This is a genomic window from Trichlorobacter thiogenes, assembly GCF_900167465.1.
Taxonomy (GTDB): Bacteria; Desulfobacterota; Desulfuromonadia; order Geobacterales; family Pseudopelobacteraceae; genus Trichlorobacter; species Trichlorobacter thiogenes.
Window position 1 is genome coordinate 1 of sequence record NZ_FUWR01000009.1, and the last position, 115,343, is coordinate 115,343.

96 protein-coding genes, 1 tRNA gene, 1 pseudogene and 1 riboswitch (1 of these 99 running past the window's edge) are annotated in these 115,343 nt (G+C 53.2%); of the genes and pseudogenes, 56 read left to right on the top strand and 42 right to left on the bottom strand.

Annotated elements, in window-relative coordinates:
• From B5D39_RS08975 to rplQ, 31 genes and pseudogenes are all read left to right on the top strand, one after another.
• Positions 1–389, top strand: a 389-nt coding sequence (locus B5D39_RS08975) for an elongation factor Tu (protein WP_483028302.1), incomplete at its 5' end; no start/stop codon positions are given.
• A gap of 18 nt (positions 390–407) precedes the next feature.
• On the top strand, positions 408–716 hold the full coding sequence (gene rpsJ / locus B5D39_RS08980) for a 30S ribosomal protein S10 (RefSeq protein WP_012469411.1): 309 nt from the start codon (positions 408–410) through the stop codon (positions 714–716).
• Between the two features lie 27 nt (positions 717–743).
• A complete protein-coding gene (gene rplC / locus B5D39_RS08985) occupies positions 744–1,379 on the top strand; it encodes a 50S ribosomal protein L3 (RefSeq protein ID WP_078790133.1) in 636 nt (211 codons plus the stop codon).
• 19 nt (positions 1,380–1,398) lie between these two features.
• Positions 1,399–2,019, top strand: a complete 621-nt coding sequence (gene rplD / locus B5D39_RS08990) for a 50S ribosomal protein L4 (RefSeq protein ID WP_078790134.1) — start codon at positions 1,399–1,401, stop codon at positions 2,017–2,019.
• The gene (gene rplW / locus B5D39_RS08995; RefSeq protein WP_012469414.1) at positions 2,019–2,303 is read left to right on the top strand and encodes a 50S ribosomal protein L23; all 285 of its coding nucleotides are present in this window, start codon (positions 2,019–2,021) and stop codon (positions 2,301–2,303) included. The genes rplD and rplW overlap by 1 nt, the downstream gene beginning before the upstream one ends.
• Positions 2,304–2,335: 32 nt before the next feature.
• Positions 2,336–3,160 carry a 50S ribosomal protein L2 gene (gene rplB, locus B5D39_RS09000; RefSeq protein WP_078790135.1) on the top strand — a complete coding sequence of 275 codons (825 nt, stop codon included), beginning with the start codon at positions 2,336–2,338 and terminating at the stop codon, positions 3,158–3,160.
• Positions 3,161–3,182: 22 nt separating this feature from the next.
• On the top strand, positions 3,183–3,461 hold the full coding sequence (gene rpsS, locus B5D39_RS09005; protein ID WP_078790136.1) for a 30S ribosomal protein S19: 279 nt from the start codon (positions 3,183–3,185) through the stop codon (positions 3,459–3,461).
• 16 nt (positions 3,462–3,477) lie between these two features.
• The gene (gene rplV / locus B5D39_RS09010) at positions 3,478–3,819 is read left to right on the top strand and encodes a 50S ribosomal protein L22 (protein ID WP_078790137.1); all 342 of its coding nucleotides are present in this window, start codon (positions 3,478–3,480) and stop codon (positions 3,817–3,819) included.
• A gap of 15 nt (positions 3,820–3,834) precedes the next feature.
• Positions 3,835–4,467 carry a 30S ribosomal protein S3 gene (rpsC, locus tag B5D39_RS09015; RefSeq protein WP_078790138.1) on the top strand — a complete coding sequence of 211 codons (633 nt, stop codon included), beginning with the start codon at positions 3,835–3,837 and terminating at the stop codon, positions 4,465–4,467.
• Between the two features lie 18 nt (positions 4,468–4,485).
• The gene (gene rplP, locus B5D39_RS09020) at positions 4,486–4,908 is read left to right on the top strand and encodes a 50S ribosomal protein L16 (protein WP_012469419.1); all 423 of its coding nucleotides are present in this window, start codon (positions 4,486–4,488) and stop codon (positions 4,906–4,908) included.
• A complete protein-coding gene (rpmC, locus tag B5D39_RS09025; protein WP_078790139.1) occupies positions 4,898–5,086 on the top strand; it encodes a 50S ribosomal protein L29 in 189 nt (62 codons plus the stop codon). The genes rplP and rpmC overlap by 11 nt, the downstream gene beginning before the upstream one ends.
• A 7-nt stretch (positions 5,087–5,093) precedes the next feature.
• Positions 5,094–5,351: a 30S ribosomal protein S17 gene (gene rpsQ, locus B5D39_RS09030; protein ID WP_012469421.1), complete on the top strand. Its 258-nt coding sequence runs from the start codon at positions 5,094–5,096 to the stop codon at positions 5,349–5,351.
• Positions 5,352–5,375: 24 nt separating this feature from the next.
• Positions 5,376–5,744, top strand: coding sequence for a 50S ribosomal protein L14 (rplN, locus tag B5D39_RS09035; protein ID WP_012469422.1), 369 nt, complete (start codon positions 5,376–5,378; stop codon positions 5,742–5,744).
• Between the two features lie 21 nt (positions 5,745–5,765).
• Positions 5,766–6,092, top strand: coding sequence for a 50S ribosomal protein L24 (gene rplX, locus B5D39_RS09040; RefSeq protein WP_078790140.1), 327 nt, complete (start codon positions 5,766–5,768; stop codon positions 6,090–6,092).
• An 18-nt stretch (positions 6,093–6,110) separates the two neighbouring features.
• Positions 6,111–6,650: a 50S ribosomal protein L5 gene (rplE, locus tag B5D39_RS09045; RefSeq protein ID WP_078790141.1), complete on the top strand. Its 540-nt coding sequence runs from the start codon at positions 6,111–6,113 to the stop codon at positions 6,648–6,650.
• Between the two features lie 12 nt (positions 6,651–6,662).
• Positions 6,663–6,848, top strand: a complete 186-nt coding sequence (locus tag B5D39_RS09050; RefSeq protein ID WP_078790142.1) for a type Z 30S ribosomal protein S14 — start codon at positions 6,663–6,665, stop codon at positions 6,846–6,848.
• A gap of 30 nt (positions 6,849–6,878) precedes the next feature.
• Positions 6,879–7,277: a 30S ribosomal protein S8 gene (gene rpsH, locus B5D39_RS09055; RefSeq protein WP_078790143.1), complete on the top strand. Its 399-nt coding sequence runs from the start codon at positions 6,879–6,881 to the stop codon at positions 7,275–7,277.
• Positions 7,278–7,309: 32 nt separating this feature from the next.
• Positions 7,310–7,849, top strand: coding sequence for a 50S ribosomal protein L6 (gene rplF / locus B5D39_RS09060; protein WP_078790144.1), 540 nt, complete (start codon positions 7,310–7,312; stop codon positions 7,847–7,849).
• A 29-nt stretch (positions 7,850–7,878) separates the two neighbouring features.
• Complete coding sequence (rplR, locus tag B5D39_RS09065; RefSeq protein ID WP_078790145.1) at positions 7,879–8,247, top strand: 50S ribosomal protein L18; 369 nt, start codon at positions 7,879–7,881, stop codon at positions 8,245–8,247.
• 27 nt (positions 8,248–8,274) lie between these two features.
• Entirely contained in the window at positions 8,275–8,763 is a 489-nt protein-coding gene (gene rpsE, locus B5D39_RS09070; protein WP_078790146.1) for a 30S ribosomal protein S5, read from the top strand.
• Between the two features lie 36 nt (positions 8,764–8,799).
• On the top strand, positions 8,800–8,976 hold the full coding sequence (rpmD, locus tag B5D39_RS09075) for a 50S ribosomal protein L30 (protein WP_078790147.1): 177 nt from the start codon (positions 8,800–8,802) through the stop codon (positions 8,974–8,976).
• Positions 8,977–8,991: 15 nt separating this feature from the next.
• Positions 8,992–9,441: a 50S ribosomal protein L15 gene (gene rplO, locus B5D39_RS09080; RefSeq protein ID WP_078790148.1), complete on the top strand. Its 450-nt coding sequence runs from the start codon at positions 8,992–8,994 to the stop codon at positions 9,439–9,441.
• Positions 9,435–10,748 carry a preprotein translocase subunit SecY gene (gene secY, locus B5D39_RS09085; protein ID WP_078790149.1) on the top strand — a complete coding sequence of 438 codons (1,314 nt, stop codon included), beginning with the start codon at positions 9,435–9,437 and terminating at the stop codon, positions 10,746–10,748. The genes rplO and secY overlap by 7 nt, the downstream gene beginning before the upstream one ends.
• A 1-nt stretch (position 10,749) precedes the next feature.
• Positions 10,750–11,394 (top strand): adenylate kinase, encoded by a 645-nt coding sequence (locus B5D39_RS09090; RefSeq protein WP_078790150.1) that lies wholly within the window; start codon positions 10,750–10,752, stop codon positions 11,392–11,394.
• Between the two features lie 2 nt (positions 11,395–11,396).
• Entirely contained in the window at positions 11,397–12,143 is a 747-nt protein-coding gene (map, locus tag B5D39_RS09095) for a type I methionyl aminopeptidase (RefSeq protein ID WP_078790151.1), read from the top strand.
• A 27-nt stretch (positions 12,144–12,170) separates the two neighbouring features.
• Positions 12,171–12,284 carry a 50S ribosomal protein L36 gene (gene rpmJ / locus B5D39_RS09100; protein ID WP_012469435.1) on the top strand — a complete coding sequence of 38 codons (114 nt, stop codon included), beginning with the start codon at positions 12,171–12,173 and terminating at the stop codon, positions 12,282–12,284.
• 19 nt (positions 12,285–12,303) lie between these two features.
• A complete protein-coding gene (gene rpsM, locus B5D39_RS09105; RefSeq protein WP_078790152.1) occupies positions 12,304–12,672 on the top strand; it encodes a 30S ribosomal protein S13 in 369 nt (122 codons plus the stop codon).
• 29 nt (positions 12,673–12,701) lie between these two features.
• Positions 12,702–13,094, top strand: coding sequence for a 30S ribosomal protein S11 (rpsK, locus tag B5D39_RS09110; protein ID WP_012469437.1), 393 nt, complete (start codon positions 12,702–12,704; stop codon positions 13,092–13,094).
• Between the two features lie 47 nt (positions 13,095–13,141).
• Complete coding sequence (gene rpsD, locus B5D39_RS09115; protein WP_078790153.1) at positions 13,142–13,768, top strand: 30S ribosomal protein S4; 627 nt, start codon at positions 13,142–13,144, stop codon at positions 13,766–13,768.
• Between the two features lie 66 nt (positions 13,769–13,834).
• Positions 13,835–14,857 carry a DNA-directed RNA polymerase subunit alpha gene (locus B5D39_RS09120; protein WP_078790154.1) on the top strand — a complete coding sequence of 341 codons (1,023 nt, stop codon included), beginning with the start codon at positions 13,835–13,837 and terminating at the stop codon, positions 14,855–14,857.
• A gap of 50 nt (positions 14,858–14,907) precedes the next feature.
• Positions 14,908–15,261: pseudogene (gene rplQ / locus B5D39_RS09125) on the top strand (50S ribosomal protein L17); the annotation flags it as partial.
• Positions 15,262–15,353: 92 nt separating this feature from the next.
• Here the strand turns inward: rplQ and B5D39_RS09130 are convergent.
• A complete protein-coding gene (locus tag B5D39_RS09130) occupies positions 15,354–15,806 on the bottom strand; it encodes a YaaR family protein (RefSeq protein ID WP_078790156.1) in 453 nt (150 codons plus the stop codon).
• 134 nt (positions 15,807–15,940) lie between these two features.
• Here B5D39_RS09130 and B5D39_RS09135 point away from each other — a divergent pair, with 134 nt between their 5' ends.
• Genes B5D39_RS09135 through scpB form a run of 3 tightly spaced genes read left to right on the top strand, consistent with a single transcriptional unit; the run spans position 15,941 to position 20,359 of the window.
• On the top strand, positions 15,941–18,154 hold the full coding sequence (locus B5D39_RS09135; protein WP_078790157.1) for a sensor histidine kinase: 2,214 nt from the start codon (positions 15,941–15,943) through the stop codon (positions 18,152–18,154).
• Positions 18,155–18,174: 20 nt separating this feature from the next.
• Positions 18,175–19,557 carry a sigma-54-dependent transcriptional regulator gene (locus tag B5D39_RS09140; protein ID WP_078790158.1) on the top strand — a complete coding sequence of 461 codons (1,383 nt, stop codon included), beginning with the start codon at positions 18,175–18,177 and terminating at the stop codon, positions 19,555–19,557.
• 19 nt (positions 19,558–19,576) lie between these two features.
• The gene (gene scpB / locus B5D39_RS09145) at positions 19,577–20,359 is read left to right on the top strand and encodes a methylmalonyl-CoA decarboxylase (RefSeq protein ID WP_078790159.1); all 783 of its coding nucleotides are present in this window, start codon (positions 19,577–19,579) and stop codon (positions 20,357–20,359) included.
• 78 nt (positions 20,360–20,437) lie between these two features.
• Here the strand turns inward: scpB and B5D39_RS09150 are convergent, their stop codons facing one another.
• On the bottom strand, positions 20,438–21,760 hold the full coding sequence (locus tag B5D39_RS09150; RefSeq protein WP_078790160.1) for a citrate (Si)-synthase: 1,323 nt from the start codon (positions 21,758–21,760) through the stop codon (positions 20,438–20,440).
• A gap of 146 nt (positions 21,761–21,906) precedes the next feature.
• Complete coding sequence (locus tag B5D39_RS09155) at positions 21,907–23,097, bottom strand: M24 family metallopeptidase (RefSeq protein WP_078790161.1); 1,191 nt, start codon at positions 23,095–23,097, stop codon at positions 21,907–21,909.
• A gap of 64 nt (positions 23,098–23,161) precedes the next feature.
• Here B5D39_RS09155 and B5D39_RS09160 point away from each other — a divergent pair, with 64 nt between their 5' ends.
• Positions 23,162–23,758: a 50S ribosomal protein L11 methyltransferase gene (locus B5D39_RS09160; protein WP_078790162.1), complete on the top strand. Its 597-nt coding sequence runs from the start codon at positions 23,162–23,164 to the stop codon at positions 23,756–23,758.
• Here B5D39_RS09160 and B5D39_RS09165 read toward each other — a convergent pair whose 3' ends face one another.
• The 6 genes from B5D39_RS09165 to B5D39_RS09190 form a co-directional block, all read right to left on the bottom strand.
• Entirely contained in the window at positions 23,759–24,871 is a 1,113-nt protein-coding gene (locus tag B5D39_RS09165) for a TFIIB-type zinc ribbon-containing protein (protein ID WP_078790163.1), read from the bottom strand.
• 46 nt (positions 24,872–24,917) lie between these two features.
• Entirely contained in the window at positions 24,918–25,121 is a 204-nt protein-coding gene (locus B5D39_RS09170) for a hypothetical protein (protein WP_078790164.1), read from the bottom strand.
• On the bottom strand, positions 25,118–25,411 hold the full coding sequence (locus tag B5D39_RS09175; RefSeq protein ID WP_078790165.1) for a BrnT family toxin: 294 nt from the start codon (positions 25,409–25,411) through the stop codon (positions 25,118–25,120). The genes B5D39_RS09170 and B5D39_RS09175 overlap by 4 nt, the downstream gene beginning before the upstream one ends.
• 71 nt (positions 25,412–25,482) lie before the next feature.
• Positions 25,483–26,637, bottom strand: coding sequence for an SPFH domain-containing protein (locus B5D39_RS09180; RefSeq protein WP_078790166.1), 1,155 nt, complete (start codon positions 26,635–26,637; stop codon positions 25,483–25,485).
• Between the two features lie 121 nt (positions 26,638–26,758).
• Positions 26,759–27,664 carry a UV DNA damage repair endonuclease UvsE gene (gene uvsE, locus B5D39_RS09185; protein ID WP_208610568.1) on the bottom strand — a complete coding sequence of 302 codons (906 nt, stop codon included), beginning with the start codon at positions 27,662–27,664 and terminating at the stop codon, positions 26,759–26,761.
• Positions 27,665–27,738: 74 nt separating this feature from the next.
• Entirely contained in the window at positions 27,739–28,623 is an 885-nt protein-coding gene (locus B5D39_RS09190) for a MerR family transcriptional regulator (protein ID WP_078790168.1), read from the bottom strand.
• 116 nt (positions 28,624–28,739) lie between these two features.
• Between B5D39_RS09190 and B5D39_RS09195 the strand changes: the two genes are divergently transcribed.
• From B5D39_RS09195 to B5D39_RS09205, 3 genes are read left to right on the top strand one after another with little or no spacing between them, the layout of a single operon-like run.
• The gene (locus B5D39_RS09195) at positions 28,740–29,000 is read left to right on the top strand and encodes a hypothetical protein (RefSeq protein ID WP_078790169.1); all 261 of its coding nucleotides are present in this window, start codon (positions 28,740–28,742) and stop codon (positions 28,998–29,000) included.
• On the top strand, positions 28,997–29,290 hold the full coding sequence (locus B5D39_RS09200) for a phasin family protein (RefSeq protein ID WP_078790170.1): 294 nt from the start codon (positions 28,997–28,999) through the stop codon (positions 29,288–29,290). Before B5D39_RS09195 ends, B5D39_RS09200 begins: the two co-directional genes overlap by 4 nt.
• 4 nt (positions 29,291–29,294) lie before the next feature.
• Positions 29,295–30,866, top strand: a complete 1,572-nt coding sequence (locus B5D39_RS09205) for an ABC1 kinase family protein (protein WP_078790171.1) — start codon at positions 29,295–29,297, stop codon at positions 30,864–30,866.
• Between the two features lie 203 nt (positions 30,867–31,069).
• On the opposite strand, the gene B5D39_RS09210 is transcribed toward B5D39_RS09205, so the two are convergent.
• The 3 genes from B5D39_RS09210 to B5D39_RS09220 all read right to left on the bottom strand — a co-directional run bounded on the left by B5D39_RS09210 (position 31,070) and on the right by B5D39_RS09220 (position 35,134).
• Positions 31,070–32,074: a hypothetical protein gene (locus tag B5D39_RS09210; RefSeq protein WP_078790172.1), complete on the bottom strand. Its 1,005-nt coding sequence runs from the start codon at positions 32,072–32,074 to the stop codon at positions 31,070–31,072.
• Positions 32,075–32,120: 46 nt separating this feature from the next.
• Positions 32,121–33,365, bottom strand: a complete 1,245-nt coding sequence (locus B5D39_RS09215) for an Lcl C-terminal domain-containing protein (protein WP_078790173.1) — start codon at positions 33,363–33,365, stop codon at positions 32,121–32,123.
• Positions 33,366–33,454: 89 nt separating this feature from the next.
• A complete protein-coding gene (locus B5D39_RS09220) occupies positions 33,455–35,134 on the bottom strand; it encodes a GLUG motif-containing protein (protein WP_139366735.1) in 1,680 nt (559 codons plus the stop codon).
• A 102-nt stretch (positions 35,135–35,236) separates the two neighbouring features.
• Between B5D39_RS09220 and B5D39_RS16780 the strand changes: the two genes are divergently transcribed.
• Both B5D39_RS16780 and B5D39_RS16785 read left to right on the top strand, forming a co-directional pair.
• Positions 35,237–35,647, top strand: coding sequence for a hypothetical protein (locus B5D39_RS16780; protein WP_139366736.1), 411 nt, complete (start codon positions 35,237–35,239; stop codon positions 35,645–35,647).
• The gene (locus tag B5D39_RS16785) at positions 35,589–35,876 is read left to right on the top strand and encodes a hypothetical protein (RefSeq protein ID WP_139366737.1); all 288 of its coding nucleotides are present in this window, start codon (positions 35,589–35,591) and stop codon (positions 35,874–35,876) included. Before B5D39_RS16780 ends, B5D39_RS16785 begins: the two co-directional genes overlap by 59 nt.
• Before the next feature lie 270 nt (positions 35,877–36,146).
• Here B5D39_RS16785 and B5D39_RS09225 read toward each other — a convergent pair whose 3' ends face one another.
• From B5D39_RS09225 to nhaA, 7 genes are all read right to left on the bottom strand, one after another.
• Positions 36,147–41,213 carry a beta strand repeat-containing protein gene (locus B5D39_RS09225; protein WP_078790175.1) on the bottom strand — a complete coding sequence of 1,689 codons (5,067 nt, stop codon included), beginning with the start codon at positions 41,211–41,213 and terminating at the stop codon, positions 36,147–36,149.
• Positions 41,214–41,344: 131 nt separating this feature from the next.
• On the bottom strand, positions 41,345–44,149 hold the full coding sequence (locus tag B5D39_RS09230) for a beta strand repeat-containing protein (protein ID WP_078790176.1): 2,805 nt from the start codon (positions 44,147–44,149) through the stop codon (positions 41,345–41,347).
• A 365-nt stretch (positions 44,150–44,514) separates the two neighbouring features.
• On the bottom strand, positions 44,515–45,159 hold the full coding sequence (locus B5D39_RS09235; RefSeq protein WP_078790177.1) for a response regulator transcription factor: 645 nt from the start codon (positions 45,157–45,159) through the stop codon (positions 44,515–44,517).
• Entirely contained in the window at positions 45,152–47,143 is a 1,992-nt protein-coding gene (locus B5D39_RS09240; RefSeq protein WP_078790178.1) for a sensor histidine kinase, read from the bottom strand. Before B5D39_RS09240 ends, B5D39_RS09235 begins: the two co-directional genes overlap by 8 nt.
• A gap of 235 nt (positions 47,144–47,378) precedes the next feature.
• Positions 47,379–48,665, bottom strand: coding sequence for a hypothetical protein (locus tag B5D39_RS09250; protein WP_208610569.1), 1,287 nt, complete (start codon positions 48,663–48,665; stop codon positions 47,379–47,381).
• Between the two features lie 241 nt (positions 48,666–48,906).
• Positions 48,907–50,559 carry an AMP-binding protein gene (locus B5D39_RS09255; RefSeq protein ID WP_279627307.1) on the bottom strand — a complete coding sequence of 551 codons (1,653 nt, stop codon included), beginning with the start codon at positions 50,557–50,559 and terminating at the stop codon, positions 48,907–48,909.
• A 127-nt stretch (positions 50,560–50,686) separates the two neighbouring features.
• On the bottom strand, positions 50,687–51,862 hold the full coding sequence (gene nhaA, locus B5D39_RS09260) for a Na+/H+ antiporter NhaA (protein WP_078790182.1): 1,176 nt from the start codon (positions 51,860–51,862) through the stop codon (positions 50,687–50,689).
• Between the two features lie 126 nt (positions 51,863–51,988).
• On the opposite strand from nhaA, the gene B5D39_RS09265 reads away from it, so the two are divergent.
• Genes B5D39_RS09265 through B5D39_RS09275 form a run of 3 tightly spaced genes read left to right on the top strand, consistent with a single transcriptional unit; the run spans position 51,989 to position 57,728 of the window.
• Positions 51,989–53,194 carry an efflux RND transporter periplasmic adaptor subunit gene (locus B5D39_RS09265; protein ID WP_078790183.1) on the top strand — a complete coding sequence of 402 codons (1,206 nt, stop codon included), beginning with the start codon at positions 51,989–51,991 and terminating at the stop codon, positions 53,192–53,194.
• A 9-nt stretch (positions 53,195–53,203) separates the two neighbouring features.
• Positions 53,204–56,353, top strand: a complete 3,150-nt coding sequence (locus B5D39_RS09270; RefSeq protein WP_078790184.1) for an efflux RND transporter permease subunit — start codon at positions 53,204–53,206, stop codon at positions 56,351–56,353.
• Positions 56,346–57,728 carry an efflux transporter outer membrane subunit gene (locus tag B5D39_RS09275; RefSeq protein ID WP_078790185.1) on the top strand — a complete coding sequence of 461 codons (1,383 nt, stop codon included), beginning with the start codon at positions 56,346–56,348 and terminating at the stop codon, positions 57,726–57,728. The genes B5D39_RS09270 and B5D39_RS09275 overlap by 8 nt, the downstream gene beginning before the upstream one ends.
• A 165-nt stretch (positions 57,729–57,893) precedes the next feature.
• Here the strand turns inward: B5D39_RS09275 and B5D39_RS09280 are convergent, their stop codons facing one another.
• Positions 57,894–59,351, bottom strand: a complete 1,458-nt coding sequence (locus B5D39_RS09280) for a DUF294 nucleotidyltransferase-like domain-containing protein (RefSeq protein WP_161947463.1) — start codon at positions 59,349–59,351, stop codon at positions 57,894–57,896.
• Between the two features lie 325 nt (positions 59,352–59,676).
• Between B5D39_RS09280 and B5D39_RS09285 the strand changes: the two genes are divergently transcribed.
• The 13 genes from B5D39_RS09285 (at position 59,677) to B5D39_RS09345 (ending at position 79,328) form a co-directional block, all read left to right on the top strand.
• Complete coding sequence (locus tag B5D39_RS09285; RefSeq protein WP_078790187.1) at positions 59,677–60,453, top strand: IclR family transcriptional regulator; 777 nt, start codon at positions 59,677–59,679, stop codon at positions 60,451–60,453.
• A 102-nt stretch (positions 60,454–60,555) separates the two neighbouring features.
• Complete coding sequence (locus B5D39_RS09290) at positions 60,556–60,864, top strand: DUF485 domain-containing protein (RefSeq protein ID WP_078790188.1); 309 nt, start codon at positions 60,556–60,558, stop codon at positions 60,862–60,864.
• Positions 60,865–60,875: 11 nt separating this feature from the next.
• Complete coding sequence (locus tag B5D39_RS09295; RefSeq protein ID WP_078790189.1) at positions 60,876–62,885, top strand: solute symporter family protein; 2,010 nt, start codon at positions 60,876–60,878, stop codon at positions 62,883–62,885.
• A 488-nt stretch (positions 62,886–63,373) separates the two neighbouring features.
• Positions 63,374–63,682 carry a DUF485 domain-containing protein gene (locus B5D39_RS09300; protein WP_078790190.1) on the top strand — a complete coding sequence of 103 codons (309 nt, stop codon included), beginning with the start codon at positions 63,374–63,376 and terminating at the stop codon, positions 63,680–63,682.
• 11 nt (positions 63,683–63,693) lie between these two features.
• Positions 63,694–65,703 carry a solute symporter family protein gene (locus B5D39_RS09305; RefSeq protein WP_078790191.1) on the top strand — a complete coding sequence of 670 codons (2,010 nt, stop codon included), beginning with the start codon at positions 63,694–63,696 and terminating at the stop codon, positions 65,701–65,703.
• 80 nt (positions 65,704–65,783) lie between these two features.
• Positions 65,784–66,998, top strand: a complete 1,215-nt coding sequence (locus B5D39_RS09310) for a putative nucleotidyltransferase substrate binding domain-containing protein (protein WP_139366739.1) — start codon at positions 65,784–65,786, stop codon at positions 66,996–66,998.
• 46 nt (positions 66,999–67,044) lie between these two features.
• A tRNA-Val gene (locus B5D39_RS09315) sits at positions 67,045–67,119 on the top strand.
• Positions 67,120–67,272: 153 nt separating this feature from the next.
• Positions 67,273–67,785 (top strand): type II secretion system protein, encoded by a 513-nt coding sequence (locus B5D39_RS09320; RefSeq protein ID WP_078790193.1) that lies wholly within the window; start codon positions 67,273–67,275, stop codon positions 67,783–67,785.
• A 33-nt stretch (positions 67,786–67,818) separates the two neighbouring features.
• Positions 67,819–70,875, top strand: a complete 3,057-nt coding sequence (locus tag B5D39_RS09325) for an InlB B-repeat-containing protein (RefSeq protein WP_161947464.1) — start codon at positions 67,819–67,821, stop codon at positions 70,873–70,875.
• A 2-nt stretch (positions 70,876–70,877) separates the two neighbouring features.
• A complete protein-coding gene (locus tag B5D39_RS09330) occupies positions 70,878–72,098 on the top strand; it encodes a type II secretion system F family protein (protein ID WP_078790195.1) in 1,221 nt (406 codons plus the stop codon).
• Positions 72,099–72,108: 10 nt separating this feature from the next.
• The gene (locus B5D39_RS09335; RefSeq protein ID WP_078790196.1) at positions 72,109–73,833 is read left to right on the top strand and encodes a GspE/PulE family protein; all 1,725 of its coding nucleotides are present in this window, start codon (positions 72,109–72,111) and stop codon (positions 73,831–73,833) included.
• 81 nt (positions 73,834–73,914) lie between these two features.
• The gene (locus B5D39_RS09340) at positions 73,915–78,312 is read left to right on the top strand and encodes an RHS repeat domain-containing protein (RefSeq protein ID WP_161947465.1); all 4,398 of its coding nucleotides are present in this window, start codon (positions 73,915–73,917) and stop codon (positions 78,310–78,312) included.
• A 20-nt stretch (positions 78,313–78,332) separates the two neighbouring features.
• Positions 78,333–79,328 carry an InlB B-repeat-containing protein gene (locus B5D39_RS09345; protein ID WP_078790198.1) on the top strand — a complete coding sequence of 332 codons (996 nt, stop codon included), beginning with the start codon at positions 78,333–78,335 and terminating at the stop codon, positions 79,326–79,328.
• Between the two features lie 88 nt (positions 79,329–79,416).
• On the opposite strand, the gene B5D39_RS09350 is transcribed toward B5D39_RS09345, so the two are convergent.
• From B5D39_RS09350 to B5D39_RS09455, 22 genes are all read right to left on the bottom strand, one after another.
• Positions 79,417–81,459, bottom strand: coding sequence for an InlB B-repeat-containing protein (locus B5D39_RS09350; protein ID WP_078790199.1), 2,043 nt, complete (start codon positions 81,457–81,459; stop codon positions 79,417–79,419).
• A gap of 124 nt (positions 81,460–81,583) precedes the next feature.
• Positions 81,584–84,865, bottom strand: a complete 3,282-nt coding sequence (locus tag B5D39_RS09355) for an InlB B-repeat-containing protein (RefSeq protein WP_078790200.1) — start codon at positions 84,863–84,865, stop codon at positions 81,584–81,586.
• A gap of 241 nt (positions 84,866–85,106) precedes the next feature.
• The gene (locus B5D39_RS09360; RefSeq protein WP_078790201.1) at positions 85,107–89,795 is read right to left on the bottom strand and encodes an IPT/TIG domain-containing protein; all 4,689 of its coding nucleotides are present in this window, start codon (positions 89,793–89,795) and stop codon (positions 85,107–85,109) included.
• Between the two features lie 105 nt (positions 89,796–89,900).
• Complete coding sequence (locus B5D39_RS09365; RefSeq protein ID WP_078790202.1) at positions 89,901–93,311, bottom strand: IPT/TIG domain-containing protein; 3,411 nt, start codon at positions 93,309–93,311, stop codon at positions 89,901–89,903.
• Between the two features lie 222 nt (positions 93,312–93,533).
• A complete protein-coding gene (locus B5D39_RS09370) occupies positions 93,534–96,353 on the bottom strand; it encodes a M6 family metalloprotease domain-containing protein (protein ID WP_078790203.1) in 2,820 nt (939 codons plus the stop codon).
• A 24-nt stretch (positions 96,354–96,377) separates the two neighbouring features.
• A complete protein-coding gene (locus tag B5D39_RS09375) occupies positions 96,378–98,759 on the bottom strand; it encodes an InlB B-repeat-containing protein (RefSeq protein WP_078790204.1) in 2,382 nt (793 codons plus the stop codon).
• A 218-nt stretch (positions 98,760–98,977) separates the two neighbouring features.
• Positions 98,978–99,862, bottom strand: a complete 885-nt coding sequence (locus tag B5D39_RS09380) for an IPT/TIG domain-containing protein (protein ID WP_161947467.1) — start codon at positions 99,860–99,862, stop codon at positions 98,978–98,980.
• 68 nt (positions 99,863–99,930) lie between these two features.
• Positions 99,931–100,383, bottom strand: a complete 453-nt coding sequence (locus tag B5D39_RS09385; protein WP_078790206.1) for a type IV pilin protein — start codon at positions 100,381–100,383, stop codon at positions 99,931–99,933.
• A 106-nt stretch (positions 100,384–100,489) separates the two neighbouring features.
• A complete protein-coding gene (locus B5D39_RS09390; RefSeq protein WP_078790207.1) occupies positions 100,490–100,978 on the bottom strand; it encodes a type II secretion system protein in 489 nt (162 codons plus the stop codon).
• Positions 100,978–103,287, bottom strand: coding sequence for a secretin N-terminal domain-containing protein (locus B5D39_RS09395; protein WP_078790208.1), 2,310 nt, complete (start codon positions 103,285–103,287; stop codon positions 100,978–100,980). The genes B5D39_RS09390 and B5D39_RS09395 overlap by 1 nt, the downstream gene beginning before the upstream one ends.
• Positions 103,288–103,370: 83 nt before the next feature.
• Positions 103,371–103,931 (bottom strand): hypothetical protein, encoded by a 561-nt coding sequence (locus tag B5D39_RS09400; protein ID WP_078790209.1) that lies wholly within the window; start codon positions 103,929–103,931, stop codon positions 103,371–103,373.
• A complete protein-coding gene (locus B5D39_RS09405) occupies positions 103,928–104,476 on the bottom strand; it encodes a hypothetical protein (RefSeq protein WP_078790210.1) in 549 nt (182 codons plus the stop codon). The genes B5D39_RS09400 and B5D39_RS09405 overlap by 4 nt, the downstream gene beginning before the upstream one ends.
• Positions 104,473–105,021: a PilN domain-containing protein gene (locus tag B5D39_RS09410; RefSeq protein ID WP_078790211.1), complete on the bottom strand. Its 549-nt coding sequence runs from the start codon at positions 105,019–105,021 to the stop codon at positions 104,473–104,475. Before B5D39_RS09410 ends, B5D39_RS09405 begins: the two co-directional genes overlap by 4 nt.
• Positions 105,021–105,944: a type IV pilus biogenesis protein PilM gene (locus B5D39_RS09415; protein ID WP_078790212.1), complete on the bottom strand. Its 924-nt coding sequence runs from the start codon at positions 105,942–105,944 to the stop codon at positions 105,021–105,023. Before B5D39_RS09415 ends, B5D39_RS09410 begins: the two co-directional genes overlap by 1 nt.
• 186 nt (positions 105,945–106,130) lie before the next feature.
• Positions 106,131–108,518, bottom strand: a complete 2,388-nt coding sequence (locus B5D39_RS09420) for a chitobiase/beta-hexosaminidase C-terminal domain-containing protein (protein ID WP_078790213.1) — start codon at positions 108,516–108,518, stop codon at positions 106,131–106,133.
• 222 nt (positions 108,519–108,740) lie between these two features.
• Positions 108,741–108,817, bottom strand: a riboswitch (cyclic di-GMP riboswitch).
• 131 nt (positions 108,818–108,948) lie between these two features.
• Positions 108,949–111,252 carry a cohesin domain-containing protein gene (locus B5D39_RS09425; protein WP_244161381.1) on the bottom strand — a complete coding sequence of 768 codons (2,304 nt, stop codon included), beginning with the start codon at positions 111,250–111,252 and terminating at the stop codon, positions 108,949–108,951.
• A 98-nt stretch (positions 111,253–111,350) separates the two neighbouring features.
• Entirely contained in the window at positions 111,351–112,349 is a 999-nt protein-coding gene (locus B5D39_RS09430) for a hypothetical protein (RefSeq protein WP_078790214.1), read from the bottom strand.
• Positions 112,346–113,074 (bottom strand): ABC transporter ATP-binding protein, encoded by a 729-nt coding sequence (locus B5D39_RS09435; protein WP_078790215.1) that lies wholly within the window; start codon positions 113,072–113,074, stop codon positions 112,346–112,348. The genes B5D39_RS09430 and B5D39_RS09435 overlap by 4 nt, the downstream gene beginning before the upstream one ends.
• Before the next feature lie 2 nt (positions 113,075–113,076).
• The gene (locus tag B5D39_RS09440; protein WP_078790216.1) at positions 113,077–114,213 is read right to left on the bottom strand and encodes an ABC transporter permease; all 1,137 of its coding nucleotides are present in this window, start codon (positions 114,211–114,213) and stop codon (positions 113,077–113,079) included.
• A complete protein-coding gene (locus tag B5D39_RS09445; RefSeq protein ID WP_078790217.1) occupies positions 114,197–114,505 on the bottom strand; it encodes a hypothetical protein in 309 nt (102 codons plus the stop codon). The genes B5D39_RS09440 and B5D39_RS09445 overlap by 17 nt, the downstream gene beginning before the upstream one ends.
• Positions 114,506–114,516: 11 nt before the next feature.
• Entirely contained in the window at positions 114,517–114,996 is a 480-nt protein-coding gene (locus B5D39_RS09450) for a nitrous oxide reductase accessory protein NosL (protein ID WP_078790218.1), read from the bottom strand.
• Positions 114,997–115,167: 171 nt separating this feature from the next.
• Positions 115,168–115,343 carry the 3' portion of a nitrous oxide reductase accessory protein NosL gene (locus B5D39_RS09455; protein ID WP_078790219.1) on the bottom strand. It continues 337 nt past the right edge of the window, so only the last 176 of its 513 coding nucleotides appear in the window; the start codon falls outside the window, past its right edge; its stop codon occupies positions 115,168–115,170.

Below are 115,343 nucleotides of genomic sequence, written 5' to 3' on the forward strand. Positions count from 1 at the left end.
TTGACCAAGGTCAGGCCGGCGACAACATCGGCGCCCTGCTTCGTGGTGTAAAGCGTGAAGACATCGAGCGTGGCCAGGTACTTGCCAAGCCCGGTAGCATCACCCCGCACACCAAGTTCAAGGCAGAAGCCTATATCCTCACCAAAGAAGAAGGTGGTCGTCACACCCCATTCTTTAACGGCTACCGTCCCCAGTTCTACTTCCGCACCACAGACGTAACCGGTGTTGCAGAACTGCCAGCAGGCACTGAAATGGTAATGCCTGGTGACAACGTAGCTATGACCGTAAACCTGATCACCCCTATCGCAATGGACGAAGGCCTTCGCTTCGCCATCCGTGAAGGTGGTCGTACCGTAGGCGCCGGCGTCGTCAGCGCAATTATCGAGTAAAGATTAAGCGAGGAAGCGATGCAGAGCCAGAAGATCAGAATTCGCCTCAAGGCATATGACCATAAGTTGCTGGATGTATCCGTCGGTGAGATTGTTGAGACGGCAAAGCGTACCGGTGCTCGTGTAGCAGGGCCAATTCCACTGCCAACGGTTATCAATAAGTATTGCGTGCTGCGTGGACCTCACGTTGACAAGAAGTCCCGTGACCAGTTTGAGATCAGAACCCATAAGCGTCTGATTGATATTCTTGACCCGACACAGCAGACCGTTGACGCGCTGATGAAATTGGACCTGTCCGCAGGCGTTGATGTTGAAATCAAGCTGTAGACATTATTGCCAGATAGGATGTCTGTTATGAATAAAGGGATTATCGGAAAAAAGCTGGGCATGACCCAGATCTTCCTAGAAGATGGTACCCGCGTTCCAGTGACGGTGGTACAGGCAGGCCCTTGTGTGGTACTGCAAAAGAAGACAGCAGAAGTAGATGGCTATTCAGCCGTTCAGGTTGGTTTTGAGGCTGTTAATGCTGCTAAGGCAAATTCAGCTGACCGTGGGCATTGCGTTAAGGCAGGAAAAGGTGTGTTTAGGCACCTGCGTGAGCTCAAGCTTGAACAAGAGGCAGAACTGAATATCGGTGATGAACTTACCGTTCAGCAGTTTGAGCCAGGTGACCTGATTGATGTTACTGGTACCAGTATTGGTAAAGGTTTTCAGGGTGTTATCAAGCGTCATAACTTTAAGGGTGGCCGCGCCTCCCACGGTTCTCGCTTTCACCGTGCGCCTGGTTCCATCGGTTGCTCGGCAACCCCTTCACGGGTTTTTAAGAATAAGAAAATGCCGGGTCAGATGGGGAATGAGCGCGTTACTGTTCAGCGTCTCCAGGTGGTTCGAGTTGATGCAGATCAGAATCTTATCTTGATAAAAGGTGCGATTCCAGGTTCCAAGAACAATGTCGTTGTTATTAAAGACAGCGTCAAAGCCACCAAGTAATCAGACGGAGTAGTTACGTATGCCAACAATAGCTCTGTATAATATGAATCGTGAAAAGGTCGGGGAAGTTACTCTTGATGAGCAGATCTTTGCTGCTGAAGTTAAAGAGCCCCTGATTCATCAAGCCCTTAAGGTCCAACTGGCCAATCGTCGCGCAGGTACTGTTAAGACTAAGACCCGTGCTGAAGTTTCCGGTGGCGGTAGAAAACCTTTTAAGCAAAAAGGTACTGGTAATGCACGTCAAGGTTGTTCGCGCGCTCCCCAGTATCCTGGTGGTGGCACCGTTTTCGGTCCTCAGCCTAAAACCTATAACTTGGGTATTAACAAGAAAGCCCGTAAAGCAGCACTGCGTTCCTTGCTTTCTATGCAGCTCAAGTGTGAAAAGATTACTGTTCTTGATCAGCTCGAATTTGAAAAAATCTCAACAAAAGATTTTTCAGGATTTATGAAAAAATTCGATCTTGAGCGGTCTTTGATCATCACCGAGGAACCTTCGACGAACCTTTCACTTTCGTCAAGAAATGTTCCCTATGTTAAGTTGCTCAAGGCTGACGGTTTGAATGTGTTTGATGTGCTTAAGTATCAAAACATTGTCATGACCGAGGGTGCTGTGCGACTCGTGGAAGGAGCGCTGCAGTAATGAATATCTATTCAATCATTAAAAAGCCCCACGTTACTGAGAAAACATCACTCGGTACTGAGGCTGCAAACACCATCACGTTGGTGGTTGACCGAGATTCAAACAAGATTGAGATCAAGAAAGCTGTTGAGTCGCTCTTCAAGGTCAATGTTACTTCGGTACGTACCGTGAATGTGGCTGGTAAGGTAAAACGCTTCGGTCGTAATTATGGCAAGCGTCAAAACTGGAAAAAGGCCTATATCACGCTGAAGGAAGGCCAGACCGTCGACTTCTTCGAAGTGTAACGGACTAATCATTACTGAATCGGGGTTCAGGTATGGCAATAAAGAGCTACAAGCCCACATCTGCTGGGCGCAGACATCAAACCTGTTCGACGTTTGAGGAGATAACCTCCACAACGCCGGAGAAGTCCCTGCTGGTCAAGATTAAGAAGACTGGTGGTCGTAACCACTTTGGCCGAGTAACTGCACGCCATCAAGGCGGTGGTCACAAGCAGAAGTATCGTATGATAGATTTTCGTCGTGACAAGCGCGGTATCCCTGCGAAGGTTGCAACGATTGAATATGACCCTAACCGTAGTGCTCGAATCGCTCTTCTTCACTATACCGATGGTGAGAAACGCTACATTCTCGCACCGGTTGATCTGAAAGTAGGCGATACCGTGCTGAGCGGCCCGGAAGCTGATATCAAGCCAGGCAACTGTCTGCCTTTACGCTCGATTCCGCTGGGTACGATCATTCACAATATCGAACTAAAAATTGGTAAAGGGGCTCAGCTTGCCCGTAGTGCCGGTACTTTTGCCCAGTTGATGTCTAAAGAGGGCAAGTACTCACAGGTTAAGCTGCCTTCCGGTGAAGTTCGTCTGGTTCTTCAAGACTGTTATGCAACCATTGGTCAGGTAGGCAACATTGACCATGAAAATGTTAGTCTTGGTAAAGCAGGTCGTTCACGCTGGTTGGGCAAGCGTCCCAAGGTTCGTGGTGTTGCTATGAACCCGGTTGATCACCCACATGGTGGTGGTGAGGGTAGAACTTCTGGTGGACGTCATCCGGTAACACCGTGGGGTATCCCCACCAAGGGTTATAAAACTCGTACCAATAAGACGTCTGACCGCTTTATTGTTAAAAAACGCACGAAATAATCGAATGAGAGGCTAGCTCTATATGGCACGCTCGATAAAAAAAGGCCCTTTCATTGATGGGCATCTGATGAAGAAAGTTGAGACCGAAGGTCCTAACTCTAAAAAAATCATCAAGACCTGGTCACGCCGCTCTACTATTACTCCAGAATTCATTGGAGTGTCTCTGGCGGTACATAATGGCAAGAAATTCATCCCGGTGTTTGTAACCGAGAACATGGTCGGTCATAAATTAGGTGAATTTTCACCAACCCGGACCTTCCATGGCCATGCTGCCGATAAAAAGAGCAAGGTCAAGAAGTAATAAAGGAGTGATCTGAATGGAATCCAGTGCCAAATTAACATTAGCACGCCTGTCTCCGCGTAAGACGCGGACTGTCGCCGATCTGGTTCGGGGCAAGGGTATCCAGCAAGCCCTGAACACCCTGACGTTCTTGCCGAACCCGTCAGCACAGATTCTTCTCAAGCTTCTGAAGTCGGCTGTTGCCAATGCCGAGCAGAAGGGTGTGAACGATATAGACAAGCTGTTTGTAAAAACGATCTTTGTTGATGGCGGTGCAGTTCTTAAGCGTTTTGTTCCACGCGCAATGGGCCGTGCTAGCAAGATCCGCAAGCCGACAAGCCACATTTCAGTGGTTTTGTCTGACACGAAAACGAGATAGGCCGGAGGTGCAGTCTTGGGACAGAAAGTAAATCCGATAGGTTTCAGACTTGGCGTCATCAAGACCTGGGACTCAAAGTGGTACGCTGAGGCTGATTATGCCAAGAATCTCCACGAGGACCTGAAGATACGCAAGTTTTTGAAAAAACGTCTGTATAGTGCAGGTATCTCAAAGATTGAAATTGAGCGTGCTGCTAACAAGACTAAGATCAATATTCATGCTGCTCGTCCAGGCTTGATTATTGGTAAGAAGGGCGCTGAAGTCGAGCTGCTGAAAAAAGATCTGGCTGCCATTACCTCAAAAGAAGTTTTCATTAATATCAATGAGGTTCGTAAGCCTGAGCTTGATGCTCAACTTGTAGCAGAAAACGTGGCATTACAGCTTGAGCGCCGGATAGCATTCCGTCGCGCAATGAAGAAGAGTGTAACCTCTTCGCTCAAGTTTGGTGCTAAAGGTATTCGTATCACCTGCTCAGGTCGTCTGGGTGGTGCTGAAATGTCACGTACCGAGTGGTATCGTGAAGGCAGGGTACCGCTGCACACCTTGCGTGCTGATATCGATTACGGGTTTGCCGAGGCCATGACCACCTATGGTATCATTGGGGTAAAGGTCCTGATCTTCAAGGGCGAAGTCCTGCCAGGACAATAAGTTTCAGGAGCAAGTCACATGTTAATGCCGAAAAGGGTTAAGCATAGAAAGCAGATGAAAGGGCGGATGACAGGCGCAGCCTGCCGCCGGATCGAGATCTCATACGGTGAGTTTGCTTTGCAGGCCACTGAATGTGGTTGGGTTGACTCACGTCAGATTGAAGCTGCACGTATCGCCATGACCCGTTATATCAAGCGGGGCGGTAAAATCTGGATTCGTATGTTTCCTGATAAGCCGTTGACAGCAAAGCCTGCTGAAACCCGGATGGGTAAAGGTAAAGGTTCTCCTGATTCATGGGTTTGTGTAGTTAAGCCCGGCATGGTGCTGTATGAGATGGAAGGGGTTACTGAAGAAATCGCACGCGAGGCCTTCAGGTTGGCAGCTCATAAGTTGCCTATATCCACCAAGTTCATTACCAGAGGTACCCAAAATGAAGGCTAATGATATACGTAAAATGGCTGAGGCTGAATTGAAGCAGAAGCGTGAAGAATTAACGCAAGAGCTCTTCAACCTTAAGTTTCAACTGAACACAGGGCGCCTTGAGAATACTGGAAAGCTTGGCGCGATCCGTAAAGATATCGCACGGATCAATACCATCCTTACAGAAAGCAGGGGTTAGGACTGTCATGGGTGAGCTTGGACATAGACGTACTCAGACCGGTGTTGTGGTCAGTGACAAAATGGAAAAGACAGTTGTTGTAAGAGTCGACCGCCTTGTTAAACATCCGCTTTATAACAAGTATATCAAGCGGAGTGTAAAGTATAAGGTTCACGATGAGAAGAACAGCTGTAAGGCAGGGGACAAGGTGCAGATCGTTGAGTGCCGTCCATTAAGCAAAGACAAGCGCTGGGCCCTGCGCCAGATTCTTGAGAGCGCTGCGTAGCAGCCCCCCAGAGAGGATACGAGCATGATTCAGATGCAAACTATACTTGACGTAGCCGATAACTCTGGTGCAAAGAAACTGTTTTGCATCAAGGTATTAGGCGGGTCTAAGCGTAAATATGCAGGAGTTGGTGACATTGTTGTCTGCTCAGTGCGTGAAGCGCTACCGAATTCCAAGGTAAAAAAAGGTGATGTGGTCAAAGCGGTAATAGTTCGTACCGCCAAAGAACTTGGCCGCCCTGATGGTTCCTATATCCGTTTTGATAACAACTCAGGTGTTGTCATAAACAACGCAAAGGAGCCAGTAGGTACCCGTATCTTTGGTCCCGTTGCGCGGGAACTGCGGGCTAAAAAGTTTATGAAGATCATCTCCCTTGCACCGGAAGTACTTTAACGCAAAATTGGAGAAACACTGATGCAAACGAAAAAATATCACGTAGCTAAAGGTGATACGGTAATGGTTATTGCCGGTAAGGAAAAGGCAAAGACCGGTAAGGTGCTGCAGGTACTCCCTAAAAAGGACGCCGTTATCGTAGAAGGCCTTAATATGGTGAAGCGTCACGTACGTGCCCGCGGTAATGAGCCTGGTGGCATTACTGAAAAAGAAGCTGCACTACATGTATCCAATGTACAGCTCTACTGTACCAAGTGTGTGAAACCCGTTCGTACCAAAGTTACGGTACTTGAAAACGGTGATAAACAACGCACCTGTGTCAAGTGTAACAGCTCTCTGGAGAATTAATCGGGAGGAATCCAGGCCATGGCCAGATTAAAAGAAGTATATCAGAACGAAGTAGTGCAAAAACTGCGCACTGAGTTCAATTACAAAAATATTATGGAAGTCCCTAAAATTAAGAAGGTTGTTATCAATATGGGACTGGGTGAGGCGATCCAGAATGTTAAAATTCTCGATTCTGCTGCATCTGAGCTAGGCAAGATCACTGGTCAGAAGGCTGTAATTACCAAGGCGAAAAAATCGATAGCCAGCTTTAAGCTGCGTGAAGGTATGCCGATCGGTTGTATGGTTACTCTACGTCGTGATCGTATGTATGAATTTCTTGATCGCCTGATGAACGTTTCACTTGCTCGTGTACGTGACTTTAAAGGTGTTTCAGGTAAGGCTTTTGATGGACAGGGTAATTATACGCTGGGAATTAAAGAACAGCTGATTTTCCCTGAAATCAATTATGATGAAATCGACAAAATCAAGGGGTTGAATGTTACTATTGTGACTTCAGCTAAAAATGATGAAGAAGGCAAGGCCCTGCTTAAGCATATGGGCATGCCGTTCAGGAACTAGTGGGAGGTTTCCGTGGCAAAAGTCTCGATGATCAACAAGTCGCAGCGCACGCCTAAGTTCAAGGTTCGTCAGCATAACCGCTGCCCGGTCTGCGGACGTCCCAAGGCTTATTATCGCAAGTTTCAGATGTGCCGTATCTGCCTGCGTAAATATGCTTCCGCCGGACAGATCCCCGGCGTTATCAAGTCCAGCTGGTAATGCTGCATAACCTCAGAGGAGTGCGTCTCGATGTCAATGACTGATCCTATCGCCGATATGCTGACCAGAATTCGTAATGCGAATATGGTTAAGCTTCAAAAGGTCGATATCCCTTCTTCAAATGTCAAGGTGAATATCGCCCAGGTGTTGAAGCAAGAAGGGTACATCAAAAATTATAAGGTTATCGCTGATAATCGTCAGGGAGTCCTGCGGGTCTATCTGAAGTTCATCGACGAAAAAGATCCTGTGATCAATGAGATCACCCGGATTAGTAAGCCAGGTAGCCGGACCTATGTTGACTCTGAGTCAATTCCTACCATCAAAAATGGTTTAGGCATTGCGATTTTGTCAACCTCAAAGGGCATCATGACTGATGTATCAGCCCGCCAGGCCGGTATCGGTGGCGAACTGCTCTGCACCGTCTGGTAAGTAGTCAGTCCCAGTTCTAAAGGAGTCACACAATGTCACGAATCGGGAAATTGCCGATTGAAGTTCCTAAAGGGGTCGCAGTGACCTTTGCTGATTCAGTCCTGACCATCAAAGGTCCCAAGGGTGAATTGTGCCGTACGATTATGCCAGAAGTTTCCGTTGCTGTAGAGGACGGTAAAATCTGTGTTACTCGTCCTGATGATGCTATCAAGTCTCGTTCAGCTCACGGCCTTACCCGGACTTTGGTAAACAACATGGTTGTCGGTGTGACTACCGGTTACCAGACTGATCTCGAAATCAACGGCGTTGGTTATCGTGCAGAAGTTAAAGGATCTGAATTAGTGCTGAGTCTTGGCTATTCTCATCCGGTTGTTTTTCCACTTCCGACAGGTATCACTGTTGAAGTTGATAAAATGACAAAGCTTGCTGTAAAAGGCATTGATAAGGAACTGGTTGGTCAAACTGCTGCCAAAATTCGTTCCTTCCGTGGTCCTGAGCCTTATAAAGGCAAAGGTATCAAATATGCCACTGAAACCATTCTTCGTAAGGCTGGTAAGACTGGTAAAAAATAGGAACCTGTAACAGGGTAAGGAGCAGATCCGTGGGAAAGACATCACAAAAAACTATTACGCGCCTCAAGCGCCAGGTCAGAGTACGTAAAAAAGTAACAGGTACTGCTGAGCGACCACGTTTGAATGTTTTTAGAAGCGCAAATCATATTTATGCACAACTGATTGATGATGTGCAGGGTGTGACCTTGGCTGCTGCATCAACCTGCTCCGAAGGTGTTGCTCAGTCTGGTGTTCATACAGGCAATAAGTCTTCAGCAGCAGCTGTTGGTGCTGCAATCGCAAAGGTTGCCTTGCAAAAAGATATTCGCTCCGTCGTGTTTGACCGCAACGGATTTCTTTATCATGGCCGTATACAGGCTCTTGCAGATGCGGCTCGGGAAGCCGGTCTTGATTTCTAAGTTTTCACTCTCCCAGGGAGGTTTGTAGTGAGCAGGATTAACGCAAACGATTTAAACCTGACAGACAGGGTTGTACACATCAGCCGTGTTGCAAAGGTTGTAAAGGGTGGCCGTCGCTTTAGTTTCTCTGCACTAGTCGTTGTTGGTGATGCCAGTGGGCATGTCGGCTATGGACTTGGCAAAGCAAACGAAGTGCCTGAAGCGATCCGTAAGGGTGTAGAGCAGGCTAAAAAGAACCTGATCAAGGTTCCGGTTAACCAAAATCAGTCCATTCCGTATGAAATCATTGGACGATTTGGCGCCGGCCGGATTCTTATGAAGCCAGCTTCACCAGGTACAGGAGTTATTGCAGGTGGCGCTTCACGTGCGATATTTGAAGCTGCCGGGATTAGCAATATTCTTTCTAAGTGCCTCGGGTCAAATAACCCACACAACGTCGTTAAGGCTGCTTTTGAAGGTCTGCGTCTGCTCAAGACCCCTGAAGAGCTTATAGCACGTCGTGGTCTGGCTGAATAAACAGACGTAAGACTCCCTGACGAAGGAATTGATACCATGAGTAACATGCTGGAAATAACCCTGGTTAAAAGTACTATTGGTGCTACGGAGAAGCAGTGTGCGGTTGTACGTGGCCTTGGCCTGCGTCGCCTGCACCAGACGGTTTCCTTGGTGGATACTCCTGAAACACGCGGGATGGTCAACAAGATAAACCATATGTTGAAGGTTAAGTAAAGGATGGAGACCTCCATGGAACTGAACAGCCTACGACCCGCAATGGGGTCTACTAAAAATAGAAAACGTATTGGACGTGGTATTGGTTCTGGTCACGGAAAGACAGCAACCAAGGGTCACAAAGGTCAAAAAGCCCGTTCTGGTGGTAGCATTAAGCCAGGTTTTGAAGGCGGCCAGATGCCACTTCAACGTCGTTTGCCTAAGCGTGGTTTTAGGCCGCTTGACCGGAATGAGTATGTGCTTATCAATCTGCAGCAGCTGGATGTTTTTGAAGCTGGTAGCTGTGTTGATCGTGACGCCATGAATGCTAAAGGCTTGCTGAAAAAATCAAATCTCCCTGTTAAGGTTCTTGCTAATGGTGATATTACCAAGGCCCTGACTGTGAAAGCGGATAAATTTAGTAAGTCAGCTATTGAGAAAATTCAGGCTGTTGGCGGTAAAATAGAGGACACCAGCGCGTGTTAGAGGCTTTTCAGAACATCTTCCGTATTCCTGAATTGAAGAAGCGGGTTTTGTTCACACTGGGTATGCTGGCAGTGTATCGGGTGGGATGTCATATTCCAACACCTGGTATCGATTCTGTAGCGCTGTCACATTTTTTCAAACAGGCTCAAGGAACTCTCCTGGGCCTGTTTGATATGTTTTCCGGTGGTGCGCTTGAGCGTATGTCTGTTTTTGCGCTTGGCATCATGCCCTATATCTCTTCTTCCATTATTTTTCAGCTTTTGACGGTAGTTGTTCCAGCCATTGAAAAGTTGTCAAAGGAGGGTGAGGCCGGACGGAAAAAGATCACCCAGTATACTCGTTACGGCACTGTGCTGCTTAGTATAGTGCAGGGCTCTGGTATTGCGATCGGACTTGAAAGTATGCGGGGACCTGCTGGTGAGTTGGTAGTGCCGACTCCTGGATGGTCTTTCCGTCTGCTGACTATTATTACCTTAACTGCTGGCACCGCCTTTATTATGTGGCTTGGTGAGCAGATGACTGAGCGTGGTATCGGTAACGGCATTTCGCTGATTATCTTTGCAGGCATTGTTGTCAGAATACCCTCAGCTATCGCCAATACTGGTAAATTGATCAATAGTGGTAACTTGTCATTATTTGCTCTTATCTTTGTTTTGGTTTTAATGGCTGCAGTTATTGCTGCTATTGTTTTTGTTGAGCGTGGACAACGGCGACTACCTATTCACTACGCTAAGAGGGTTACTGGTTTGAAGACATTCAGTCCTCAAACTTCTCATTTACCCTTAAAAGTAAATATGGCCGGCGTTATTCCTCCTATCTTTGCATCATCGATTATTATGTTTCCGGCAACAGTGGCCAATTTTATTAATATTCCTGCTGTTCAACAGTTTGCAAAAATGCTGACGCCAGGTAATTGGTTGTATAATGTATTTTATGTTGCGTTTATTGTTTTCTTTTGCTATTTCTATACGGCTGTCACGTTTAACCCTGCTGACGTTGCAGAAAATATTAAAAAGCATGGCGGTTATATACCTGGAATTCGTCCGGGAAAGGAAACTTCTGAGTATATGGATAGTATACTTACCAAGTTGACCTTTGCTGGTGCTATTTATATTTCATTGGTTTGTGTGCTGCCGTCTCTGCTTGTTAGTGGTTTTAGGCTTAACTTGCCATTTTATTTTGGTGGGACATCGCTTTTGATTGCTGTTGGTGTGGGTATGGATACGGTGGCTCAGATTGAGTCTCATCTGATAACCCGTAACTATGATGGCTTCTTAAAAGGTGTCAGGATACGAGGCCGGAGGTAGTATGGATTTGGTTCTGTTCGGTCCTCCGGGGGCTGGTAAAGGTACCCAGGCTCAGTTCTTGGTGGAGTCTTACAAGATTCCCCAGATCTCTACTGGTGACATGCTGCGTGCGGCTGTGAAGGCTGGTACGCCATTGGGTGTTAAGGCGCAGGAGATTATGGCTCAGGGTGGCCTTGTCTCTGATGATATTGTGCTCGGTATTGTTGCTGAGCGAATTGTTCAGGATGATTGTTGTGCCGGTTTTGTGCTTGATGGTTTTCCCCGTACGATACCACAGGCTGACGCATTGGATCTGATTTTAAAGCAAGCAGGTCGTGCAATCGATCATGTAATATCCCTTGAGGTTGATACGGAAGAAATCGTAAAGCGATTGTCTGGGCGCAGGTCCTGTCCATCATGTGGTAAGGGTTATCACATTACTTTTGATGCTCCTAAAGAAGAGGGCGTCTGCGATATTTGTGGTTCGAGTTTAGTGCAGCGAGCAGATGATCAAGAGGATACGGTACGGAATAGGTTGCTGGTGTATGAGCAACAGACCGCCCCTCTTAAGGAATATTATAGATCTAAGCATGTTTTGTGTTCGATCCCTGGTATGGGGGCGATAGCGGAAATTCAGCAACGGATCATCAATGCTTTGGTGAGTTAGTAATGATCGTCCTAAAGTCTCTTCGTGAGATTGAGCGGATGCGTGTGCCGTGTCAAATAGTTGCAGAAGTTCTTGCTCTTTTGAAGGAAAAAGCAGTCCCAGGTGTATCTACACTTGATCTGGAAGAAATTGCACTCAAGGAAACCAAGAAGCGTAAAGCGATACCTGCGTTTAAAGGTTATGCTGGTTTCCCGTTTGCACTTTGTTGTTCTCCTAATGATCGTGTGATTCACGGGATGCCGAATTCGATACCTCTTAAAGATGGCGATATATTAAGTGTTGATTTCGGTGTGCTTTATGATGAGTTTTACGGCGATGCTGCTGTGACTATACCGGTTGCTGCTGTGAGTTCAGAAGCAACAAAGCTTCTTAAGGTTACTGAGGAGTCACTTTACAAGGGAATTGATCAAGCTATTTCAGGCGGTCGCTTGTTTGATATTTCTTGTGCTGTTCAGACCCATGTAGAAAATGCTGGGTATTCGGTTGTTCGTGATTTTGTCGGACATGGTATTGGCAAAAAACTGCACGAAGAACCACAAGTGCCTAACTATGGTGTAGCTGGACGAGGTGTGCAGCTCAAGCCTGGTATGGTGTTGGCGATTGAGCCGATGGTAAATATAGGTAGTTTTGCAGTTAAGGTTCTTGATGACGGTTGGACGACGGTAACTGCCGATGGTAGTCTTTCTGCACATTTTGAGCATACTGTAGCAATAACGTCTAACGGTCCTGATATTCTTACACGCCTCTAAGAGGCGTAGGCAGAAAGGTGAACAGAAATGAAAGTTCGGGCATCTGTCAAAAAGATCTGCGATAAGTGCAAGATCATTAAGCGCAAAGGTGTTGTGCGCGTTATTTGTGACACACCCAAGCATTCTCAACGTCAAGGGTAACAACCAAGGAGGACGAGCAGTGGCACGTATTGCGGGTATTGACCTACCAAAAAACAAGCGGATAGAAATCGCCTTGACCTATATCTACGGTATAGGGCGTACAACCGCCAAGAATATTCTTGTTGCTACCAGTATTGACGGTAGCACTCGCACTGATAAGCTCACAGAGGCTGAGGTTGGTAAGCTCCGTGAAGAAATAGACAAGAATGTTAAGGTTGAAGGTGACCTTCGTCGTGAAGTGTCTATGAATATCAAGCGCTTGATGGACCTCGGTTGTTATCGTGGTCTGCGTCATCGTAAGGGCTTGCCATGTCGTGGACAACGTACGAAGACCAATGCACGTACACGTAAAGGTCCTGCTCGTACGGTTGCTGGCAAGAAGAAGTAATTTAACCACAGAATACGTCTGGAGGTAGTATGGCAGCCCCAAAAAAGGTCGTCAGAAAAAAGAAAGAAAAAAAGAATATAACCAATGGCGTTGCTCATATCCAAGCAACGTTTAACAATACCATTATAACCATCACAGATCCGGTGGGTAATGTTGTTGCCTGGTCTACTGCTGGTGCCAAGGGGTTCAAGGGCTCACGTAAAAGCACCCCGTTTGCTGCACAGGTTGCGGCTGAGGATTGTGCTCGGAAAGCTCAAGAACATGGTCTTCGTAATATCGAAGTATATGTTAAAGGTCCCGGTTCAGGTCGTGAATCAGCGCTTCGTGCATTGCAGGCAACTGGTTTAAACGTTAGTTTTATTCGTGACGTGACACCAATTCCTCATAATGGTTGCCGTCCACCTAAGCGTAGAAGAGTTTAATATAACCGCTATTTAATAAGCACCTGATACTGTAAGAGGAGGCTGTCTTGGCTAGATATATCGGACCATCCTGCCGTTTGTGCAGACGAGAAAATATGGAACTGTTCCTGAAAGGGGACCGTTGTTATACAGATAAATGTGCCCTTAAGCGTCGTAACTACCCTCCGGGCCAGCATGGACAAGGACGTTCTAAAACCTCTGATTACGGTGTCCAGTTGCGTGAAAAACAAAAGGTTAAGCGTTTGTATGGTCTGCTGGAAAAGCAGTTCCGTAGCTATTTTGACCGAGCAGACCGTATGAAGGGTGTTACAGGCGAAAACCTGCTTACCCTGCTTGAGCGTCGTCTTGATAACGTTGTCTATCGTTTGGGTTTTGCTTCTTCACGTTCAGAAGCACGTCAGCTGGTTCGTCATGGCCACTTTGTACTGAATGGTCGTAAAGCAACTATCCCTTCAATGCAGGTAAAATCTGGCGATCAGATTGAACTGCGTGAGAAGAGCCGTGCTGTTGTTTCTATTAATGAGGCATTAGATGCTGTTGTTCGTCGTGGCATTCCCCAGTGGCTTGAGCTTGGACGTGATGAATTTAAGGGTTCAGTAAAAATGATCCCAGTTCGCGAAGATATCGTTACTCCGATTCAGGAACAGCTGATTGTTGAACTTTACTCCAAGTAGTATTTGTTTAGTTCAGTATTGGTTTACGCAGTAATCTATCGTTTACCCCTTGAGGGGAGGATTTGAATGTATAAAAACTGGCGTGATCTGATAAAGCCGAAACAACTTCAGATTGAAAAAGAAACGCTTACACCGATGTATGGTAAGTTCGTTGCGGAGCCTTTTGAGCGTGGTTTTGGTACTACACTTGGTAACTCTTTGCGTCGAGTATTGCTTTCTTCTTTGCAAGGTGCCGCTATTACGTCTGTGCGGATTAAAGGTGTACAGCATGAATTTTCATCGATTCCTGGTGTTACTGAAGACGTAACTGATATCATATTAAACCTTAAGAGTGTAAGACTGCGCTTTCACGGTACTGATCAGGCAACTATCAGGGTCATTCATAAGGGTGACGGCATTATTAAAGCTGCTGATATCATGGTTCCGCATAATGTCGAGATCATGAATCCTGAGATGCATATTGCAACTTGTGGCAAAGATGCTGTGCTTGAGATGGAAATGACGGTAAAAATCGGCAAAGGTTATGTGTCTGCTGATCGTAATCGTGATGAAAAAGCTCCTGTAGGCACCATTCCTATTGATGCTATTTTCTCTCCAATCATTAAGGTTAATTTTGTTGTTTCAAATGCTCGTGTTGGTCAGATGACTGACTATGACAAACTGACCTTGGAAGTATGGACTGATGGTAGTGCGAAGCCCGATGATGCCATTGCCTATGCTGCTAAGATTGTAAAAGAGCAGATGTCAATTTTTATTAACTTTGATGAGGAGTCTGAGCCACTTTATCAGGATGAAGCGGCCGAAGATGATTCCAAGATCAATGAAAACCTGTATCGCACTGTTGAAGAGCTTGAGCTTTCGGTTCGTTCAGCTAATTGTCTTAAAAATGCCGGTATCAAGCTGATAGGTGAACTGGTGTCAAAGTCAGAAGCAGAAATGCTCAAGACACAGAATTTTGGTCGTAAGTCACTCAATGAGATCAAGGACATTTTGAATGAAATGGGATTAACCTTCGGTATGAAGCTGGATTCCTTTCCTGATCCAGAAGTGATTAAGCGTCTGCGCGGTGAGCAGAAGGATGAAGAATAACACCTTTACAGGTGTGGATACTTTCGTAGAATAGTAGAAAGGAAGAACCGATGCGTCACAATCATTCAGGTAGAAGACTTGGCCGTACTACCAGTCATCGTATTGCCATGTTTAGAAATATGGTAACTTCACTCCTTAACCATGAGCGTATAGTTACTACTGATGCCAAGGCTAAAGAGATCCGTTGCGTAGCAGAAAAGATGATTACCCTTGGTAAGCGCGGCGATCTGCATGCACAACGCCAAGCAGCAGCTTATATTCGTGAGAAGTCTGTGGTGACCAAACTATTCAGCACCATCGCGCCTCGTTATAAGGATCGTGCAGGTGGGTACACCCGTATTATTAAGCTTGGCCAACGTTTAGGTGATGCTGCTTCTCTTTCGGTAATTGAGCTGGTTGAAGAGGCTACACCTCAGCAGGCTTAATTGCTATCGGTGAAGATACAAGAAAAAGCGGCTCATTTTGAGCCGCTTTTTCTTGTTTGAAGCTGGTCCTGTTAAGTTAGTAAGTCTACGACTAACCCTTTAATGCCAATCACAGAGGCTGTAATAGCCATTCTGTCCTTCTGTTCCTTTACAACAAGTTCATATAACTTGTCTGCTTCTTTATCAATCACGGTGATTATTTCATAATAGCGAGGATTCATTGGCGTACCGCCAACTTTTTCAAGTCGGTACGCTTCACTTGAAACCTGCTTGGCAAGCTTGCTTAACAGCTCTCTGAATTTCTTGAAGTTTTGAATTGTTGGTTCTTGTTCCAGTGCTTGGCCGACTGCATCAAGGGAAGCTCTTAGCTCTGTTACATCTTGATTGTAATTATTAATTTCATGCTGTTTTGTCTTCAATTCTGAAGAAAAAAGAGAAAAGAGGCCAGTCCCGTCCTTTTTAGCAGGAGTTGACTGGGCACCTTTACGCAGGTCCCGTACCCCATTTTTATCAGTAATCTTCATGTGGTCTCCGACGAAAGTAATGCTGAGGAATTATGATAAGTATAGCAGTGTGAATACGGTTTTCAAGCCGGATTCAGTGTGCTACTGTTTTGTCGCTAAACTAGCTGTATTTGCTGTAGGGGAGGTGGAGCGACGTGCTATCAGTCGAAGAACGTAAAAAGCGGATCAGGGAAGCGCTGGTTATTGTTTTATCAGTTCTGCTTATCGTACTCTTGACTGGTATTGAAATTCGCTTAACTCAAATCAGCTCCAAGGCGCCTCTCTCAAGTAATGTTGTTATCTTTGGTATGATTAATGTCATAGTGCTACTTGTTGTTCTGCTTGTCTACCTTATAAGCCGAAATATTGTAAAACTCCTCGTTGAAAGCCGTTCGAATGTTCTGGCAACCCGACTTAGAACCAAGTTAGTCATTTCGTTTGTTGGCCTTTCGCTTGTCCCCACCATGCTGCTCTTCTTTGCATCAGCAAGTTTTATCAGTAACAGTGTCCAAAACTGGTTCAATGTCCAGGTCGAAACTTCGTTAAGTGAATCCCTTGAAGTCGCTCAAACCTACTATAAGACTTCAGCCAGTAATGCCCTGTTTTACGCACATAGACTGAGTGCAACCATTAAACGCGATCGCTTGCTGAACGAAGACAGTCTTCCGCGCATGAAGATGCTGATTCGTGAAAAACAGAAAGAATACAACCTTGGGATCGTTGAGGTGTTCTCTTCGCAACGGGAGGAGCTGATTCGCGCCTCAAACCCGGTGGTGCCTTTAGGTGATTTAACCAGCCCTAATTCAGAGGATATCAATCAGGCTTTGGCTGGGCGTGAGCTTACCAAGGTAAACTCAGTCGGTAAGGCTGATCTTATTCGCGGTATTGTTCCGATATACTCTACCTATAATGACCGCGATGTGGTTGGCGTTGTTGTTGTTAATTACTATGTGCCGCATTCGCTGGTTAGTAAAATGCGCGAGATATCTGACTCCTATCAGGAGTTCAGGCGTTTAAAAATTCTCAAAAGCCCGATCACGACTGGATATCTGCTGGTCCTTTTTCTGATCGCCTCTGTGATTGTGTTTCTTTCGTTCTGGATCGGCATTTATCTGGCCAACAGCATGACCAAACCGATTCAGGCACTGGTTGATGGGACACGTGCAGTTGCTGATGGAGATCTGGATGTGGTTATTGATGCTGAAGGCCCTGATGAAATAGGTATGTTGGTTGGGTCATTTAATACCATGATTCAAGATTTGAGAACGCAACGTCAGGTCTTGAGTTCAACAAATGATGAGCTGACGCGCATCAATCTGGAGATTGAGTCACGCCGCAGATACATGGAGATTGTCCTCAGAAATGTGGCAGCAGGAGTTATTTCAGTTGATCGCGAGGGTTTGATAACTACCATCAATACCTCTGCCGAGCGTCTCCTGCATATCAATACCTTGAATGTACTAGGCCGTAATTTCCGTGAGGTGATGCGCGAGGCGCACCTGGAGATTGTACGTGATGCCTTGCGTGATATGGCGTTGACCCGTCATGATACCATCAGTCGGCAAATAGCTTTGGAAATGCGTGGTGAACGCCATGTACTTCAGATGAATCTGAGTATGCTGCGTGATGAACAGGGTGAGTTTTTGGGGTCCGTGTTGGTTCTGGATGACTTGACGCAGATGGTTAAAGGTCAAAGAATGGCAGCCTGGCGTGAAGTTGCGCGTAGAATTGCCCATGAGATTAAAAACCCGCTTACACCTATCCAGTTGTCAGCTCAGCGTTTGAGAAAGCGTTACCTTGCCCGTTTTTCTGATGAAGAAGATGGCAAGGTCTTTGACGAGTGTACGTTAATGATCAGTAAGGCCGTTGATGAATTGAAGGTCTTGGTAAACGAATTTTCAAACTTTGCCCGTATGCCGGCAGTTCAACCTGCTGAGAACGATTTAAATGAGCTGGTGCGTGAAACACTGACACTCTACGAGCAGGCCCACCGTGAGATTCAGTATCAGTTCCTGCCAGATCAGAAGCTTCCTTCTGTGAAGATCGACCGTGATCAGATCAAGCGTGTCTTAATCAACCTCCTTGAAAATGCGGTTGCTGCAATGGATAACAAGGGGACCGTGGTTATTACAACCACCTATGACGCAGAGCTTAAGATGGTCTCATGTAGTGTTGCGGATAATGGTCCTGGTATTTCTGTAGAGGTGAAATCACGACTCTTTGAACCTTATTTTTCTACTAAAAAGGGTGGTACCGGGTTAGGGCTTGCTATTGTTACCAGTATCGTATCTGATCATAACGGTTTTGTTCGGGTTCGAGATAATCTTCCGAATGGTGCCTGTTTTGTTATTGAACTGCCGGTCGCTTAGGCCATGATGAGGGGAGATGCATGTCAAAACTGATCCTGCTTGTTGATGATGAAGAAAGCATCAGGATTTCGCTTTGCGGGATTCTTGAGGATGAAGGCTATCAGGTGCTGCACGCCGAAAATGGTGCTGATGCACTTGATCTGATACGTGAAGAAGTGCCGGATATAGTGCTGCTTGATATCTGGATGCCAGGTATGGACGGTATTCAAACCCTTGATCGGATCAGGAATCTTTTTCCAGACCTGACTGTGGTCATGATGTCAGGACATGGAACGATTGAAACGGCGGTTAAGGCAACCAGAATGGGGGCGTTTGATTTTATTGAAAAGCCGTTCTCTCTGGATAAGGTCTTAATTACCATTGCCAATGCGCTTAACTTCAAGGAGTTGCGTAAAGAGAATGAGGCATTACGGCAGTCTGTTCAAAAAGAACATGAAATGGTCGGTTCTTCTGCAGGTATAGAGCTTTTACGTGCCCAGGTACAACGGGTTGCGCCTGCATCAACTCCGGTACTTATTCTTGGCGAGGAGGGGGTTGGCAAAGAACTGGTTGCCCGCGCCATTCATCATTACAGTACTCGTCGCGATAAGCCATTTGTCTCCATAAATTGTATGGCCGTACCAGAGCAATTGCTGGCAGATGAGCTGTTTGGGCATGAACGGGGTGCGTACCTTGGGGCGGATAGTCAGAAGCGCGGGCGTCTTGACCTCGCCGATGGTGGCACCCTGTTTCTTGATGAGATCCAGGAATTGTCTTTGAAGGCGCAGGGTGAACTGCTGCGGATACTTACTGAACAATGCTTTGAGCGTTGTGGTGGTTCGCGCCCGGTTCGGGTTGATGTGCGGGTTGTGGCTGCATCATCCCGCTCTCTTTCCCAAGTGGTTAAAGATGGGCTGTTTCGTGAAGATCTGTATCAACAGCTTCAGGTGGTGCCGCTTGAGTTATCTCCCCTGCGTGAACGTCGAGAAGATATTCCCCTGCTGGTCAGACATTTTGTGCGGTTGTTCCATCGTCGCGAGGGGTGGGAACCTAAGACTTTTGATGATTCCGCCCTTGCCTGTCTGCAGACCTATGACTGGCCTGGTAATGTCCGTGAGCTAAAAAATATCGTAGAACGGATTTTAATTATGGCAGCAGGCCCAGTAGTAACCGCAGACGAGCTGCCCGAACTCATGCCGGGCGGTAGCTGCAGGGCGGGGGCAGATGAGCCTGCATCTATGGATGATGAAGAAAGTGGCATTGGTTCATTACGCTCTGCACGTGAACGGTTTGAGCGGGATTTTATCATGCAGGTGCTGCAGCAGTCGCTTTGGGATCTGGACAAGGCTGCGACTGTATTGGAAATGGAGCGGACCGCTTTACAACGTAAACTGCTTCACTATGGGCTGAAGCCACAGGAGTAATACCAGTAAAGGGGGCTCTATGTCACATATTCTGACGTCAGTTGATAATCGAGTAGCAACCATAACCTTTAACCATCAAGAGACACGCAACAGTCTTAGTTGTCAATTACTGGATGAGATGCTTCAGGCCATTGATCAGTTCTCCCAAGATGATTCTGTTCGGGCGTTGGTTATTCGTGCTCCCCAAGGAACAAAGGTCTGGTCATCTGGTTTTAACATTCACGAGCTGCCTCTATCAGGCAGAGATCCTTTATCCTACAATGACCCGCTGGAGTGTCTGCTGCGAGCTGTGGCGAGATTTCATTCCCCGGTGATTGCAATGATTGAAGGATCTGTCTGGGGTGGTGCCTGTGACCTCTCATTTGTCTGTGATATTGCCATCGGATGTCCCAGCTCCTCGTTTGCCATTACGCCAGCCAAGCTGGGGGTTCCCTATAATATTTCCGGTATCATGCATTTCTTTAATATTGTGGGGCCTCGGATAGCCAGGGAAATGTTCTATACGGCAGAGCCGATCTCTGCTGAACGGGCAGTGCAAGTGGGTATATTGAATCATCTGGTAGCCACTGAAGAGCTTGAGTCATTCACCTATGCAATGGCTGGCAGGATCGCTGATAACTCCCCACTGGCTAATCGGGTGATGAAGGAGCAGTTGCGTCTGTTGGCCGACGCCTACCCCTTGCGTCCTGAGACCTTTGAATATGTACAGGGCTTGCGGCGTATGGCGTATGATAGCAGTGACTATGAAGAGGGGAAACGGGCCTTTCTTGAGCGACGTAAACCGGTTTTTACCGGTAAGTAGTGTGTCGGGACAGCAATAAGGAATAAAAAAGGGGATGCGCGAGCGCATCCCCTTTTGTTTTACAGCAGCAAGCGGTGATTAGTTACGGCCGCCAGCCTCAGCCCACTTCTCAAGCATTGCAGTGGTAACAGACTTCGGACGCTCAAGGGCATAGCCCAGACCGCGGTCCCAAGTGATGTTAGCCATGCAGCCCAGTGCGCGGCCTACACCGAACAGAACGGTGTAGAAATCGTACTCGGTCAGACCGTAGTACATCTGGATAACGCCAGATTGTGCGTCAACGTTTGGCCATGGGTTCTTGGTCTTGCCGTGCTCGGTCAGAACGCCAGGAGCAACTTCGAAGATCTTGGCGATAACTTTGAACAGCGGGTACTCGTTGAGGCCCGGGGTGTTGAGGCAGAACTCACGCTGTGAAGTGTAACGCGGGTCGGTCTTACGCAGAACAGCGTGGCCGTAGCCGGGGATAACCTGACCAGCGTTCAGGGTGTCCCACAGAGCAGCTTTGATCAGCTCTTCAGTAGGCTCTACATCCTTGCAGTACTTCTCCTGGAACTTCAGAGTCCAGTCCAGAACTTCCTGGTTTGCCAGGCCGTGCAGCGGGCCAGCCAGACCGTTCAGGCCTGCAGAGTATGCATAGTATGGGTCAGACAGAGCGGAGTGTACCAGGTGAGTGGTGTGTGCAGATACGTTACCGGACTCATGGTCGGAGTGCAGGATGAAGTACATACGTGCAACGTCCTTGTACTCCTCTTTCTGGCCGATCATATGGGCAAAGTTGGCGCCCATATCCAGCTTAGGATCGATAGCAACCTGCTTGTCACCACGATACTTCAGGTTGTAAATGAATGCAGCAATGATCGGAATACGGGCAACGATATCGCTGGCATCTTCATAGACATATTCCCAGGCAGTCATCTTGTTGAACTTGCCGGAGTTGTAGAAGCCTGCAAACTTGGAGTCTTTCTGCAGGGTTAGCATGGCAACGGACAGCATTACCATTGGATGGCTGTCTTTTGGCAGAGCGCGGATAGCGTCAAATACGTACTGGGGAACTTCCTGACGGGTTTTCCACTCGGCTACAACTTCGTCAACCTGAGCTTGAGTTGGTACGTCACCGGTAAGAAGCATGTACCAGAAAGACTCAACAGTAGGATAGTTTGAGCCGGGTGCCTTTGGCAGTGCGGCAAAGGTTTCAGGAATGGTCTTGCCACGGAAGCGGATACCTTCCTGGGGATCCAGGTAGGAAATGTCTGTTACCAGGCTGCGGATGTCGCGGGCGCCGCCGATGCACTGATCGATGGTTACTTCATCAATCTTCACCTTGCCGAATTCTTTTACCAGACGGGTGGTGCGGGGGCGATGCTCTTCGATTTTCTGCTTGAGAGTTTCCTTCAGAGCCATTGGGTACTTCTCCTTTCGGGATAATGGTGCAACTAGTTAATTGCACAATGCAATAAGCGTTTTGAATATACTGTATACAAAAATTTTGGCTGTTATAGCACCCTGTGGGGGCAAATACAACAGGTTTTTTGTATACTGAAACAACATTATAAAATTACCAGCGCATCATCTGACCTGGTCAGCTGTTTTAGCCCGTCGTTACTGAGATAGAAGGTGTTTTCGATTCCTACGGCACCTTCTCCGGGGAAGACCACTTTGGGTTCAAAGGCCCAGGCCATACCAACCTCCATGGTCTGGTCCTTAAATCCGCGGGCAATGAACGGGAATTCATCGATTTCTATCCCCAATCCATGCCCGATAAAGGAAACCTGTGAGTTTTGTGCCCCCATGAAGCTATCGGCGTAGCCCAGTTCCATGGCCAGCCCATGGCAGCGGTCATAGATCTCGCCCCAGCTGATACCCGGCACCACAATCTCTTTCATCAGTTCCTGTACCTTCAACATATCTTCAAAACCTTTGGTAAGACGATCCGACAGCGGACCGATACTAAAGATACGGGTCTGATCAACCAGATAACCGTCAATGCTGCCGGCAAAGTCCATGATAATCGGCTCGTTGCGGCCGATCGGCTTGTGTCCGGCTCCTTGGCCAAAACAGGGGGATGCCCCCAGTCCGCCGAAAGGAGTGTCGGTGTAGGCCGGAACCGCGCTGTCAGTGCCTGAGAAGGTATGGCCAAAACACATCTCTCCATTAAAGACCCGCATCCTGATCAGTCCCAGATGGCCATGCTTGCGGGCTGTGTACTCCAGCTCTGCAGCCAGCTCATAGTCCGTCATTCCCTCTTTAATGGCTTCTTTGGCCCGCTGATAGACTTTATGTACCTGATCGGCTGCATCCTGCATCAGATGGATCTCATAATGGCTCTTGATCATCCGCACTTGGCGGATCAGCGGTGTTGCATCGCTGAAGGTTACGTTGGGCCATACCTTGCGGTAACGCTCCAGAAAGACAACCGGCAATACGTCAAATTCAAGCCCGATCTGTTTCGGTTCCGGGTACCCATAGCTGGTAATGATTGCCGGTATGTCTTTAGGCGATGAAAACGGCACAACTTCTTTCAGACCTGATTCCATGCGCGCCCGTGCCTGATCCCGGCGAACCAGGTAGAGCGGTTGGCCACTGGCAGGGAGATAGAGGCAGCCATTTTGGACAGTACCGGTAAAGTAGTAGAGGTCAGCATTCTGTACAATCAGCACCGCATCAAGGCCCGATGCCTGCATCAGGTCTTGTAGTTTTTTACAGCGGAATTCAAGTTCAGTGGCTGGGGTCAGTCGCATGGATGTATAGTTCCTTTCTTTAGGCACTTGACGACAAGGCCGGAACCGGTTAGGGTGCCGCCCCATGTCAGGACGAATATTCAAATCATTTTCCATCGGCCTCTTTACCATTATTCCGGCCGGTGATCCAACTCCAAATCCATCTGGTCTGCCGATTGTGTTGGGGAAAAAAGGGGCTTTTGGTTCAGGGGAGCATGAGACCACCGCCTCCTGCCTTGAGATTATGCCTACTATTCCCGGTATCCAGGGAAGCCGTGCGCTGGATCTGGGGAGCGGCACCGGTATCCTTGCCCTGGCTGCAGTCCGTCTTGGGGCTGAGGCGGTGGTTGCGGTTGATCTGGAAGAGGCCGCAGCGGTTTCCTGTCAGGAAAATGTAGCTTTTAACGGGCTTGAAGGCAGGATCACCACGGTCTGTGGTGAGCTGGCCAGTATTGAGATACAGCTGTTTGATCTGATACTGGCTAACATCTACGCCGATATTCTGTTGCCGCTGGCGGATCAGCTGGTGGGGATGACTAATCCCGGTGGCCATCTGCTGCTTTCCGGTATCCCCTTGCAGGATAAGTTTGACATAGTACAACGCTACACCCGGTTAGGATGTAGCGTTGTTGACAGCAGGATAGGGGAGGAGTTTGCCACCTATCTCTTTCTAAGGCCGTAACTACTTCTTCAATACCAGCGCAATCAAGATCAGTACAATGATGCTTGCCACCACGGTCAGGGCTATTTTTGCCACCGACCAGGGGCGTTCGCCCTGCACTTCTCCGGTAGAACCGTTGATCAGGAAACGGTATGATTTGTCGCCGTACTTGTAGGCACTGATCCAGACCGGTAGCAGAATATGCTTGAAGGTGATCCCCTCAAACTGGGTCCGTACGGTGTTAATTCGCTGGTGGTCACCACCGATATCCGCAGCAACCGTCTCCCTGATGGCTCCGTCCATCTCCTTTTTTGCCCGTTCAAAGCCGTCACCCAGATCAACCTGGTAGGCTTCAGCCTGAAAACCACTCATATAGGCATCCTGATACGGAACAAGGGATTTCATGTCCCACGGTTCCAGCTCATCAACGATCTCTGGCGGCAGAGATCGTCCCGCCTGGACAATAACATCATCAAAGTTCTGCCAGACCGTGCCGCTGGCATGATACCAGCGGGTGTGGCGTACCTGGCGGGTTCGGCTGACCGTGTTACCGTCATCGTCGGTTTCATTGTAACGTTCGGTCTCGTAGTAATCCTCGCCCCGCTCACCGTCGTACCAGGTGGTGGAGTTCGCATCAAAGGTCCAGTAAGGGATGTACATCCCTTTGATGCCGCCATCCCGTGCGGCCTGTTCCTTCAGGCCACTGGGGGCAAACCAGAGACCACCCAACCAATCACGGAACAGTTCCATCGCCTTGTTCTTGGGGATCTTGAACGGCAGGATCGCCCCCGGTTTGATCAGGCGGCTGGCCTTTGCTTTGGCCTGCAGTTGGGTGCCGCAGAACGGGCAATGGCTCATGGAGATATTTGGCTGCAGGGTAGAGGTGCCACCGCAGGATTGGCACTTGACCGTCTGCACCTCCTGGGAATCACCCTGTTCTGTTGCTCGAGCAAAGTATTCGTAAAAATCAAGCTCTTTGATTTCCTCTGCAGACTGAGGAATCTTGTTTTCATGGCCGCAATAGGGACACTTCAGGGTGGCAGCGCCGGGGTGAAACTCCAGCTTGGCCCCGCAAGATCCGCAAGGGAACTGTTTGGTAGCTGTATTAGGTGTCTGTTGGGTCGGGTCGCTCATGCGTTGTCTCCTGATTTAGTAATTACTACCTGCTTCCAGAGAACGGTCAAGCCCCCAGCTCCTTAACCAGCTCCATTTCCTTACGTAGCACTGTATTTATCAAGGTTCCAATATCAGTTTTGCACTTGCGAGCGCGTTGACTGAAAAAACTTTCAATCGAACCTTCAAGGTACACAGGGAACTGTAGTTCTTCAGGCTTACAGTAAAATTTCCCCTGCTCTGCCTTTGAAAAATCATATTCTTTTTTCATCGTGGTCTCCTTGCAAAATAAGTCTCACGCTCGCGCTTTGTTGCTTTTCGTGCTGAAATAATTCTGACAATCAGTTCGTTGCTAATGTTTCGGATGGTATGGACAACCAGCAAAACAGATGAATCCGGAATCATGCCGATGACGATCCAGCGTTCTTCATCATTTGAATGTTCATCATCATAAAGGTTAAGCTGCCATGGATCGGCAAAAACGTGGCCAGCATCTGAAAATGATACCTTATGATTTTGAATGTTTAGTCGTTCTTTTTGTGGATCCCATTCAAATTTCATGGTTGGATTTCTCTCGCTTTGTTCCGGTTCTTAGGCCAGAAAATTTGTTATTACCATACCGTCCTCTCCTCTTACGCTGGAGGCATGGGCGGAGGAACCGCACCAAAGACCGGAGCAAGTTCAGCCACGGTACCGGCTGCTGTCCAACTTGCCATCCCCTGCTTCCAGACCAGGGTCTCGCGGGTCAGTTGACCGCTTAGAACCATCTGCTGCAGGGCTGGCGCCTCAAACGGACCAGACTGCTGACCGTTTATGGCCACAAACAGGTTAAGCTGGGGCAGGGGAGGTGGTCCCGGCATAGGTGGCGGCTGGGCTGCGCCGCCTGAAAAACCGGGATTAATGCCAGGCTGCTGCACCATATTGGTAAAGGCGCCGCCCATGGCGTTACCCATCTGACCACCCATACCAAAGCCCATGCCTATCCCCACGCCAGCCGCTGCCAGACCGCCAGGGTTGTTGGCTGCATCATTAATGGAGTTGGCGGTTTCGTACTGGGTGTACATCTGCATATTGCCGATGGCCCGCATGGCGCCGGCCTTGTCAATTGCCCGTTCCACCTCCTCAGGCAGGCCCACATCCTGTACCTGTACCTCGGTCAGGGCGATGCCAAGGCTTTCAAAAGCCGGGGCGATCCGCTCTTTCAGCATCTCACCCATGGTAAAGACCTTGCTCTCAAGGTCGATCACCGGAATCTGCAGCTCCGGCATCACTTCCTTGATCCGCATCCCGATCTTGCCCTTCAGGTTATCCTGAATCTCGTCGGTGCTGAATTCGCCATCAGTACCTGCAATTTCACGGATAAAGACGGCCGGGTCCTTGATTTTGATTGAATAGATACCAAAGGCAGTCACCCGCACTGCGCCGAATTCCGGGTCACGCATGGTGCAGGGACCGGGGGTACCCCACTTCAGGTTGGTGAACTGGCGGGTGGATACAAAGTAAACCTCAGCCTTGAAGGGGGATTCAAAGCCATACTTCCAGCCTTTGAGAGTAGCCAGAATCGGCAGGTTCTGAGTGGTCAGATCATAGGTGCCGGGCTTGAAAACATCGGCAATCTGCCCTTCATTGATAAAGACGGCTGCCTGTCCTTCGCGGACGACCAGCTTGGCACCATTCTTTATCTCGTTGTTATAACGGGGAAAACGCCAGATCAGGGTGTCGTTGGTGTCGTCCAGCCATTGGACAATGTCAATCAGTTCCGCTTTTAATTTGTCCCATAATGCCATGTTTAGTGCCTCCTTACGGGGGGTCTTGGATGTACAGCGTAAGCGGATAGTTTAAATGGTTTTAGGAATGTTGCAAGAGGAGAGATGGTAACATTTTACCTGCAGCATGAAGCTATTATGGTTAAAGAGTCTGTAAATCCTTCATAAGACGGATAACAGCCAGCTCCTTTGCCTTGGCTTCAACATCAACCGTCATCGGTTTGTTACGCCAACAGACAGGAAAATCAGCGGGATTGATATAATCGGCATGGGATTTGGGGGTAGTACTCCCCCAGCCTGATTTTGGTGATGAAATATGGCAGTACTGTTCTTGTCCGGTTGTTTTCCAGGTGGAGCCTGCCAGTTCTGTCGCCTCTTCAATCGTCAGATTATCCGGGTTGCAGCGGTGGTGGTGAACATCATAGACAAGTGGAATGGCGTGCTGCTGACAGAATGGTAGCAGATCCTGCGGTGTATAACTGACATCATCGTTTTCAAGGGTCAGACGGCTGCGAACCGATTCTGGCAAACTGTCCAAGACCTCTCCGAATCGTTGCAGTGCTGCCTGCTTATCACCATACACGCCGCCCGCATGAATGTTAATCAGATCAGCCCCAACCTTTTCTGCCAACCAGCCATGATAGGCCAGTTCCTGTACAGAATTTGCTACAACTGCCGGGTTCGGCGATGACAGCACCACAAACTGATCAGGATGAAAACTGAGCCGTATCTGCCGGGTTTGAGCAAACAGGCGGCAGGTTTCCAGGGTGGCCAGTATGGCCTCGCCACCAGGCAACTGATCTATACGGTAACCAACCTCAGGATGGGTCATGCGCGGGAAAAGCGGTGACATGATCCGAAAGGCACCAATCTCCAGCCTGGCGACCGTTTCCAGCGCCAGTTGCAGGTTGCTGGCGTTATGCAGGCAGATCTCAGACAGCTTGAGCAACTGCTGATTGCGGGGTAACGCTGATAACGCCTTGGCGGTGGTGGTGCGGAAGCTAACCGGTTCATTCTTGAACAGGCAGCAGAGGCCAAGACGAAGCAAAGACCGTGTTGATAAGGGATCGGAAGTTGTTGTATCTGGTTTTAGTGTGTCTGTGGCCATTGCTTCAGATCTCCTTACCGTGCTGCAGATTTCTGTAGAGCTGTAGAAATCTGATCCAGGCTGCTAAAAAGCTGTATACCTGTCGGCATGGCTGGTATCCCCTTGATGCCGCCACCGCCTGCCCAGAGGACAGTGGTATCAGGCAGCAGGTTGCGTAGCCGTACCAGCTGGGTGGCAACGGTACGACGGTTCATGTATTCACTGCAGGATATACCGACAATGCTGCACTCACCTTCAATCGCTCCGCGCACAATCTCTTCAAGTGGTGTCTGCACCCCCAGTAATAGTACCTCTACACCTTCCAGGGCGAGCATGCAGGTTGCCATCAACAGGCCGAGGCCGTGCTGTTCGCCAGGCAGGGTGGTTAAAAGGGCTCTGGAGTTTCCCGGTGTCTGCGGCAGACGGCGTAGGGCAGTAAGTAGTACCATGCGCGCCTGTTCCGCATAGTGGTGTTCATCCAATACCCCGATTCTGCCTGCAAACCATGCCTCTCCAACCGCATGATTCATCGGTGCCAGCACGCCAATCAGGAAATCCCGTAAGCCTTGCTGCTGCAGTAATGCTTCCAGTCGCGCCAGCAGACCGTAACGTGGTCCCGTTGCCAGTATCTGGAGTAGTTCTTCAACATCGCGCGGTACGGTTTGCGTCTCCCGCTGCTGTTGCGTGATCTGGCTCAGCTGCTGCAGATCAAGTATGGCCAGCTTGCCAGGCCGCATGCCGCTGTCCATCAGCTGCTTGATCAACCGTAGACGTTCCAGTTGCTCGACGCTGTAGTTCCGCTCACTGCGCTGATTGCGTTGTGGCGCAGGGAAACCGTAGCGTCGCTCCCATATCCGCAGAGTGTCTCGGCTGATACCGGTTTCACGTTCAAGGTCACTGATTGAAAATTGTACAGGCATAATTTGTCCTAGACAAAAATAATTTATAGTGTGAAAATAACACTATGGTTTAATTTTGTCTATGATTAAAGACAACAAACTCTTGCCACTCTGTTTGAACAGAAAGGAACAGCGTAATGTCTATGACTGACTATATTGATGAACGCTATGACGATACCTTTGAGTCGGTGTATACTATGCTTTCTGAACTTGCCCGGTGTGACCGGGCTTCGGCACTCCGGCATATCAGTCAGACACTGAAGAGCCTGTATGTACGCCAGGGCAATGATTGGACCGGTCGAGGCGCCATCGGCAATGCCGGGCTTGATGCGTCGGTGGCAGCTCATGAAGCGGTATTGCTGGAGTTATCCAGCGGAAAAAGGGGAGAACAATCATGAAAGAAAAACTGGAGCAACTGTTTTACTTCGGGTTGGGCACAGCGCTGATGGCCAAGGAGAAAATCGACCAGGCCGGTGAGTCTGCCAAGGGGATGAAAGAAGAAAATGAGCGCAAGGCCCGTGAGTTCTTTGACCAGGCCGTAGCAAAAGGCAGTGAGGAGCGGGGCCAGCTGAAAGAGAGCGTCAGAGAGTTGCTGAAAGAGGTCATGGATGAACTGGGCCTGGCCACCAAGGCAGACCTGGATGCCCTGAGGGAGGAACTGGCCAAGCAGCGTCAGGGACAGCCGTAAACCGGTGCCCCCTTTGACCCTCCTTATCAGGCTGTACCATCCACAGCGGGTCTACCGGGTCTTCCGGGTGCTGCTGACGGTGTTTCTGCTGATCAGAAAACGTCCCAGCTGGCTGGGTATCAGGCCGCTGACACCGCCACAACTGGTTGCATCCATTGAGCAGCTGGGAGCCAGCTTCATCAAGCTGGCCCAGGTGCTGGCCACCCGGGCTGATTTCTTTGACAGCAGCTATCTGGAACCGTTGCGTCACCTGCATGATCGTCTGCCACCCATGCCTGCTGCTGATTTTCAGCAGGTCTTTGACCGTGCCTTTGGGGATGGTGCCTGCTTCAGCAGTTTTGAAGCAGAGCCGCTGGCCTGCGCCTCCATTGGTCAGGTGCATCGGGCAACTCTGCTGGATGGCAGAAAGGCAGCGGTCAAGCTGCGGCGCAACCGGATTGAACGGGTGGTGCGGGAGGATATCCGTCTGCTTGGCTGGTTTCTGGCCCTGCTGCATCCCCTGTTTGCTGAATACACCCGCAACTCCATAGAGGCGGTGCTGATCGCCTTTCGCCGCACCATCTTGCAGGAAGTGGATATGCAGGCAGAACTGTCCAATCTGGAACGGTTCCGACAGGCCTATCCTGATTCCGGCGTCCGTATGCCGGTTCCGTATCCGCAGTACTGCAGCCATGATGCCCTGGTGATGAGCTTTGAAGAAGGGGTCCGTTTTGATGATCAGGAACGTCTGGCCGGTCTGGATGTTTCGTTTGCCGCCCTGATGGAAAAACTGGTGCTGTTTTACACGGAACAGATGCTGGTCAAGGGGTTCTTTCATGCCGATCCCCACCCCGGCAACCTGCTGGTGACCGAAGGGGGCGAACTGGTATTGCTGGATTTCGGCATGGTCAGCCGGATTCCCAATGCCATCCGCCTGGCCATGATCAACACCGTTAAAGCAGCCTACGAGCGGGATTTTGAACTGTTGGTGCAGGCCACCCGCAAGCTGGGGATTATCACCGACAGCGCGCCCCAGGATGAACTGACCGGTCTGGCCGAGGAGATCTTTCGGATCTTTGACAATGACCAACTGAGTGCCGGTAGCATGCAGGAACTGGCCTTCGGGGTTATGGATGCGCTCAAGGAGTACCCGTTCAAGCTGCCCCAGGAGATCGTCTATGTCATGCGTGCCAGCTCGATTATTGAGGGGCTGGGCACCAGCTATATCGAGAACTACAACGGGGTTAAGGATGTGCTGCCGGTCTTGAAGGCCAACCTGACCCGCGCACTGGGGGAACGTGACAGCATCTGGGGAGTGGTGACCCATGAACTGGCGCAACTGCCGCTGACTCTAGTCAAGGCCCGTCACCTGGTGGATACCCTGCAGCAGGGGGATCTGACCGTACATCTGGCTGAAGAAGATCGTCGCGCACTGCTACGCCCGGCTCAATTGTGGCTGCAGCAGATGACCTGGATCGGCCTGCTGGTGGCGCTGGCCTTCTACCTGCGGGGATTCGTGCATCCGCTGGCTGGCTGGTTGTCCCTGGGCTGCTTCGGGCTGGCCTTTGTCAGGCTTGTGTGGTGGAAAAAGGTGTAATTCTGATAACGGTAATCACGACAAGTGCGTTACCGCCGGAAAAGGCGGTGAGCCGTTGTATAACGTAATAGATTACAAAGGACTACGACTAGCTAAAGTGTAACAGCAAACCCAACCACCCCCAACCCCTCCTTTGGTAAGGAGGGGAGGAAACATAAAAGTTCCCCTCCTGTTTCAGGAGGGGCTAGGGGTGGTAACTTCCCCTACGGCCCCACCACTACCTTATCCACAACCAGCGTACCGCTGCTGATGGTCAGGCTGCCGTTAATGGTACTGTAACCGGTCTGGCTGCTGAAAGTGCTGTCACTGTAGCCACCCTTCAGGGTCAGGGTCAGGGTATGGCTGTTCTGCAGGATAACGTTTTCTGCAAAACCAATAGCCGTGGCCCGGATGGTTGCATCCTGAACCGGTGCTGCCAGGGCGCTGTTAATGCTGTAATAGGCGGTGCTGTCACCATCAATCTTTACCGTGGCCGCGCCTGGGCTGAATGTGGCAGTTACCGCCTTGTTTGCGCTCATGGTGATGCTGCCGGGATTGCTGATACTGACGTAATCACCGCTCCAACTGCTGAAGGTTGAGTTGGAACCGGTGGCGGTCAGGGTAACGGTATCGCTTAGGTTAAAGGTAACCGGCTGACAGACGCCGGGGGTGTTGCAGGTGTAGTTGGTGCCGCTGTCGTTATGGCTGGTAACTGAGCCGTTGCCGGAGATGGTGACGGTGAGGGTTGGCATAATAACGCGGACGCCGTAGCTGTCGGCATTGGTTGCCGTGCCCTTGAGATGAAGCCACCCCAGCGCTTCGCTCCAGCCAAAGCCGTCAAGGGCGCCGGTTGTGCTATTGATTGTAACCCCACCGCCGCTGGGAGCAAAATTGATCCAACCGCTGGTTTCAGACCAAGCAAAACCGGATAGCGCATCGCCGATCCGGTTTACCCCCCAGTCGGCATTGCTTGTGTTGGCGTAGATAAAGCTGCCGCCGTCGGTGTGGCTCCCCAGCTTGATCCAGCCGATGCTTTCGCTCCAAGCAAAGCCTTCCAGGTGATCGACATAGAGTGTCACTCCACCGCTGCTAGGGGCAAAGTTGATCCATCCGCTGGTTTCGGACCATGCGTATTTTTCGGTGGAGCTGATGTTGCTGGCCAGGGCCGCAGTGACAAAGGAGAGGAGTGCTAGGCCAGCAATGATGCCGCTTGAAAAGATATGTCTCATGAGGGGGCTGCCTCTCTGTTAATGGATATCCAAAGAGTCGGATGATCTACTGTCTGTCACGTACAGGCCAGACGTAATTACTGTAGGTCTTAACGTAGGCATTTATGACGCCACTGCTTATGGCGACGTTCCAAGAACCGCTGCTAGAGCTGGAGCTGGACGACCAGTATTGACTGGACTGGACGGACGTAAACGGACTGGCCGGCGGCCAGACGGGACCCAGACTAAGTAGCTCATTGACGTTCGGCAGACGCCATTGGCCGGTGGATGAGCCGTCAGTCAGGCCGCAGAGGCCACTGGACAGATTATTGCTCCAGGTCAAAGCATTTGCCCACGTAAGTTTTCCACTACTATTACTGATGCCGCCAACGGTCTCAGTGCAGCTGGCGTTTTTCAGCCAGATCAATCCGCTATAGTTATCCGTGACCGTGCCGTTGCTGTTATCTGTAAAACGCGAACTGTTGGATGGCACCCACGAAGGGACGGCGTAATTGCCAGTATTACCGGTTTTCGGCAGTATCACCGGAAGGCAGCCGTTCTGATACGCACCATCATCACCGGTTGCATAGCTGGTGCTCTGGCCAGTGGACGACACTTCCCTGCATTTACCGCTGATACCGAAAACAGAGGTACCGCTTCTGATGTTACCTGCAACCAGGTTGGCGTCCCCGGCCACTGTTCCGGAACCGTTGTGATAACCGGCGGCAATGGCTTGGCTTGTAGTGCCGGGGGTGATGCTGACTGCGCCGTTATTGGGCATGGTGCCGGTCAGGCCTGTCGAAACGGCAGTTGAAAAGGTGGCTCCGGAAAGCACGCTTTCGACAGTGGCCGTACCGGTTGCCTGGATGACCGAGGCAGTGGCTGTTTTACCTCCGAAATAATACCCGTCCGGTATCGTGAAAGTCAGCAGTCCGTTACCACCGGTAACATTACCTTGCACCGGAATCGCACCCGTGTTTACCCCCCAGGTCCCGTCAGTTCTAAGCCCCCAAAACGTCTTGCCGGACAAGACATCACTTGCTGTAGCACCGTTGGTGTTGTCCGGCGCCGGGAGCTTTGCCTGAATCTCAGCTAGTGTCCTGCTGCTACCCACAGTAGGCCCTGCGGTCGGCTCGGTAAACTGGCTCGTATTGGGTGCCGGGATGGCTGCGCCGGTATCCAGCAGGTTGTAGATCTGGTTGATAGTCGGCATGTTGCTGCCAGCACTGCCGGGGGCGTCTAAATTTCCAGCAAAGCCTGATAACGGAAAGCTGGCCAGCAAAAGCGTGATAAGGCGGGTTGCGTATTTCATGTTTTTGTCCTCTGTTTGGTGCAATGTACGTTTTGTTTTCTATTTCCACCTTGAGTGTAAAGGTGGCCTTGGACGGTGCGAAACGTCCTCTACGGCCCCACCATTACCTTATCCACAACCAGCGTTCCGCTGCTGATGGTCAGGCTGCCGTTAATGGTACTGTAACCGGTCTGGTCGGTGAAGGTGGCGTCACTGTAGCCACCTTTCAGAGTTACGGTGACGCTGCTTTGCAGGGTCACGTCTTCCGTGAAATTGGTAGCCGTGGCCCGGACGACCGCATCCTGCACCGGCGCGGCCAGCGCCGTATTAATGCTGTAGTACGGGGTGTTGTCACCATCAATCTTTACCGTTGCAGCGCCTGGGCTGAATGTGGCAGTTACCGCCTTGTCTGCATTCATGGTGATGCTGCCGGGATTGCTGATGCTGACGTAATCCCCGCTCCAACTGCTGAAGCTGGAGTTTGAACCGGTGGCGGTCAGGGTAACGGTATCGCCACTGCCAAACGGCACAGCGCTACAGGTTGCGGTATTACAGGCATAGCCAAGTCCGCTGCCATTTGAACTGTTCACCGTACCGTTGCCGCTGATAGCAAGGGTCAGCCAGTAACCGTTAATATTCAGGGCACCGCTGATAAAAGAAATGTCATAGCCCAACTGGTCTGAAAACAGGCCGTCCGGTGTAATGGTGTAACTGCCAATTGCCGTAGCCCCCTGGGAGCTACCGGCATAGGTCAAACTGCCTGCCACCCTGGTTGCATTATACCCGGCCGGTGCAAACAGCACCCCGTTGCCGCCGCTGTAGGGGGTAGCGTCATAGTTCTTGGCTACATTATTGGCCGTCACACTCATGGGGGTCAAAAAGCTGCGCAAGAGCGGCGTGGTCTGGCTGTCGTAGATACGCCAGGCCGCGGAGGAACCGCCCGTTGTGCTGATGTCCCAGCCGGCGAAGGTGGCCGCCTGCGTCAGTTCGGCGGAAGTCTTGCCGGTGCCGCCGTCGCTGGTCGCCTGGCCGGAAACCTGAGTGTCCCAGTAGCTGTTGGTGACGGTGGCATAGACGTTGAACTGATAGCCGACCAGGCCGCCGACATGGCTCTGGCCAACCACCGCACCAGCAGCGTAGCTGTTGGTAACCGAGGTGCCGGGGCTCAGGTAACCCACCAGCCCGCCCACGTTCGCATTCGTAGCAGAGACATTCCCGACCGTTCCTGTGGCGTAGCTGTCGGCAATCGAGGCGCCGTCGTATCCCGTCATGCCGACCAGCCCGCCCACCCCCTCCGCATAGCTGGGGTTGACCGATCCTGAGGCATAGCTGCCGGCAATGGCGCCGTTGTTCACCCCGACCAGCCCGCCGAAGCCTTGGCCCAGCGCCATGTTGAACTGGCCCACCACATCAAAGCTCGCCGAACTGTTGTAAATGGCGCCCTCGTTTTCACCCACCAGGCCGCCGACGGAATTTGTACTGTGGATATCCGCCCCGTAGACATCGTAGGGGACGACATGACTGTTGAGGATGGTGCCGGCGTTGGCGCCCACCAGGCCGCCGACGAACTGGCCCGTTCCCCTGATCGACGCCCCATCCATCATGGCTACGACATTGCGAATGATGCCGCCGGTATCGTTGGCGCCCGCCAGGGAACCGACGAAGTTCACGCCAAAGACATTGGAGTACATCCCATCCATACTGATCTGCACGTTCTCCAGGGTGCCGGTGTTGAAGCCGAACAGTCCCTGGAAATCGGCGGCATTGACGACGTAAGGATTCCAGACCACGTGGCCCAGGCCGGTGAACGCGCCGGTGAACGGCGTGTATTGATCGGCACCCAGCGGCGTCCATAATAAGCTGCCCAAATTGACATCGCCGCCGAGGGCGTAATGCCCGGCCAGGTTGCCGCTGATCGCCGTCAGTTGCGCCGGGGTCTGGATGACGATGTAGTCTTGGCCATTGATGGTGAGGAAGCCGGCGCCGGAGCGGTCGGGGAAATCCAGCCGCCCGGCGAAGCTCCGGCTGCCGGTGCCGTCGTGCCCCGGATTGAAAACGAAATTTACCGCGCCGCCGGGGGTGAGCGTCAGGCTGGAACTGCCGGAGGCGGTCATGACGGCATTGACGTTGATGTCGTTGGTGGCGGTCAGAGTCAGTTTGTTGGCAGACCAGCTGATGTCGGTTGCCACGGTTATGCTGCTGCCCGCAGTGATGACCACCCCGCTGTTTGCCAGACGGTCTGTGATGTCACTTACTGCCACGCTGGAAACACCGCTGGCGCCCGGTGTCCAGACATCCGGTGAGGCGCCTGACCAGCTACCGTTGCTGGAGGCTGCCGTGCCGATGGTGACGGTGGCGGAATCAGCCCATGCCGGTTGCAGCGGTGCCAGCAGGCAGATGAACAGTACCAACAGCAGGATCGGTTTAAGGTGCGGTATGTTTTTCATGGTACGTTCCTTCATTTTTGAAAATGGCAGTTCACGAAACACAGAGCACCGGAGCAACAGAGAAATCAACCTGGAAAAGCAGTGAGCCGCCACAGAACGCAAAGATCACAAAGAACTGCACGTAGCTGGATAGTGTGACCGTTAAACCTAAAAAAGCAGTTGTCCACGAAGTTCACGAAGAAACACCAAGAAAAACAGATTGTTTAGGCCAAGGCAGCAACAACCTTTTGGGTGAATCATGTGTTTGCTGTAACCTGTTGAATCTTCGTGAAACTTCGTGTCCTTCGTGGAGATGAACTGCCTTTCAGTTTTTTCTCTGCGGCCCTTGCGTTCTTTTGCGGCCAATTATTCTCCCCTACGGCCCCACCACTACCTTATCCACAACCAGTGTTCCGCTGCTGATGGTCAGGCTGCCATTAATGGTACTGTAACCGGTCTGGCTGCTGAAATTACTGTCACTGTAGCCGCCCTTCAGGGTCAGGGTATGGCTGTTCTGCATGGTTACATTTTCCGTAAAACCGGTAGCCGTGGCCTTGATGGTTGCATCCTGTGTTGGTGCTGCCAGGGCGCTGTTGATGCTGTAGTACGGGGTGTTGTCACCATCAATCTTTACCGTTGCAGCGCCTGCGCTGAATGTGGCAGTCACCGCCTTGTTTGCGCTCATGGTGATGCTGCCGGGATTGCTGATGCTGACGTAATCCCCGCTCCAACTGCTGAAGCTGGAGTTGGAGCCGGTGGCGGTCAGGGTAACGGTGTCGCCACTGCCAAACGGCACAGCGCTACAGGTTGCGGTATTACAGGCATAGCCAAGTCCGCTGCCGTTTGAACTGTTCACCGTACCGCTGCCGCTGATACCAAGGGTCAGCCAGTAGCCGTTAATGTTCAGGACACCGCTGATAAAAGAAATGTCATAGCCCAACTGGTCTGAAAACAGGCCGTCCGGCGTAATGGTGTAACTGCCAATTGCCGTAGCCCCCTGGGAGCTACCGGCATAGGTCAAACTGCCTGCCACCCTGTCTGCATTATACCCTGCTGGCGCAAACAACACCCCATTGCCGCCGCTATAGGCAGTAGCGTCATAGTTTTTGGCTGCATTGTTGGCTGTTACGCTCATGGGGGTCAGGAAGGAGCGCAGCAGCGGATAGGTTTTATCTTCATAGATGCGCCAGATTGCAGGAGAACCGCCTGTCGCGCTGATACTCCAGCCAGCGTCGCTGAAACTGCTGGCGGTCATCATCTGGGCGGTGGTGAGGCCGGTGCTGTTGGTCAGGGTGATGTCACCGTAGTTATTGCCAATGGCGTAGGACTGGCCGGTGGTTGTTGTGTTCCAGAAGCTGTTGCTGATGGTCGTGCCGAGCCAGGTCTTCCCCACCAGACCGCCAGAATAAGTGGCGCTTACCGCGCCAACGGCGTAGCTGTTGCTGATGCTGCCCAAGTCGTCAAACCCCACCAGACCGCCGGCGACGCCGCTGCTATAGTGGGCAGAAACAGTGCCAGTGGCGTAGCTGTTGTCGATTTTCCCGTAAATATACAGATCTTTACCGGTGTTAGAGTCGTAGTAGCCGGCTTGCCCAAGCGCCATCAGACCGCCCACATAGCGGTATCCACTGACATTGCCGGTGGCGTAGCTGTTGATAATGGCCAAATTGTCTACCCAGCCAACCAGACCGCCGGCATCGCCGTTGCCATAATATTCGCAACCAGGACAGTGGGAAGCAGTGGCAGTAACATTGCCGGTGGCATAGCTGTTGCTGACAATATGTCTTTGACTTATCGAGTCATCGAGATACATCCAATAGGTTCCCCCGAGCAAACCGCCCACGCCGCTCCCGCCGGTAACATTGCCGGTGGCGTAACTATTGGTGATGTTAGTGTTATCTCCGTAGAGTTGACCGACCAGTCCGCCCACATAGGTGGACGAGGCGCTGGCGCTATCGACCGTGATGCTGGATTTGACATTGCCGATGGCATGACTGTCGCTGATGCTGATATCGGTTCCCTTAAACATGCCGACCAGCCCGCCAATGTATTGCTTGTAGCCAATTACATCTCCGGTGACGTAGCTGTTGCTTACATTGCCAGTGCTATACCCGATCAGCCCCCCCACGTAATCGGCGCTACCGGCCGTGACCTTGCCGGTGGCGTAGAGGTTATTGACATTGGCGGTGGTATAGCCGATCAGGCCGCCCACGTAGGTACTGCCGGTGGAGGTGACATCACCGATGTGGTAGCTGTTGGTAACGGCGCCGGTGATGGAGCCTACCAGCCCGCCGGAATAGCTGCCGCCGGGCACGGCTCCTTCAGCGTGGCTGTTGCTGATGCTGCCGGTGAGGTAGCCTGCCAGCCCGCCGGTATAGTTGCTGCCGCCGCCGCCGCTGAGGGTGCCAATGTAGTAGCTGTCGCTGATGCTCAGGCCATCGCCCTTACCCACCAGACCGCCGGTATAACCGCCGCCGCTGCTGATGGTGGCGGTGCTGTAGCTGTTGCTGATGCTGCCGGTGCCGGTGCCGGACTGCCACCCGACTAACCCGCCGACGCTCCCCAATCGACCGGTAATGGCGCCGGTGCTGTAGCTGTTGCTGATGCTTACTGTGGCGCTGTTTAAAGAGCTGTGGCCGATCAGTCCGCCGATAGCTTGGGCGCCAAGGAGGTTGCCGCTGAAGTGGCTGTCGCTGATGCTGCTGATATTGTACCCTTCGCCCACCAGCCCGCCGATGGAATTTCCACCGTCGTTAGTATGGGTATGGAAGAGTTGAATGTTGCCTTCCACAGGGCTGTTGCTGATGGCGCCATTATCCATGCGGCCGGCCAACCCGCCAAGATAGCTTGTCCCCACATCGGTGCCCGAGGTTGTAAAGCTGTTCATGGTGATGGTGGTGTGGCTGTCGCTGATGTTGCCCACCTGATAGCCTGCCAGGCCGCCGAAGTAGTTGACGCTCATATTGGTGTAGCTGTCGGCACTCAGGGTGATATCGGCGTAGCTGTTGCTGATGGCGCCGGTGCTGTAGCCTGCCAGCCCGCCGAAGTAGTAGTAGTTAAAGCCACCGCTGGCCGCCAAGCTGCCGGTGAAGTGGCTATTGTCAATGCTGCCGCCGTTGTTGTAGCCCAGCAGGCCGCCGATATACCAGCTGTTGTTGACGCCGCTGCCGGTGACGGTGCCGCTGGCATAGACGTTGGAGAGCGGGGCGTAGCTGTAGGCGGCCAAGCCGCCGGTGTAATAGTTGCCTCCGGTGACGTTGAGGTTGGTCAGCCCCAGGTTGCTGAAGCTGGGACCGCTGCCAACATAGCCGAACAGGCCGACAAAATTCTGGTTGTTGCGGTTGATGGTCAGGCCGTCGATGACGTGGTTCTGGCCGTAGAAATTGCCGGTGAAGGCCACGGTGTTGGCGGGGTCGGGGGCACCGGAACCGTTGAGACTGCTGGTGCCGATCGGCTTGAAGCCCTTACCGCTGTTCCAGGTGGCGGTGCCGGAGGCACTGATATCATTGGCCAGTTGGTAGCTCTTGGTTAGCATGTCGGCGGAGGATCCGATCCCCTGCAGGCCGTAGATGTCGGTAATCTGGTAGGGATTGTTGCTGCTGCCGTCACCGCCTGATGCCCGGATAAAGCTGCCACCGGAGATGCGGAAGTCGCTGACGCTGAAGTCGGGCAGGCTACCGATCTGGCTCCAGCTGCCGGATTGCAGATCAAAAATAGCGCTGCCGCTGCCGTTGATGGCGGCGGTGGCGTTGATGGTGCCGCTGGTGTTGATGGCCAGAGTGCCGCTGGTCCAGGTGATCGGGCTGCTGATAATGATATCACCTGCCCCACTGCCAGGGGTGCTGATGGTGCGGTTGCTATAGCTGATGTCATAGCCCTGCTGGCTGGAGTAGAGACTGCTTATGTTGACACTGGCGGTATAGGAACCGGCGTTGCTACTGGAAATGGTCAGGGGGCTGGCGCTGCCCAGCAGCTTAGCTGCATCGTAGCTGGTGGCAGTTACGTCGGCAATGTTGGTCATGGCCGTACCGCTGCCGTCAAAGGCCGGGGTTACGCTGAGCGTGGGCATGAAGGAACGTAAGAGCGGGTAGGTATAGCCGTTGTAGATACGCCAGACCGAGGTGGAGCCGCCGGTACTGCTGATCTCTGTTCCCCAGGCACTGAAGCTGCTGGCATTCTGCATCTGGGCACTGGTCAGGCCGGTGACGCCGGTGGGGGTGGCTGAACCGCCTGCCCCGTAGGCTTGTCCTGTGGTGGTGCTATTCCAGAAGTCATTGCTGTAGGTACCACTGGCATTGTTTCCCACCAGTCCGCCAACATTGGTTACACCGGTTACACTGCCAGTGGCATAGGCGTTGCTGATGCTGCCACTGTTATACCCAACCAGGCCGCCGGTGTCGCTTGTGGTGCCGGTTACACTCCCCAGTGCATAGGCGTAATTGATACTGCCGGAATTCTTGCCCACCAGGCCACCGGTGTAGTCGTTTGTGCCGCTGGCGCTGCCGGTGGCGTAGGCATTGCTGATGCTGCCACCCTCGTTAAACCCCACCAGACCACCAACGCCGTATACCCCGGTTATATTGGCAGTGGCGTAGGCGTTGCTGATGCTGCCGGTGTTATAGCCTGCCAGGCCGCCGACTCTGTTTTTGCCGGTTATGCTGCCTCCCACAACCCCTACGTTGCTGATACTGCCGGTGTTGGAGCCAAATAAACTGAGGTTGGTAGCGCCACTACGGTTGATGTACAGGTTGCTGATGGTGTGGCCGAGGCCGTTGAAGCTGCCGCTGAAGCTGGTGCTATCGTTGCCGATGGGAGCAAAGCCGTAATAGCCGCCGCTGCCGTTGCTGTTCCAGGTAGTGGTGTCACTGGCATCAATGTCTGCCCCCAGTACGTAGTTGCCGGAGAGGGCACCGCTTATCCCCTGCAGATCAGTGCCGGTGGTGCTGCCCGCGCTGCCCAGGCTGGTGATGACGGTCCAGGAGGTTTCAGCGTTGCTGCCCTGTTTGGTGAAGAAGTTGGGACCGGCGGAGAGGCTGACCTTGGCGCCGTTGTTCAGGCTGTAGCTGCTGCCGTAGTAGAGCTTGAGCGCACCGCTGGTAGCGCTGATGGCGGCAGTGATGCTGATATCGGTTCCGGCATTAAGGGTCAGAGTATTGCTACTGCTCCAGCTGATGGGGGTTGCCACGGTTATGCTGCTGCCTGAACCGATGATTACCCCGCTGTTTGCCAGACGGTCTGCGATCTCGCTGACTGCCACGGTGGAAACACCGCTGGCGCCAGGTGTCCAGACATCCGGTGTGGCACCTGACCAGCTACCGTTGCTGGATGCCGCCGTGCCGATGGTGACGGTGGCGGAATCAGCCCATGCCGCTTGCAGCGGTGCCAGTAGGCAGATAGACAGTAACAACAGGAAGATGGGGTTAAGCTGAAGTTTGATTTTCATTGTGCGTTCCCTTTGTTCAAAAAGCGGCAGTTGCTCTTGCTCACACAAAGCTTTCGCGACTTGTGCGTGAAACAGCCTTTCAGGTTTTTTCTCTGCGGCCCTTGCGTTCTTTTGCGGCCAATTATTCTCCCCTACGGCCCCACCACCACCTTATCCACAACCAGTGTGCCGCTGCTGATGGTCAGGCTGCCGTTAATGGTGCTGTAACCGGTCTGGCTGCTGAAATTGCTGTCACTGTAGCCCCCTTTCAGGGTCAGGGTATGGCTGTTCTGTAGGATAACGTTCTCTGCAAAACCAATAGCCGTGGCCTTGATGATTGCATCCTGTGTTGGTGCTGCCAGGGCGCTGTTGATGCTGTAATACGAGGTACTATCACCATCAATCTTTACCGTTGCAGCGCCTGCGCTGAATGTGGCGGTAATCGCCTTGCTTGCATTCATGGTGATGCTACCGGGATTGCTGATGCTGACGTAATCCCCGCTCCAACTGCTGAAGCTTGAGTTTGAACCGGTGGCGGTCAGGGTAACGGTATCATTACTGCCAAACGGCACAGCGCTACAGGTTGCGGTATTACAGGCATAGCCAAGTCCGCTGCCGTTTGAACTGTTCACCGAACCGCTACCGCTGATGCCAAGGGTCAGCCAGTAGCCGTTAATGTTCAGGGCGCCGCTGATAAAAGAGATGTCATAGCCCAACTGGTCTGAAAACAGGCCGTCCGGTGTAATGGTGTAACTGCCAATTGCCGTAGCCCCCTGGGAGCTACCTGAATAGGACAGGGTACCCGCCACCCTGTCTGCATTATACCCGGCTGGCGCATACTGCACGCCATTACCGCCATTGTAGGCAGTACCGTCATAGTTTTTGGCTGCATTGTTGGCTGTTACGCTCATTGCGGTCAGGAAAGAGCGCAGCAATGGGTAGGTTTTGCCTTCGTAGATACGCCAAATTGCAGGAGAACCGCCTGTCGCGCTGATACTCCAGCCCGCGTCGCTGAAACTGCTGGCGGTTTTCAGTTCGCTGGTGGTTTTGCCGACGACGTTGGTGAGCGTGCCCGCGTTGCCGCCCACAGCGCTGTCCTGGCCGGGGGGGTCGCTGTTGAAGAAACTGTTGCTGATGCTGGAATCGGCGGTGTTGATGCCGGCCAGACCACCGACGCTGGTGTAGCTGTTGCCGGTCACCTTACCGATAGCGTAGCTGTTGCTGATCGTGGCCGAATTCTCGTTGGCGCCGACCAGACCGCCCACGAAGGTGTTGCTGCTCACGCTGCCGGTGGCGTAACTGTTGCTGATGCTGCCGTGGGTGTTTTCGCCCACCAGACCGCCCGCGACGTCGAGGGTGGCCGTCACCGTGCCGGTGGCGTAGCTGGTGTTGATGCTCCCATGGTTCCACCCCACCAGACCGCCTGCGAACTCGTCGCCGCTCACGCTGCCGATGGCGTAGCTGGCACTGATGCTGCCGCTGTTGTTGTACCCCACCAGCCCACCGAGCATGTTACTGCCGCTGCCGCCGGTCACGCTGCCGGTGGCATAGCTGACGCTGATGCTGCCGCCGTCGTTGTGCCCCACCAGTCCGCCCACTCCCTCCGTTCCGGTCACGTTGCCGGTGGCATAGGCGTTGCTGATCACCGTATTGGCGTCGCTCGTGCCGATCAGCCCGCCCACGGAGTTGACGCCAGAGACCGTGCCGGTGGCATAGACATCAATGATCCGCCCCGCATCGCTGGCTGTGCCGATGACATTGTGGCCTACCAGTCCACCCACGTACTTGTTACCCGTGACATTGCCGCTGGCGTGGCTGCTGTTGATCGATCCGGCGTTCTCACCGACCAGGCCGCCCACCTCGTCGTAGGTGCCGGTCACGGTCACGCTGGCCGAGGCATTGCTGAGGACGCCCCAGTTGACGCCCACCAGGCCGCCCACATCGCTGAGGCCGCTGACGCTGCCGCTGGCCGTGACATTGCTGATCATGCCGCCGTCGCCATTTCCACCTGTCAGCAGGCCAACTTGATCTACGGTGCCAATGACGTTGCCTTGCACCGAAACATTGCTGATGATGCCGCCCTCCATGTTGCACCCCACCAGCGCCCCCACGCACACGTCGCCGCCGGTGACGGCGGCATTGGTTAGAACCAGATTGCTGATGGTGCCGTAGTTAATGCCGAAGAAACCGACCAGTATCTCGCTGTCCCGGTTGATAGTAAGGCCGTTAATGGTGTGGCTCTGGCCGCCAAGGCTGCCGGTGAACGTGTGGCTGCTGTCACCGATCGGCTTGAACCCCTTACCGCTGTTCCAGGTGGCGGTGCCGGATGCACTGATGTCGTTGGCCAGTTGGTAGCTGTTCACCAGCATGCCACTGGAACCGATCCCCTGCAGGCCGTAGATGTCGGTAATCTGGTAGGGGTTGCTGCTGCTGCCGTCGCCGCCAAGGGCGCGGATAAAGCTGCCGCCGCTGATGCGGAAGTCGCTGGCGCTGAAGCCGGGCAGGCTGCCGATCTGGCTCCAGCTGCCGCTGGAAAGGGTAAAAATATTGACGCTGATCTGATCTGTGGCACTGATGGTGGTACCGGCAGCAAGGGTAAGCGCACCGCTGGAGCTGCTGATGGCGGCAGTGATGGCGATGTCGGTTCCGGCGTTAAGGGTCAGGGAATTGCTGCTGCTCCAGCTGATGGGGGTTGCCACGGTTATGCTGCTGCCTGAACCGATGATTACCCCGCTGTTTGCCAGACGGTCTGTGATCTCGCTTACTGCCACGGTGGAAACACCGCTGGCGCCTGGTGTCCAGACATCTGGTGTGGCGCCAGACCAGCTACCGTTGCTGGAGGCTGCCGTGCTGATGGTGACGGTGGCGGAATCAGCCCATGCAGGCTGAAGAGGTGCCAGCAGGCAGATAACCAGCAACAACAGCAGGATCGGTTTTAGGTGCGGTATTTTTTTCATGGTACGTTCCTTTATTTTGAAAATGGCAGTTCACGAAACACAGAGCAACGGAGCAATAGAGAAATAAACCTGGAAAAGCAGTGAGCCGTCACAGAACACAAAGATCACAAAGAACTGCAGATGGCTGGTACAGCGTAACAGCTGAAACCTAGCCACCCTCAGTCCTCCTGTATCAAAGGGTTTGGCGTTAAACGGGTTTTTATCCTTCGCGTCCCCGAGAATCCGCGTGAAACAGCTTTTGTCTGGTTAAATTGTGGCATCATACAGGATTTTATTTAAAAAAAATGTCGTGGAAAACCACGACAGAGGCGTGGAAAAGCTGGTGGGAATTTAGTGCGTGAGGTGTGGAGAGTGGGGAGTTGAAATTACTTTCCCTTTGTAAACCGGATCGCCATGAGCCGCAGCTCTTTAGTCCGTGACAGCTTCAGCTTGTCCAGAATCCGGGCGTAGTAGGTTTCTACGGTGCTGACGGAGATGGCGAAGTGCTGCGCCAGATCAGAGGTTGAGTAACCTTCCCCCATCTTGCAGAACAGCTTCTGTTCCCGCTCCGACAACCGTGCCATAACCGGACGACTGCCTTCAGGCTCAGTTCCCTGCCGGAGCGCCTCGGTGGCAACAGGGCTCAGGTAACATTCCCCGGCCAGAACAGAGCTGATCGTCTTCAGCAGGGTTGCCGCCATTTCCCGCTTGGTGACATAGCCATTGGCTCCGGCTGCCAGAGCCGCCTCAATCCGTTCCCGGTCGTCATGCATTGAGTACACAAGCACTTTAACACCGTTTTCACGCAGATTAGTGATCAGGTCGATGCCGTTCTCCGCACCCAGTGACAGATCCACCAGCACCACATCGGCAGCCGCAGAAGTGAGTCGGGATAAGGCATCTGCACGGCAATCAGCTTCACCGCAGACCAGCAGCCCTTTACTGCCTAACAGCAGCGACAGTCCTTCCCGCACTGCCGGGTGATCATCCACCAGAAAGACCCGTACCCCCTGAACTGTTGTGTCAGGCATCTGTTGCCTCTCTATCCCAAACAACGGCGCAGGGGGCGGTGCAGACAACGGACGTTCCTCTACCGGTCAGGTCAGTTATCTCAAAGCGTGCGTTGATCTGGGTTGCGCGGTATTCCATCATACCGATTCCAAGGCCGCCGCCGGTCCCCTTTGTCGTGGTGATGCCGCAGCCATTATCGCTCACTTCAAGCTGGATTCCCGTATCCGGTGTGCAGTGCAACGCAATAGTGATCAGGGTGGCTCCAGAGTGTTTGACCGCATTTGTCAGCGCCTCACGGGCGATCTGCTGAATATGCAGCATGCTGACCGCAGAGCAGGCCGGGCAGTTCTGCTTCATCTCCAGCTGGATCGGGATGGCACTCTGGCTGGAGGCCTGCCGGACCAGCTGTTCCAGATCAATGACCCCTTCTCCGCCATCCCGGTCTGAGGTCCAGAGTCGACGCGAAAGGGCGTAGGCATGATCAACAGAATCCTGCAGCAAGGTGCCGAGCGGCCGGGCTTCCGGCTCTAACCCCGCTTCGGTTAGCCGGTCTTCCAGGGCGGCAAAGCGGAGTCGGGCTCCGGTCAGCTGCTGACAGAGCCCATCGTGCAGTTCGTGGCTGATCCGACGGCGTTCCTCCCGGCTGACCTGCTGAATCTCCTGCTCCAGCCGCTCATGTTTTTCCATCTGTTCCTGTAATGCCCCATGGGCGGCGGTCCGTTCAGATATCTGTAACTGCAGATCAGCCACCAGATCACCTATTTTACTACTGAGCAGCTTGAAGCGTTCTCCCTGGGCAAAGGCGATCAGTATGCCGTCCAGCAGCGGGGTAATCAGCAATGCGGTTTCATAGAAGGGTGAGTAGGGTATCAGATTGAAGTTCAGCAGCATGAGCAGCAGTACCGCTATCTCATGCAGTATCCGTGCTGCCAGCAGATATTTGGCAGGGGGATAGCCGTTGCGGACCGCTTCAGCTGAGGCAGCCAGCAGGAACAGTACGATCAGCATGGCGTCAAGCATCAGTGCGGTTTTAAAAGGAGCCGCAGGAACGAAAAAGATCAATGGCGGCAGGATAAGGTTTGCCCAGATCCAGATACGGAGCAGGCGGTCCATAACCGGCGCATTCTTGGGGGTTATTAGGAATTCTCTGATAAAAAAGGTGGCGCCCAGTAGCGGTAAAAAGCAGATCAGCGTGGCCAGATAGTCGTGTGTGCGGGGATGGCTGGGGAAAACCTGACTAAAGAGATAACCGGCAATGGTCAGATGGTAAGCGGCGGTTGCCAGGATATAGAAGGCATAGTAGACAAAACTCTTCTCCCTGATGAACAGGTACAGCGACATGCTGATAACCGCAATGGTCAGTGCAAAGCCGGTAAATCCTGCGTAGATCGAGTTCTGTACGCTCTCTCTCAGGTTCATCGCGTCGCCGGTACAGACCGTCAGGGGAAACTGGCTGCGGCCGCTGATCTGGGCCCGCAGGTACCAGGTGGCCGATCCCTCGCGGGGGTGGAGGGAGAACAGGATGCTGCGTTTCTGGATGGTGCGGCTGGCCATGGGGCGCATGTCGCCGGAATGCTGTGTTAGGACAGTGCCGTCGGGGTGCACAAGGTACAGGTCGGCGTAATCCATAAGCGGCTGATCAAGCAGTAAGAGCCATTTATCTTGACTGCGTGTGCCAAAGTCAATGTTGAAGCGGAACCAGTAGACGGCCGTGCTGATGCCGAAATTGGGACTGTCGGCAGGCACCGGTTTGAAGCGGCTGGCATAGGCGGGAGAACTGATATCGCTAATGGTAAGGCGGTGATCAGGGTCAGCCACCATCTCCAGCGTTGTTCTGCCCAGCGGGTAGCTGTCGCTAGTGCCGATAAGAAGGGGATCGGCGGCAAGGGACGGGGTGGTGAAGAGCAGCAGTGAGAGGATGGAGCCCGTGATACAGGCGGCAACCGTCTGATAGATGCCGATTTGGCAGAGTATGCGGAGATGTGCGCTTACACCGAAGATCATCGGTCATCGTCCCTGGCTTGAGTTCTGGTAACGGGATGCCATCATACTGATCTCTGGCTTCGATGCAATGGGGTTTTGTAAAATATGGCAACGGCCCGTCAGGGGTGACTGGCGGGCCGTTGCTGTTTCCAACTGTATGAGACCGTTGTTCACCCGATCCATAATCAATTTTCCCGCCTTGTTGGTCAATGTTCCGCTGATGGTGCTGTAGCCACCCTTCAGAGACAGAGTGCGTTCATGGCTTTGCAGCAAACAGATCGAGATAGGATCTGCTCTCAGCTTCAAGCAGGGCATAACTTTTCTTGATCTGGTCCAGTGCTTCGGCGTCGTTGCGTCGGCAGCCGTCTGACTGACAATCAGGATTGACAAACTTTCCATTCTCCGTTGTCCAGGTTTTTTCATTGAAAAGAGTAGTGGTATGCCGTCCGTCGATGAAATCCAGATACCAGGAGGTGGGTGAAATACTACCAGCCCGGTTTGCAATTTCATGAAAACTCAGTTTATCGCACAGTCCGTCTGCGCAATATTCAGCGGGGAAATAGCGGATCTCCCCTTTATAGCGCACCAGTCTGCCATCCAGAAAATACCAAGTCTCTGTTTTAACCGGAATTATGCCTGAGATAACTCGATCATTGCCACCAAGGGATTCCAGTGTCAGCGTCGAGAATGATCCCCTTTTCCGGTGCTCGAGACGGGTGCCAAGTTTTGGCGGGCCACCACCGGTATCTGGCCTGAACAGGCCGTGCCAGCGAGGTGTGTTTTGGGGCATGACGATGTTGCGAACCGAATAATCACTGCCTGCCATGAGTGATGGGACCTTGTCGGGTAGGAGCGAACTTTTGAGGCTGTCCGGGATTTTTCCCAATGCGTCTTCCATATCTTTGGCATTTGATGGGCTGAGAGCCTGTTCCTCGCCGCTTTGTTTGTTCTTTAAGCTGGCGCGAACGGTAATGGCGCCTCCTTGGTCGTAATCACCCGGTAAGGGGATGATTCCGGTCTTAAGTTTAAATCCCTTGGTTTTGCTTAAGAAAAGATCAAATCTGAGTTTTTCGTCGGTCAGTGGGCCGAAGTTCTGTAGCTTTTTGAGACGGGAGAACGGCTTCGTCGATGAAAACAGTTCAAAATTGCTAATTGTGTACAAGGGATCTGCTTGTTCAGGGATGTCGCAATGGAGTGTTGTTATGCCATCTTTGGTGCTCGCTGTCAGTGGTAGTTCGATATGTTTTTTAACTATTTTGACATCTTTTTTTATGCCTGGATCAAGTGTTGGCCCGACACCGATCAGGCTACCAAATATTTGGAAACGCCGTGTGGTTTTTTTGGTTTTTCCCTCGACCAAGCGGGTTGGCTGATAATGTACGATGATTGTGCTGTCGCGCCAGGTGTCTGGCCAGATATTGGCTTGCTCGGCCCGGCTTAGGTAGGGGTGAAATGCATCACCAATTTCAATATCCAGCGATAAACCGGCACGGCCCGTGTCGTTTGCCACGGTGGGTGCCGGAAAGACGGATGAAATTGTCATGAACAGGAATGTCATAAGGACGCGAAACCGTCTGTCAGTCATGGCTTTGAGGCTCTCGGCTGGTCGTCGTCTTTACAAACATTCTGGCTTGTACTATGCCTCTTCATACTACATTCTCCTTTGCAACGGGGGCGTTTATCCGTCTGGCCTGAGCTAAGCATTCAACAAGGTACGTTGTAAAAAACCGGCGAGGAGTATTCCCCACCGGTTATCTTGTGCTGCCATTGTCTGATTATGCTACCTATTCCGACTCTTCCAGATGCAGTTCCTTGATCGCCATCTCCCGCAGTTTAAACTTCTGGATCTTGCCGGAGGCGGTCATCGGGTAGCCCTCCACAAACTTGACATACTTGGGTACCTTGTAGTTAGCAATCTTGCCCCGGCAGAACTCCCTGACCTCTTCTTCGGTCATCTCCATCCCTTTTTTCAGGATCACCGCCGCCATGACCTGCTCACCGTATTTCTTGTCCGGTACGCCGTAGATCTGGACATCGGAGATCTTGGGGTGGGTGTAGAGGAACTCCTCAATCTCTTTGGGGTAGATGTTCTCGCCGCCCCGGATGATCATCTGCTTGATCCGGCCGGTGATCTTGCAGTAGCCGTTTTCATCCATGATCGCCAGGTCGCCGGTGTGGAGCCAACCGTCGGCATCAATCACCTTGGCGGTCTCTTCCGGCATCTTGTAGTAGCCTTTCATGACCATGTAGCCACGGGCGCAGAGCTCGCCCTGCTTGCCGGGCGGCAGGGTGGTGCCGGTCTCGATATCGACAATCTTGACCTCGGCACCGGGCAGGGCACGTCCGACAGTGGAGACCCGCAGTTCAATCGCATCGTCAGTACGGCTCTGGGTGATGCCGGGGGATGATTCGGTCTGGCCGTAGACGCTGGTAATTTCAGTCATGTACATGTCTTTAACTACCCGTTTCATCACCTCAATCGGGCAGACTGATCCGGCCATGATGCCGGTGCGCAGGCTGGAGAGGTTGAACTTCTTGAACTCCGGGTGCTCCAGTTCGGCAATGAACATGGTGGGGACGCCATGCACTGCCGTACATTTTTCCGCTTCAATGGTCTGCAGCACCTTGAGTGGATCAAAGATCTCTACCGGCACCATGGCTGAACCGTGGGTAACACAGACCATGGTGGCCAGTACGCAGCCAAAGCAATGGAAAAACGGTACCGGGATACAGAGCCGGTCCTGGTCGGTGAATTTCATACACTCGCCGATCTGGAAGCCGTTGTTGGTCAGGTTGTGGTGGGTCAGCATCACCCCTTTGGGGAAGCCGGTGGTGCCGGAGGTGTACTGCATGTTGATGGTGTCATGGCAGTCCAGGGTGGCCTCAACCGCAGCTAGTTCCTCATCAGTGACATCTTTGCCCAGCTCAATGATGGCATTGAAGTTCAGCATCCCGGCCGGGGTCTCGTCACCGATAAAGATGATGTTTTTCAGGAACGGCAGTTTCTCGTGTTTCAGCTGGCCCGGCTCAGAAGCATGGATGGATGGCACCACATCGGCCAGGGTCTTGACATAGTCGGTGTCCTTAAATGACTTGACCATGAACAGGGTGGTGGAGTCAGACTGGTTCAGGACATACTCAAGTTCCGATGACTTGTAGGCAGTGTTGACGGTTACCAGCACGGCACCGATCTTGGGGGTGGCAAACTGCAGAATTGCCCATTCCGGCACATTGTAGGCCCAGATGGAGACATGGTCCCCCTTCTTGATGCCCAGTTTCAGCAGGCCTTTGGCCACCTGGCGGCAGATCTCGTTAAACTGTTTGTAGGAATAACGCAGCCCTCGTTCCGGATAGACCAGGGCATCATTGTCAGGGAAACGTGCTGCAATCTCATCCAGCATGGCGCCGATCGGCTTGGTTATGGCTTGGGACATGATACTACCTCTTGTTTTTTTGTATGATTGAACTTTGATTTGGCCTGGTCAATAAATTTGTTTTGTAACTCGTTGAATTTTGAAGGTTTGCTCAATAGCATAGCAATGGCTGGGCGTCAAGCCCCGGCGGTCAGGTCTGATCTGTTGAGCTGTCCAGACGCAGTACCAGGTAGCCTGCTACGCCGGATAGCAACGATCCCAGTACAATGGCCAGTTTGTCAGCGTACTGGTAGATGGCATCGTCAGTAAAGGCCAGCGAGTCGATGAAGAGGCTCATGGTAAATCCGATGCCGGTCATCAGGCAGACACCATAAAACTGACGCCAGCTGCTGGCTGCCGGCAGGCGTGCCAAACCGGTCTTGATGGCCAGCCAACTAAATCCGAAGACCCCGACCTGCTTGCCAATGAACAGTCCCAGCATGATCCCCATCGGCACCGGGGTGGACAACTGGTTTAAAGACAGCCCACGCAGGTCAATCCCTGCATTTACAAAGGCAAACAGCGGCAGGATCATGAACGAGACCCAGGGGTGCAGATCATGCTCAAGGCTGGCAGCAAGCGGGATCTTTAAATGATGTTCTCCTTTTGTTTCCAAAGGGATCATAAAGGCCAGGGCCACACCGGCCAGGGTGGCGTGAACCCCTGATTTCAGTACGCTGACCCACAGTACTACCCCCAAAAGGATATAGGCTGCCCTGCGTTCAACGCCAAAGCGGTTCAGGGCAAACAGGGCCAGCAGGGTGATTGAGGCGACGGCAATGGAAATCAGCGACAGGTCAGAGGTATAGAAGAGGGCGATGATGATGATTGCCCCCAGGTCATCGATGATTGCCAGGGCCAGCAGGAAGATCTTCAGGGAGGCTGGCACGCGGCTGCCCAACAACGACAGAATACCCAGGGCAAAGGCGATGTCCGTGGCCGTGGGTATGGCCCAGCCATGCATGGATACTGGTTCGCGGTGGGTAAAGCCGATGTAGATCAAGGCTGGCACCAGCATGCCGCCAATGGCTGCAATCACCGGCAGGGTCGCCTGGTTCCAGGATGACAGGTTGCCCCGGATCAGTTCCCGCTTCACCTCAAGCCCCACCAGCAGAAAGAAGACCGCCATCAGGCCGTCATTGATCCAAAGCAGCAGAGGCTTGGCAATCTTCAAGGCCCCAAACTGGATGGCTACCGGTGTGTGCAAAAAACTGTTGTAGAGTTCGGCAAGCGGAGAGTTTTTAAGCAGCAGAGCCGCGATGGTTACCAGCATCAACAGGATGCCGGTGGATGATTCCTTTTCGTAAAATTCTTTGAGTCGTTGCACGTTTCCCCCGCCAGAATTGATACTGAATGTGGGCAGTATATGTTCAGTGACTCGCCTTGACAATGCCTTGATCTATGGTACCTCAGACTGAAGTGAAATTAATTGCATAGCTGCGTGAGGTTACCGATGGAACTGCCTTGTCTGATCTACCCTAACCGCCTGAATCGTCATCGTTTATTTCTTTACGCTGCTCTGGCCGTCTGCCTGCTTGCCCCCCTGGGGGGATGTGGCAAAAAAACAGATCAGAAGGCCCAGCTGCCGGTGACCGATGTGGTTGCTGTGACGGTTCAGCCCAAAACAGTGCCCGCAATCTTTCCTTTTGTGGCTCAGATTCAGAGTTCTCACCAAGTTGATGTGATGGCCAGGGTGAACGGCTTTCTTGAAAAGATCAGCTATCAGGAAGGCGAGCCGGTCAAACAGGGACAGGTGCTGTTTGTGCTTGATAAGAAGCCGTTTGTGGCAGCGGTGAATGCGGCCAGGGCAGCGGTTGATATCCGTAAATCCCAGTTGTTTACCGCAAAGGCCAGTCTTGACCGGATCAAGCCGCTGGCTGATCAGAATGCCGCCAGCAAGAGCGATCTGGATAACGCCATCGGTAACTACAAGACTGCCGAGGCTGGCCTGCAGCAGGATCAGGCCAACCTGGACAAGGCGCTGCTGGATTTAAGCTACACCAGCATCGCCTCGCCGGTCAGTGGTGTGGCTGGGCAGGCGTTGATGCGGGAGGGAAGCTACATCGCAGCTGGGAGTAGCTCTGCCAAATTAACCTACGTTGCCAAGTTGGACCCGGCCTGGGTGGATTTCAGTGTCTCCCAGAACGAGCAGGCCAAGATGCGTCAGTCAGTTGAAAAAGGAGAAATTGCTCGACCAAAGGATAACCGCTTTACCGTTGATATCGAGCTGTCCGATGGCAGGCGCTATCCCCAGGCAGGTGTGGTCAATTTTGCTGATCCTTCCTTTAATAAAGATACCGGCACTTATCTGGTGCGGGCCGAGATCCCCAATCCCAAAGCCGTGTTACGGCCCGGCATGTTTGTCAAGGCCTACCTGAAAGGGGCAACCCGCCCCAATGCTCTGGTGGTGCCGCAGCGGGCTGTTCAGCAGACCAGCAACGGCCATGTGGTCTTTGTAGCCAATGATAAGGGGCTGGCAGAGGCCAGGCCGGTGGTGGTGGGTGAGTGGCTTGATAATGATTGGATCATCACCCAGGGACTGAAGGCGGGTGATAAGGTGATTGTGGATGGCTTCATGAAGCTGGCCCCCGGTGCACCGGTCAAGCTGGTGACCCCTGAAGAGATGAAGACGTCAGCTCAGTCGGCTACAGCCAAGTAAGGGGGGGTCATGGGAAGCTTTTTTATTGATCGCCCTGTCTTTGCGGCGGTGATTGCCATCATTATCACCCTGGGGGGACTGGTTGCCCTCAAGGTAACCCCGATTGCCCAATACCCCAATATTGCCCCTCCCACGGTGCAGGTCTCAGCCTTTTATCCCGGTGCCACTGCAGAGGTAATCGCCAATACGGTTGCTGCGCCGATCGAACAGCAGGTCAACGGCGTGGATGGCATGACCTATATGTCTTCCACCAGTGCTTCTTCGGGCAACATGAGCCTGACCGTTACCTTTGAACCGGGCACCGACCCGGATATGGCCCAGGTTAACGTGCAGAACCGGGTCAGCCAGGCATCTGCGCTGTTGCCTGATGTGGTCAGCCAGCAGGGGGTGTCGGTCCAGAAACGCTCCCAATCCTTTATGATGGTGATCAGCGTCTATTCCCCCGATGATCGCTATGATCCGGTCTATCTGGGCAATTATGCCAACCTGTATATCCTGGATGCCATCAAGCGGATTCCCGGCGCCAACCTTTCTTCCATGTTTCCTCTGCCTGATGTGGCGATGCGGATCTGGCTTAAGCCAGATCGCCTGGCCCAGCTGGGACTGACCGCCCAGGATATTGCCACTGCTATCCAGCAGCAGAACAAGGCCTTTGGTGTCGGTTCCATCGGCCAGTCGCCGTCACCCAAGGGCACTCAGCAGACCTTTGTGGTTACCACCAAGGGGATGCTGTCTGACCCGGCTGAGTTTGAGAATATCATTATCCGCGCTGCTTCTTCAGGCACTGCGCTGGTACGGCTGAAGGATGTTGCCCGTGCAGAACTGGGGGGCAAGGATTATTCGGTCACCACCAAGGTCAATGGCAGGAAATCAGTGGCGATTGTGGTCTACCAGCAGCCCGGCGCCAATGCCATTGAGACCTCTAAGCAGATCAACAACCTGCTGGCAGGCTTGAAAAAGAGCTTTCCCCAGGGGATGGATTACAAGGTGGTGCTGGATACCAGCGAGTTTACCGCTGCTTCCATTGAAAAGGTGGTGCATACCTTCTTTGAGGCGGTGGTGCTGGTGGTGCTGGTGGTGTTTCTGTTTCTGCAGAGTTTCCGGGCCACCTTTATCCCGATCCTGGCGGTGCCGATCGCCATTATCGGTACCTACATGGGGATACTGGCCCTGGGATTCTCCACCAATATGCTGACCCTGTTTGGCATGATCCTGGCCATCGGTCTGGTGGTGGATGATGCGATTATTGTGGTGGAAAACGTTGAACATAATATGGCCAGTTATGGCATGACCCCGATGGATGCGGCCAAAAAGGCGATGTCAGAACTGACCGGAGCTCTGATCGCCATCGTGTTGGTGCTGGGGTCGGTCTTTCTGCCGGTGGCCTTTCTGGGTGGCATGACCGGTACGCTGTATAAGCAGTTTGCCGTTACCATCGCCATCTCCATGGTGCTGTCCGGCGTGGTGGCCTTAACCCTTTCACCAGCCCTGGCAGCCCGGATTCTGAAACCGGGGCATGGCGAGAAAAAGGGCTTCTTCAAGTGGTTTGAGGGACGCTTTAACCGCCTGACCGAGCTGTATACCAACGGTGTGCGCTGGCTGATCAATCACCGCAGTATCGGCCTGGGTCTGTTCTGTGGCGTACTGGTTGCAGTGGTGTTGTTGTTTAAGCTGGTGCCGGGCAGCTTTGTGCCGGAAGAGGATCAGGGCTACCTGTTTGTGGGTGCCATTATGCCTGATGCAAGCAGCCTTGAACGGACTACCGCGGTCTGTGACCGGGCGGTACAGCTGGCCCAGAGCAATAAGGCCATGGGAGATATCACCCAGATTAACGGCTACAGTCTGCTTGACGGTAGTGTCAAGGATAACGCCGGTCTGCTGTTTGCCACCCTTAAACCCTATGGTGAACGGGAGGGGAAGGGGACTGATGCCTTTAGCGTGCAAAAGGATATTGGCCGCAAGCTGCAGGGTGTCAAAGAGGGGGTGGTCTTTCCGATCAACCCGCCTTCCATTCCCGGTCTGGGCAGTACCGGCGGTTTTGAGTTCTATATCCAGAGTAAAGGGGGTGGTTCTCCCCAGGAACTGGAAAAAATTACCAAGCAGTTCATCGCCGAGACCCGCAAGCGTAAAGAACTGTCCGGGGTTTCCAGTACCTTTTCCGCCAGCCAACAGCAACTCTATCTGGATGTGAATCGTGCCCAGGCTGAACTGCTGGGGGTGCCGGTCTCCACGGTCTTTGAGACCCTGCAATCCTATTTTGGCTCATCCTATGTGGGGCAGTTTCTGCAGTATGGCCGGATCTGGCAGGTCATCCAGCAGTCTGAACCTGATTACCGTGACAAGCCCAATGACCTGACCCAGATCTATGTCCGTTCAACCGGTGGCAATATGATCCCGCTTTCTGCCATGGCAACTATTAACTATGTGGCCGGCCCCAGTCTGCTGCCCCGATTTAACGGCTTTCCAGCCTCCAAGTTGAACGGCAGCCAGGCCTCTGGTTACAGTTCCGGCCAAGCCATTAGCGCCATGGAAGAGGTGGCTAAAAAGGTGCTGCCGGAAGGCTATGGCTATTCCTGGTCAGGGCAGGCCTTTGAAGAGAAAAAGTCCGGCAATACCTCAACCATGGCCTTTGCCTTTGGTCTGATCATGGTCTTCCTGATTCTGGCTGCCCAGTATGAAAAATGGTCCCTGCCGGTGGGGGTGGTGCTGTCGGTCCCCTTTGCCCTGTGTGGTGCGCTGCTGTTTACCTGGGTGCGTGGTCTGGAAAACGATGTCTACTTTCAGGTTGGACTGGTCACCCTGGTGGGACTGTCTGCCAAAAACGCCATCCTGATCATAGAATTTGCGTCTGATAACCTGAAAAAGGGGATGGAACCGGCAGAAGCGGCAATTGAGGCTGCCCGGCTGCGTCTGCGTCCGATTGTGATGACCTCCCTGGCCTTTATTCTGGGCTGCGTGCCGATGGCAACCGCTTCCGGCGCCGGTGCCAACAGCCTGCGTGCCATAGGTACCGGTGTGATCGGCGGTATGCTGGCTTCTACTCTTGTGGCTTCCTTCTTTGTGCCGCTCTTCTTTGTGCTGCTGGAGTCTGCCAGCGGCATTTTCAGTCGTTCAAAGGGTGTCAAGCCCCTGCCGAAAGGGGATTCTGGCCATGCGTAATCTGTTTGCTCTGATCCTGCTGCTACTGACCGGCTGTACGGTTGGTCCTGATTATGTCCGCCCTGATATTAAGGCACCTGATCAATGGAATGTTGAATACAAGGCCGCTGCTGATCTGGCCAATACCCAGTGGTGGAAGCTGTTTGGCGACACGGTGCTGGATGATCTGATTGAGACCGCTGTGCGGGGCAACCTGGACCTGAAGAGCGCCACGGCCAAGGTTGATCAGTATCTTGGGGTGTTGGACACCACCCGCTCCCAGTACTTCCCGCAGATATCAGCCGGATTTGAGCCGGGAGCATCCCATAGTGGCAGCAGAACCAGCCAGAGTTATCAGGCCACGGTGAACGCCACCTGGGAGCTGGATCTGTGGGGCAAGATCAGGCGCTCCAGCGAGGCGGCCCAGGCCCAGATTGTGGGCAGTGAGGCAGGTCGCCGTGCGGTGATCATGACCGTGGTATCCAATGTGGCCAGCGGCTATATCACCCTGCGGGGGATGGACCGCCAGCTGGAAATAGCCAGGGATACGGAGAAGGCCTATGCAGAAAGTCTGAAGTTGTTCCAGCTGCGCTTTAAGCATGGCACGGTCTCAGGGCTTGAGCTTTCCCAGGCTGAATCAAACTACGAGTCTGCCCGTCAGGCCATACCCAGCTATGAATCGCTGGTGCGTCAGCAGGAGAACCTGATCTCGCTGTTGCTGGGGCGTGCGCCAGGGCCGATTCCACGGGGCAAGACCATTGATGAACTGGTCCCGCCCGGTATTCCGGCCGGCCTGCCGTCGCTGCTGCTGGAACGGCGTCCTGACATCATTCAGGCTGAGCAGAACCTGATTGCTGCCAATGCTGAGATTGGTGTTGCCAAGGCGGCCTACTTTCCCAAGATTTCCCTGACTGGTGCCCTGGGGGTATCCAGTGGCGACATCAGCAAGCTGTTTGTGCCGGGTGCCGGCATCTGGTCTGCGGGAGCCCAGCTGGCCCAACCGCTCTTTAATTTTGGTCAGACCGCCGGACAGGTCAAACAGGCGGAGTCTCAGCAACAGCAGGCCATGTATCAGTATCAACAGACGATCCTGACCGCCTTCCGTGAGGTTGAGGATGCCCTGATCAAGACCACCAAGGGCAGGGAACAGCTGGATGCCCAGAAACGGCAGGTCGCTTCACTTGCAGAGTATGATCGTCTGGCCCGGCTGCAGTTTGAGGCAGGCACCTCAAACTATCTGCAGGTGCTGGATGCCGACCGGTCGCTGTTTACCGGCAAACTGGACAAGACCAAGACCCACTATGATCTGCTGGTGTCGTTGATCTCAGTCTATAAGGCCATGGGGGGCGGCTGGGTGCAAGAGGCGGATAAACTGCAGGAGCCGCAGAAGAAGTGAATCTGAACGGGCTTTTTCACGCGGAGCCGCGGAGCTCGCGGAGGAAACCGGATGGTTTTAGGTAAATAGGTAGTAATTCATGCTGGTTGGGGCAAGAGTATCAGTAGCCGGTTGAATGTAAACTTCGCGTCTCCGTGTCTCCGCGTGAAACTGTTTTAGGGAAATCTATATCCGTAGCAGGTCCAGCTGAAAGGTGTCCTTGAGTATCTGTAGCATCAGATTGACCGATTTTAGTGCCGTGCGCAGCTGGTCCTGTTCCCGGTTGCTCAGTAGCGTTGGGTCACAATAGTTGTCAGGAGTTTTTCCGGCCGCAACGGCATCAAGCTGAACCATCAGCCGCAGCCGCACCAACAGGCTGAACGCCTCTTCGATACTGTTCAGGTCGTCTTCCGAAATCTGACTGTCCTGTCGTAACCAGCCCAGTTTGTCCCAGGTTGTGCCTCCCATGGTGTGGTGCAGCAGGGCCAAGAGGCTTACTCCCTGGGTCAGGGCAAAAATTCCCGCCTTTTTTAGATCAAAACTGCCTTTGTGTTCACCTTTCTGCTCCGGTTTAAACCTTCCAAACAGCCCCAGCGGCGGGCTGAACTGCACAATGTTATGGGCCATGTAAGAGAAGAACAGAGTGTGATTGTGGCTGGTGGCAATGATATGTTCCCGCAGTTTCTTTTCCAGTGACAGGTTGCCGTGGATAACCCGCAGATCCTGAAACATGCCGAACTTGACCATGTTTTTCAGCGTTGGGGTGCCGATCCAGCGGGCAATGATCCTCTGCCAGGTGGAGATACTGTGGCACCATTGGCGATTACTGGCCATGATGCCGCCAGGACAGCGGGGCACGCCGATAAACTCCAGGCGATCAACCACCCGACCCGCAAACTGTTTGATCTGCTTCAGTTCATCAGTCGATACAGAATCACTGTAGACAATGGCGTTGTCCTGGTCGGTCCGCAGGGTCTGTTCCCCGCGGCCTTCACTGCCCATGACCAGAAAGGCTGCTGATCGTGGCAGCCGGACACCTTCAAGGCGATCCAGCAGGGTGATGACCTGGAGGCTCATCAGGTCGTTAAAGTGTGATATCAGCGAGATCAGACTCTGGGTGTCGGCGCCAGCCTTGACCACAAACTGCAATAATTCGGTTATCCGTGCCCCGGTTTCCTGCAGCTGCTCAAAGCTGTCAGCCGCTTCAATTTCTTGAGACAAATACAGCGGACACCTGCTTTGAATCCTTAACAGGTCACTGTTGGTGATGACACCCGCAAGACTGCCATCATCATTGACCACCACCAGACGGTGGATGTTATAGCGGGCCATCTTGAAGATTGCCTTGAAGAGATAGTCGTGCCGTCTGATGGTGATCAGTTCGGTTTGCATCAGGTCCTGCACGGTAAGTGACGCAAGGCCGCCATAGTTTGTGGCAACACAGTTTCTCAGGTCCCGCAGCGAAACAATTCCCACCGGGCGTTCGTTCTCAACCACCACAATTCCCGATATGTTGTGTTGTTGCATCAGGCCGGCCATTTCGATCAGTCCGGTCTGTGGCGGGCAGGTGATCGGCGTTCGGCTGCAGAGTAGATCCACCTCAATAAAATAGAAGGTATCCTGATTGATCAGATTGTCAGCCATAGCGGTCTCCTGCTGCATAAACACCGGTTTGTAGTGTGGTGTTGCGTTTTGCGCGCATTCCTGAAACATGAGTGTAACGGCTGTTTACCACAAAATTTAAACGGCATTATATTTTTTTTGAATACAATTGAGTAAAACGGGGCTAAGGTCCGTTTTGGTGTGGCTATGTATTTTTGTAACTATCAAATATTATTATCGTAAATTGTGTTATATTTTTTTTGTAAAAATACTGTTGACAATTATAGAACATAATATTAAATGACTGCAAAACTATGCTGTCCGTTAAAGTTAAAACAAAATTTTATTTGAGTGATTTGGAGATAGCATGGACAGGGACAACGGATCATATTCAGTACAGGTGGTGATTAAGGCGATAGACCTGCTTGAAGCCCTTGCATCTGATGATCGGGCCACAACGGTGCCTCAGTTGGCCAAGGTGCTGAAGATGCACCGCAAGAAGGTGATCTCCCTGTTGGATACCCTGGAGGACAAGGGGTTGGTGGTGCGGGATGAGCAGTTGGGAACCTACAGCCTGGGGCTGCACTCTTACAGTATGGCCCAGCGCATCCTGAAAAATGCCAACCTGATCAGGATCGTGCATCCGGTGATGGAATCTCTGGCTCGCAAGCATGAAGCAGCAGTTGGATTCACTGTGCTGGACCGTGATGAGGTGTTCTTTCTGGATGTGGTGGATTCTTTTCAACAGGTTAAGTCTGCCGAGATGGTTGGTCGGCGTTTTCCGTTTTTTACCAATGCAGCCGGCAAGGTGATCAAGTCACTCAGTTCCCTGGATCTGTTGGAGCGGATTAACGGCAGACGCAGAAAGAACCCGGCGGTACCCAACCCGGAGCTGTTGCAGCAGGAGCTTGATGAAATTCGTAAAAGAGGTGTTGCCATTGATGTTGGTGGATTTGGCGAAGGTGTCTGCGCCGTTGCAGTAGCAATTCGTGATTACGGCGGCAAGGTGGTTGGTGCGTTGACCATGCTGGTGCCTGCCATCCGAATGGTGCATGAACGACTTGAGCAAGAGGTGATTCCTTCGATGCTGGAGGGAGCCGAGCTGCTTTCCATGAAATTCGGGTATGTCAAGATGCCCGCCTGATGGTGCAATAATAAACTGGATTCGAAAGGGGGAATGCTGGAAACGTTGGTTTGGTAAGTGGTCTGTTCATCTAAGATCTTTTAGAGAAAGGAGTAACAATTCATGGCGGAACAAACGTACAACTGGTCAGCGATAGCTAAAAATCCCAAGTTTATCGAACTGCACCACAAGAAAACAGCCTTCCTTTTCGGTTGGTGGATCTTCTCATCCATCTACTACTTCCTGCTTCCTATCGGAGCAGCCTATGCACCGGGTCTGTTCAAGATTCAGATCCTGGGCAGGATCAATTTTGGTTACCTGTTTGCGTTGTCGCAGTTTTTTGTGTCCTGGGGCCTGGCAATGTATTATGCCCATGTTGCCAACAAAGACTTTGACCGTTTGACCAAAGAACTGGTCAACGAATTACATTAGGAGGTGAATCCATGAAGAGACTGTTAGTTGCTATCGGTTGCGTACTCTCCCTGAGCTTCGCCGCCTATGCCGAGCCTGCCAAGGCACCGGCTGCCCCTGATGCCAAGCCTGCGGTTGCTGCACCGGCTGCAGCTCCGGCTGCTACTCCTGCAGTTGCCGCTCCGGCCCCTGCCGATGCTGCCAAGCCTGCTGCTGCTCCTGCACCAGCCCCTGCAAAAGATGCCAAGGCTGGTCTGAAGGCCAACCCTAAGGTTACCATTCCGATCTTCCTGATCATTATCGGCGTCACCATGGGTGTTGTTGTCTGGTCAGCCAAGCAGACCAAGTCAGCTGCTGACTTCTATACTGCCGGTGGTGGTATCACCGGTACTCAGAACGGTTGGGCCATTGCCGGTGACTATATGTCGGCTGCCTCGTTCCTGGGTATTTCCGGTATGATCTCCCTCTATGGTTATGATGGTTTCATGTACTCGGTTGGCTGGCTGGTTGCGTACATCACCGTGCTGCTGATCGTTGCTGAGCCTTGCCGTAACGCCGGTAAGTACACCCTTGGGGATATTCTCTCCTTCCGTACTTCACCCAAGCCGGTTCGCGCCGTTGCTGCCATCTCCACCGTAGCTGTTTCTACCTTCTATCTGACCGCTCAGATGGTTGGTGCCGGTAAATTGATGCAGTTGCTGATTGGCGTACCGTACAAGACCGCCATCATCGGCGTTGGTATCCTGATGGTTGGCTACGTTGTGTTCGGTGGCATGACCGCCACCACCTGGGTTCAGATCATCAAGGCAGGCCTGCTGATGACCGGTGCTGGTATCCTGTCCATCATGGTTTCCATCAAGTCTGGCTTTAACCCGTTCCAGTTCTTTAATGATATCGCCACCAGCCAGAACATTATTGACCATGTCAAGTTGCTGCCGATCTACCTGAAAGAGACTGCAGCAGGCACGGCCACGGCTGATGCCGGACAGCGCTTCCTTGAGCCTGGTCTGTTCCTGACCAACCCACTTGACCAGATCTCTCTGGGTATGGCGCTGGTTCTGGGTACTGCCGGTATGCCTCACATCCTGATGCGTTTCTTCACGGTGCCGACTGCACAGGCTGCCCGTAAATCAGTTATCGTGGCTATGTTCATCATCGGTTCTTTCTACATCCTGACCACCCTGCTGGGCTTTGGCGCTGCTATCCACGTCACCCCACAAGGTATTAAAGCTGTTGACGCAGGCGGCAACATGGCTGCCATGATGTTGGCAAAACAGCTGGGTTCAGAGTTCTCACCGTTTATTGGTGACCTGTTGCTGGCCTTCCTCTGCGCCGTTGCCTTCGCAACCATCCTGGCTGTTGTGTCCGGTCTGGTTCTGGCTGCATCTGCTGCTATCGCCCACGACATCTACGTTAACGTGATCAAAGACGGCCACGCTGACCAAAAAGAGCAGGTTTTTGCTGCACGTGCCACCTCCTTTATCGTAGGTGCCTGCGGTATCATAATCGGTATTGCTGCAGAGAAGCAGAACGTTGCCCACCTGGTGGCACTGGCCTTCGCCGTTGCTTCCTCCGGTAACCTGCCGGTTGTGGTTATGTCCCTGTTCTGGAAAAAGTTCAACACCGCTGGCGTTATTGCTGGTCTGGTGGTTGGTACCATCGCCTCCATCGGTCTGGTTATGATTTCACCCAACATGACCTATCCTGATGTTGTCGCCAACAACGCCCAGAAGGCCTACACCAAACTTGAGAAGGATATTGCAGACGGCAAGATCAAGCCTGAGGCAATGGAGAAGACCCTCAAGACTATCGAGGCCAAGAAGGCTGAAGAAGTCAAGAACCGTGGTGGCAAGTCCATGCTGGGCCTGTCCAAGCCGCTCTTTGCACTGAAGAACCCTGGTATCGTATCCATCCCGCTGGGCTTCATCGCCGCCATTCTGGCAACACTGGCCTTCCCAAGCAAGAAGGCAGAGGAGATGTGGGACGAAGTGTATGTTCGTCAGAACACCGGCCTGGGTATGGCCAAGGCTGTCGATCACTAAAACCACGCTGTACCATACGTTATGCAATGCAATCAGGGAGGCTTCGGCCTCCCTTTTTTTTGTTTAAATTTAAGCTGGTGCTGTATCGGTTTTGGGCTTTGTGAGGGTGGAAGGCCTTAATAAGATTACGGCTTTTTAAAACATGGGTATAAATAATAATTTTTGCTAAAATAAAAAAATAATTTAAAATGCAAATACAGTAACAACTATTTAATATTATTTATGTTTATTTTTTGAGTGCTGTTTCTGGTAAATTAATATTGACTATTTTAAAACATCGTACTAATTATATAAAAACAAACGATGATTCTGTTGTTTCATTTTACTTTAACTGTTCTGAGATCGAATGTAATGCGCTGTTATTTTTATGTTATGTCGGATATTTCGATTTTCATACAACTACTTGGCTATATGAAAGGAGGAGTTTAGAAGTCTCTAGTTAGTTTGTAGTTTCCAATTCCCACACTTTTGGAAAGGAGTAACACATCATGGCGGAACAAACGTACAACTGGTCAGCGATAGCTAAAAATCCCAAGTTTATCGAACTGCACCACAAGAAAACAGCCTTCCTTTTCGGTTGGTGGATCTTCTCATCCATCTACTACTTCCTGCTTCCTATCGGAGCAGCCTATGCACCGGGTCTGTTCAAGATTCAGATTCTGGGGCGGATCAATTTTGGTTACATCTTCGCGCTGTCGCAGTTTTTTGTGTCCTGGGGTCTGGCAATGTATTATGCCCATGTTGCCAACAAGGACTTTGACCGTTTGACCAGAGAACTGGTCAACGAACTTCATTAGGAGGTGAATCCATGAAGAGATTGTTAGTTGCTATCGGTTGTGTACTCTCCCTGAGTTTCGCCGCCTATGCCGAGCCTGTCAAAGCCCCGGCCGCCCCTGAAGCCAAGCCTGCGGTTGCTGCACCGGCTGTAGCCCCTGCTGCTGCTCCGGCCGCTACTGTTACACCGGCTGCAGATGCTGCCAAGGTTGCTGCTCCTGCTCCGGCAAAGCCGGCGGAAGAAAAAAAGGTAACCCTCAAGGCTAACCCTAAGGTTACCATTCCGATCTTCCTGGCTATTATCGGCGCAACCATGGCGGTTGTTGTCTGGTCAGCCAAGCAGACCAAGTCCGCCTCTGACTTCTATACTGCCGGTGGTGGTATCACCGGTACCCAGAACGGTTGGGCCATTGCCGGTGACTATATGTCGGCTGCCTCGTTCCTGGGTATTTCCGGCATGATCTCCCTCTATGGCTATGATGGCTTCATGTACTCGGTTGGCTGGCTGGTTGCGTACATCACCGTGCTGCTGATCGTTGCCGAGCCTTGCCGTAACGCCGGTAAGTACACTCTGGGGGATATCCTCTCTTTCCGTACCTCACCCAAGCCGGTTCGTGCCGTTGCTGCCATTTCCACTGTATCGGTTTCCACCTTCTATCTGACCGCTCAGATGGTTGGTGCCGGTAAACTGATGCAGCTGTTGCTGGGGGTTCCGTACAAGTCTGCTATCATCGGCGTTGGTATCCTGATGGTTGGCTACGTTGTATTCGGTGGTATGACCGCCACCACCTGGGTTCAGATCATCAAGGCTGGCCTGCTGATGACCGGTGCCTTCCTGCTGTCAGTTCTGGTTGCTATTAAGTCGGGTTTCAGCCCGTTCCAGTTCTTTAATGATATCGCCACCAACCAGAACATCATTGACCACGTCAAGTTGCTGCCAATCTATCTGAAAGAATCTGCTGCAGGCACGGCCACGGCTGATGCCGGACAGCGCTTCCTTGAGCCTGGTCTGTTCCTGACCAACCCGCTGGACCAGATCTCTCTGGGTATGGCGCTGGTGCTGGGTACTGCCGGTATGCCTCACATCCTGATGCGTTTCTTCACGGTGCCGACTGCACAGGAAGCACGTAAATCAGTTATCGTGGCTATGTTTATCATCGGTTCTTTCTACATCCTGACCACCCTGCTGGGCTTTGGTGCTGCTATTCACCTCTCCCCACAGGGCATCCAGCAGGTTGACAAAGGCGGCAACATGGCTGCCATGATGCTGGCAAAACAGATGGGTGGCGAGTTCTCACCATTCCTGGGTGACCTGTTGCTGGCCTTCCTCTGCGCCGTTGCCTTCGCAACCATCCTGGCTGTTGTGTCTGGTCTGGTTCTGGCAGCCTCCGCTGCTATCGCCCACGACATCTACGTTAACGTGATTAAAGACGGCCACGCTGACCAAAAAGAGCAGGTCTTTGCCGCCCGTGCCACCTCCTTTGTGGTTGGCGCCATGGGTATCGTAATCGGTATTGCTGCAGAGAAGCAGAACGTTGCCCACCTGGTGGCACTGGCCTTCGCCGTTGCCTCCTCCGGTAACCTGCCGGTTGTGGTTATGTCCCTGTTCTGGAAGAAGTTCAACACCGCTGGCGTTGTTGCCGGTCTGGTGGTTGGTACCCTCGCATCAGTTGGTCTGGTTATGATTTCACCCAACATGACCTATCCTGATGTGGTTGCTAACAATGCTCAGAAGGCCTACACCAAGCTTGAGAAAGAAATTGCAGACGGCAAGATCAAGCCTGAGGCAATGGAGAAGACCCTCAAGACCATCGAGGCCAAGAAGGCTGAAGAAGTCAAGAACCGTGGTGGCAAGTCCATGCTGGGCCTGTCCAAGCCGCTCTTCACCCTGAAGAACCCTGGTATCCTCTCCATCCCACTGGGCTTCATGGCTGCCATCCTGGCAACCTTGATGTTCCCCTGCAAGAAGGCAGAGGAAATGTGGGACGAGATCTATGTCCGCCAGAACACCGGCATCGGCATGGCCAAGGCTATCGACCACTAAGTCACACTTTTCAATTGCTGCAACTATGTTATAGAGTAGGGGAGGCTTCGGCCTCCCCATTTTTTTGATCAGAGGGCACTGTGGAAACGACACCGCATGATGACATGAGCCACCTGCTGGACGAGTTGCCATCAGTTACGCAGTTAACACGCTACTGTACCGTTGCAGAGATTAGCGAGGCCTTGCAGCAGGTCCGTGCTGATCTGGCTGCTGTGCGGCGCAAGTTTGAGGTGTGGGATGCCCGGTCTGCCCTGCAGCAGGGGCTGATTGCAACTGCCGATGCTCCTGCGCTGAAAAAACTGCATGAAGAGTTGAACCGGATTGAACTGGAGCGTTTCAGCACTGCACAATCGGTCAGCAATCTGCATCAGTCCTGCACCCATTATCGGGACATGCTGGCTGAACGGGCGCTGCAGATTGTCACCGAAGAGATGGCAGCTGCGGGTCACGGTGCGCCGCCGGTTGCCTATGCCCTGATCAGTATGGGCAGTGACGGCCGGGAAGAACAGACCCTGATCACGGATCAGGATTATCTGATCGTCTATGATGACGGGGGAGAAGAGGCTGCCGATACCTGGTTTGTAGAGTTTGGCAACCGGCTGGTAGATTGTCTGGAGACCGCCGGGTTCAAACGCTGCACCGGCGATATCATGACCAGTAACCCCACCTGGCGGGGCTCCTACAAACAGTGGCGCAAGCGGCTGTTTGCCATTGTGCGCTATGAAGTTGAAGACTTTGCCAAAAACATGATGGACCTGATCGTTCTCTCCGATGCCCGCTTTGTTGCCGGTGAACGAGAGCTGGGAGAACGGCTGATCGAACTGATCAGGGATATGGAGAAGGAACACTTTCAGGTACTCTGGAGCATGGCCCGTGCTGCCACAGAAATGAAGCTGGCCCTGGGATTTATGCGCAAACTCTGGACCGAGCCCAGTGGAGAACATCGGGGCGAGCTGAATGTCAAGCTGCTGGCCTGGGCACCGCTGGTCATGAACGTCCGTATCCTGGCCATCAGCCAGGGGATGGCAGCCACCAACACAATCCAGCGGATTAACTATCTGGAACAGGAAGGCAGTCTTTCAGCCGAGATGGCCAGCGGTCTACGGGAGGCCTACGACATCCTGACCCAGCATCGGATACTGCTGCAGATCAAGCAGGTCAAAGGGATTCAGAAGGATTCCCACTACCTGGACCCGCTTATGTTGGAAAATGATGAACGGGAACACCTCCGCCAAGCGGTGATCAGGATTGAAGAGCTGCAGAAGATGATCCATACCAACTTCAATATTGTCTAAAACCTTGACAGTAATGGATCTATTCGTCTATAAAACCACCTCTTATGCGCGCTTAGCTCAGCGGGAGAGCACTGCCTTCACACGGCAGGGGCCACTGGTTCAATCCCAGTAGCGCGCACCAAATAAACATTTAAGGCCAACTGATCTGATATGAGTTGGCCTTTTTTGTTTTCAGGAGTGTTCAAAACTGGACTGGGAGCATACGAACAGGATATATTTAAAAATATTGATGCTGTTGGTGGAATCTGAATGAAACTGAACTCGAGTGACTGCTATGTCTGCCAGAGCTGCACACCTTCATAACCAACAAGGTTTTACCTACCTGGTCGTGCTACTCGCAGTTATGCTGATCGGCATCATGCTTGGCGCTATCGGTACTAGCTGGAAGCTGACCATGCAGCGAGATCGGGAAGAAGAACTGCTATTTCGCGGGATGCAGATTCAGGATGCCATTGGCCGTTGGCACCAGCCGCAAGGGAACGCACAACAGCATGTTGCCACGCCGTTAAATGACCTAAAGGATCTTTTGCGAGATCCACGGACACCGGCAACGGTACGCTATCTGCGTAAACTGTACCGTGATCCGATGACGAATCAGGATTGGACCCTGATCCGTGAACCGGCCCGAGGTATTGTGGGGGTTGCCAGCAGCAGCACCGAGCGGGTCATTAAGAAGGATAATTTCCCCGATCAGCTACAGGATCTGGTTAATAAGGAACGGTACGAACAGTGGCTGTTTGTCTATAAGTCGGGTCAGAAGACGGTACAGCCTGCCAAGGGACCTTGATTACAACGTTGTACCGTTATGAGGAGGCAGAGTATGGCTACTCGATCAATACCAAGCAAACTGATCATGCTGTGTGCGCTGATGGTCTGTATTATCTCATGCGTAACGCAGGCTGCTGCTACGGTAACATTGGATGCCGGTTTTACTCCGGTACTTGCTACTGCTGGCCGGATTACCGGCATTGTGCCTCTGGCAAACAGCAAAGTGCTGGTGATTGGGAACTTCTCCTCCATCAGCGGTGTGGCCCGCAAGAACATCGCCCGCCTGAACGCTGACGGTTCGGTGGATAGCGGCTTCCAGCTGGACTCCCGTATCCCTGCAGATATGATCTATGCCGCTGCAGTCCAGGCAGATGGCAAGATTTTGATCGGTGGGCAGATAACGGTCTATGGTGAAACCGAATCACAAAATTATCTCTTTCGACTGAACAGTGATGGCTCGTGGGATACTACTTTTAAGGCCGGTGGCTATATTTTTGGGAATCCTGGCACTACCTACGGGCTCGATAATGTCGTGCGGTCAATCGCCGTGGACAGTAACGGCAAGATTCTGGTGGGGGGCGATTTTGCCACCCCTCGCAGCCATATCGCCCGTCTAAATACCGACGGCAGCGAAGATACCTCCTTCAATCCCGGTAGCGGGGCTGATGGCACGGTTACCCATATTGCCCTGCAGTCCACCGGACATATTATTATTGGTGGCGGATTTGAAAACGTGAACGGTACTGCAAAGGCCAAGGTGGCACGCCTGTATCCGGATGGAACCCTGTACGGAGATGCCTTCGGAACTGGCTTGGCCGGAGGAGGCCTCTCTGCGCTGGCACTGCAGCAGAGCGGTGATATGGTGCTGCTTGGCGGTACCTTTAACAGTCTAAATGGTCAAACGGTGCCCAAGCTGATCAGGACAACGGCGGTTGGAACACTGGATGCCAGCTTTACGCAAACTTATAATCCAGATACTGGAAGCAAGGTAGGAGACCAGTTACAGGCTATCACCAGCCTGGTGGCCGTGGGCAGTCCGGCAACCAAGATCATCGTTGGTGGCTGGTATACATTTACGATCTTTGGAGGATACCCGACAGAGCATAATGCAAGGATCTACATTCTGGACGCCGCCAACGGCACTTATGTCAACTCGGTACCGTTCAAGGGCAAACCGACCGATGTCTGGGCTCTGGCGCAGCGCAGCGACGGCCTGGCGGTGGCTGGCGGCAGCTTTACCCAGCTGGATGATGCTACCGATGTCTACTTTTATGGCCTCTGTCAACTTGATCCGGCCAACTATTATCGGCCATTCGAGTCATTCAAGCCGATTGTGGGCGGGCAGGCTGATGTGCGAACCATGGCATTACAGGGGGATGGTAAACTGATTGTGGGTGGCGATTTCTTCCTCGCCAACGGTACCCCAAAGAACGGCGTCGCTCGCTTCAGCACCAGCGGTACGCTGGATACCACCTTGTCGGTTCCTGCTACTGAGGGCGGCATAGTGACTGGTCTGTTGGTACGCAGTGACGGGAAACTGGTCATGGGCGGTTCGTTTTACAATATTGCCGATCAGACCTATAAAGATGTTGCCCTGATGAGCACAACCGGCACCCTGGAGGCCAGTGCCTATGCTGGCGGGGTAAGTGCTTTGGCCTTAAATCAGGGTGATAAGGTGCTGACCGCTCTGTACCATACCCCTGGTATTAAGGGGCTGACCGCTGATTTGATGGTTGATTCAAGCTTTGTCCCAGGTTCCGGAATACCCAATAGCCAGACAGAGTATGTCAACACCGTCGTGGTCCAATCTGACGGCAAAATTCTCGTAGGGGGGGCATTTTCAAGCTTCAGTGGCGTTGCATGCCAAAACATTGTAAGGCTAAATAGTAATGGCAGTATTGACAATACCTTTGTACCGCCAGCTTTTACCGTTTTCTACGGCTTGAGTGAAGTCTATGCCATTGCTCTGCAACCAGATGGCAAGATTCTGTTGGCTGGCCGGTTCTCTACGGTGGGTGGCGTTGACAGTCCCACGGTGGTACGCCTGAACAGCAACGGAAGTGTGGATAGCTCATTTATTACACCGTTCGGAAACTCCGGCTCTACGGTCTACGCCCTGGCCCTGCAGCCAGATGGAAGAATACTGGTTGGCGGCAGCATGCAGATTGTTGAGGGAGAAAATATATACAACAGTCTTGTCCGCCTGCATCCCAACGGCAGCCGGGACAGCACCTTCAACAGCTCGGTAACCGGCATAGTGAAGTCTATTGTTACTGACGGGATTCAGTTGCTGGTTGGTGGCACGATTGAAGCGGTGGATGGATCGGCCCGCCAAGGTCTGGTACGCTTCACTACGACCCCGGAATATCTTTTGACCGTAACACGGTCGAGCGTGGCTGGTGGGAACATCACTGCCAGCACCGGCACCCTTGGCTGGAGTGGAACGGTCGGTATGGCGGCTTATAACAGCGGAACCAGTGTAACGTTGACCGCCCAGGCGGGGTCGGGCTACATCTTCAGCGGCTGGTCCGGTGGAGGCTGCAGTGGCACCGGCAGCTGTATCGTCACCATGTCTGCAGCACGCACTGTTACTGCATCCTTTACTGCGGTACCGCAAGAAACCCTGACTGTGAACCTGAGTGGTAGCGGTGCTGGTTCGGTAATCAGTACTCCCGTCGGCATTGATTGTCCCGCCGCCTCCTGTTCCGGCCAGTTTACCAGTGGTAGTACAGTCACACTCACCGCTGTCCCCAACGCCAGTTCAGCTCTGGTCGGCTGGATTGGTTGTCAAACTACGAATGGTACGGTCTGTGGTGTGATCATGAATGTTCCTAGAGAGGTAACTGCCGTTTTTGACTCAGCCAAAGCCCAAATCGGGACAACCAGATATGCCTCCCTCGCAGAGGCGTTTGCTACTAACTTTGGCACAACGCCGATATTGCTGCTGGCCGGTAATCTGGGAGAGAGTCTGACCGTTACCAAATCAGCGACCCTCAAAGGCGGTTATGATGCGCATTTTACTTGGTTGCCAGACTCCTTTACCATCATGAATGCACCACTAACCGTTAAAGCCGGTACCCTGACGGTTGATCGGATAACGGTCAAATAATCATGCCACTTTTTACCTGCAAACTGGGAACCCCGGACGGTACTATTGTTCAGCGCGAAATTGAAGCGGTGGATGAACTGCAACTGCGGGCAGGGTTGGAGGGGCAGGGATACCATGTTTTTGCACTGCAACGGGCTGGTTTGAAGCTGTCTTTTAATTTTTTGCAGCTGCGTGGTGGTCGGATTGACAATCGGGATCTGCTGGCCTTTAATCAGGAACTGGTGGTGCTACTGAAGTCAGGTATGCCGATTCTGCCGGTGCTGGATGCGATTCTTGAACATCGTTTAAAGGCAGGAGGTGCTCTTGCCCAGGTGTTGGGACAGGTGCGGGAGGATGTGAAAGGTGGTGCTGCCCTATCCACCGCTTTTGAGCGGCACGGCAGGCTGTTTCCACCGCTCTATCTGGCTTCTGTCCGGGCCGGTGAACGGACCGGCGAGGTGCCGCAGACCATCCGCCGCTATATCGTGTTCCTGAAAAGATCTGAGGAACTACGAAAAAAACTGATCTCGGCTCTGGTCTATCCAGCTATTCTGGTGGTCGTGGCGGTGCTGGCCATTATGCTGCTGCTAATCTATGTGGTCCCTACCTTCAGTCAGGTATATGCCGATGCCGGATCTCAACTTCCGCTGTTAACCCGTCTGCTGATCAACTTTACCGGAGTCCTGCGTTCTACAGTCATTGTCTGGTTGCCGTTACTGATCGTGGCAATTATCGCAGTGCGCAGTTGGAGCCGATCAGAGGGGGGACGTCAGCGGGTAGACCGTTGGAAGCTGGCGCTGCCGGTGGTGGGGAATCTGTTTTTCGGCTATGCCGTGTCTGTCTTTTCACGTACCTTGGCCACCCTGCTGGGTAGCGGCATCCCTATTGTTGAATCATTGCGAATGTCTTCGGGTACCTTGAACAACCGTCTGCTGGAAAAAGGGATGGCCGTGGCCATTCATCAGGTTGAAGAAGGCGGACGGCTCTCGGTTGCCCTTGAACAGCAGCAGCTGATGCCGCCACTGGCATTACGGATGCTGGGGGTAGGTGAGGCGACCGGCTCAATGGAAGAGATGCTGTCTGATATTGCCGAACACCTTGAGGCACAGGTTGAAGAACGCTTGCAGATGTTAAGCACCGCCATTGAACCGGCCGTGATGCTGATTATGGGATTAGTGATCGGGGTCATTATTGTTGCCATGTATCTGCCGATCTTCAAGCTGGCAGGGACGGTAGGGGGATAAGAATAGTACCATGAACAGTACACAACATAAAAAATTAAGCGAAATCATGGCTGATCTCGATGCCCTGACCTCTGAAGAGATCGATCTGGTGCTGGCCCGTCAGGCTGCTCAGGGGGGACGTTTCGGAGAAGCAGCCCGTGAGCTTGGTCTGGTTGATGAGTCAATGGTGGCCAGGGCGCTGGCCGCTCAGTTTGGCATGCCGTTTGTCGATCTTGGCAGTTTCAAGGTGGATCACGGACTGTTTGACACCCTTTCGCCGGATCTGATGTACCGCTATCACTTTGTGCCGCTTGCTCTGGATGAAGGTGTGCTGAACATCGCCATTGCTGATCCAACTGACGTGCTGATACTGGACGAGCTTGAGCTGGTGCTTGATCGGCCAATTACCTTTTCTGTTGCTGCCGCACCTGCCATTAACAAGCTGCTGAAAGGTGGCGAGGGAACCCGGCGGGTGTTGCGGGATGTGTCGGAAGATTTTCTGCTGCAACTGGTGAAAGAAACCGATAACGGCGAAGAGGTACTTTCGCTGGAGAGTCTCTCGTCTGACACCGCCTCCAGCCCAATCGTCAAGCTGATTAACACCACCCTGCTGGATGCTCTGGGACGCCGTGCCAGTGATATTCATATTGAAACCGGTCATGATGGCGTGACCATCAAATACCGGATTGACGGCGTGCTCTATCAGGCCAACGACCCGATTGATCTGCATTTTCAGGGGCCGATCATCTCCCGCCTGAAGGTTATGAGTGAGCTGGATATCTCTGAACGGCGTATTCCCCAGGATGGGCGCTTCAAGATCCGTCTGGGGGACAAGTCAATTGACTTCCGGGTCTCGATCATGCCCAGCGCCCATGGCGAAGATGCGGTCATCAGGATTCTGGACAAAGAGAGCATTGCAGCTGAAATGAAAGGACTCAGCCTGGAACACCTGGGGATTCACCCCCGGGAGCTGGTCCGTATCAGGCGTAAGATTCGTGAACCGTACGGCATGGTGCTGGTAACCGGACCAACCGGTTCCGGCAAGACCACCACCCTCTATGCGGCCCTGACTGAGATCCACACCGGCCTGGACAAGATTATTACCATTGAAGATCCGGTGGAATACCTGCTGCATGGGATCCTGCAGATCCCGGTCAATGAGAAAAAAGGGCTTACCTTTGCCCGCGGTCTGCGTTCCATCCTGCGCCACGACCCGGACAAGATTATGGTGGGGGAGATCCGTGATCCTGAAACCGCCCAGATAGCGGTGCAGTCAGCCCTGACCGGACACCTGGTCTTTACCACCGTGCATGCCAACAACGTGCTGGATGTGATCGGGCGCTTTACCCATATGGGGCTTGATCCCTACAACTTTGTCTCGTCACTTAACTGCGTTATGGCCCAGCGTCTGGTGCGTAAGGTCTGTAAAGAGTGCCGTCGTCCGGTGGAGCTGACTGAACAGCAGTTGCTTGATGCTGCCATTAATCCTGCTGTGCGGGCAACCGCCACCTTCTTTGAGGCGGTTGGCTGTGATGCCTGCAACAACACCGGTTACCGGGGGCGTTCCGCCATTATTGAGATGCTTGAGATGAACGATGAACTGCGGGATATGATTGTCTCCAAGACCCCGGCGGTACGCATGAAGCAGGTTGCCCGTGAGCAGGGTACGGTCTTTCTGCGGGAGGCAGCGGTGGAAAAACTGTGTGCCGGTGATACCACTCTGCAGGAAATCAACCGCGTGACATTTGTGGAATAGGTGGTACACTTTTAAAACTTCTAATCCTTCCCTACTTTATATCGATCTGGCTGTAGCAGCGCCAGACAGGGGGGCATGCTCATGGAGCTTCAATCCAGCCCGTACTCGTTGTTTTCTGTAGTTAGAACCTGCCTCTTCAACCTTCGTTTCTTCCTTCTGCCCCGGATTCTTGTCCTTTCCCTGCTGCTTACCGGTATCCTGCCTGCAGTCGTGATTGCCGATGATACCTGCGGCTGGACCAGCGCAGTCAGCAAATGGAAGGTCAAGATGCACCTGACCCAGATCAAGGCCAAGACGGGTGTATTGCAGTCCGGGCCTGACTGCACCGCCAACTATGTTCTGGCGCTGAACCATGTCTCTGATGTGAAAGGTGAGGTGACCAATTCCGGCGGGGGCTCGACTTCCTGGACCGGAAGCCTGACCAGCACTGAAGTCGTGAATAACATGATGGATATCACGCTTACTGGTAAACCTGCATGTAGCTATGGCAACGTCTCCTTTACCGAGATCGGTACTGGGGAAGGAAGCCAGAGCGAGTATCCGCTGATCATTGATCCCGGCATGGGGAAGTACACCATCTCCTTTCCCCACACCGGAGTTGACTCTCCTTTCACGTACACTTCAAGTCAGGGGGCGGCCACCTATACGGTTCATAAAGAAATAAACGGTGCTTTTGAGGTTGATTATCCCAGCATGGTGCTTGCTGAAAGCCCCTCCGATCCAGTCACCACTCTTGAATTTCCGTTGCTTGGCGCCTCCCCCAAAATCATCACCGGCGAGACCAGCTTCACCCATCAGCAGTACCCTGAGATCCCGATAACCTGGTCATGGGAACTGACCCCTGATACCGGCGGCGGGTTGGAAGCCGAGCTGGGCGCACCCAGCGGCATGGGCAAGGGGAACGGTGGCGATATGGCCCCCGGCGCGGGCTACGGTTCACCCACCTGGACCGTCAACATGGCCAATCTTAATATCTTCATCACCGACACCCCGCTCTGGTACAAAAGCCCGGTCGGCCCGGCGGTGGAGGTCTCTTTCAGCTACAATTCCAAGGGGGTATTCAACCGGTTTGAACCGGCCGGTCGTAACTGGCAGCTTAATTACGAAAGCTACCTCTCCTCAGACCCGGTCAGCGGCGATGTGACCATCTACATGCCGGACGGTCGTCGGGACCTCTATACCTATAACGCGAGTACCCTGAAGTTTACTCCTCCCTACCGGGTCTTCAACGAGCTGACCGTGATCCGCCAAGGGGGTATTATGGAGGGGAGTGATTACGCACTGACCTTCCCCGACGGTACGGTCTATATCTACAAAGTGCCGTCCGGCCAGCTGCTCTGGGCCTTTCTGACCGAGATCCGCGATCCCCACTATCCAACTGACCCCAGTAACAAGCTGACCCTGACCTGGGTGCCGCTCTCCGGTACTCCGTGGGGGGGCAAGCTCACCTCAATCACTGATGCGCTGGGCAGGGCAACCACCTTCTTCTATAACGCAGACAACCGGATTTCCACGATTATGGATCCCTTTGGCCGTACCAGTATCCTGGGGTACGACACCAACGGCAACCTGACCAGTATTAGAGACATGGGGGGGTACACCGCAAGCTTCACCTACGACGGCTGCGGTACCATGCTGACTATGACCACCGGGAACAACAAGGTGACGTTTACCTCCGGCTTCAACAACCTGACCGTGAGCGACTACATGGGCAGCGAGACCTTTACGCTCGACCCCATCACCGGGGCTGCCAGTTATCTGGGGGCCAACGCCGTTGCGGGCAGTCTGCACGGCTATGCGCAGACAAAGACGGCGGATGGCAAAAACAGTGACGTTACCGGTTACACGTCGCCGGAGGGGCTGGGTTTCAGCTACAGTTACGATCCCAAAGGTAACCTGCTCACCCAGACCCTGCAGGGTGCCAGCGGCAACGAGACGTCCACGTTCACCTATAACAGCAAGGGAAAGGTCCTGTCGGTTGTGCCTCCCATTGGCGCCCGTACTGATATTACCTACGCCGCCAACGGGGTGGACCCGCTGACTGTGACCCAGGCCGGGCTTCCTGCCATCGTGGCCACCTATAACGGCACCCATGACATCCTGACACTCACCGACCGGATGGGGCTCGCCAAAACCTTTACCTACAACGCCTCCGGTCAGCCCACCAGCTCGCTCGGCGCCGGTATCCTGACCAGCTTCAGCTACAACGACAGTGGCAACCGGCAGCTTGCAAGCATTACCCGGGCTGGCTTGCCTGTTGGCAGCTACGGCTACGACAGTATCGGACGGCTTACCAGTGCCACCGATCAGAACGGCTTCAGCCTTGGCCGCAGCTTCAACAATCTTGACGACCTGCTCAGCATCAGCTACCCCGACAGCTCAACGATAAGCTTTACCCGCTCGCTGTCAGTTCCCCATCTGCTCGACAGTATGACGGATCAGGCTGGGCGCATAACACGCTACAGCTACAATCCCCATAGTCAGCTGATCAAGATTAGCGACCCTGCAGGAGGCCAGACCCGCTTTACTTATGATGCCGCCGGTCATGCCAGTCAGTTGGTTGATCCAAACGACAACGTTACCTACTTCAGCTACAACAAGGATAACCGGCTTGTCCTGAAGCAGTTTGTCGACGGTAGCAAGCTGCAGTTTGCCTATCCCTACGGGCGGATGACTTGGTCAAAAAATGCACGGGGTGCCACTGCCACCTACAGCTATGATAAAAACGGCAATCTGCTGTCGGTAAACTATTCCGATGGCACGCCGGGGGTTACTACTGTCTACGATGTCTACAATCGGCCCACGACCGTCACCGATGCTTTGGGAACCCATACCATCGCCTACGATGCCTCCTCGCGGGTGACATCGATAGACGGCGCCTGGGCCAACGATACCCTGAGCTTTGCCTACGACGCACTGGGACGCAAAACCGCCATGGAACAGCAGGGCGGGCTTTCCATCAGCTATACCTACGACTCCCTCGACCGTTTGACCACATTGACCGGCAACGGCTTGACCTATAGCTACAACTACCGGAATAACGGTACGCTGCTGACCAGTGTGGTCCGGTCAGATGGCAGCAAGACCGAGTATAGCTACACTGCGACCATGCTGCGGTTGCAGCAGCTTGCAAACTTCTCCCCGGGCAGTACGGCCCTGGACAGCTACAGCTTCAGCTACGATTCCCTCGGTCAACCGGTTACAGAAACGGTCACCAACGGTCCGGCCCTGCAGTTTGCAAGCCCCGGCAGTGTGCCGATCACCGCCAATAACCTCAATCAGATCGCCTCATGGAACGGGTCAGCAACAGCCTTTGTCTACGACGCTGACGGCAATATGACCAAGGGGCTAACCGGCGAAGGCCGTTCGTTCGATGCGGCCTACGATGCAGAGAACCGCCTGACCTGGATCCAGTACACCGATGGCAACGGGGTGGTCAGACGTCAGGAGTTCAGCTACGGCTCCGACGGCTACCTGGGGATCAGGAAGAGCTATGCCAATGGCCTGTTGAGCGGCGAGCAGCGCTACCTCTGGCATGCCGGCAAGCTGTTGCAGGAACGGGACAGCACTAATGCTGTCGTGCGGGACTACCTCTGGGGAAGCGCTATGCGGGGCGGGGTGGGGGCGCTGCTGTCGCTCAAGCAGGGTGGGGCGGTCTACCAGTGCTTTGCCAACCCGCGGGGAGATGTCACCACCATCCTGAACAGCAGCGGCGCGGTGGCGGCCTCCTACGCCTATGAACCGTTCGGCACTACTCTGGCCGCAACCGGTACCCTCAGCCAGCCACTGCGCTATGCCACGCGGCTCTACGACGAAGGAACTGGCCTGTATTACTTTGGTCAGCGCTTTTATTCGCCTCTACTGGGGCGTTGGCTCTCCCGCGACCCGCTGGCTGAGATGGCCTCCATTAACCTCTACAGCTATGCGGCCAACAACCCGCTCACCCGTATCGATCCGCTGGGTACCGATCCTGATTTTTCCGGTCTGGCGCCCGAACATCGGGCCCAGGCCCAGGCCGCCTATGAGGCGATGCAAGCCAAAGACGCTGCCAGGAACGACACGACCGTCGATAAGGTCAACCGCACACTGGGGGCTGCGTTTAAATGGGTGGGCGATCTGTTTAAGAAACATCCTGAAGAGACCAAGTTCGTGGTGGACAAGGTGGTGGATGCGGCACTCGATGCGAACGAGTACACCAAGAAGGGCAAGGAGATCAACGACAAGATCAACAAGGGGATCAAGCTTGCCGAGGATATAGAGACTATGCGGGCTGCCATCAAGGACAAAGATCCGGCTTCCGGCCTGACCATGATCAAGGTCGGCAGCGACTACACCATTGGCCGGATACCGGTGGTAGGTTCTGCCATGTCTGAAGTGGTGGTCAAGGCGGTTGAAACCGTTGAGACCGCCCCCGGCGGGGTTAAGGCGATGCGCAATGCGGGCGCCAAGGCTGATGAAGCCTACCGTTCCGGGAAATAGGACGAAAGGAGCACACACCCATGTACAAATTGTTTGTTGCACCTTTCCTTGTCTTGTTGGCTTATCTGGTATCATTCCAAACGGCATCTGCTGCAAGCGTCTCCTACCGCTACGACAACCTCAACCGGCTGGTCGGCGTAACCTACGATAACGGCATGTCCATCGGTTACAGCTATGATGCCACGGGGAACTTCACCCGGATTGCCAGAGGAACAGGCGGGGCTGATGTCATTCCGCCCGTTGTCACTGCATTTGGGCTGCCTGCTGAAAGCAACAGTCTTGTGGTTGCCATAAACCCATTTACAGCTACCGATAACGTGGCAGTCACCGGGTACTGTGTGGTACAGACCAACAGTCCTGCTGGCTGTTCCTGGAGCGCTATACCACCAACCAGCTATACCTTCGCCTCTGGAACGGCAAACGGCTGGTATACCCTGTACGCCTTTGCCAGGGACGCGGCAGGTAACAGCTCTGCACAGTATGCTGCAGATACCCAGTTGAACATGCCTCAGAAACAACTTACCGTTACCATTCAGGGACTGTATGGCGGTGGCGGGTCAGTCAACAGTAACCCGTCAGGTATCGCCTGCTCCAGTGGCACCTGCAGTGCAAATTATGCCAACGGAACTCAAATTACACTGATACCTTCGGCTAATGATGCCTCCGCCTTCAGTTCCTGGTCAGGTGATTGCAGCGGTACGGGCAACTGCGAGGTCAGTCTGATTACAGACAAGAGTGCAACCGCCAGCTTTAGTCTGATTCCCAAGGCAAGGGTTGCCGGTATACCCTATGGTACTCTTTCCAGTGCCTATCAGGCTGTTGGCGACAATGGTGTCCTTGAGGCGCAGTCGTTGGTTTTTGTGGAGGATCTTTCACTGAACCGCAATGTCGTTTTTACCCTGATGGGAGGTTATTTCAGCGATTACAATACCTTTAGGACTGGCTACACCACTCTGCAAGGTCGGCTGACGGTGGGGACTGGCACTATCAAGATTGACCGGTTGATTATTAAGTAGCAATCGGCAACATAACCCTGTTGATGCAACAAGCCCCTTTCCGGTTAACCGGAAAGGGGCTTTCATCTGTACAGGCGCTGTTAACGTATCACTTGACGCTAATCTGATCCAGGATCAGGGTGCCCAGCCTGATGGTCAGGTGACTGTTAATGGTGCTAAAGGCCGTTGACCGGACAGGAGTGGAAGCGGCGATATCGGTGTAACCACCTCGAAGGGTGGTGGTAACGCCTGAGGTAAGCAGAGGGTCAGAAGGGTAGGTAACCCCGTTTGAATCAGGCAATGTTACCAGCGCCATAAGGATATCGTTCTGTACCGGAGCGTAAAAGGCGGATTCAAGCGTGCTGTAGTAAGTGGTGCTGACACTGTCTTTTCTCAGGTTCTGCTGGGCGGCGAAATAGGCGTACACGGTCTTGTTACTGCTGTCCATGGCAAAGGTACACGGGGTAGCAGAACCGCTGCAGGCGTCACTCCAGCCGGTAAACGTCGATCCTGTCCAGGCAGTTGCTGAAAGCGTAACGGATGTGCCATCAACGTTGGTGCTGCAGTAGGTTGCCGGACTGCTGCAGCTAAACCCTTGGGTTATGCCTGCGGTGGCGGTAACTGTGCCGCTACCGTTGCCAGTCATGTTTAAAACAAGTGTTTTCTGTACGGTAAAAGATTGACTACTGGTTACTGACCCCCCTGCGGTGGTAATCGTGATCGGGCCGCTGGTTGCCCCGGCAGGGACATACGCCGTTAGTTGCATAGGATTGGTAACAGCCACCCTGGTGCTTAGCGTGCCGTTAAAAGAAACCGTCGTGCCGCCAGAGACAAAATTGTTGCCGCTGATTGAAAGTTGAAGTCCAATGGGGCCAGTGGGAACAAAATTGGTGATGGTTGGCGGCACAGGTTGAACCGAGGCAGGCAGGAAACGTCCGTACACTGCATTAACCTGGCTGATACCACCTTCACCCATAACAACGCCACTGTTTATAATCGTCAGATATTGGCCGTTGATAAAGCCAGCGCCCCCCATCTGGTTTCCGGCATCGGCATTTATCATAAACTTGCTGCCATACAGGCTACCAGCCTTGCTGATATATTGGCCGTAGACATCCCAGCAGGTGCCTTCTCCCGTATCGCAGATGTTGTCATGGTTAGCGTCATTGCTCATATCCACCCAGGTGGCCAGGTAGTTGGTGCCGTCAAAAGAAACAGTGGTCGCCATCTGGGGGCCGTTTTCATTGCTGATGGTAATGACATTGCCGACCAGGGCACCGGCAGGACTCACCAACTGTCCGAAAACATCCCACATCCTGGTCTCATCAACCGCGTCAGTCCAGATTACCATATAGTTGGTGCCGTCAAAGGTGACGGATTTCGGGTTGTCACTGGGGTAGGGACTGGTATTAACCGAAATTTCTGTGCCTGCCACGCCTGCGGGATTCACAAAACGCCCTCTGATCTCGGTGTCATAATAATCTTCTGTCCAGACGACGAAGAAGTTGGTTCCGTCAAAGGCAACATCACTGGCATCACCATACCCGGTACTAATCGTGAATTCTGTCCCCATACTGCCGTCAGGGTTGACGATTTTACCGGCGATATAGCGGTTGTCAGCTTGGTCGCCCTGCTCAGGATCAATCAGCCGGGTGTAGGTGACCAGGTATTTACCATTGCCAAAGGCCATGGTCTTTATGCCGTCAAACCAGATCCCGGCGGTGCTGATGGCAAAGGGAGATCCAACGGTGTTCCCGGCCTTGCTGATAAACTGGCCATAGATTTGAAACCGGCCAGGTCCTGTCCCGCCTGGGTCATTTTCCCAGATTAACAGATGGTTCATCCCGTCAAAGGCAACGGCCGTTGCTATGCCATTGTGTCCGGTTGGGATAAAATCACCCACTTTAACCCCGGCGGGTGATATCATCTGCGCCCCGATGGATGTCGGGTTTGTCAGATGGTTTTCTACCCCCACCAGATAGTTGGTGCCGTCAAATGAGGCGCCCATTGAAGCGCCACCGGTTGCAATGGTGAAAGGTACTGACAGTGCATGGGCAGGTAATACGAAAGCAGCTCCCAGTACACTGCAGATGACAGCAACAGACAGCCATGTTGCCAGGCATGCACACAAGCCTGATGTTGAGCGTTTCATGGATTACCTCCCTGAATTTTTTTCATATGTACTACTACTTATAGCAGGTGTTACTCAAAATACAAACGCCCCCTCCAGCGATTACTGAAGGGGGCGTTTGCCAATCGTATGCTGTTGTTCTACGTTATTTGATGATGATCTGATCTAAAACCAGGCTGCCGCTTTGGATGGTAAGCGGCCCCACTGTTGAGAAATCTGTTGGCCCGCGACTATCACTAAAAGAGTCATCATACCCACCCTTAAAGGTAAGCAGATCAGTGGATATTGACCTGTTAAAGGCAGTTGCAGGTGCTTCATATGATTTCTGGCCACGTATCTTCTTGTCGGGAGCTGCGTAGGTAAAAGCATCGAAAAGAGAGTTGTAATAAGTTGTTGTGTCTTCAATCTTAAACGGCTGCAAACCAAAGGTTGCGGTAACCCCCAGTGTATCACTGGTGAGTGTAAAGCTGCAGACACTGGTGCTTGAACCACAGTTGGACCAGGTGATAAATGATGAGCCTGATGCCGGCACAGCGGTGAGTTGAATACTTAAACCAGCAGGTAGACCACTATAGCTGCAACTGGTTTCACTGCATGTTGGAACAGGTAATCCGTTCGCCTGAATCTGGATTGTACCGGAACCTGAACCGCTGCGTTGCACTCCTAAGGTGTATGTTGTACCGGGGGAAGCGAACAGGTTAGTTTCAAATACTGAGTCAGCCGCTAAAACAGCCAGCGTATAGGGTGCGGAACTGAACGTATAGCCTGATTTGACAGGCGCAAGCGAGATGTTCGTGTTGGGGGGAACGTTCACTATTCTGAGCTGACCGCTAGTGTCGGTTGCCGTACCGCTCCAATCACCTGCGGCAACATTACGATATTGTACCGTGTAACCGGCGGTTGCTACTGCTGTTGCCCCACTAAGTGCAGAACCGGTACTGCTATCAATAAGCCTCGCAAAAATAACCCCTTTTCCAGACTGCAAAGAGGTAATGCTGCCTACAGGAACAAGGAAGTAGTTATAGTTGTTATAGTTGATGTTCGAAGATGAGTTGAAACGTTGCGAATAAACAGGCAAATAGCCGCCTGATGGATAGGTCATTAATAATCTGAATTGCGTGCTGATTGGTAGGTTGGTTAGAGTAAAGCTGCCATCGCTGCCTGATTGAGTGCTGTTGCCGGTGGAAGCATTGTTGCTGTTAGGGTCAACCTGTGTGATGGTAACACCGGGCAGGGGCGTGCCATTGGTCCCTGCAATAACGGTCTTGCTGGTAAAAGAAACGCTGGTAGGTACAGGTGAACCGAATATACCAGCCTCAAGCACTGAGTCAGCCGGTACGCTGAAGGTTTGCTGGCTGAAGGTGTAGCCTGTTTTACTTGGTGTGATGGTAACAGGGGTGTTGGGGCTTACGTTAAAGATCATGGCAAGGCCGTTACTATATTGAGGCGTGTATCCTGGAACCGTGACTGTTACATCAGTTAGGGAAGAGCCGGTTGTACTATCCATAAACCCAGCAATAATAACCCCCTTGCCACTGGTCTGACTAAAATACGTACTAAGCTGAGATTGGGTAAAAAGGTTATATGGTGATCCACTCAGATCCAGGCTGGTAGAAGAATTAAAGTACTGTGTGTAAACAGGCAGGTAGCCACTTAGGGTTGTTTTGAGCCTGAAGGTTGTACTGGCTGGTAGGTTACTCAGCGTAAAAGAACCGTCGCTCCCTGATGTTGTGTACTTAGATGCATCGCCATCCAGTTCAATACGTACACCGGAGAGATTGCCACTAAATGGCGAAACGGTCTTTCCGGTAAAGCTGATGGTGCTGGCGCTGCCACTCATGGTAAATGAGGTCTGATAAGCAGCCTGGTTGCCGTAGCGGTCAGAAACAGTAAGTGTCCAGTAATAAGGCACGCCAGCAGTAAGTGTTGTCCTGCTGGCCCCTCCATCAGCATTATACAGTATGGAGGTTTGCGTTGAAGGCAGGTCATCGGTATTCCAGTAGGCATCGGCGCCGCTTAGCCAGAGATAATAGTGGTAAGGTGACGGAGGGCTTGCAGGCGCTGACCAACTGAAGGTCGGTATGCCGTTGGTATAAGGGATCGTACCGGTTGGTGAAAGATTGCCGGCAAAGCTGGTGAGAAAGGTACCAACAGTAACAGGAAATGTGTCACTGGTGGAGTCTGAGTACTGAACCGTATAGGTGTACTGATTACCGGTTTCCGGAATGACGCCGCTCAAGCCTGGCCAGATGCGAAATTCCCCTTCATCATCAATGCCTACGGGTGTGTTGTCTTGAAGACCCCCGCCGCTGACATAGACGTTAACCGGTTGCCTGGCCTGGCCTTCTACGGTAAAGCCCAGATTTTTGTTGGTGGTAGAGCCGTCAGAGGTCCAGTTGTTGGTGCGTATAGTGGCATAGGCATTACGCTGGGTAATAGTTGGCGAAATGCCAGCAGTGTTACTGGCACCGACAACAACCTCCTCTGATGCGTAAATACCCGGTCGATAGTCAAGGTCTCCCGGGCCGTGAATGCCGTCCCCATTAACATCAAGGAAGGCAAAGAAGGTGTAGGTGCCGGCCGGCACGTTGCTGATGCTGTAACTGTTAGCACCGGAAGTGGATGGGGTTGGAATGATGGTTGAGTAGAAGACAGGATATTGACCTGGTACCTCCTGTTTAAGCAGGACAACCAGCGGTTTTGATGTGCCTACGCCGGAAAGGGTGACCGCGCCGGATACCGTGACACCGCCGGTACGGGTAGTCACCGGCACCCATCCTGTGGAAGCAGGAGTTGCCCCCACATATGCCGTTACCTTGTAGTAGAGATTTGTGCCGCCGCCGTTGTGAAAAAACAGATAGGAGTTCGGGCCGGATGGAACTTCCCGTGTGCTGGCGCCGCTGTCGCTTTCACTGGTATTCCATGAAACAACGTATTTATCCGCAATCGGCAGGCTACTGTCAGTTTCGTAGGGTTTCCAGAGTACTGTATTGCCACCATTGCCTTGGTACGCAATGATCTCGTTGGCCTGGGGGGCAACCGCCGGGGTTGGCGTTGCCAGTGTAAGGTTGGCTGTGCTGCTGCCAATGGTGACCGGACTTCCTAGGGTTACGGTCGGGTCATTGGCATGCTGAGCCCCGTTGCCCTGTGTATCAACAAAGGCAGAAAGGGTATAGGTGGCTGGAGAGTAGCCGCCATTAAAAGAATCCGGCAATCCGCTGATGGTGTAGGAACCGGCAGCAGGAATGCTTATGCCGTATGACCAGTCACCGCCCCAGTCTGTTGGTGTTGCCTTAATGTAGATCCGGCCGGTTTTGCCGGTGAGGTTGCTTACCGTACCGCTGATGGATGCTGCCTGACAGAGACTTGTCAGGCCCATTAGTATGATGAGCATTAACGATAACAGTAGATTGGCCAGAGTACGCATAGAAAGGGCCCCCTTGAAATTGTATACAGTGCGCAAATTTATAGTCGTCCATGGTGTTTGTCAAGGTGCCAATAATCTATTCTCAGGCAGGGTTGTCAGGTTTTCGTCCCCTTCCGTCTTTAAGAAAATCAGGTGACTATTGAGATCACGTAGTAACCCACATTACAGCAACTATCGATATAAAACGCCCCATCTGGGAAATCCCAAAGGGGGCGTCGGTTCTTTCGTCGCAGGTTGTAGGCTATTTAACGATGATACGGTCCAGGACCAGAGTGCCTTTTTTGATAGTTAGCGGCGCTTTGATCGGGGTCAATGCCGATGCCGATCTGATAAGGTTGATGATATCGGTATAGCCACCCAGAAGCTTTGCCGTTAGGCCATTTTTGTCATAGGTGGGGCCGACGGAGTCAAACGGCCCGTCGTCATCGGTGTAGATTATATTGTCGTATCCCTCAAGTGCCTGTACGAAGTTAAATGCACCGCTGTCTGTACTGTTTCCCAGGATGCTGAAATAGTGGTTGTTAACCCTGAATGGCAGTAGTGAGAAGGTGGCAGTGATTGATTTGTCATTATCAATATCGACATAACAGGTATTGTCAGAGGTGCTGGAGCAAACAGCGGCATCGGTCCAACCACCAAAGCTGGATCCGGTCGTTGCCAGCGGTACCAGTGTCACCTGTGTGCCAAAGGCTGCCGGCACGAGGCAGGGGAAAATCGTGCATGAGACCGTGGCAGAGGGTATCTGAGTGTATGCGGTAACGTTGCCAGCACCGGAGCCTGTCTTGCTTACCGTCAGGGTGTGCTTGATTGCATAGGCAGCAACGCTTGTAGCGGTACCGGCCGTGGTGGTAACGCTGATCGTCCCGCTGATTACCCCGGCCGGTACGGTGGCCGTAATCTGGGTGGGGCTGTTGACGGTATAGACCGGGGCATTCACCGTAGCGATACTGACCGACTGCACATTTATGAAGTTGGTGCCGGTGATGACGATCTGGTCGCCAACACTACCGTAATTGGGGGTGAATGAGCTGATGGTCGGTGGTAGTGTCGTCGTAAAGGGCGATCCGCTGGTCACGCTGCCACCGGAGGTGGTGACGGTGATGGTGCCGGTGGTGGCCCCGGTGGGGACCGTGACAGTGATCTGGCTTGCACTGACAAAGGTGATCGCCGTGCTGACCACGCCGTTGAAGGAGACTGTGGTGGCGCCGTTGACAAAGTTGGTGCCGTTGATGGTCACCGTCGTACTGCCAGGGGTTCCGCTGGCAGGGTTGAACGAACTGATGGTCGGTGTTGATGGCAGCGGTGTCAGGGGCGGCCTGAAGAACCCGTTGACCCCTTCTACCTGGGTGATGCCGCCCTCGCCCATGACGACACCCGTGTTGATCAGGGCCAGGTATTTGCCGTTGACAAAGCCTGCACCACCCATTTGGTTGCCGCTGTTTTGATAGATTGTCACCTTGGTGCCGCTGAGTGCACCGGTGTCTTTTGCCACAAACTGGCCAAAGACGTCCCAATTATCCGGGTTGGTCATGTCCATCCAGGTGACCAGGTAGTTGGTGCCATCGAAGGAGACGCTGGAGGCGATCTGGGCGCCGGTTTCGCTGGTAATGGTGATCGGGGTGGGTCCAACCAGTGTCCCACTGGTGTTGACCCGCTGACCCAGCACATCCCAGGTTCCTGTACCCATACCACCAACCTCATCACTCCAGACCACCATATAGTTGGTGCCGTCAAAGACCACCGATTTTGGGTTGTCGCTGGGGGCGGCACTGGCGTTTACCACCACCTCCGTCCCCATCAGCCCACCGGCCGGGCTTACCAGACGACCGTGAATCTCATTGCCGGATTCACCATCCTGCCAGACCACAAAGAAGTTGGTGCCGTCAAAGGCCACATCGCTGGCCTTGCCATAGCCGGTGCTGATGCGACCAGGCAGGGTGTTTACGCTGCCGTCAGGGTTGACGATTCGGCCAGCAATTGCACGGTTGGTCGCGGTATCGCCCAGCGCCGGGTTGAGCAGATAGGTGTAGGTGACCAGAAACTTGCCGCCACCGAAGGCCATGGTCTTGTTGCCGTCAAACAGGGCGCCAAGCAGGTCAGGATTGGTAGGCGAAGAGATATTGAAGGGGCTGCCTACCGTGGCGCCGGCCCGGTTGATCCGCTGGCCGTAAATCCTGTAACCATACTGTCCTGTCACCGTACCACCCTCATTATCCTCCCAGATCAGCAGGTGGTTGTCACCGTCAAAGGCTGTTGCCGTAGCAATACCGGTACGGCCGGTGCTAATCAACCCGCCCACCTTGGTGCCGGTGCCGCTGAGCAGCTGCGCGCCGATGCTGGTGGGGCTGGTCAGGTGATTTTCAATCCCCACCAGGTAGTTGGTGCCGTCAAAGGAGAAGCCCATGGCTGCGCCAGAGGTGGCGATCGGGAAGGTGATCGGCGCGGTCAGGCCTGATTGCCCTATGGCATCGGCCTTGCCCTGGAATATGCGCTTGTTGAAGGTCAGGCCGGCGCTTGGTTTGCTAGCGGTGACCGTGACCCAGTCGCTATCTTCGACGTTCTTGACGCAGAAAATGCTGGTACTTACGGGGGTGGTGCTATTTGCCTGATCACAGTTGGTGCCGTAGGTAACCGTGTAAGGCGCGTTATTGCGGCTGCTGAAGGCGGTGACCGTGGCGCCGTTGATTTCAACGCCGTTGTCACCCCGGGTCTTGGCCCGGATGATCCCCTTTCCAGCGGTATTGCCCCAGGTGCTCAGATACGAAGTGGCGAACATGGTGTAAGGGAAGCTGCTCTGCGTATCAGTCGTGTTATGCATGTAGGCGGTATACAGCGGGATCAGGCCGCTGTTGGTTACCTTGAGGCGATACAGCTTGCCGGTGGGGACGCCGACCAGCTGGAATCTGCCATCAGCCGCTGTGGGGGTGGTGGCGATCGGATCAGTGGCGTCCAGCGCAACGGTTGCACCACTCAGCGGGAGATTGCTGGAGTCCACCACACTGCCGCTGTAGGTAAAGGTGGGGGTGAACTCGCCATGGGAACCTACCGAAGGTTTTCCGGCTACATTGATGATGACTGGGCCGGTGGGCGACGGCGTGGTGGTGCAGTTGGGCAGCTGGAAGGTCAGGCTGGTCCCATCCGGGGCAGCTGCAGTGGGGGTGATCGGGTACTGGGTGTTGTTGAGGTAGATGCTGTTGTTGGCTGGGGTGCTGCTGAATCCGGTGCCGTAGATGGTGAGCGGTGTGGCGTTACCGCAGGGCAACGTGAAGTCACTCATACCGCCGGGTTTATTAATAGTCGGTCCACCATCCTGGGGGGTAAAGGAGGTCCAGCTGGTGGAGCGGTTGCCGCGGCTGTCGATCATCTCGATACCCCAGTTGTAGGTGGTGCCTGTCGACAGGGTACCGCCGGTGAACTCCACCGAGTTCCGGTCCGGGGGCAGTATGGTTTCAAACAGGTAGTCGCCGCTGGTGTTGGCCTGTTGTAGCATCACATGATAGACGTAGGGCGAGTTTGGCCTGCCAGCCAGGGTATTCCAGGAGAACCAGGGATCCAGCGTGCTACTTGGCACAGCGGTCAGTCCTGCCGGGTAGGTCTGGTTGGCGCCGACCGTGATGACGTCGGAAACTGATTTGGTGAGCGTCGTATCCTGTGTGCCGTCGGTGTAGGTCACCGTGATGGCGTACGTGTTACCGACGCTAGGGACGGTGGCAATCGGGTGGGATGACCAGAACTCGCCCCAAGAATTGATCGTCAGGTCGGTAACGGTCATCTGGGGGCCGGAGGTGATGGTCAGGTGGGCCGGTCGCTTCTCTTGTGGGGCAAAAATGAAATCGAGGCGGTAGCTCGTGCCCCCCCCGCTGATGAGGGTTTGAGTGGACAGGCTGGACTCTATGGCACGGGAGACGGTCATGTTGTAGCTACCCAGATTGACCGGCGCACCGGCTACGGCCAATAAGGGTTGTCGCCAATCCAGCTCGGAATAGGTCACATCGCCGGTGCTGAAGGTTTTGTCATCCACCTTGTCCAGCAGCAGGAACAGCTGGTAGTTGCCGTCGGGCACGCCGCTGATGGTAACAGTCTGGATTTGGGTTGGCGTGGCAATATAGGTGCCGGCCACCGGCGCATGGTTGCTGTTCATCAGCAGTGCCAGCAGTCGGCCAGAGGGGGCGGCGTCAAAGTTGACGGTTGCGGTGACGGTCTGCTCACCTGCTGCGGGGCCGATGGTGATTTTCGGTGTTGATGCAGAGAGCAGGGGAGAGCCGGTCGCACCGGCCAGCACCGCTTCAACGGCAAAGTAGTACTGGCCACCGTTGGTTAACGGGATAAAGGCATGGCCGTCGTTATGGGACGCGATGTTTTCAAGTTTACCGGTGTAGTTGGACGAACTGGGACTACCGGTCGTGTTCCAGTAGATGTTGTAGCTGTTGGCAATCTCAAAGTTATAGCCGTTTTGGGGAGGATCCCAGGTGACCAGCACGCCGTTATTGATCGGGTGGGCTACCACGTTGTTGATTGTTGTAAGGGTCTGTGCCCCCTGGCTCCCAATCGGGAAGTCCTTGCCGGTTACCGTGGAGTCGCTTGCAGGGACGTTTACCGGGGTTAACTGGCCGACCGGTGAGCCACTGTAGGGGAAACCGGTGCCGCGGGTATCCAGAAAGGCCCGCACCGTATAGTCGCCCGTTACGTTGACACCCCGCACGGTGTAGGCCACCGTTGCTCCGGCTGCCAGCCCTGAAACGGTATAGCTGGTGCCATAGCCGGTGGCACCGAACATTGTGTGCTCCAGCATCACGTAGAGCCGCCCAGTGATCGGTGCGCCGGTGCCATTGATAATACTGCCGGAGATGGACGCGGCCTGGCAGATGCTGAACATGCCAAATAGTAGTACTGCGGCTAAAGATAGCATAATCCTGATAAGGCTACGCATGGTAAGGTCCTCCTCACAAAGAAGGTATCTAATTGGTATACGTATCACTGAATCGGGCACTGTCAAGCTGTGGCACCCTGGCTGACAAGTTCAAGCTACTTTGTCTTACTTGATCACAATCCGGTCCAGCACCAGTCTGCCGGAGACGATGGTGAACGGACCGGTCAGGTAGGTGTAGCCGCCGGGAGTTGCCTCCCTGAAGTCACTGTAGCCCCCAAGCAGTTTTACGGATTGACCGGTGTTGAAGGTAACTCCGTTGTCTGGCAGTGGAATTGTCCCCAAGCTGACAGCCTTTATGGTGGGTTGTGCATTGGTGGCGAAAAAGAGCGCCCGCCAGACCGGGTTCGGTTCGTCATTTCGGTACACGGTTTCGCTTTCTACGTTTTGCAGTAGTGCCAGCAGAGCCAGGTTGGCATCCACCATCTTGCTGCCGTTCATCAACACGGCAAAGCCGGTGGGGTTGGTGCTGGTGGTGCTGGTGCCCCTGAGTGACCATTGCACAAAGCTGGAGTAGGCATCCGGTGTGGCGGAGAGGGTGACGGTGCTGTCGTAGGGGGCAAAGGTGTCTTCACACCACTTTGCGTCATAGGAAGCAGGACAGGAGAAGGTGGCGCCGCCGCTGCCGGTGATGGTGCCGCGGCCTTCACCGGGGAAGGTGACCTCCAGCCCTACCAGCACGGTGAAATCGGTGGCGCTGGTGGCGGTGCCACCTGCGGTGGTGACGGTAATCTTTCCGCTGATGGCGCCGGCAGGTACTTTGGTTGTTATAGAAGTATTGTTAACGGTTCTTTCATTTTGGAGAATCCCATTGAAATAGACCTTGGTGGTGTTGTCCGGGTTGAAGTTAGCGCCGTAAATGTTAACAACCGCGCCTTCCGCTGCGCTGGCGGGGCTAAACGAGGTGATGGTGGGTGGTTGAGGTCCACCGTAAATCTCGCCATAGGTCAGCGATTCGGTCGCTCCAATGGCGATCATGGTTGAAAATGCCCAGACAGCCTTGTCGGCGTAGATGGTCAGCCGGTCGCCGTGGTTGACGTTGGGGATCAGCACCATGCCGTTGCCCTCAGTGGTGGTGCCGACCGTGCCGGTGTAGTTGCTGGGGAGAACCGCATAACGGGGGGTGTAGACCGTGCCGCTGCTGCTGGTAACGGTGACCACGGCCCCGGCCAATGGGATCTCACTGGCGTTTTTAACCTTAAGCAGCACCGCTGCCTTACCGGGGATCATGCCGCTGGCCAGGCTGTTCAGCTGGGTGTAGGTCAGCAGCGGGTAGGGCGAAGGCGCGGTAAATGTGGTGGTTCGGGTAAGCTGCTCGGTATAGGTGGGCTGGTAGCCGGTCTTGCTGATCCGCAGACTGAAGACGCTATTGTTTGGCAAACGCTCTACGCTGAAATAGCCAAGATCCTTTGTTGCGTCTCTGGTGCTGTCGTTAATCAACGGATTGCCAACCATGGCCACCAGTGCGTCGGCAAGTTTGGTGCCTGCTGCGTCCTGCACATACCCTTTTGTTTCTACTACGGCTCCGTTACCCAGCGGGGCGCCGTAGTAAAGGCCCCAGGTGAAGGAGCCGCTGGCTGTGGTGACGACGGGGTAGAGGTAACTGTTGGTTTCGTTAAACGGTGTCGGTACCGTGACAGTGATCCCAGTGGCGCTGGAAGCTGTAACCGGCAGTTCAGTACTGCCAATGGTGACACTGGTGGGGCTGTCCAGGTTGAAGCCGCTGATGTTCAGGATTGTGCCGGCTGCCACTGAGGCCGGCCATATCCCGGTGATCACCGGCGCGGTCGGGTGGGCGGCGAAGATGGCCTGATAGTTGATGGTGTCGCCGGTGCTGGTCTGTGCCTCAGGATTCCACAGGTAGAAGCTGTTGGCGCTGGTCAGCGACCAGCCGTCAGCGTGCAACGGATCGGAGTAGCTGCCGATGCTTAATCCTTGTACCTCCAGCAGCGGGCTGCGGGTCAAGAGCGGATAGGCCTGTAGGTTGTAGAGCCAGCTTGCGCCGCCAGGCGCTTGGGGCGGCATCCAGTTGAAGGTCGGTTCACCAACGGCGGGGTAGGCTACCCCAAACAGTGGCGTTGTGGGTTTGGGCGGGCTTTGCAGCGGCGCGCGGGTAGCGGTAACGGTGAGGTCGTTGTAGCCGGAAGCATAGAAGACCCGCACCGTATAGCTGTCACCCGTGTCCACTGCCAGCAGATTACCCAGATCCAGCCTGTAGGCGCCGTTCTCGTACCACAGCCCCAGATCGGCCGGCACATCCATGCGGGAACCGGCAATGACCTGGGCGTTGATCGGCGCCAGCAGGTTGGGATGGATGCTCAGAATGTAGCCGTAGTTTTCACCGGAGGAGGTGGCGCCGGGCTCGCCGTACAGGCTGTGGGTGGTGGCCACGCTGAGGGCGGCGTTGCCGGTGCGTAAGGGTAGGGTACCGGCGTCAGGCGAGTTGTTGTTGACCGTCACGGTCACCACGCTCTCGTCGGCCATCCGCAGGTCGCCGGCATCGTCGATGCCGTTGGGTGCGCTGATATAGTCATCGCCGGATGGAATCCTATTGATATCCATGAAGGCATAGATGCGGTAGCTGGCGTAGTCGGCCACATCTTTGATAGTAAAAGCCTGTGCGTTGGCGGTCGGGTTGGTGATGGCCGTAATGTGGGGAGGGAGATTGGGGTCAAGCGGTATGGCGGCCACGTAGAGCGTGCCCAACGGTTCCTGGCTGGTATCTTCATCATAACCACTGTAGCTGACTGTGCCGGTGATGCTGCGTATGTAGCTCTGGTTCTGGGCCTGCACCCAGTCGGATGCTTGCGTGCTGCCGCTTAACTGGGCGGTGATCCGGTACCAGTACGTGCTGGTAGTAGTGTGTAGCCAACGGCCCCCGTCGCTGGCCGGAATGGTTTTGCTGCCCGTGATGGTTCCACCACCATCTGTGCTCCACTCGATCAGATAGCTGGTGGGCACGACCAGGCCGGTGGTCAGTGAGGTCTGAACGTTCCACCGGAGCAGGGTCAGGTTGTTGTCGGTGACGGGGCGCAGTGCCGGATTTGTGGTCACGAAGGTGGGGCGCTCAAGACTGACCAGGCTGGGGTCGCTGATGGCAAGGGTGGTGCCGCCGGGGTAGCTGGCTGTACCGTTGGCGGCAATATCTACCCGTAGGCCGCTGCTGCTACTGGTGTAACTGGCCGATACCGGGTCGTTGGCATGACGGATGCCGGTTCCGCTGACATCCCGGAAGGCCCGCAGGTAGTAAGTACCGGGCTGCAGCCCCCGCAGGGTGAAGCTGCCTGGTGCGGCGATGCTGACACCCAGGTTCTGCAGGTTGGGGCGGTTGCTGCCGCTGCCGCCCTGGGCCTGGATGTAGATCCGGCCGGGCTGGCTTCCGCTGTAACTGACCGAAGCGGTGGCGGCGTAAGGGTAGATCGGAGGGGCATCAGCCAAGGCACGACTGTTGGCTAGCTGCAGACAGAAGGTAACAAAAATTGCCAGGACGACGGTACACCGTGTGAGATGACGTGACATGGCCGCCTCCTCTTGCCTGAAGTGGCACCGGTAGGCTAGGGGTGTGATATTCTATTGGTTGTTACTAACGATTAATGGAATCATATCGCTGTAAGGAGGTTTGTCAAGTGGTAGGGGGGAGGTGTGGTGCAATGGCCCTTGGTGTGGGAATGTACGCCATTTTGAGGCGTTGGTGTCACTTGGACAACCAACGCCTCATGTCGTTTAGGCAGGGATGGCTGATTATTTTATGATCAGATTTTCCACCGTCAGGCTGCCGTTCGCAACGGTCAGTATGCCCTGCAGGTCGCTGTATAAACCGGTTGTGCCATGGAAATCTGGATACCATCCGCCGGATAAGGTAACCGCTTTATTTATGTTCAAGATAAGGTCACTAGCAAACGTATCCTGTGCCAACATAATAACATCACCACTGTTTGCAGCCTCATAACCGTCACTGATTGTTTCATAGCTTGCGCCGTTATAAATTTTTACCTTGTGGGGTGCATTAAACGTTGCGGTGACAGACTTGCGCTCGTCCATGATAAGGTTACAGGTTGTGCCGGATGGTGTTGTACAGCCGTTCCATCCGCCGAAGGTTGATGAACCTGACGGTGTAGCGATAAGGGTTACCAGTGTCCCCAGATTATAGTTGGTGGCACATCCGCCGCTTGTTGAACAGTTGATTGAATAAGGGTTCATGAGGACAGTACCGCTTCCCGCTCCTTGGATAAACACATCAAGTGTCTGCTCCATAAAGATCTGGTCCACCCAGCCGGCGTCAGATCCGCTGCTCATAGAACCATCTTTTGAATAGATCCAACTCAGGGTATGGGTACCTGTGGGGATAGTGATGCCTGAAACTGGAGTCCAGTCTACGGTGCCGCTAATGCCGCTGCCCTGGGCTACTCCATCAATATAGAATTTTAAATAATCGAATCCGCTTTCTGAAGAAGCTTTCCACCAGAAACTCAGCGTTCCTGGTCCGTGTACGGTAAATTGCATTGAAGATGTTTGGTTGTCGTTGATATCGCCACTTTGTGCAGCGCTGCTGCCATCATGGGAGGTTGATGATTCGGGGAACCAGTTGGCATTACCCGAAGTTGTTACGGTTATGCCGGGGATATTCAGTGCCTCACCAAGGGTCGTTGTTACAAATGTTGCCGTCACAGCCGTGTCATCTGCCAGACTTACGGTGCAGGTTCCGGTGCCGGAACAATTACCGCCGGACCAGCCGGTGAAGATGGAGCCGGCATCACCGGCAGCAGTCAGGGTTACGTTTTCATTTTGCAGGAAGTTTGCCGAGCAGGTGCTGCCGCAAGAGATCCCTGCTGGCGAGGAACTGACCGTGCCACTGCCGGTGCCGCTTTTGGAAACAGTCAGGGTCTTGGTAACAGGAGGAGTAAAGGAAAAACTGCCGGTCATGGTGGCGGCCTGGGCTGAAATGCCGGTCAGGCTGAAGTTGGTGGCAGCGCTACTGTAGTAGTTAGAGTTTGGTGTGGTGCTTGGCCCCCAACTGGCATTGTTGCCGGAATAATAAAATGTAGTGCTGCAGCCGCGGCTTAATGTAGTCAGCATATTACAGCTTGCGGTACTGGCCTGTACCGGCACAACCCCCTGGTGGCCGCCACCTGCAACGTTGTTTGCCGTGTAACTGTTAATGTCATTGCTGCCAGCTGTGCCGGATGTAATGTCAATATGGGTGATAAGCAGTCCTCCCAGCCACCCTGAGCCTAGATAACCACGAAGCCCAAGATCCCAGCCGGTTGGTTGACGGTTTTCCACCAGAAAATATTCAGAGCTGCTGATGAGTGGTGATACAAATTTATAGACCGCGCTCTGCGAGGAAAGGGGGTGGGCTAATGACAGTGCCCCGGACGTTGTTGGGGTGATTGGTGTTGCCCAGCCAAGATATTCCCGTGTCCAGGCGTCTAACGCTGTCGGTGTTACACCACCATACTCTCCGATATCTGCTCCCCAACTGCCACCTGCCATAAGAGAAAAATGGCCCATGCCACCGTTGGTGTCTGATGTATCATACAGGTCTGGTAGTCCGCACAGAGCGTGGCCCAGTTCGTGAGCAATAACTCCCATCGGATGCTGAACATCTGCATTGTTAAGCTCGCCGTTAATAGCCCAGCGGGTGACGTATTTGCCGCTGGCAAGAACACTGTAGCCCCCCCAAGCATGTGCCCAGATTTTTGGTGTTTTGTCGCTGCCAGAGTCTTCATATCCTGCGTAAATAAAATAAATGGAAAGTTCTGATTGCTCAAGGGTGCCGTTATTATTGGTATCGAATGAGGGGAAATTTACGTAGCTGGCAGCTTGTGCCAAGGCATGGTTGAGGACAGTAGTCTCTGAAGTATAATCGAAACTTTTACCTGAGTTAGGATGGTTGTCGGCAATGGTGACACTGACAACACCAGGCGTTGCGGATTGAGTATGAGCTGCCGGTAGAACGTTGAGAGTGCTGAATGAGTTGTCTTTAAAATATTTTGCTACTGATTTAGCGCCAGCGGCTGTATCAAAAATTTTAGCGCTCCAACTTGCCGGAGTTGTTGTTGTCATGGTGCGGTCTGCAAAGTTAACCAAAACAATCAGGAGGTTTCGATTTCCTGAAACCGGGACTGGAACCCAGTCGCCTGCTCCGGTGGAAACTCCTGTGCTGGGTGTTGCAGATGTTTGATTGAGACGTTGCTGGTAGGTATTTCTGATGTGCTCTGAGAGCAGCTTCTCCGCTTCAGTGTTTCTTTGTGGTTTTAAATGTTTGGGTAGATCAGTAGGAGCTTTTTGTTGTGGTGATACCTTTTGTCCTGAGAGGCCAAGTGACCCATCAGAATTTTTTACTGCATATTCCCATTCTTTTGTTTTTAGATTTTTTAGAACAGTGTGGCCTGTTTCGGTTTCAGTCCAGTTCTGGAACTCATCTCCGTGTTTACGGATTTTGAAACTGCTACCATCCGGTTGCGTTACCTCAATCAGGTCCGGTGATGCCGGTCCGGCATGCAGTTGCGTAGCGAAAAGACTGATACAGATGAAGAAAATGAGAATTCTGTTAAGCATTAACGTACTCCTCTATGTTGGATTCTATTTAATTATCAGATTTTCCACTGTCAGGCTGCCGCTGCTGACCTGGAACGGCCCTGTTACACTGGTGTATCCTGTTGGAGATATGTCAGACAATGTGGAAAAGCCGCCTTTGACGATAACGCTCGATGTCAAAGTATTAAAGTTTACACCTGCAGGGTCAAGCATCTGTATTGCAAGTGCCCGTATGGTTTGACCTGGGTCAGCAGCGTCTAATGCTGATTGCAGAGTGCCATAATAGTTGCCTGATTCCATATTCTTAAGATACTGCAAGAGCGTGAAGGTCGCATTGGCTGTTTTATCTGCTGTCATCGTTAGAGAACAGTTGTCGCCACTTTGAGAGTCACAGCCGGACCATCCGGCAAACGTAGAGCCGAGTGATGTGCTGCTTCTTTGCAGGGTAACAGCTGTTCCAGACGCCAAGCTTGCTGAACAGGGCGGGGCAGAACAGTTAAGGGCCGGGTTTGGACCACTGGTGGAGATGATAGAACCACTACCGGTACCGGGAAACAGCACCGTTAGAGTTTTGTTGGAAGCGACACCCACTATGCTGATGTCATCAATGTGGATGTCATTGCCATACCCGCTGATACCTTTAAAAATAAGGTGGTTTGTCGTGCCGGTAAAGGTGCCGGGAATAGCAAAAGAGTAGCTATACCAGCCAGCGTTGGCAACAGTGGGTGACAGGCTTGTTAATCGATTGACAGTGCCAAGCAACGTTGCGCCACTTAAATTGGCCGCTGTATTAACATAAACTTCTACACGGTCGTCGTTTGTTACTCCTTCATCTGTATATTCCGTTGAATCTCGGTACATCCAGAAAGAAGCGGTGTTGCTGGAACTGTCTGCCAGAGAAAAAGCAGGTGAGGCAAGCGCTGCGGCATAGCCCGAAGCGACTGTAAAGGAGTTGAAGTAAACCAGTTTTGAAGGGCTGTGGGCTGCAATACCTGAAGGATGAACGGTTCCGGTATTTGTCGCCCATGCTCCACTGGTTGTTACGATGCTGGAAGCCCAGCCTGTTGGCAGTGCTGGGGATGTCACACCATCAAAATTTTCAGAAAATAGAGTAGTAGCAAGCGCAAATGTTGCCGTTACAGCCGTGTCATTTGACAGAGTTACGGTACAGGTCCCGGTGCCGCTGCATCCGCCGCCGGACCAGCCGGTAAAGATGGAGCCGGAGTCTGCTGTTGCTGTTAATACGACAGTTTGTGGAGTGCCAAAGGTATACGAACATGTTCCACCACAAGAAATGCCAGCAGGTGAAGAGATAACTGTCCCGTTTCCGGTTTTGGAAACAGTCAGCAGAGCACTGCCGGTAAAAGGCACGGCGAGGTTTACAATGCTGACAGACTGCAACGCCATATCGGTATAACTACCGCCCCACGGCATGGTGTGAGTATTATAGTCCCACGTGTCATGAATGTAGATGGTTGCGGGATTTGTGCTTTCGTCATAGCCGACGCCAACTATCGAGTGCCCGGCAAGGTTAAGTAAAACCGGATGCCCTGCGTCAATTTCAGATTTAAATTGGGAGAAGGAAAATCCGCCAGTGACCGCGTTGTCTGTTTTTTTGTTGTAGCAGTCAGTAACCGTATAACCTCGGGCCTCATAAAAGAGTTTTCTGCCCAGTGTGCCGTCATCATATCCACCACTTGCCATTGCACTGCAGGTTAGCTGAGTTGCATCACTATAGTTATAAAATTTGGTCGAGCCGTCAGTATTTCCATATGCTGACTGGCTTGTTTTCATGTAATCGCCGATTGCTGTGCCCCAGGTATGTTGGGTCCAACTTCCGGTTATGTAAGGGTCACTGGTACTGCTATCATATTCCACCCAATAATCGTCTATAGAACCTTTACTGCTTCTGCCATCAACACCATCTTTGGAGGCAATAAGTGGATTGTTGGGGTACAGGTCTACTCCATCAGACCAGGTTGGCCATGAGGCATTCGTTAACGGCATGACACCGCTCTCGGTGGGACCGGTATAGATATTGGGGTAACCGTTACGATCATAATATCCTGCAATCATGGCTCCGGAAACCGCAGAACAGCCAAAGACCCAACTATAGGTCGGTACGGTCAGGCTACTACTGGCCGATGCTGTTTCGGCGGTCGGGAGAGATACCGACTGGCGTTGTACCTCAAATCCGACCGGCGGCTTTGGTGGACCATTGATAGTGGCCTGCTCAAGCACTGTTCCACTGGATAAAGTGACAGCCTTAACAGTGTAGTGTTTGCCAGACTGTACTGTTTTTGTTCTTACAATGGTTTCAAGCGCATATGCGGGGGCTGTAACCGTTGTTGCAGCAAAAACAAGTGATGAAATGATGCCAGCAGCTAGCCGTAACATGATGTTTCTTGAGCTGGATTGAGAAATCATCAGACTTCCTTTCTTATATATAGATTCTAATTGTCAACGTTGTCCGGTTGGTTTTTTTGTATTAGCCTTCCCTCCCATAAGGGGGGAGATATTTGAGTCTTTTTTGGATTTAAAGGAATTATCTGACCAATCAGCACTGGGTAGAGTGTGTTTAAGCAGATTATCAGATTTTAATTGGCCGTCAAGCGACCAAGACCATCAACGTATGTTTCAAAACATTACGGCGCTGTCACCATAACCGTCCGGCTGGTTGCGCCGCCGGGATTTACCACCTGTATGCGCAGCTCTTTTGGGGCGGGAGAGTAGGGGTGGCGTTCGTAGATCATTCTGGTGCAGTCTTGATATAGTAAACGTTCCGGTTGCGGGCCGTTGCCTGAGTCAACTCTGACACCATTAACCATAGCCGTGCTGGTCTGCAGGAAGTTATCTCCTTCAATGATCAGCTCGTAGCTGTTGACATGGTCGTTGCCGATGGTGATTGAGGTTATGTCTGGGGTGTTAATAATGGAAAGCCCCAGCGGTGTGCTGGTCATGTCGCCGTTCTTGACCGCTACCTGATGCAATCCATCGCGTACTGTTGGAGCAGTAAATTTGATGGTATCCGGGGGGGAAACGCTACTGCGGATAATGGCGCCATCAAACAATAATTGCGATGAGGCGTTGAAGTTGCGGCCGTGTATGGTTACTTCGCGGGCTGAACCGCTGGTGCAGGAAGTGACCCGGTCTGGATCAATGTTGATAGCCACCGGTTTAAGCGGTAGGACGGTAAAGACATAGGTGCGGCTAACACCATCCTGTGCGGTTACCATGAGTGAGTATTGGCCGGGTGCAGCTTCAGGGGGGATGTCAAACGCGATTCGGCGATTATTCAGTGCCCGCCAGGTTAGAGGATCTCCACCCAGAGTTAGTTTCAGCCCGTCATGTATGCTGCTGACTGCAAGAACCACCTGGGCACCAGGCTCTGCCTGTGCCGGAACGATGCTGAATACAACCGGGGCGGATGCTTGCTTGTTCTGGGTGGGCAGGGGGGCGGCCTGTGCAGCTACCCCGGACAGGATAAAGCAGATCAAAAGTTGCAGATGATATACTATCTGTCTTGACATAACGAGTGCTCCTTCTGCCTTCAGCCTTCCGCCTCCAGCCTTCTGCCTTCCGCCTTCATCCTTGCTTTTCACCATTCCTTATACGGAACTCCGTTACTTCCCACCAATTCTGAACCGCTTTGCACATCATAGACATTGCCCTTGGGCAGCGGGATCGCACCTGCCGGCTGGGGATTGCTGCCACTGCTTTCCGGTGGTTTTTCTGCAGGTGGCGGTAGTGTCACCCAGGTGTCGTTCTTTTTGGTAAAGGGGTCTGTGGGAATGCCACGCAGGTATTTACGTTCTGACAGGTCTTCCAGTTTGTCGGGGTATTTGCCTTGGTCTGCGTAATATTGGTCAATGGCCGAACGGATGCCGTAGAGATTTTCCTGCAAAACCGCTTCACGGGCACGGATTAAGGCCCATTGGTAATTGGGGACGGCAATGGCCACCAGAATGCCAACAATGGTCATGACGATCATCAGCTCAATCAGGGTAAACCCGTTTCTGCTCTTAATGGCGTTATTCCGATTCCAGTTCAAGGATGATAGCAAGGTGGCGAGGAATTTGGCGACGTAGGCGTACACGTAGTACGTCGAGGAGCCAATGACGAGCCAACGAAGATTGCGCCTTGAAATGGAATCGGAATTACCAGTCTTTATAGTTGCTGCCGTCAATGGCTACCTCATCGCTCAGTGAATAGACATCAAACACGTCTTCTTTGCCCCAACTGGTTGCGTCGGGTTGATCTACGTAGGATCGCATTCCCCATTGCGGCGGTTGTCCCGGTTTTGCAGGATTCATCGGATCAGGTGGAATGCGCCGTAGAAATTTACGCTTTGCTCCATACAGGCCGCCAAAATCCTCGCCCTCAACCAACAGTTCCAATGTCTTCGGGTATCCTGATGCCTGCAGTGTGACAATGATTTTTTTCTGCTCAACTGCCTTGTCATAGGCCTTCTTGTAGTCATCTATGGCCAGCCGGATAGTTCGCAGGTTACGACGCAGTTCAATTTCTTTAGTGCGTTTTGCTGTCATACGGCCAAACGGCAGTATTGCAGATGCCAGTAATGCCAACAAGGTAACGGCTATAATCAGCTCAACCAGGGTAACCCCTTTGGTGGTCAAACGGTTCATCACGGATCCGTTATTACAGCAGATTCCGGTGGCGGTGTTGTCTCTGATGCCGGGTCAGACTCTACCACGGGTGGCGGTTGAGGTGGCTCAGGCACTGGCGGTATCGGCAATGGAACCGGTACGGGAGTAACTGCCACTGGTTGTGGTGGCAGCGGTTTTGGCACTGCCTGGGGCGGAGCAGGAACGTTTTGCTGCTGCAGGACAGGGGGAGCCATTTTAAAGACACCGTTGGGCTTTCTGATTGGTGGAGGTTGCTGCCCTTGATTGGGCGATGCTGATTTCGTTGCATCTACTGGCGATGGTACCGGCGCTGCAAGTTGCTGCGGGGGCGCGGGTGCAGCTTTTACTGGCGGTGCGGGCAGCGGTGCCAGTCTGTTTGACGGTTGTGGCGGTTGCGGTTTAATTGCCGGGACAGGCGGAGCCATCACTGGTGGAACTGCAGGTGCTGCGTATTCAGGCTCCTGCTCAAAGGAGGCATAGGGTGGTGTAACCGATGGGTCATCTTCCTTGCCGGAGATAAAGGAGGTTACCTTGCGGGATTGGACCGTCACCCCCCTGACCAGACGCGGGGTAATGGCCAAAATCAGCTCGGTCTTGTCATTGTCGGTCTTGGTGTTTGACAGCAGTGGTCCGATAAGCGGGATGTCCCCCAAGATAAAGATCTTCTGCTTGCTGTCGCTCTTGGTGTTGGCAATCAGGCCGCCAATTACGCTGGTCTCGCCATCTTTCAGGCTTAAGACGGTATCCAGGTTACGGGTACCGATGGTGACCACCGTGGTGGCACTGTCTTTGCCCCCTACGGTCTCGCGGGAGATAATGGAACTGACCTCAAGCCCCAGTTTGATGGAGACCTCGTTGTTCAGTTGAATGGTCGGTTCTGCATTGACCTTGACCCCCACATCCACGTACTGCACATTGACCTGCGAGGTAGTCCCCGTGGTGGCCATGGTGGTGGTGGTGATCGGTACCCTGGTGCCCACATTAAACTTGGCCTTTTCCTTATTTTTAACCCGTAACTTGGGATTGGATAACACCTCGCCGTTGGCCAGGGTCTTGCCAAAGTTGTACTGGGCATTAGGCACAGTGACATAGCCGCCAAATGGCCCCATTCTGAAGGCCCGCACCAGGTTGTCAATACCGGCGTTAGTAGTTGTCGTGATGGTGTCTGAAGTTGTTGAGGTTGTTGTTGTGTCCTTCAAAGTGGTAGCCAACAGTTTACCGCCTTTAAACGCCCCCAGTTGAACATTGTAATCGCTTAACAGCAGCCCGAAGTTCAGAGCGTTTTTGTCGCTGATCTCGATTACCTCGACATCCAGCACCACCTCTGCCTCTGGCTGGTCATTGGCCTCCAGGATCTTCTCAATCACATCATTGACATCACGGGTATCCCGTACCACCAGTGCGTTGGCATCCTCATTGATGTAGAGCTTGCGTACCTGCAGCATGGTCCTGATCAGGTTGGCCGCCTTCTTTGCCTCCAGGTAGTTCAGGTGGAAGGTGCGTAGCTGCATATCCTGGTATTGCTTGGTCTTCTCTGCACTCTGAGGATAGATCAAGATGGTGCTTTCGTTCAGTACCTTGTGCCCCAGTTTGTACATGCCGGTCAGCAGGTCGGTTGCCTGCTGGAAGGTGGCATTTTCAAGGGTAATGGTGACGCTCTGGTCTTTTACATCCGGGTCAAAGATAAAGTTGATACCGGAAAGTTGGGAAACCACCGAAAAGATATCCTTCAGGCGTGTCTCGCGGAAACGCAGGGTGATCGGTTGCTTTGATTTTAGTTGCAGTTCAAACCCGTCAAGCTTTGATTTGCGCAGCCCGGCTATCCGCAATGCTGCAGTGGTATACTCTTTGTTTTCCGGGGCCAGATCCAGGGCTCGTCCATAGGCCGTGGCTGCTTCCCGTAGCTTGTTGCCTTTTTCCAGTGCCTGTCCCTCCTGATAAGCGGCAGCTGCATCCCGTAACCGAATGGCGTTGGCACCCTTCTGGACAAGGCGGGGCTGGCTTCCATCAAGGCCGGCAGCGGTTTGGTAGGCGGTTACGGCACCGGCATAATTGCCTGCCTTCACCAGAGCATCCCCCTCTTGCTCACGCCCCCTGGCCGCAGCCATGCGGGTGTTTAGGAATTTAACCCGGTATTCTGATTCATTCGGGGCATGTTTGACCGCCTCTGCGTAGCGGAACATCGCCTCTTCCAGCTTACCCTGTTCTTCCAGGTCTTTGCCCTGATTGTAGTTCTTTCGGGCGGCAGAACAGCCGGAAAGTGCTACAAGGGTGATGAATACAATGCCTATATACAGTGGTCTGGTCATATCATCTCCACAAATAAAAACTTCATCTTCCTGCCTTTCGCTTTCAGCTTTCAGCCTTCAGCCTCTAGCCTTGCTCTTTGCCTTTACCGCATTGCCAACGACATCTCATCCCCGTCATCAGCACGCAGCACCAATCTGTCATCGGTGATGGCCGTCACTTTGTAGCCGCTGATCAGGCTGTCACCCAGGCGAATCAGTTTGATCTGGCCTCCCCTGGATAGAAATGCCACCTGTTTGCCCTGTTTTTTCAGCATCCCCAGCGATTTATACTGTGCCAGTTCTGTACGGGCCAGTTCCTGAGGCGTTGGTGGTGGAGGTGGCGGGGGAGGTGGCGGCGGTTTGATGGCGGCCGCTTTTTTTGCGGCAATCCTGGCTTCAATTACCTGCAGCGGTATGAAAAGATCCCGCTTGATCCGCACTTCAGCCTGTTCCGGCTCTGGCAGTGCCAGAGGCAGGTAGGGTGTTGGTATCGCCGTTGTTGTTACGGCGGGCTTTGCTGCCGGTGCCGGGCGAGAAACTGCTGTTTTAGCGGCTGTTGGCCGGGGTGAGGCAGCCTTTTGCCGGGGAGTGCGAAACCAGGCATAGGCCAGTGAAAGGATAAAAAATGTCAGGAGTATGGCCAGCAGCTGTTTTTGGCGGTTCATGGCTGCTTCTCCTGCAGGTATATGGTGAGTTGAAGATCCAGTACGACTTTTTCAAGGGCAGCGTCAGGGGTGCTGAAAGAGGCGCTATCAAGGGTGGATATACCGTCAAGCCGTTCCAGATCGCCTATCAGACGTTTCAGTCCTGGGTAGCTGCCACTGGCTGAGCAGGTCATGGTGTAGGCCAACAGGCCGTTAAGGTCAGTCTTTCTGACTTTGTAACTCATACCACCTGATGTGGCGCCGCGCAGCGCCATGAAATCCATAATTTCACTAATCACACGGGGGAATTCATGCCGGTACGGAATGGTTGCGTAGAGTTGTTGCAACTGTTCTTTGTCGCGCTGGTAGTTGTCAGCCCGCTGGGCTTCTGCACGGGGAGCGGTCATGCGCCGTTTACTGTTCCAGTCTGATTGCAGCTGCGCCAATTGGCTGCTTTGGCGGAAGGTGGCATACCAGAGCGAACAGCATACAAGCAGAGCCAGCAGCAGTGCTGTTACTAGTATGCGATTTTCACGCAGTATCTGTAGTGCCAGTGCTTTTCTCATGGGCCGTTCCATCCCATGGAGATTGCAAACTTGATGCCGCCAGGTGCTCCCGGCATACCTTTTTGCTGGCTGTCTTCGGTTGAAAGCAAGGTGGGAGTCTTAATGCCGCTGGTGCTGCCCAGCCGTTCCAGCAGATCCGTGAGCAGTGCCAGACTGCGTACACGTCCTTCAAGTTTAACGGTTTTGTCTTTTGGGTCAGGAGTTATCGCTGTATAGGCAACACCGCTGGGGGTGGCCTGTTCCAGCAGATCCAAAAGTACCCGTTGGGAATTACGGCGTTGGGCCAAAATGCTGTTAAGGGAGCTTAGTTGCTGGCTGTGCAGGTTGAATTCTTTTTCAGCTACTCCTGATGGAGGTGCAGCAAGTCGTTTGTCAAGAACGTTGATCTCTGCTGAAAGTTTTTTTGAATCATTCTGATACGCGATCAGCTGCCTGATACCAAGGGTACAAAGGAGAAGCAGCAGGGCGAGTATGCACAACAGTACGGCCTTGAATCGGCTGCGGTTGTAATAGCGGCGGGTGGCGAGATTAATGGTCGTTTGCATCAGGCAGCCCCGACGGCAGCACCAATGGCGGCACTGGCTTGAAACAGCTGGTGTGGGGGGATGCTTAGCTCTGCCCCGAAATCAACCAGTGATTCCAAGGCGACCATGGTCGGTGGGGTGCCGCGTGTCTCGGTTAACAATGCGGTAAGTGATCCGTTATGGGGGGCTGCAAAGGCATGGTAGCTTCCGGGCAGGATGCCGCCATAGGTATGCCGGGCGGCTGACAGAGATGCTGCCAGTTCACGGCGCAGCAGCCCGGTTTGCTCTGATCCGGTCGGCACTGTTTTGACCCGGTAGAAAAGTGGCTTGGCATCAGACAGTGCAACGGTGCCAAGGGCATTGTCATACATGGTGATAATCTGACCGGTTTCTATCGCCAGACGGTCAAGCAGCCGTAACAGGTGTAGCGTATGGAACCCGATCCGTACCGGTTGCAGTCCTGCTTCCAGCGTCAGTTCTTCGTACTGTTGGATAATGGTACGCTGGGCCAGGGCAACCAGCAGATCGGTACTGCCGTCCTGCTTGCGCTCCACTAGCTGGAAATCAAGCTGAAGCAGTTCTGGAACCAGCCCTAACCGCTTTGCCAGTTTCCAGCGGATTATCTCAATTGCTTCGTCATGGGTTTTCCATGGTTCGTTCAGGCTTAGCAACATCATAAGCCCTGCGCTGTCGGGCAACGAAAGCGCAATCTGGCGAATGGAGAGGTGGAGGCTGCCCCATGCTTCACGAAGCGAGTTGACAAAGGCGGAAGGTTGAAGTACCTGGGCTTCTTTCAGGCTGGGGTTGATTGTTCCGGCAGGGAGTGTTGTGCGGTTTGTCCGTTGCAGGGTGATTTTGTTGCCTGGCGAGCAGCAGAGCATAACAGCCGCAATCCCGCCATGGCTGATTTCAATACCAATTGCTTTTCGCTGCAAGAGACCCATAAGTGTTCCAGATAGTCTTAAAATAGTTGTGTACGGGCAGATCAGGTCTTTCGTGTAAGCATTTAAAGTACCATTCAAGCCTGTCGGTGTCAATCTGACGACGTTGTATAATCACGTTTAAAAAGCCCGCTACTTATGTCGGCGGGCTTTTTAAACGCGAGTCGGTTTTCAAGGTCAAGCCATCAGTTAATTTTTTATGCCTATGGTAAGTCCCCGTTCCGCTGCTCGACTGAAGGTGTGACACATGGAACAGTCAATCTTTTTGCTGGTCACATGCTTGCTGTGCAACGAGGTGAAACTCGGCATGTCTTCAGTGCCATGGCACTGGGTGCATACAGTCGCTTCGGTGCCTTTCAATATGTAGCCCATCGACTTCAGGTTCATCTGGGTTGCCGGTGTGCTGGTGGTGCCGTGGCAGGCAGCACACTGCAGGGCAGATGCCTTGGGTGATACCGTATGGTTCAACATCTGGTATTCGTCAGCCTTGACCATGGTGTAGGGGTCACCGGCAGGTAGCCCCATGTTGGTCAGACCGGACTGAATTGCACCGGCCACATCTGCGGTCTTGAAGTAGACCGAGGTGTTCAGGGCAATCAACTTGCCGCTGGCGGTGTGTATCGGCTGGGTTGAAGTCTTGTACTTGAACGGATACAGCTTGGTGTTAGGGGTGTTGATACCGCCGTTAGGGCGACTGATCTTGTAGTTACCGGTAGCCGGGTCGATTACCGCAACGTCATGCAGGTCATAAACCCAGGAACTGCCGTCAAAGAAGGCATAGATCGGCTTCAGATTGTTGGATTTTACCACGGTCGGCTCCCAACGGTTATTGGCCACTGACCATTCAGGTGTTGCCCAGGTACGGTCAGTTTCGGTCTTCTGGTCGCCAAAGCCGGTAGTCGTGTTTAATACCGCATCCGCAGCCTGTTTCCCGTAGGTCGGGATATGGCAGGTCTGGCAGGCAACCCGCTTCAGGTGTGTGTTAATGGCAGTTGTGGCATGCCCTGCATTAAGGGCAGCCTTGTTGCTGTGGCAACTGCTGGTTGCGCAACCAACGGTTGTCGTGCTGTCCGTGGGTCTCAGGTCTGAACCGCGACCGGCCACATGATGGTTGGTGGTGGTGTGGCACTGTTGGCAGCTCAGGTTGGCGCCGGTGCTGGCCATATGGACGTCGTAGTTACGATCAGTGGTGGTGCCGTTGATCAGGGCCAGATCACCACGTTTAAGGGCATCGCCGCCGCCGCCTTTGGCATGGCACTGCAGACAGTTTGATTTAACCGGCTTGTGCAGGGTCTGAACAGCGGCATCCATTGAGATGGTCATGGTGGTGGTGTCCGGCTCAAACAGTCCGGTGGTGCTGTTACGGGTCCGTTTGTATTCTTTCTGGTGACAGACCAGGCAGTCAATATTTTTGGTGGCATCGGCAACCGTGCCCGGCTTGGCTCCGGCGCCGATATGGCATGAACCGCAGCCGTTCCAGTTACCCAGGGTATTGATACAGTAGGCGTTAACTGCCGTGTTCAGCTTGCCGCCGGTTACACCCGGCTTGTTGCTGATCTTGTCATAGGGTGACTCCCACTTGTAATGGACAGAACCTGCCAGATCGGTGGCCTGTTTGGTGTGGCATTGCAGGCACATGGTGTTGCCGGTATAGGTCAGATTGGCGTGGGGGCCGCTGCCACCGGAAGAGCCGATGGTGTAGGTGGCGGTCTTGACCGCCTCGTTGTTACCAGCGGTATCTCTGGCAAAGTACTTTAAGGTGGTGGTGGCACTGATGGCAAGCGGTGCGCTGTACACGGCAGAAGCGGTGGTCGGCGTGCTGCCGTTGGTAGTGTAGTAGATGGTGGCTGCTTCGTTGGCAGTCAGTCTGACAGACTGTGCCGTGGTATAGCTGCCGCCTGCAGGAGAAACAGAGGTGACCGGGGCGGTTGTATCTGCTGGTGGTGTTGAACTGATAGTGTAGGTGGCGGTCTTGACCGCCTCGTTGTTGCCCGCTGTATCCCTGGCAAAATACTTCAACGTAGTGGTGGCACTAATGGTAAGCGGTGCGCTGTATTTTGCAGATGCAGTGGTCGGTGTGCTGCCGTTGGTGGTGTAGTAGATGGTGGCGGTCTCGTTGGCAGTCAGTCTGACTGACTGTGTCGTGGTGTAGCTGCCGCCTGCCGGAGAAACAGAGGTGATCGGGGCGATTGTATCAACGGTGCTGGTTGCAACCAGGGGGTAGCTATAGGCCGTTTTCTTGTTGCCATTCGATTCAAACTCACCTCGAACTTCATACTTGCCGGTCCTGGCAGCACTTGAGAGTTTGTAGGCATAGGTGTATTTGCCGCTACCTGCATTGCTCATGCTGGTTTTCACCAGCTCGTTGCCGGATGAATCCTTGATTCTGACCTCTCGTTTGCTGGGGGAGGTGATGCCGGTGCTGTCTTTTTTGAAGATTGCTGTAATGTTCATGGTCTGACCAGGGGCGTAGCTGGTCTTGTCTGTAGTGATGGTCAGGGTGTAGCTGGCTGCTGAGGCCATTGTCGTGACAGCCAGGGTCACGACAAAACAGATCAGGCCGGACAGATTCTTCATACATAGGCTCCTTTGCGGTGCTTCCGCTCAGATCGAATACTGTTGTTGCAGATTCGCTTTCGGCGGTATTGACGGCACAGTGCAGGAGGATCGTTGTCAAAACCAGACCAGATGGTGATGTTTCATTTCTGCTGCTGCAAAACTCTTCTTTCCCTCCTCTCTTGCCGTGGTGGCGCTGATCAGATGTAAAAAGCCAGATCACCTGTATCAATTGTTTGATATTTCGGCGACCTGGCTGTCTCGTGGAGACCCTGTAGGCTTTCCGTCCTATCCTCACGGATAGTTTAGTAGTGTCGATATCATCTGTTTAATTGTGGGTGTCATTTGTTGATGATCTGATCTTTACAATAAGGTATGCGCATTAAACTTGTCAAGAAAAAGTTGCAAATAGGCGTTGCGTAAAAGTGTTGCAATTGAAACGCTGTGGCCGCTACTGAATTTCGATCAGTTTGTTGGTGATTTTAAACGGCAGGGGGTGGTTAGATGAACTGAGTAGGCTGGTCTGGGTAACTCCAAGCGTGGCTTGCCCTTTGTTTCTTGCCCTGAACACCAGGGTTGCCAGATTGCCGCCGTCTGTTGCACCTGGACCTGGGGTGGTTTGCGACAGGGTAATAAGTATTGAACCGTTGGACGGGTCAGCTTGTGTTGAAAAACTGGTGGGATCACCATTCTGGTTGAGCAGGCTGCCTTCGGTAACAGAGAGTAAGTGCAGAAGAGCTGGTGTGTACGAAAGGGTAAAGGAACCACCCTTGAGATCAGTTATCTCATCAACCATGACCTGCACCGTGAATTGCTGTCCAACCGCAACCAGGCTGGAGGCTGCAAATTTCAGAATACCCGGCTTAAGCGGTGCTGCCGGTGTAGTAGGTGCCGGTTGTGCTGCCTGAGCTGCTGCAGGAGCAGCGCCAGCTGGTCTGAACAGTGCCTGGCGTTGTGTTGGAGCAGGAGGTTGCAGCGCCGGAAGATCTTCTTTACCGCTACTGAATGAGGTCAGAGGTTGCTGAGGCACAGCCACCCCCCTGACCAGACGCGGTGTAATGGCCAGAATCAGCTCGGTCTTGTCATTGTCGGACTTGGTGTTTGACAGCAGTGGTCCGATAAGGGGGATATCACCCAGCAGGAAGATCTTCTGCTTGCTGTCGCTCTTGGCGTTGGCAATCAGGCCGCCAATTACGCTGGTCTCGCCATCTTTCAGGCTTAAGACGGTATCCAGGTTACGGGTGCCGATGGTGACCACCGTGGTGGCACTGTCTTTGCCCCCTACGGTCTCGCGGGAGATAATGGAACTGACCTCAAGCCCCAGCTTGATGGAGACCTCGTTGTTCAGTTGAATGGTCGGTTCCGCATTGACCTTGACCCCCACATCCACGTACTGCACGTTAACCTGCGAAGTGGTGCCGGTGGTGGCCATGGTGGTGGTGGTGATCGGTACCCTGGTGCCCACATTAAACTTGGCCTTTTCCTTATTTTTAACCCGTAACTTGGGATTGGAAAGTACCTCGCCGTTGGCCAGGGTCTTGCCAAAGTTGTACTGGGCATTGGGAACCGTGACAAAACCACCGTAGCCCCCCATGGAAAAGGCCTTCACCAGATTGTCGATGGTTGCGTCTGTGATAACGGTGGTTGAGGTGGTGGAGGTGGTCTCTTTCAATGTTGTGGCCAGCAGCTTACTCCCTTTGAATGCCCCCAGCTGAACGTCGTAGTTGCTTAGCAACAGTCCCACATTTTTGGCATTCTTGTCGCTGATCTCAATCACCTCAACATCCAGCAGCACCTCTGCCTCTGGCTGGTCATTGGCTGCCAGAATCTTTTCAATCACATCATTGACTTCACGGGTATCACGCACCACTAGTGCGTTGGCATCCTCATTGATGTAGAGCTTGCGTACCTGCAGCATGGTCCTGATCAGGTTGGCCGCCTTCTTTGCTTCAAGATAATTCAGGTGGAAGGTGCGCAGCTGCATATCCTGATACTGCTTGGTCTTTTCCGTGCTTTGCGGATAGATCAGGACGGCAGTCTCATTTATAACGGCATAGCCGAGTTTGTACTGGGCTGCCAGCTGGTCAAGCGCCTGACGAAATGAACTGTTTTCCAGTGCAATACGTACCGGTTGCTCCTTAATGTCCGGGTCAAAGATAAAGTTGATCCCGGAAAGCCTGGTAATGGTGGCAAAGAACTCTTTCAGTCTGGTGCCACTTGCTTTAAGGGTCAGCGGTTTAGCTGATTTTAACTGGAGTTCTCGTCCGTCAAGGCGGGTTGTTGGCGTCATTGAGATTCGGCCAAGCGCCTCTTGATACAACTTGAAGTCAGGGTGTAATGCAATGGCACGCAGATAGGCACTCTGAGCATAGGGCAGGTTATTACTTTGTTCAAAATCCAGACCGGCAAGGTAGCTTTTCTGTGCAAGTTCCAGGCGTGCGGCCTGCTCAGTCAGTTGTTTGAACCGTTCCGTCGTTGGATCAAGGACCGCAGCTGCTTGAAAATTCTCCTGAGCAGCGCCGTAACGTCCCTCTGCCATCAGTTCGTGGCCTGCCTTTGCCCGTTGTTTGGCAGCTGTCTCGCGGGCCCTGAAAAAACTCAGGCGATAGCTGCCCTCTGCGGCGTTTTTGCTGAATGCCTCGGCATAGGAATACATGGCCGCCTCAAAGTTGCCTTCCTGTTCCAGCTGCTCCCCCTTGCTGAACGCCTTTTGGGCTGCAGAACAGCCGGACAGACAGAGCGCAGTGCTCAGCATCAAAGCGGTCAGGAGTCGGATAGTGCGCTGTATCGAAGCTGTCACGGTAACCATAGACTATCTATAGCGTTTCCCTTTACCAAGAAACAAGCGAAAGATTAACCGCCCAGTCTGAAATTGGCGGTCAGCATCCGGTAGGATACCAGGGCGGTGAACAGCAGGTAGCAGGTCAGCGACACCAGAATCAGTCGCTGCTGCAGGCGTGGCAGGAAGGGAGCCAGGCTGGGGCGGGTTCTGAACGGCATCAGCAGGCCGATGCTGCTGCCGCTGATCATGCCGCCCAACAGCGTGGCATAGAGCAGATAACCGATGTAGCCGTATTCTTTTTGCAGGATACAGAAGGGGCAGTGGTGGGTGGGTAGCTCGTAGTAATAGAGTCCGATAAAGGAGATCAGTGCTGCCAGGGAGACCAGAAAGGCAAACGCGGAAACAACCGCATAGAGATAACCGCCGGTCCCTTTCAGGTAGAGCCGGATGCCGCAGCAGAAGAGCACAACCATGGTGCTGAAAAAGAGCGGTCGCATGATCCGGTACGGCAGACCGGCCAGCTCTCCGGCAATGCTCGGCTTGTCGCTGCCAAACAGACTGCCGCAGCAGGAGGTGATCAGATCCCCCTTCAGGTGGAGAAAATAGTTGAACTGCAACACCGTTTCAGCCAGTACCAGCAGCACCAGGCCCAGTAGCAGGAAGTATTTGGGCTTGATCAGCGGGTAGTCATAGCCTTTGGTATCGGCATGGTTGACAATCAGCCAGCAACCTGCCAGCAGACAGTTGATCAGCTTCATGATCAGGGTCGGATAGCCGTAGCTGTTTACCTGCAGGGTACCGGCCGCGCACATGGCGCCGGTAAACAGGATATGCAGTCCATCGGCGGTGTAGAGGTACAGGAACAGAGAGATCGACTGAAACAGCAGGGCATAACTCATGATCGTCGCAATCAGATAGGTGCGCCGTTCCAGTTGCAGCTGCAGCTCACTGCCGCTGGTAAGGTCCCAGTTTCTCAGAATCTGCATACCAAACCAGCCGGCGTACAACAGCAGGCCGCTGACGATCAGCGACGCAGTCATCAGCGCCAGTATGGCAGGGTGCTGGATCATACCGGTGGTTCCTGCTGGACAATCCGTCCATCCCGCATCTCCACCACCTGATCTGCCCGTGACGAGTTATAGACAATCGGGTCATGGCTGGCGATCAGGACTGTTTTACCGCTGTCTTTGAGCAGGCCGATGCTTTCCATAAAGGCCTGGGAAAGCTGGCTGTCCAGGTGGGCGGTCGGCTCGTCAGCAATAATGGCAATCGGGTTGTTAATCAGGGCACGGGCAATGGCCACCCGCTGCAGCTCTCCCCCTGACAGCCATTCCACCGGTGAGTTGCAATGACGCAGCAGATCAAACTGTTCCATCAGCTCCACTGCCCGCTGTCTGACCACCGGCTGTTGCTCGCCGGTGGGGTAGGCCGGTAGCATGATGTTCTGCAGGGCACTGATCCCCTTGATCAGGTTAAACTGCTGGAAAATGAAACCGAAGGTGGAACGGCGGATTTCGGTCAGGAACCGCTCCGGCAGACTGGAACTGTCAAAGCCCTCAGACCTGTCTGTTGCCTGAAAGAAGCTGGTTTCGACCCCCTGGAGCATGATCCGCCCCGAACTTGGTCTGGTCATGCAGCCGATTAAGGCCAGCAGGGTGGTCTTACCTGATCCGCTGGGGCCTTTCAGGATCGTCATGGTGCCGCGTTCAATGGTGAGGCTGACGTTGTCCACCGCCGTAAAGCTGGTGGTCGGGCTAATGGAGAAGGTTTTGGTAACCTGCTGCAGTGCAATCATGGTTATGACCTCATGGCTGCATCAGGGGCAATGGTTGCTGCCAGCCAGGCAGGGATGATGGTGGCTGCCGTATAGGGCAGCACCGAAAGCACAAACAACACCGAAAGTTGATAACCATCGATGGTCGGCACCAGTCTGAACTGCGGATACAGAATAGCCCAGCCTTTCAGGGCATGGGAAAACAGGGCGGCTGATGAAAAGAAGACATGTCCGTAGGCCAGTAACACACCGGCCAGGAAGGCGGTCAGAGAAATCACGGCTCCTTCCCAGAACTTCAGCAGCAGGACATCGCCGGTCTCCCAGCCGATTGATTTAAGGATACCGATCTCTTTGCGCTCTTCAGCCGAAAGGCCACTGGCTTTGTCCCAGGCAAAGATCACAAAGGAGAACAGCGCCACTGCCAGCATCACCACCATCATCCCGCCACGCCAGTCAAACAGCGAGTCGTAGGTCCGTAGCAGTTCACTCTTTAAAATCGGGCGGGTGTCAGGAAACAGTTCAACAATCTTGTTGGCCACGGTCACCAGCTCACGGGGGTTGGCGACGGTAACTGCCAGGTCGGTGGCAACATCCTTGGGCATCCTGAACATGGCCTGAAAATCCTCAGCAGCCATCAACACCAGATCAGCAGACACCAGCTCCGAATGTAACGGCATGATGCCGGAGACGGTCAGGAGCAGCGGCGTGCCGCTGTAGGAGCGGAAGGTCACCAGATCATCGGTCTTGATCCGCAGGTTTCTGGCAACACCGCTGCCGATGGTGATCGAACCGGGCGGGGGAGGAGCCGTATCCGGCGCCAGCAGGGTGTAATTTGCCTGAAAAACCGGGTCATAGTAATAGCCCCACAGGCGTGGTGTGACCTCTGATACCCCGCGGATGGCGCTGATTTTTTCCCCATAGTTGGTCGGTATCAGGTCGTGGCGGCCGGCAATCATCCGCTGCACCACCATGTCAGGCGCCTCGGCCAGCAGTAGGGCCGCTTCCCGTTTCAGGGCCTGCACAAAAAAGATTAGCGATGCAATCACAAAGATGATCAGGGTATAGACCAGAAACAGGGAGATGTTTTTGGCCTTGCGCCTCAAAAGCGAGGATAGGGCAAAATCAAGGATATTGCGGTGGCGGCTAAGGGCGTGGTGCATAGGACCTCTGCAGGGTGACGGGTGGTGTCACCAGTGAGCCGGAGGGGAAATGTTCAAGGGCGGTCGGGTGATCCTGAAATGGTGCGTGCAGATCAGCCATGGCCGGGTGGCGGGTGTAGCGGGCCTCGGTAAACAGACAGAGATCGGTCAGCCGTAACCGGTGGACCAGCATGGCCCGTTCCTGCAATTCTGCCTGACGGCTGATCCTGCTGCTGCGGGCGTGAATCCCCATCAGCAGCAGGAGCACAAGGCCGGTCGTCAGCAACAGTATGAAGCAGGTGGAAGGACGCATGGCTGTTCCGGTCACTCCAGTGACTTCAGCAGGGCAGGGGTAATCTCATGAAACCTGACAATCCGCTTGCCCCCGTGGTCTTTTAAAAACTCCTGCGCTTCGGTCTGTTTTGCCAGGGGAACCAGTTCATGTCCCATCGGTCCGTACACGGTACTGCCAATTACATAAAAGGCGGTCTTACCGTCAATCAGCTTCAGTGAATAGTAGTCCTTGACCAGCATGGCCGAGATCATGGCCGGTTTTCTGGTTGGTGCGTATCTGGGCAGGTTGTTAAGGTAGATAAACAGGTCCTTGGCACCGTCAAACCAGGCATGGCTACCGTCACTGAATCTGATTGCCGCTGTCCAGGCCGGATACTTATGGACAAACATGCCGCAGACCGGGCACTTGTCCTTTGGCCCCGGCGCGGGGGCAGCAGGCGCTGCCAAGGCAGATGCCACGTTCAGCCAGAGGCAGATAATAGCTGAAAATAGTAGGGAAAAACGCTTCATGACAGATCCTTTAACCAGTTGTTCACGCGGAGCCGCGAAGCTCGCAGAGAAAACCAGATGCTTACTTCAACACATGGAATAATCAATCCAGATGAAGTTGCAACATGCTGTGACGGTTTGATTTTACTCTTCGCGTCTCTGCGTCTCCGCGTGCAACTGCTTTTTCCTGGTTTAGTGCTGGCCGCTATGCTTCATCTTCATCATCTTGCGGCGTTCACGGATCATTTTTGTGTCTTTGTACATATCTTCATAGGCCGCCTTGATGGCATCATCAAAACTGCCCAGGGTTCCCTTGTGTGCCTTTATGAATGCCTCGGCGTCAGCCTTGTTGGCAAAGGCCCATTTGG

Bases quoted from the DNA above. Each gene is read 5' to 3' on its own strand.
- B5D39_RS09420 (WP_078790213.1), bottom strand. From the start codon at position 108,518: ATGAAGAATCTGTCCGGCCTGATCTGTTTTGTCGTGACCCTGGCTGTC.
- rpmC (WP_078790139.1), top strand. From the start codon at position 4,898: ATGAAGGCTAATGATATACGTAAAATGGCTGAGGCTGAATTGAAGCAG.
- B5D39_RS09345 (WP_078790198.1), top strand. From the start codon at position 78,333: ATGTACAAATTGTTTGTTGCACCTTTCCTTGTCTTGTTGGCTTATCTG.
- rpmD (WP_078790147.1), top strand. From the start codon at position 8,800: ATGAGTAACATGCTGGAAATAACCCTGGTTAAAAGTACTATTGGTGCT.
- B5D39_RS09090 (WP_078790150.1), top strand. From the start codon at position 10,750: ATGGATTTGGTTCTGTTCGGTCCTCCGGGGGCTGGTAAAGGTACCCAG.
- rpsQ (WP_012469421.1), top strand. From the start codon at position 5,094: ATGGGTGAGCTTGGACATAGACGTACTCAGACCGGTGTTGTGGTCAGT.
- B5D39_RS09355 (WP_078790200.1), bottom strand. From the start codon at position 84,865: ATGCGTACTCTGGCCAATCTACTGTTATCGTTAATGCTCATCATACTA.
- rpsH (WP_078790143.1), top strand. From the start codon at position 6,879: ATGTCAATGACTGATCCTATCGCCGATATGCTGACCAGAATTCGTAAT.
- rplN (WP_012469422.1), top strand. From the start codon at position 5,376: ATGATTCAGATGCAAACTATACTTGACGTAGCCGATAACTCTGGTGCA.
- B5D39_RS09305 (WP_078790191.1), top strand. From the start codon at position 63,694: ATGAAGAGATTGTTAGTTGCTATCGGTTGTGTACTCTCCCTGAGTTTC.
- B5D39_RS09295 (WP_078790189.1), top strand. From the start codon at position 60,876: ATGAAGAGACTGTTAGTTGCTATCGGTTGCGTACTCTCCCTGAGCTTC.
- rplX (WP_078790140.1), top strand. From the start codon at position 5,766: ATGCAAACGAAAAAATATCACGTAGCTAAAGGTGATACGGTAATGGTT.
- B5D39_RS09350 (WP_078790199.1), bottom strand. From the start codon at position 81,459: ATGAAACGCTCAACATCAGGCTTGTGTGCATGCCTGGCAACATGGCTG.
- map (WP_078790151.1), top strand. From the start codon at position 11,397: ATGATCGTCCTAAAGTCTCTTCGTGAGATTGAGCGGATGCGTGTGCCG.
- B5D39_RS09155 (WP_078790161.1), bottom strand. From the start codon at position 23,097: ATGCGACTGACCCCAGCCACTGAACTTGAATTCCGCTGTAAAAAACTA.
- B5D39_RS09240 (WP_078790178.1), bottom strand. From the start codon at position 47,143: ATGATCTTCGGTGTAAGCGCACATCTCCGCATACTCTGCCAAATCGGC.
- B5D39_RS09365 (WP_078790202.1), bottom strand. From the start codon at position 93,311: ATGTCACGTCATCTCACACGGTGTACCGTCGTCCTGGCAATTTTTGTT.
- rplV (WP_078790137.1), top strand. From the start codon at position 3,478: ATGGAATCCAGTGCCAAATTAACATTAGCACGCCTGTCTCCGCGTAAG.
- B5D39_RS09225 (WP_078790175.1), bottom strand. From the start codon at position 41,213: ATGAAAATCAAACTTCAGCTTAACCCCATCTTCCTGTTGTTACTGTCT.
- B5D39_RS09330 (WP_078790195.1), top strand. From the start codon at position 70,878: ATGCCACTTTTTACCTGCAAACTGGGAACCCCGGACGGTACTATTGTT.
- B5D39_RS09340 (WP_161947465.1), top strand. From the start codon at position 73,915: ATGGAGCTTCAATCCAGCCCGTACTCGTTGTTTTCTGTAGTTAGAACC.
- B5D39_RS09150 (WP_078790160.1), bottom strand. From the start codon at position 21,760: ATGGCTCTGAAGGAAACTCTCAAGCAGAAAATCGAAGAGCATCGCCCC.
- B5D39_RS09425 (WP_244161381.1), bottom strand. From the start codon at position 111,252: ATGCTGAGCACTGCGCTCTGTCTGTCCGGCTGTTCTGCAGCCCAAAAG.
- B5D39_RS09250 (WP_208610569.1), bottom strand. From the start codon at position 48,665: ATGACAATTTCATCCGTCTTTCCGGCACCCACCGTGGCAAACGACACG.
- B5D39_RS09390 (WP_078790207.1), bottom strand. From the start codon at position 100,978: ATGAACCGTTTGACCACCAAAGGGGTTACCCTGGTTGAGCTGATTATA.
- B5D39_RS16780 (WP_139366736.1), top strand. From the start codon at position 35,237: ATGCCCGGCCAGGTTGCCGCTGATCGCCGTCAGTTGCGCCGGGGTCTG.
- B5D39_RS09270 (WP_078790184.1), top strand. From the start codon at position 53,204: ATGGGAAGCTTTTTTATTGATCGCCCTGTCTTTGCGGCGGTGATTGCC.
- B5D39_RS09230 (WP_078790176.1), bottom strand. From the start codon at position 44,149: ATGAAAAAAATACCGCACCTAAAACCGATCCTGCTGTTGTTGCTGGTT.
- B5D39_RS09170 (WP_078790164.1), bottom strand. From the start codon at position 25,121: ATGAAAAAAGAATATGATTTTTCAAAGGCAGAGCAGGGGAAATTTTAC.
- B5D39_RS09285 (WP_078790187.1), top strand. From the start codon at position 59,677: ATGGACAGGGACAACGGATCATATTCAGTACAGGTGGTGATTAAGGCG.
- rplO (WP_078790148.1), top strand. From the start codon at position 8,992: ATGGAACTGAACAGCCTACGACCCGCAATGGGGTCTACTAAAAATAGA.
- B5D39_RS09320 (WP_078790193.1), top strand. From the start codon at position 67,273: ATGTCTGCCAGAGCTGCACACCTTCATAACCAACAAGGTTTTACCTAC.
- B5D39_RS09275 (WP_078790185.1), top strand. From the start codon at position 56,346: ATGCGTAATCTGTTTGCTCTGATCCTGCTGCTACTGACCGGCTGTACG.
- rpsS (WP_078790136.1), top strand. From the start codon at position 3,183: ATGGCACGCTCGATAAAAAAAGGCCCTTTCATTGATGGGCATCTGATG.
- B5D39_RS09440 (WP_078790216.1), bottom strand. From the start codon at position 114,213: ATGCACCACGCCCTTAGCCGCCACCGCAATATCCTTGATTTTGCCCTA.
- B5D39_RS09430 (WP_078790214.1), bottom strand. From the start codon at position 112,349: ATGATCCAGCACCCTGCCATACTGGCGCTGATGACTGCGTCGCTGATC.
- rpsK (WP_012469437.1), top strand. From the start codon at position 12,702: ATGGCAGCCCCAAAAAAGGTCGTCAGAAAAAAGAAAGAAAAAAAGAAT.
- B5D39_RS09130 (WP_078790156.1), bottom strand. From the start codon at position 15,806: ATGAAGATTACTGATAAAAATGGGGTACGGGACCTGCGTAAAGGTGCC.
- B5D39_RS09410 (WP_078790211.1), bottom strand. From the start codon at position 105,021: ATGCAAACGACCATTAATCTCGCCACCCGCCGCTATTACAACCGCAGC.
- B5D39_RS09265 (WP_078790183.1), top strand. From the start codon at position 51,989: ATGGAACTGCCTTGTCTGATCTACCCTAACCGCCTGAATCGTCATCGT.
- B5D39_RS09200 (WP_078790170.1), top strand. From the start codon at position 28,997: ATGAAAGAAAAACTGGAGCAACTGTTTTACTTCGGGTTGGGCACAGCG.
- B5D39_RS09290 (WP_078790188.1), top strand. From the start codon at position 60,556: ATGGCGGAACAAACGTACAACTGGTCAGCGATAGCTAAAAATCCCAAG.
- rplE (WP_078790141.1), top strand. From the start codon at position 6,111: ATGGCCAGATTAAAAGAAGTATATCAGAACGAAGTAGTGCAAAAACTG.
- B5D39_RS09215 (WP_078790173.1), bottom strand. From the start codon at position 33,365: ATGAAATACGCAACCCGCCTTATCACGCTTTTGCTGGCCAGCTTTCCG.
- B5D39_RS09190 (WP_078790168.1), bottom strand. From the start codon at position 28,623: ATGCCTGTACAATTTTCAATCAGTGACCTTGAACGTGAAACCGGTATC.
- B5D39_RS09160 (WP_078790162.1), top strand. From the start codon at position 23,162: ATGTCAGGACGAATATTCAAATCATTTTCCATCGGCCTCTTTACCATT.
- rplD (WP_078790134.1), top strand. From the start codon at position 1,399: ATGCCAACAATAGCTCTGTATAATATGAATCGTGAAAAGGTCGGGGAA.
- B5D39_RS09370 (WP_078790203.1), bottom strand. From the start codon at position 96,353: ATGCTTAACAGAATTCTCATTTTCTTCATCTGTATCAGTCTTTTCGCT.
- B5D39_RS09395 (WP_078790208.1), bottom strand. From the start codon at position 103,287: ATGACCAGACCACTGTATATAGGCATTGTATTCATCACCCTTGTAGCA.
- B5D39_RS09325 (WP_161947464.1), top strand. From the start codon at position 67,819: ATGGCTACTCGATCAATACCAAGCAAACTGATCATGCTGTGTGCGCTG.
- B5D39_RS09165 (WP_078790163.1), bottom strand. From the start codon at position 24,871: ATGAGCGACCCGACCCAACAGACACCTAATACAGCTACCAAACAGTTC.
- B5D39_RS09450 (WP_078790218.1), bottom strand. From the start codon at position 114,996: ATGAAGCGTTTTTCCCTACTATTTTCAGCTATTATCTGCCTCTGGCTG.
- B5D39_RS09405 (WP_078790210.1), bottom strand. From the start codon at position 104,476: ATGAGAAAAGCACTGGCACTACAGATACTGCGTGAAAATCGCATACTA.
- B5D39_RS09415 (WP_078790212.1), bottom strand. From the start codon at position 105,944: ATGGGTCTCTTGCAGCGAAAAGCAATTGGTATTGAAATCAGCCATGGC.
- B5D39_RS09235 (WP_078790177.1), bottom strand. From the start codon at position 45,159: ATGCCTGACACAACAGTTCAGGGGGTACGGGTCTTTCTGGTGGATGAT.
- rplF (WP_078790144.1), top strand. From the start codon at position 7,310: ATGTCACGAATCGGGAAATTGCCGATTGAAGTTCCTAAAGGGGTCGCA.
- B5D39_RS09180 (WP_078790166.1), bottom strand. From the start codon at position 26,637: ATGGCATTATGGGACAAATTAAAAGCGGAACTGATTGACATTGTCCAA.
- B5D39_RS09380 (WP_161947467.1), bottom strand. From the start codon at position 99,862: ATGTCAAGACAGATAGTATATCATCTGCAACTTTTGATCTGCTTTATC.
- B5D39_RS09300 (WP_078790190.1), top strand. From the start codon at position 63,374: ATGGCGGAACAAACGTACAACTGGTCAGCGATAGCTAAAAATCCCAAG.
- B5D39_RS09445 (WP_078790217.1), bottom strand. From the start codon at position 114,505: ATGCGTCCTTCCACCTGCTTCATACTGTTGCTGACGACCGGCCTTGTG.
- rpmJ (WP_012469435.1), top strand. From the start codon at position 12,171: ATGAAAGTTCGGGCATCTGTCAAAAAGATCTGCGATAAGTGCAAGATC.
- scpB (WP_078790159.1), top strand. From the start codon at position 19,577: ATGTCACATATTCTGACGTCAGTTGATAATCGAGTAGCAACCATAACC.
- B5D39_RS09435 (WP_078790215.1), bottom strand. From the start codon at position 113,074: ATGATTGCACTGCAGCAGGTTACCAAAACCTTCTCCATTAGCCCGACC.
- B5D39_RS09335 (WP_078790196.1), top strand. From the start codon at position 72,109: ATGAACAGTACACAACATAAAAAATTAAGCGAAATCATGGCTGATCTC.
- rpsJ (WP_012469411.1), top strand. From the start codon at position 408: ATGCAGAGCCAGAAGATCAGAATTCGCCTCAAGGCATATGACCATAAG.
- B5D39_RS16785 (WP_139366737.1), top strand. From the start codon at position 35,589: ATGTCACTTACTGCCACGCTGGAAACACCGCTGGCGCCCGGTGTCCAG.
- B5D39_RS09360 (WP_078790201.1), bottom strand. From the start codon at position 89,795: ATGCGTAGCCTTATCAGGATTATGCTATCTTTAGCCGCAGTACTACTA.
- rplB (WP_078790135.1), top strand. From the start codon at position 2,336: ATGGCAATAAAGAGCTACAAGCCCACATCTGCTGGGCGCAGACATCAA.
- B5D39_RS09280 (WP_161947463.1), bottom strand. From the start codon at position 59,351: ATGGCTGACAATCTGATCAATCAGGATACCTTCTATTTTATTGAGGTG.
- rplW (WP_012469414.1), top strand. From the start codon at position 2,019: ATGAATATCTATTCAATCATTAAAAAGCCCCACGTTACTGAGAAAACA.
- B5D39_RS09195 (WP_078790169.1), top strand. From the start codon at position 28,740: ATGTCTATGACTGACTATATTGATGAACGCTATGACGATACCTTTGAG.
- B5D39_RS09175 (WP_078790165.1), bottom strand. From the start codon at position 25,411: ATGAAATTTGAATGGGATCCACAAAAAGAACGACTAAACATTCAAAAT.
- rplP (WP_012469419.1), top strand. From the start codon at position 4,486: ATGTTAATGCCGAAAAGGGTTAAGCATAGAAAGCAGATGAAAGGGCGG.
- B5D39_RS09400 (WP_078790209.1), bottom strand. From the start codon at position 103,931: ATGAACCGCCAAAAACAGCTGCTGGCCATACTCCTGACATTTTTTATC.
- B5D39_RS09210 (WP_078790172.1), bottom strand. From the start codon at position 32,074: ATGAGACATATCTTTTCAAGCGGCATCATTGCTGGCCTAGCACTCCTC.
- B5D39_RS09375 (WP_078790204.1), bottom strand. From the start codon at position 98,759: ATGATTTCTCAATCCAGCTCAAGAAACATCATGTTACGGCTAGCTGCT.
- B5D39_RS09120 (WP_078790154.1), top strand. From the start codon at position 13,835: ATGTATAAAAACTGGCGTGATCTGATAAAGCCGAAACAACTTCAGATT.
- B5D39_RS09140 (WP_078790158.1), top strand. From the start codon at position 18,175: ATGTCAAAACTGATCCTGCTTGTTGATGATGAAGAAAGCATCAGGATT.
- rplC (WP_078790133.1), top strand. From the start codon at position 744: ATGAATAAAGGGATTATCGGAAAAAAGCTGGGCATGACCCAGATCTTC.